The sequence below is a fragment of the Treponema sp. OMZ 906 genome, from assembly GCF_024181185.1.
GTDB lineage: Bacteria > Spirochaetota > Spirochaetia > Treponematales > Treponemataceae > Treponema.
The window spans coordinates 1557131-1672473 of record NZ_CP051196.1; the positions used below are offsets into that span (position 1 = coordinate 1557131).

The 115343-nt window shown below is 45.7% G+C and carries 103 protein-coding genes, 2 tRNA genes and 1 pseudogene (2 of these 106 running past the window's edge); 31 read left to right on the forward strand and 75 right to left on the reverse strand.

Translation table 11 applies throughout. The features are described 5' to 3' along the window. Positions 1 to 740, reverse strand: partial view of a TrkH family potassium uptake protein gene (locus tag E4N69_RS06960; protein ID WP_253823366.1) — the 5' end (the start) only. The gene continues 997 nt to the left of window position 1, outside the view; the window shows 740 of its 1737 coding nt (coding positions 1-740); its start codon is at positions 738 to 740; its stop codon lies off the left edge, out of view. Positions 741 to 759: 19 nt separating this feature from the next. Beyond that, entirely contained in the window at positions 760 to 3177 is a 2418-nt protein-coding gene (locus E4N69_RS06965) for a Lon protease family protein (RefSeq protein WP_253823367.1), read from the reverse strand. Between the two features lie 45 nt (positions 3178 to 3222). Here E4N69_RS06965 and E4N69_RS06970 point away from each other — a divergent pair, with 45 nt between their 5' ends. Together E4N69_RS06970 and E4N69_RS06975 are read left to right on the forward strand one after the other, a co-directional pair. After that, complete coding sequence (locus tag E4N69_RS06970) at positions 3223 to 4419, forward strand: hypothetical protein (RefSeq protein WP_253823368.1); 1197 nt, start codon at positions 3223 to 3225, stop codon at positions 4417 to 4419. Continuing rightward, positions 4403 to 5431, forward strand: a complete 1029-nt coding sequence (locus E4N69_RS06975; protein WP_253823369.1) for a GNAT family N-acetyltransferase — start codon at positions 4403 to 4405, stop codon at positions 5429 to 5431. The genes E4N69_RS06970 and E4N69_RS06975 overlap by 17 nt, the downstream gene beginning before the upstream one ends. A 151-nt stretch (positions 5432 to 5582) precedes the next feature. Here the strand turns inward: E4N69_RS06975 and E4N69_RS06980 are convergent, their stop codons facing one another. The 10 genes and pseudogenes from E4N69_RS06980 to E4N69_RS12805 all read right to left on the reverse strand — a co-directional run bounded on the left by E4N69_RS06980 (position 5583) and on the right by E4N69_RS12805 (position 13460). Continuing rightward, complete coding sequence (locus E4N69_RS06980; RefSeq protein WP_253823370.1) at positions 5583 to 6575, reverse strand: SEL1-like repeat protein; 993 nt, start codon at positions 6573 to 6575, stop codon at positions 5583 to 5585. A gap of 10 nt (positions 6576 to 6585) precedes the next feature. Next, on the reverse strand, positions 6586 to 7857 hold the full coding sequence (locus E4N69_RS06985; RefSeq protein WP_253823371.1) for a leucine-rich repeat domain-containing protein: 1272 nt from the start codon (positions 7855 to 7857) through the stop codon (positions 6586 to 6588). Between the two features lie 31 nt (positions 7858 to 7888). Continuing rightward, positions 7889 to 8329 carry a hypothetical protein gene (locus E4N69_RS06990; RefSeq protein WP_253823372.1) on the reverse strand — a complete coding sequence of 147 codons (441 nt, stop codon included), beginning with the start codon at positions 8327 to 8329 and terminating at the stop codon, positions 7889 to 7891. 115 nt (positions 8330 to 8444) lie between these two features. Next, positions 8445 to 8987 (reverse strand): PH domain-containing protein, encoded by a 543-nt coding sequence (locus E4N69_RS06995; protein ID WP_253823373.1) that lies wholly within the window; start codon positions 8985 to 8987, stop codon positions 8445 to 8447. Further along, positions 8984 to 9328 (reverse strand): hypothetical protein, encoded by a 345-nt coding sequence (locus tag E4N69_RS07000; RefSeq protein WP_253823374.1) that lies wholly within the window; start codon positions 9326 to 9328, stop codon positions 8984 to 8986. The genes E4N69_RS06995 and E4N69_RS07000 overlap by 4 nt, the downstream gene beginning before the upstream one ends. A 41-nt stretch (positions 9329 to 9369) precedes the next feature. Then, positions 9370 to 9816 carry a hypothetical protein gene (locus tag E4N69_RS07005; RefSeq protein ID WP_253823375.1) on the reverse strand — a complete coding sequence of 149 codons (447 nt, stop codon included), beginning with the start codon at positions 9814 to 9816 and terminating at the stop codon, positions 9370 to 9372. A 710-nt stretch (positions 9817 to 10526) separates the two neighbouring features. Beyond that, complete coding sequence (locus tag E4N69_RS07010) at positions 10527 to 12074, reverse strand: DUF1302 family protein (protein WP_253823376.1); 1548 nt, start codon at positions 12072 to 12074, stop codon at positions 10527 to 10529. Between the two features lie 40 nt (positions 12075 to 12114). After that, complete coding sequence (locus E4N69_RS07015; protein ID WP_253808548.1) at positions 12115 to 12549, reverse strand: DUF2442 domain-containing protein; 435 nt, start codon at positions 12547 to 12549, stop codon at positions 12115 to 12117. An 11-nt stretch (positions 12550 to 12560) separates the two neighbouring features. Then, positions 12561 to 12815 (reverse strand): DUF4160 domain-containing protein, encoded by a 255-nt coding sequence (locus E4N69_RS07020; RefSeq protein ID WP_253823377.1) that lies wholly within the window; start codon positions 12813 to 12815, stop codon positions 12561 to 12563. Positions 12816 to 12944: 129 nt separating this feature from the next. Then, positions 12945 to 13460 (reverse strand): annotated as a pseudogene (locus tag E4N69_RS12805) (hypothetical protein). 88 nt (positions 13461 to 13548) lie between these two features. On the opposite strand from E4N69_RS12805, the gene E4N69_RS07030 reads away from it, so the two are divergent. After that, on the forward strand, positions 13549 to 13764 hold the full coding sequence (locus tag E4N69_RS07030; RefSeq protein WP_253823379.1) for a hypothetical protein: 216 nt from the start codon (positions 13549 to 13551) through the stop codon (positions 13762 to 13764). Positions 13765 to 13880: 116 nt separating this feature from the next. Here the strand turns inward: E4N69_RS07030 and E4N69_RS07035 are convergent, their stop codons facing one another. The 6 genes from E4N69_RS07035 to E4N69_RS07060 form a co-directional block, all read right to left on the reverse strand. Beyond that, entirely contained in the window at positions 13881 to 14666 is a 786-nt protein-coding gene (locus tag E4N69_RS07035) for an outer membrane lipoprotein-sorting protein (protein WP_253823380.1), read from the reverse strand. A gap of 100 nt (positions 14667 to 14766) precedes the next feature. Continuing rightward, entirely contained in the window at positions 14767 to 17154 is a 2388-nt protein-coding gene (locus E4N69_RS07040) for an efflux RND transporter permease subunit (RefSeq protein ID WP_253823381.1), read from the reverse strand. 187 nt (positions 17155 to 17341) lie between these two features. Further along, a complete protein-coding gene (locus tag E4N69_RS07045) occupies positions 17342 to 17524 on the reverse strand; it encodes a hypothetical protein (protein ID WP_253823382.1) in 183 nt (60 codons plus the stop codon). Between the two features lie 2 nt (positions 17525 to 17526). Then, complete coding sequence (locus E4N69_RS07050) at positions 17527 to 19269, reverse strand: ABC transporter ATP-binding protein (protein ID WP_253823383.1); 1743 nt, start codon at positions 19267 to 19269, stop codon at positions 17527 to 17529. A 364-nt stretch (positions 19270 to 19633) separates the two neighbouring features. Beyond that, positions 19634 to 20689 carry a Fic family protein gene (locus E4N69_RS07055; RefSeq protein ID WP_253823384.1) on the reverse strand — a complete coding sequence of 352 codons (1056 nt, stop codon included), beginning with the start codon at positions 20687 to 20689 and terminating at the stop codon, positions 19634 to 19636. 157 nt (positions 20690 to 20846) lie between these two features. Continuing rightward, positions 20847 to 24125, reverse strand: a complete 3279-nt coding sequence (locus tag E4N69_RS07060) for an energy-coupling factor transporter ATPase (protein WP_253823385.1) — start codon at positions 24123 to 24125, stop codon at positions 20847 to 20849. A 250-nt stretch (positions 24126 to 24375) separates the two neighbouring features. Here E4N69_RS07060 and E4N69_RS07065 point away from each other — a divergent pair, with 250 nt between their 5' ends. The 3 genes from E4N69_RS07065 to E4N69_RS07075 all read left to right on the forward strand — a co-directional run bounded on the left by E4N69_RS07065 (position 24376) and on the right by E4N69_RS07075 (position 26431). Then, on the forward strand, positions 24376 to 24600 hold the full coding sequence (locus E4N69_RS07065) for a hypothetical protein (protein ID WP_253823386.1): 225 nt from the start codon (positions 24376 to 24378) through the stop codon (positions 24598 to 24600). Continuing rightward, positions 24601 to 24999, forward strand: coding sequence for a putative toxin-antitoxin system toxin component, PIN family (locus E4N69_RS07070; protein WP_253823387.1), 399 nt, complete (start codon positions 24601 to 24603; stop codon positions 24997 to 24999). It begins immediately after the preceding gene. A 784-nt stretch (positions 25000 to 25783) separates the two neighbouring features. After that, positions 25784 to 26431 carry a TetR/AcrR family transcriptional regulator gene (locus E4N69_RS07075; protein ID WP_253823388.1) on the forward strand — a complete coding sequence of 216 codons (648 nt, stop codon included), beginning with the start codon at positions 25784 to 25786 and terminating at the stop codon, positions 26429 to 26431. A gap of 162 nt (positions 26432 to 26593) precedes the next feature. On the opposite strand, the gene E4N69_RS07080 is transcribed toward E4N69_RS07075, so the two are convergent. Continuing rightward, a complete protein-coding gene (locus E4N69_RS07080; RefSeq protein ID WP_253823389.1) occupies positions 26594 to 26818 on the reverse strand; it encodes a hypothetical protein in 225 nt (74 codons plus the stop codon). 51 nt (positions 26819 to 26869) lie between these two features. Between E4N69_RS07080 and E4N69_RS07085 the strand changes: the two genes are divergently transcribed. The 3 genes from E4N69_RS07085 (at position 26870) to E4N69_RS07095 (ending at position 29916) form a co-directional block, all read left to right on the forward strand. Further along, a complete protein-coding gene (locus tag E4N69_RS07085) occupies positions 26870 to 27454 on the forward strand; it encodes an MptD family putative ECF transporter S component (RefSeq protein WP_253823390.1) in 585 nt (194 codons plus the stop codon). Positions 27455 to 27515: 61 nt separating this feature from the next. After that, positions 27516 to 28253, forward strand: coding sequence for an energy-coupling factor transporter transmembrane component T (locus E4N69_RS07090; RefSeq protein ID WP_253823391.1), 738 nt, complete (start codon positions 27516 to 27518; stop codon positions 28251 to 28253). A 61-nt stretch (positions 28254 to 28314) separates the two neighbouring features. Further along, positions 28315 to 29916: an ABC transporter ATP-binding protein gene (locus E4N69_RS07095; RefSeq protein ID WP_253823392.1), complete on the forward strand. Its 1602-nt coding sequence runs from the start codon at positions 28315 to 28317 to the stop codon at positions 29914 to 29916. On the opposite strand, the gene E4N69_RS07100 is transcribed toward E4N69_RS07095, so the two are convergent. From E4N69_RS07100 to E4N69_RS07195, 20 genes are all read right to left on the reverse strand, one after another. Further along, entirely contained in the window at positions 29879 to 30223 is a 345-nt protein-coding gene (locus tag E4N69_RS07100) for a hypothetical protein (RefSeq protein WP_253823393.1), read from the reverse strand. The genes E4N69_RS07095 and E4N69_RS07100 overlap by 38 nt on opposite strands. A 358-nt stretch (positions 30224 to 30581) precedes the next feature. Then, positions 30582 to 31313, reverse strand: a complete 732-nt coding sequence (locus E4N69_RS07105) for an energy-coupling factor transporter transmembrane component T (protein ID WP_253823394.1) — start codon at positions 31311 to 31313, stop codon at positions 30582 to 30584. Next, positions 31314 to 31916, reverse strand: a complete 603-nt coding sequence (locus tag E4N69_RS07110) for an MptD family putative ECF transporter S component (RefSeq protein ID WP_162663662.1) — start codon at positions 31914 to 31916, stop codon at positions 31314 to 31316. Positions 31917 to 31970: 54 nt separating this feature from the next. Further along, complete coding sequence (locus tag E4N69_RS07115) at positions 31971 to 32657, reverse strand: TetR/AcrR family transcriptional regulator (RefSeq protein ID WP_253823395.1); 687 nt, start codon at positions 32655 to 32657, stop codon at positions 31971 to 31973. Positions 32658 to 32712: 55 nt separating this feature from the next. Further along, positions 32713 to 34845: a hypothetical protein gene (locus tag E4N69_RS07120; protein WP_253823396.1), complete on the reverse strand. Its 2133-nt coding sequence runs from the start codon at positions 34843 to 34845 to the stop codon at positions 32713 to 32715. Next, positions 34829 to 35500, reverse strand: coding sequence for a CpXC domain-containing protein (locus E4N69_RS07125; RefSeq protein ID WP_253713891.1), 672 nt, complete (start codon positions 35498 to 35500; stop codon positions 34829 to 34831). Before E4N69_RS07125 ends, E4N69_RS07120 begins: the two co-directional genes overlap by 17 nt. Positions 35501 to 35555: 55 nt before the next feature. Then, positions 35556 to 36908 (reverse strand): site-2 protease family protein, encoded by a 1353-nt coding sequence (locus E4N69_RS07130; RefSeq protein WP_253823397.1) that lies wholly within the window; start codon positions 36906 to 36908, stop codon positions 35556 to 35558. A gap of 13 nt (positions 36909 to 36921) precedes the next feature. Beyond that, positions 36922 to 38046 (reverse strand): 1-deoxy-D-xylulose-5-phosphate reductoisomerase, encoded by a 1125-nt coding sequence (dxr, locus tag E4N69_RS07135; RefSeq protein WP_253823398.1) that lies wholly within the window; start codon positions 38044 to 38046, stop codon positions 36922 to 36924. A gap of 76 nt (positions 38047 to 38122) precedes the next feature. Then, positions 38123 to 38971, reverse strand: a complete 849-nt coding sequence (locus tag E4N69_RS07140) for a phosphatidate cytidylyltransferase (RefSeq protein ID WP_253823399.1) — start codon at positions 38969 to 38971, stop codon at positions 38123 to 38125. Continuing rightward, on the reverse strand, positions 38968 to 39648 hold the full coding sequence (gene uppS / locus E4N69_RS07145; RefSeq protein WP_162663668.1) for a polyprenyl diphosphate synthase: 681 nt from the start codon (positions 39646 to 39648) through the stop codon (positions 38968 to 38970). The genes E4N69_RS07140 and uppS overlap by 4 nt, the downstream gene beginning before the upstream one ends. Then, positions 39648 to 40202, reverse strand: a complete 555-nt coding sequence (frr, locus tag E4N69_RS07150; RefSeq protein WP_253713894.1) for a ribosome recycling factor — start codon at positions 40200 to 40202, stop codon at positions 39648 to 39650. The genes uppS and frr overlap by 1 nt, the downstream gene beginning before the upstream one ends. An 8-nt stretch (positions 40203 to 40210) precedes the next feature. Continuing rightward, on the reverse strand, positions 40211 to 41047 hold the full coding sequence (gene tsf / locus E4N69_RS07155) for a translation elongation factor Ts (protein ID WP_253823400.1): 837 nt from the start codon (positions 41045 to 41047) through the stop codon (positions 40211 to 40213). An 84-nt stretch (positions 41048 to 41131) separates the two neighbouring features. Further along, entirely contained in the window at positions 41132 to 42016 is an 885-nt protein-coding gene (gene rpsB / locus E4N69_RS07160) for a 30S ribosomal protein S2 (RefSeq protein WP_162663671.1), read from the reverse strand. 135 nt (positions 42017 to 42151) lie between these two features. Further along, positions 42152 to 42736 carry a Maf family protein gene (locus E4N69_RS07165; RefSeq protein WP_253713896.1) on the reverse strand — a complete coding sequence of 195 codons (585 nt, stop codon included), beginning with the start codon at positions 42734 to 42736 and terminating at the stop codon, positions 42152 to 42154. A gap of 99 nt (positions 42737 to 42835) precedes the next feature. After that, positions 42836 to 43573: a DUF2715 domain-containing protein gene (locus tag E4N69_RS07170; RefSeq protein WP_253823401.1), complete on the reverse strand. Its 738-nt coding sequence runs from the start codon at positions 43571 to 43573 to the stop codon at positions 42836 to 42838. 89 nt (positions 43574 to 43662) lie between these two features. Beyond that, positions 43663 to 45387, reverse strand: a complete 1725-nt coding sequence (locus tag E4N69_RS07175) for a proline--tRNA ligase (protein ID WP_253713898.1) — start codon at positions 45385 to 45387, stop codon at positions 43663 to 43665. Positions 45388 to 45849: 462 nt separating this feature from the next. After that, positions 45850 to 48195 (reverse strand): formylglycine-generating enzyme family protein, encoded by a 2346-nt coding sequence (locus E4N69_RS07180; RefSeq protein ID WP_253823402.1) that lies wholly within the window; start codon positions 48193 to 48195, stop codon positions 45850 to 45852. 70 nt (positions 48196 to 48265) lie between these two features. Next, complete coding sequence (locus E4N69_RS07185) at positions 48266 to 49750, reverse strand: lipoprotein 17-related variable surface protein (RefSeq protein WP_253823403.1); 1485 nt, start codon at positions 49748 to 49750, stop codon at positions 48266 to 48268. 317 nt (positions 49751 to 50067) lie between these two features. Beyond that, complete coding sequence (locus E4N69_RS07190; RefSeq protein WP_162663676.1) at positions 50068 to 50448, reverse strand: NusG domain II-containing protein; 381 nt, start codon at positions 50446 to 50448, stop codon at positions 50068 to 50070. After that, a complete protein-coding gene (locus tag E4N69_RS07195; protein ID WP_253823404.1) occupies positions 50445 to 51344 on the reverse strand; it encodes a patatin-like phospholipase family protein in 900 nt (299 codons plus the stop codon). Before E4N69_RS07195 ends, E4N69_RS07190 begins: the two co-directional genes overlap by 4 nt. A gap of 139 nt (positions 51345 to 51483) precedes the next feature. Here E4N69_RS07195 and E4N69_RS07200 point away from each other — a divergent pair, with 139 nt between their 5' ends. The 8 genes from E4N69_RS07200 (at position 51484) to E4N69_RS07235 (ending at position 58715) form a co-directional block, all read left to right on the forward strand. Further along, positions 51484 to 51957, forward strand: a complete 474-nt coding sequence (locus E4N69_RS07200) for a chemotaxis protein CheW (RefSeq protein WP_044016249.1) — start codon at positions 51484 to 51486, stop codon at positions 51955 to 51957. A 1-nt stretch (position 51958) separates the two neighbouring features. Then, a complete protein-coding gene (locus E4N69_RS07205) occupies positions 51959 to 52981 on the forward strand; it encodes a DegT/DnrJ/EryC1/StrS family aminotransferase (protein WP_253713902.1) in 1023 nt (340 codons plus the stop codon). Positions 52982 to 52990: 9 nt separating this feature from the next. Next, positions 52991 to 53842 (forward strand): NAD(+)/NADH kinase, encoded by an 852-nt coding sequence (locus E4N69_RS07210; protein ID WP_162663678.1) that lies wholly within the window; start codon positions 52991 to 52993, stop codon positions 53840 to 53842. A 21-nt stretch (positions 53843 to 53863) separates the two neighbouring features. Beyond that, complete coding sequence (gene recN / locus E4N69_RS07215) at positions 53864 to 55555, forward strand: DNA repair protein RecN (RefSeq protein ID WP_253823405.1); 1692 nt, start codon at positions 53864 to 53866, stop codon at positions 55553 to 55555. 6 nt (positions 55556 to 55561) lie between these two features. Continuing rightward, positions 55562 to 56362: a hypothetical protein gene (locus E4N69_RS07220; protein WP_253823406.1), complete on the forward strand. Its 801-nt coding sequence runs from the start codon at positions 55562 to 55564 to the stop codon at positions 56360 to 56362. A gap of 66 nt (positions 56363 to 56428) precedes the next feature. Further along, positions 56429 to 57622: an HD domain-containing protein gene (locus E4N69_RS07225; RefSeq protein WP_253713904.1), complete on the forward strand. Its 1194-nt coding sequence runs from the start codon at positions 56429 to 56431 to the stop codon at positions 57620 to 57622. A gap of 150 nt (positions 57623 to 57772) precedes the next feature. Then, the gene (locus tag E4N69_RS07230) at positions 57773 to 58093 is read left to right on the forward strand and encodes a hypothetical protein (RefSeq protein WP_040859193.1); all 321 of its coding nucleotides are present in this window, start codon (positions 57773 to 57775) and stop codon (positions 58091 to 58093) included. Positions 58094 to 58148: 55 nt separating this feature from the next. After that, positions 58149 to 58715, forward strand: coding sequence for a cyclic nucleotide-binding domain-containing protein (locus E4N69_RS07235; protein WP_253713905.1), 567 nt, complete (start codon positions 58149 to 58151; stop codon positions 58713 to 58715). On the opposite strand, the gene E4N69_RS07240 is transcribed toward E4N69_RS07235, so the two are convergent. From E4N69_RS07240 to E4N69_RS07280, 9 genes are all read right to left on the reverse strand, one after another. After that, positions 58695 to 59960: an acyl-CoA reductase gene (locus E4N69_RS07240; protein WP_253823407.1), complete on the reverse strand. Its 1266-nt coding sequence runs from the start codon at positions 59958 to 59960 to the stop codon at positions 58695 to 58697. The two genes, E4N69_RS07235 and E4N69_RS07240, sit on opposite strands and share 21 nt — an antisense overlap. Before the next feature lie 5 nt (positions 59961 to 59965). Continuing rightward, on the reverse strand, positions 59966 to 61039 hold the full coding sequence (locus E4N69_RS07245) for a LuxE/PaaK family acyltransferase (RefSeq protein ID WP_253823408.1): 1074 nt from the start codon (positions 61037 to 61039) through the stop codon (positions 59966 to 59968). Then, a complete protein-coding gene (locus E4N69_RS07250; protein WP_253823409.1) occupies positions 61026 to 61694 on the reverse strand; it encodes an MBL fold metallo-hydrolase in 669 nt (222 codons plus the stop codon). The genes E4N69_RS07245 and E4N69_RS07250 overlap by 14 nt, the downstream gene beginning before the upstream one ends. Then, positions 61695 to 61931, reverse strand: a complete 237-nt coding sequence (locus E4N69_RS07255) for an acyl carrier protein (RefSeq protein ID WP_006188701.1) — start codon at positions 61929 to 61931, stop codon at positions 61695 to 61697. 44 nt (positions 61932 to 61975) lie between these two features. Then, entirely contained in the window at positions 61976 to 63277 is a 1302-nt protein-coding gene (locus E4N69_RS07260) for a hypothetical protein (protein ID WP_253823410.1), read from the reverse strand. A gap of 265 nt (positions 63278 to 63542) precedes the next feature. Next, positions 63543 to 64841 (reverse strand): acetyl-CoA hydrolase/transferase family protein, encoded by a 1299-nt coding sequence (locus E4N69_RS07265; RefSeq protein WP_162663687.1) that lies wholly within the window; start codon positions 64839 to 64841, stop codon positions 63543 to 63545. Between the two features lie 130 nt (positions 64842 to 64971). Beyond that, positions 64972 to 65706: a 3-hydroxyacyl-ACP dehydratase FabZ family protein gene (locus tag E4N69_RS07270; RefSeq protein ID WP_253823411.1), complete on the reverse strand. Its 735-nt coding sequence runs from the start codon at positions 65704 to 65706 to the stop codon at positions 64972 to 64974. Continuing rightward, the gene (locus tag E4N69_RS07275; RefSeq protein WP_016517772.1) at positions 65696 to 65980 is read right to left on the reverse strand and encodes a NifU family protein; all 285 of its coding nucleotides are present in this window, start codon (positions 65978 to 65980) and stop codon (positions 65696 to 65698) included. The genes E4N69_RS07270 and E4N69_RS07275 overlap by 11 nt, the downstream gene beginning before the upstream one ends. 209 nt (positions 65981 to 66189) lie before the next feature. Then, positions 66190 to 67581, reverse strand: coding sequence for a hypothetical protein (locus E4N69_RS07280; RefSeq protein WP_253713912.1), 1392 nt, complete (start codon positions 67579 to 67581; stop codon positions 66190 to 66192). Positions 67582 to 68537: 956 nt separating this feature from the next. Between E4N69_RS07280 and E4N69_RS07285 the strand changes: the two genes are divergently transcribed. From E4N69_RS07285 to E4N69_RS07305, 5 genes are all read left to right on the forward strand, one after another. Continuing rightward, positions 68538 to 69989, forward strand: coding sequence for a 4-hydroxyphenylacetate 3-hydroxylase family protein (locus tag E4N69_RS07285; protein WP_006188709.1), 1452 nt, complete (start codon positions 68538 to 68540; stop codon positions 69987 to 69989). Positions 69990 to 70199: 210 nt separating this feature from the next. Beyond that, positions 70200 to 71675, forward strand: coding sequence for a hypothetical protein (locus E4N69_RS07290; protein WP_253823412.1), 1476 nt, complete (start codon positions 70200 to 70202; stop codon positions 71673 to 71675). Positions 71676 to 71712: 37 nt separating this feature from the next. Continuing rightward, positions 71713 to 72051, forward strand: coding sequence for a ferrous iron transport protein A (locus E4N69_RS07295; RefSeq protein ID WP_253823413.1), 339 nt, complete (start codon positions 71713 to 71715; stop codon positions 72049 to 72051). Further along, positions 72048 to 73160, forward strand: a complete 1113-nt coding sequence (locus E4N69_RS07300) for a 4-hydroxybutyrate dehydrogenase (RefSeq protein WP_253823414.1) — start codon at positions 72048 to 72050, stop codon at positions 73158 to 73160. The genes E4N69_RS07295 and E4N69_RS07300 overlap by 4 nt, the downstream gene beginning before the upstream one ends. 125 nt (positions 73161 to 73285) lie before the next feature. Next, a complete protein-coding gene (locus E4N69_RS07305) occupies positions 73286 to 75466 on the forward strand; it encodes a hypothetical protein (RefSeq protein WP_253823415.1) in 2181 nt (726 codons plus the stop codon). Between the two features lie 167 nt (positions 75467 to 75633). Here the strand turns inward: E4N69_RS07305 and E4N69_RS07310 are convergent. Beyond that, positions 75634 to 75707, reverse strand: a tRNA-Val gene (locus E4N69_RS07310). A gap of 82 nt (positions 75708 to 75789) precedes the next feature. Between E4N69_RS07310 and E4N69_RS07315 the strand changes: the two genes are divergently transcribed. After that, positions 75790 to 76716: a ribonuclease Z gene (locus E4N69_RS07315; protein ID WP_162663692.1), complete on the forward strand. Its 927-nt coding sequence runs from the start codon at positions 75790 to 75792 to the stop codon at positions 76714 to 76716. Between the two features lie 51 nt (positions 76717 to 76767). Here the strand turns inward: E4N69_RS07315 and E4N69_RS07320 are convergent, their stop codons facing one another. The 16 genes from E4N69_RS07320 to E4N69_RS07395 all read right to left on the reverse strand — a co-directional run bounded on the left by E4N69_RS07320 (position 76768) and on the right by E4N69_RS07395 (position 98060). Further along, positions 76768 to 78003: a fibronectin type III domain-containing protein gene (locus E4N69_RS07320; protein WP_162663693.1), complete on the reverse strand. Its 1236-nt coding sequence runs from the start codon at positions 78001 to 78003 to the stop codon at positions 76768 to 76770. Further along, entirely contained in the window at positions 77993 to 80767 is a 2775-nt protein-coding gene (locus tag E4N69_RS07325) for a FecR domain-containing protein (RefSeq protein WP_253823416.1), read from the reverse strand. The genes E4N69_RS07320 and E4N69_RS07325 overlap by 11 nt, the downstream gene beginning before the upstream one ends. Next, entirely contained in the window at positions 80733 to 82643 is a 1911-nt protein-coding gene (locus E4N69_RS07330; RefSeq protein WP_253823417.1) for an adenylate/guanylate cyclase domain-containing protein, read from the reverse strand. Before E4N69_RS07330 ends, E4N69_RS07325 begins: the two co-directional genes overlap by 35 nt. A gap of 263 nt (positions 82644 to 82906) precedes the next feature. Further along, positions 82907 to 84382, reverse strand: coding sequence for an Asp-tRNA(Asn)/Glu-tRNA(Gln) amidotransferase subunit GatB (gene gatB, locus E4N69_RS07335; RefSeq protein ID WP_253823418.1), 1476 nt, complete (start codon positions 84380 to 84382; stop codon positions 82907 to 82909). Next, positions 84379 to 85839 carry an Asp-tRNA(Asn)/Glu-tRNA(Gln) amidotransferase subunit GatA gene (gatA, locus tag E4N69_RS07340; protein ID WP_253824892.1) on the reverse strand — a complete coding sequence of 487 codons (1461 nt, stop codon included), beginning with the start codon at positions 85837 to 85839 and terminating at the stop codon, positions 84379 to 84381. The genes gatB and gatA overlap by 4 nt, the downstream gene beginning before the upstream one ends. Positions 85840 to 85841: 2 nt before the next feature. Then, positions 85842 to 86147, reverse strand: a complete 306-nt coding sequence (gene gatC / locus E4N69_RS07345; RefSeq protein ID WP_162663697.1) for an Asp-tRNA(Asn)/Glu-tRNA(Gln) amidotransferase subunit GatC — start codon at positions 86145 to 86147, stop codon at positions 85842 to 85844. Between the two features lie 153 nt (positions 86148 to 86300). Next, positions 86301 to 88694, reverse strand: a complete 2394-nt coding sequence (locus E4N69_RS07350) for a methyl-accepting chemotaxis protein (RefSeq protein ID WP_253713921.1) — start codon at positions 88692 to 88694, stop codon at positions 86301 to 86303. Positions 88695 to 88973: 279 nt separating this feature from the next. Then, positions 88974 to 90344, reverse strand: a complete 1371-nt coding sequence (locus E4N69_RS07355) for an MFS transporter (protein WP_253823419.1) — start codon at positions 90342 to 90344, stop codon at positions 88974 to 88976. Further along, on the reverse strand, positions 90337 to 90798 hold the full coding sequence (locus tag E4N69_RS07360; RefSeq protein ID WP_253823420.1) for a SoxR reducing system RseC family protein: 462 nt from the start codon (positions 90796 to 90798) through the stop codon (positions 90337 to 90339). The genes E4N69_RS07355 and E4N69_RS07360 overlap by 8 nt, the downstream gene beginning before the upstream one ends. Before the next feature lie 62 nt (positions 90799 to 90860). Then, on the reverse strand, positions 90861 to 91760 hold the full coding sequence (locus E4N69_RS07365) for a TIGR00282 family metallophosphoesterase (protein ID WP_253823421.1): 900 nt from the start codon (positions 91758 to 91760) through the stop codon (positions 90861 to 90863). Next, a complete protein-coding gene (locus tag E4N69_RS07370) occupies positions 91757 to 92314 on the reverse strand; it encodes a tetratricopeptide repeat protein (RefSeq protein WP_162663699.1) in 558 nt (185 codons plus the stop codon). The genes E4N69_RS07365 and E4N69_RS07370 overlap by 4 nt, the downstream gene beginning before the upstream one ends. A gap of 108 nt (positions 92315 to 92422) precedes the next feature. Beyond that, entirely contained in the window at positions 92423 to 93727 is a 1305-nt protein-coding gene (locus tag E4N69_RS07375; protein WP_253823422.1) for a PALP domain-containing protein, read from the reverse strand. A 34-nt stretch (positions 93728 to 93761) separates the two neighbouring features. Then, positions 93762 to 94007, reverse strand: a complete 246-nt coding sequence (locus tag E4N69_RS07380; RefSeq protein ID WP_162663701.1) for a hypothetical protein — start codon at positions 94005 to 94007, stop codon at positions 93762 to 93764. Positions 94008 to 94038: 31 nt separating this feature from the next. Next, positions 94039 to 95442, reverse strand: coding sequence for a dihydropyrimidinase (gene hydA, locus E4N69_RS07385; protein ID WP_253823423.1), 1404 nt, complete (start codon positions 95440 to 95442; stop codon positions 94039 to 94041). A gap of 131 nt (positions 95443 to 95573) precedes the next feature. Next, complete coding sequence (locus E4N69_RS07390) at positions 95574 to 96869, reverse strand: L-cysteine desulfidase family protein (protein ID WP_253823424.1); 1296 nt, start codon at positions 96867 to 96869, stop codon at positions 95574 to 95576. A 3-nt stretch (positions 96870 to 96872) separates the two neighbouring features. After that, a complete protein-coding gene (locus tag E4N69_RS07395) occupies positions 96873 to 98060 on the reverse strand; it encodes a dicarboxylate/amino acid:cation symporter (RefSeq protein WP_162663703.1) in 1188 nt (395 codons plus the stop codon). Between the two features lie 624 nt (positions 98061 to 98684). Between E4N69_RS07395 and E4N69_RS07400 the strand changes: the two genes are divergently transcribed. Together E4N69_RS07400 and E4N69_RS07405 are read left to right on the forward strand one after the other, a co-directional pair. Continuing rightward, on the forward strand, positions 98685 to 99026 hold the full coding sequence (locus E4N69_RS07400; protein WP_253823425.1) for a BrnT family toxin: 342 nt from the start codon (positions 98685 to 98687) through the stop codon (positions 99024 to 99026). After that, positions 98998 to 99312: a BrnA antitoxin family protein gene (locus E4N69_RS07405; protein ID WP_253823426.1), complete on the forward strand. Its 315-nt coding sequence runs from the start codon at positions 98998 to 99000 to the stop codon at positions 99310 to 99312. The genes E4N69_RS07400 and E4N69_RS07405 overlap by 29 nt, the downstream gene beginning before the upstream one ends. A 97-nt stretch (positions 99313 to 99409) precedes the next feature. Here the strand turns inward: E4N69_RS07405 and tsaD are convergent, their stop codons facing one another. From tsaD to E4N69_RS07420, 3 genes are all read right to left on the reverse strand, one after another. Then, positions 99410 to 100432 carry a tRNA (adenosine(37)-N6)-threonylcarbamoyltransferase complex transferase subunit TsaD gene (gene tsaD, locus E4N69_RS07410; RefSeq protein ID WP_253823427.1) on the reverse strand — a complete coding sequence of 341 codons (1023 nt, stop codon included), beginning with the start codon at positions 100430 to 100432 and terminating at the stop codon, positions 99410 to 99412. A gap of 44 nt (positions 100433 to 100476) precedes the next feature. Beyond that, entirely contained in the window at positions 100477 to 101943 is a 1467-nt protein-coding gene (locus tag E4N69_RS07415; RefSeq protein ID WP_253823428.1) for a divergent polysaccharide deacetylase family protein, read from the reverse strand. A 218-nt stretch (positions 101944 to 102161) separates the two neighbouring features. Continuing rightward, positions 102162 to 102235 (reverse strand) — tRNA-Pro (locus tag E4N69_RS07420). A 217-nt stretch (positions 102236 to 102452) separates the two neighbouring features. Between E4N69_RS07420 and E4N69_RS07425 the strand changes: the two genes are divergently transcribed. The 3 genes from E4N69_RS07425 to recA all read left to right on the forward strand — a co-directional run bounded on the left by E4N69_RS07425 (position 102453) and on the right by recA (position 105246). Further along, complete coding sequence (locus tag E4N69_RS07425; protein WP_253823429.1) at positions 102453 to 102839, forward strand: DUF4418 family protein; 387 nt, start codon at positions 102453 to 102455, stop codon at positions 102837 to 102839. 24 nt (positions 102840 to 102863) lie between these two features. Next, the gene (locus tag E4N69_RS07430) at positions 102864 to 103529 is read left to right on the forward strand and encodes an ABC transporter ATP-binding protein (protein ID WP_253713932.1); all 666 of its coding nucleotides are present in this window, start codon (positions 102864 to 102866) and stop codon (positions 103527 to 103529) included. 370 nt (positions 103530 to 103899) lie between these two features. Beyond that, complete coding sequence (gene recA, locus E4N69_RS07435) at positions 103900 to 105246, forward strand: recombinase RecA (RefSeq protein ID WP_253823430.1); 1347 nt, start codon at positions 103900 to 103902, stop codon at positions 105244 to 105246. Positions 105247 to 105303: 57 nt separating this feature from the next. On the opposite strand, the gene pth is transcribed toward recA, so the two are convergent. The 3 genes from pth to E4N69_RS07450 are packed head-to-tail and all read right to left on the reverse strand — an operon-like array spanning position 105304 to position 106641. Continuing rightward, a complete protein-coding gene (pth, locus tag E4N69_RS07440) occupies positions 105304 to 105951 on the reverse strand; it encodes an aminoacyl-tRNA hydrolase (protein ID WP_253823431.1) in 648 nt (215 codons plus the stop codon). A 16-nt stretch (positions 105952 to 105967) separates the two neighbouring features. Continuing rightward, positions 105968 to 106420: a D-aminoacyl-tRNA deacylase gene (dtd, locus tag E4N69_RS07445; protein WP_253823432.1), complete on the reverse strand. Its 453-nt coding sequence runs from the start codon at positions 106418 to 106420 to the stop codon at positions 105968 to 105970. Next, positions 106408 to 106641 (reverse strand): hypothetical protein, encoded by a 234-nt coding sequence (locus tag E4N69_RS07450; protein ID WP_253823433.1) that lies wholly within the window; start codon positions 106639 to 106641, stop codon positions 106408 to 106410. The genes dtd and E4N69_RS07450 overlap by 13 nt, the downstream gene beginning before the upstream one ends. Positions 106642 to 106748: 107 nt before the next feature. Between E4N69_RS07450 and rsmG the strand changes: the two genes are divergently transcribed. Next, a complete protein-coding gene (rsmG, locus tag E4N69_RS07455) occupies positions 106749 to 107441 on the forward strand; it encodes a 16S rRNA (guanine(527)-N(7))-methyltransferase RsmG (RefSeq protein ID WP_253713937.1) in 693 nt (230 codons plus the stop codon). Here rsmG and E4N69_RS07460 read toward each other — a convergent pair. The 4 genes from E4N69_RS07460 to E4N69_RS07475 form a co-directional block, all read right to left on the reverse strand. Continuing rightward, positions 107438 to 108187, reverse strand: a complete 750-nt coding sequence (locus E4N69_RS07460) for a biotin--[acetyl-CoA-carboxylase] ligase (protein WP_253823434.1) — start codon at positions 108185 to 108187, stop codon at positions 107438 to 107440. The two genes, rsmG and E4N69_RS07460, sit on opposite strands and share 4 nt — an antisense overlap. Then, positions 108184 to 108834: a 3'-5' exonuclease gene (locus tag E4N69_RS07465; RefSeq protein WP_253823435.1), complete on the reverse strand. Its 651-nt coding sequence runs from the start codon at positions 108832 to 108834 to the stop codon at positions 108184 to 108186. Before E4N69_RS07465 ends, E4N69_RS07460 begins: the two co-directional genes overlap by 4 nt. Further along, entirely contained in the window at positions 108834 to 110591 is a 1758-nt protein-coding gene (locus E4N69_RS07470; protein ID WP_253823436.1) for a phospho-sugar mutase, read from the reverse strand. The genes E4N69_RS07465 and E4N69_RS07470 overlap by 1 nt, the downstream gene beginning before the upstream one ends. 344 nt (positions 110592 to 110935) lie before the next feature. Further along, positions 110936 to 111979, reverse strand: coding sequence for a hypothetical protein (locus E4N69_RS07475; RefSeq protein ID WP_253823437.1), 1044 nt, complete (start codon positions 111977 to 111979; stop codon positions 110936 to 110938). A 106-nt stretch (positions 111980 to 112085) separates the two neighbouring features. Between E4N69_RS07475 and E4N69_RS07480 the strand changes: the two genes are divergently transcribed. Both E4N69_RS07480 and E4N69_RS07485 read left to right on the forward strand, forming a co-directional pair. Then, a complete protein-coding gene (locus E4N69_RS07480; RefSeq protein WP_253824893.1) occupies positions 112086 to 114956 on the forward strand; it encodes a penicillin-binding protein 1A in 2871 nt (956 codons plus the stop codon). Positions 114957 to 115054: 98 nt separating this feature from the next. Next, on the forward strand, positions 115055 to 115343 hold the 5' portion of the coding sequence (locus E4N69_RS07485) for a deoxycytidylate deaminase (protein WP_253823438.1). It continues 203 nt past the right edge of the window; the window shows 289 of its 492 coding nt (coding positions 1-289); the start codon lies at positions 115055 to 115057; its stop codon lies beyond the right edge, outside the window.

Consider the following 115343-nt stretch of genomic DNA (forward strand, 5'->3'; position numbering starts at 1 on the left):
AATCCCGACATATCATCTTCGCTCACCATATACGAAACGGTCAGCTTTTCCGCAATAGACAGCTTGCGCCGAAACGCGAGCATACCGAAAAACGAGAACACCATAATACCAAGTCCGCCGATCTGAATAAGCAAAACGAGGATCACTTTTCCGACTGTTGTCAATTCCGTCGCGACATCGATAATACTCAAGCCGGTAACACAGACTGCAGAAGTTGCAGTAAATAGTGCAGTCAAAAAGTCAAGATGACCTGCGTCGGGAGTAGCTGCCGGAAGCATCAACAAAAAGGCACCGGTAATAATCACCATGAAGAATGAAATAAGCAAAGTTCCTGCAGGGTTCAACATTATCCGCTCCGTGCCGCCCGCACTGTCAGCCGTATTCTTGATGATTTTCCCAAATAGGAAAATGTTCTTGATCAGCGCAAACATAAGAATCAATTCCGGCGACGTAGGAATAAAACCGATTTTTATTTTAAAAAAGATAAAAACTGCACAAAAGAGAAGCGTACTTAAACACAGCGCAACATGTTTTTGAACATACTGCTGAAAATACTTTTCATGCCGCATCGGTAAAAACGTTTCCGCAATAATAAGAAGCAAAATGATTGCATCTATCGCATGAATAACAATAGTAGCGGCAAGAGAAGCATAAAACTGCTGCAAAAACAGCACTGCCAAACTGAGTATAAAGGCAACGCCCGAAAGATTTGTACGGAGTTTGATTACTATGGTATTCATATCAGTCCAATCCTTTTTCCTACTTCCTAAATGCTTTCACTTTTTCCGCAAAGTCCCGCAGCGCGGCAGAAACGCGCACGGTAACATCCGCCGTATCCATACCGCTCAAGAGCTCGATACCTTCATCGATATTGCTGACCGCCCATATCCTAAACCGCTTTTCGGCGATAGCATTGATGACGCGCTCCGGCAAAAAGAGATTGTTTTTATTGCCCTGAGGAATCATTACCCCTTGCGTGCCGGTAGACCTGAGAATCGCGCAGGTATCGAAAAAGCCGGTTATCTTTTCCGAAATACCGCCCACCGGCTGCACCATACCAAGCTGATTCAAACTGCCGGTTACTGCAATGTCCTGCCTAAGCGGGATGCCCCCGATTGCGGAAAGCAGCGTGAAGAGCTCGGCGCAGGAAGCGGAGTCTCCATCAATCATACCGTAGGATTGTTCAAAGCAGATTGCAGCGGAAATCGACAGCGGAAAATCAGGCGCGTATTTTTGCCGGAGAATCGAGCTGATGATGAGGTGCGCCTTATCGTAAATTTCACCAGAAAGCCCCGCCTCCCGCTCGATATTGATAATACCGGCGGTACCCGGCGATGCTTGGGCGGTAACGCTCACCGGTATGCCGAAGGTATGGAAGCCGCGCTCCTCTACGGCAAGCCCGTTGATTTTTCCCACTGCGGTGCCGGATGTGTCGATTAAAATTTCTTTGAGCTGCACCATCTCGGCGAATTTTTCTTCGGGTAAGGCTGCAAGGTAATGCCGCCGCTCGATTGTTTTGGTAATGATCTCATCGGTGATAAGCTCGCACGATTGCTGATTCGCCGTATAATTCGCCTCCGCAACAAAATCCGCAATCTTCGTAAACTGAGCGGAAATCAAATGTCGGCTCTCCGAAAGTTCAACCGCATAGGCAAGCAACTTCGCATACCCCGAATCGCTGAACGGCAGCGAATGGCGGTCTTTTACAAAGGTTTCGATGAGCGCCAAAACGGCAGCCAAGTTTTCATCCGTCAGCGGCATCACCGAATCGAATTCGGCACACACCTTGAACAGCTTATAAAAGTCGGGATCCTCCTGATAGAGAATCTCATAGGAATATTCGCCGCCGATGATGATAACCTTCAGCTGCGCGGGAATCGGTTCGGGCTTTAAAAGAGAAGGCGTATGCGTACCGGCAGGCGGCGCTTGCACGGCGATACGTCCCGACTGCAGCACCCGCTTTAAATACACCCACGAATCCTCTTCTTCCAAAAGGTCTTTCAGCCGCAGCACCAAAAAGCCGCCTAAGGCACGGTGCACCGCTCCTCCGCGCAGCCGTAAATGGCCGTTCAGCAGTCCGTCTTCTTCATCACCGTGTCCTTCGATTGTCCCGAAGAGATTGGAAAAATTCGGCTGGTTTTCGTCGATAACGTAGGATTTATCCTCCGTATTTTCGCAAATCAAATTGATTGCATACCGCCCGAAAAAAGCCTTCTTGTGCCGCGGAGACTTAAACGGCGCTGCATACATCACGGCACGGGCAATCAAATCCGCCTCGGTCTTTTTTAAAAAAGACGCAATCTTTTCATTGTGTTTTTTCTGCGTATCGGTTTCGGCAGGGTAGCCATTCAACAGCGCACGAGGCTGCTCAAGCTCCGCCGCGACAATCGGTTTGAGTAAATCGATGTAGAGCTGCTTGAGCTTTTCTTCCGCCTCCGTTCGGTTTTTCCGTAGCAGGGCAAAAAGATCAGCCAGCTCATCGAGCGAGCGGTAATATGTTTCACGCAAATCGTTGAGCGCTTGTTCGGAAAACTTCTTCCGCGCTACCAGCAGCTGCAGCTCCCCGAACGGAACCTCTTTTCCTTTAATAAGCGGAATCAAATCGACGGATTGATTGGAATCGTCTTTCAGCTGCAAGAGCTTAAATCCCCGCGACAGCATCGTTACTTCAAAATTCGCAAGCAGAGAATTTTCGTCGCTGTCGACCGCCGACATAATCTTCTTTTGAGCAGACAAAAAATTCTCCGACTTTTCAATCTGCAGCGCCTGTTTATAGAGAGCTTCAACCGCATTTTTGAGACTGTGCTGAAACTTCTTGCCCTCCCCCGCCGGAAAAAACAGCGCGATCGGTTCCGCCGGATGCCGGTAGTTATGCGCATACGCAATATCTTGCAAGGCGGCGGTATTTGGTTTATAGTCCTTGAGCAGCGAAGAGAGAACCGTCCGGCGGCCTGTTCCCGGCGCTCCCATAATAAAAATGTTGTAGCCGTCGTCCCGAATACTTAAACCGAGTTCCAATGCGGACACCGCGCGGAGCTGCCCGACAATCGGCTTATGCGGCGCCTTTGTTTTTAATGCGGCGATTTTCGATTCCGGTATATTGAATTGAATTTCTGAAAGCGGAAGCTCCTGTGCCGAAGCCTGCTGCGGGATGTTTGACGTTGATGATGTATTCAATAGCTTCACTCTCCTCAATGATTATGAGATACAAAAGGAAAAAATATGACCGATCTGTTACTAAGCGAGCTTGTCGTTCTGCTCCTCTTACTGCCGGTATTACTGCGCCCGTTTTCAAAAAGCTTAAAAAAAGGCCGCGCGATTCCTATTCTACCTTTTCTGAGCCTCTTTGTCTGTATCTGTATTATCATCGGACAGGGAATTGTCCTCTATCTTTTTATTCTCGTTCTCTTTGTTCTGATTGTCTGCCTTTCGGAAATAATACGGCTGATTGCGTTTTTCCAAGGGATGCTGAACGATTTTTACGGTATCGCATCGATGATGCTGCGCATTGTGTTATTGTGCCTTTTTTGCGGAGTAGCATATTGCGCATTCAGATTTGCGCCGGAAGCAAGTATCAGAACCGAATATCCGCTGACCGTCCGTTCGATCGAATTAACCGATAAAACAAACGCCGGTACCGATAAAGGTAGAGCCGAACAAACCGACGTTTCAACCTTACCTGATTCTTCCTCTCCGAGTAATCTATCCGCTTCGCGGAATCCTATCGAAGGATTGTTGATTGAGCGGCAGGGCGGCGCCGATAAAAGAGCGCTGGTGATTATTGCCGAAGCCTTTCCCTACGCCGAACGACCGGAAACGCTCGCCTCTCTTCTGGCGGATCAAGGCTATACCGTTGCGGAAATCACGAGACTCAAACCGCGCGGTATTATTCCGCGCATCGAACTCTACCGCAAGCTGCTGCACCTCGTCGGGAAAAAAGAGCAACGGTATTTAATAAAAGAAGAGGACCCGCAGACGGCTGCATTTTTTGCCGACTTTCTCGAACAAACGGTTGCACGTTACGGACGAAATAAACGGATATTTTTATATGCGGAAGGAATCTATACCGATTTAGCCGCGCACTTTTGTACGGAAAATCCGGGCGTATTTACCGGTGTGTTTTTCAGCCTTTCCGAAGAAGAGCCGCTGCCGTCCGCCCCCGACGGATGGATACGGACCATGCGGGAACACAATCCGGAACTTCTGCCTGAGGACAATACCTTGACCGAACAGGTACAGCCGGAGCGGCCGCTGCCGTTCTGTTGTTACATCCGCCCCTACTCCGAACTCGCAGGCTTCGGACAATTGCGCGCAGAGGATGCCCTCGCAGCGGAACTCTTAGGCAGCGGCCGCAGTATCGGCAGGCAGGACAAAGCCGCAGCAGCCGCGGCATTTAACCGGTATGCACTACTGTTTTGAACTGCTGACCCCTGAGACTATCTATGACGCGGCTGCATTCGTGCGGCAGCACGAATACCGCTGCATCGATCTTGCAGAGCAGCTGCGGCTTTGCTTGTACCCCGACTATGCTCCGCGGTATAAGAAGGCGGCGGCTGTCTATGCCTGCCCGCAACGGCATACTTGTCCGCAACCGCAAAAAATCTGCTGCGGGGTCTTACTGTTCAGCATGTATGGACTTTTGTTCCACTGTATCGATACGGACATCCCTGAGGAAGCGGTCTTAGCTTTCGGCAGATTTTTTTTAAGTGAAGACTTGCCATATACGGAACTCCACGCCGTTGCGGGCATCCGCGAACATACGCTTCTCTTTGAGCGGGTTATGTCCGAAGCAGCACATATCCGGCTCGACGCCGCCGTAGATTACTACCTGATGCAGTGTGCCAAACCCTGTACGGATATATTCTTTCAAACAGCACAGGCCACGCTGAATACAACGCTGTCCATTGAACGCGCAACGGAGAATGATCTTACAGAACTCTTCCCGCTCCAGCTCGATTATGAAAATACCGAGGTTGCCTACGAAGGCCGCCCGATAAACCCCGCCGTCTGTAAACTGTCGCTGTGTGCCCGCCTTACAACCGAATACATCTACAAGGTCTCGGCAGACGGACACATCGTCGCAAAGGCCGGAACCAATGCGCAGGGCTTTCACTGGTTCCAAATCGGCGGCGTCTACACCCTGCCCGCATACCGGAACAAGGGATTAGCCGCAGCCGCCGTTGCGCATCTTATCAATACCCACAGTGCAGAAGCGCACGGCTTCGCACTCTTCGTAAAAACCGCCAACACAGCCGCCCTCCGCGTATACGAAAAGCTCGGCTTTGAGCAGTGCGGGCTGTTCAGAATGAGTTACTGGAAGGCGGAGAAAGATCCATTCTATTCTCCTGAAAACAGCGCAGTGCTTGATAAGAGAATCGCAGATATAAGAACAGGAAAGAATGTCTCCGGACATGAGCTTATCGGGGAGTGATAGGGAGTCAAATTGCTCAATGCGGTTTCCATTACGGTGATAGGTAAATAAAAATGGAGCTATTGGTAAATGACAAAGCTGCAGAAAAAAATATCGCCCCTACACTGCAGCTTTGATAAAAAGTGATTTTCAAAGTTATCATCGCTACTGTTTATCTTTTCAATTTTGCGCTAATTCTGTCTAAGTCTTCTTGAATTCCGCTACATCTTCTTTCATTTGCTTTCTGATACCACTGTTGCGCCTCATAATAATCTTTTGTCAATCCGCCTTTTCCGTATTCATAAAAGATGCCGACATTGCGCATACCGTGAGCACTACCATTATCAGCCGCCATACGGTACCATTCCAGCGCTCTTTGTTCATCTTTGCGGATCCCGCCTTCCCCATATTCATAATACGTACCGATATTCGACATAGCCAAAGCATTACCGCTATCAGCAGCCTTACGAAACCAGTCCAATGCGGTTTTCTTATCTTTATGCAGCCCACCTTCTCCATTCGAATAGCATACACCTATATTATTTATCGCCCATGTATCGCCATTATCAGCTGCAATGTAATACCAATGCAATGCCATTTCATCATTCACAGAGACACCTATTCCATTAGAATAACAAAACCCGACTGTATTTTGAGCATAGGAAAGCCCAGCTTCTGCAGCTTTTTCATACCAGTTAAAAGCTGTTTCATCACCTTGTACAACTCCTCCATCTTGTACAATTCCTCCTTTTCCATACCGATAGTAAAAGCCGAAAATGTACTGAGCTTTTTTGTTGCCTTTTTCCGCTGCTTGCTGCAAGCGACTCAATGCGGTCATATCATCCTCCGCATGTACCGCTTTCCTAAACCAGTTGAAGGCTTCTTCTTCATTTTCTCCGGTACCGTCTTGTCTAAGATAACAAAGCCCAAGCGAATATTGTGCTTCGGTAAGTCCACCCTCAGCTGCTAATTTATAATAAAAAAAAGCTTGCCGCCTATCTTCTAACGTTTTATCTTTTTTCGTAAATAGTGCATCAGCTTGCTCATATAGTTTTTGTATACTTTGCTTTGCACATACAAAATGGCCTACATAATAACCGCCGACGAAAGCTACTGCAATAAGTATGATACAAAGCACTGTTGTTTGTAATGTAAATTTCCGCATACTCTATTCCTTATTTGTCGTCATTGAATCCGCCGGTATAGCCGGTATCTCTTATTTTTTTACGGTCTTTCAAAGGAATTTGAGGGCAATTACTGAAACAGTCGGCATAGTCGCTATATTCTTTATTTCCATATTTAATTTGCTTTTCCGGTAAGGTTACACTTGTAAGGTTGGGAGACTTGCTAAATGCTCTCCTGCCAATAAACTCAATACCATCAGATATGATGAGTGTTTCAAGTTTTGTATCGCTCCAAGTTCCTCCTGAAAAAGCTCCTGCTTCAATTCGTTTTACTGATACCGGTATGGTAAGCATCTTGATCGCTGTTTCAGAAAAAGCATAAGCACCAATAGTCTCGATACCGTCGGATAAAGCCAGCGATTCCAGTTGTTTACACTCCTTGAAAGCACATTGCCCGATCCGTTTTACGGACGGCGGTATTACCAGTTTTTTGATAGCAGTGCCCCTAAAAGCATATGATTCTATCTCTTCAATACCGTCTGACAACGTAAGGGTTTCAAGATTTTTGCAGTTTGCAAAGGAGCTCTCGCCGATTTTCTTTACCGATGAGGGAATCGTCAATGTTCTAATAGCAGTATTTTCAAATGCCTTTGAATCGATACTTTCAATACCATCAGATAAGTTCAATGTTTCAATATTGTTACATTCGGAAAATACAGATCCTGCAATCTCCTTTAATGATGATGGGAGCGTAACTATTTTAAGATTCCTACATCTTGAAAAAGCATAGTCCTCAATTTTTTGTACAGTATTTGGTAAATATATATCCGATATCGCTAGATTTTCAAATGCCCATCTTCCAATAATTTCAACATCTGCGGGTAATTGTATTGTAGTTATATTATAACAGTCATACAGCATATATGCCGGTATTTCTTTTAAATGCTTGGGAAATATTACTTTTTTCAAAGACCTCATCTCCTTAAAAACTGCTTCATTTTCATCGTGATAATAGCCTACGCCTAGTCCAGGATTTGAAATCTTCGTAATGGAATCGGGAAAGATAATTGAGGTAATACTTACATATCCACCATCAAAAGTGCCATTACATTCTACAACCGGATACCCTTCAATTTCTGCAGGAATAATAACATCGCCACCTTTACCGCGATAACCGGTAATAACAACGCCGTCTTCCGTCTCATTCAAGTCATATTCAAAGTCACTCGCAGGACTTTCTTTTACGATTGTATTCTTTTCTGCTGCAAAAATACTACCGACAATCAGCAGCAACCCAAAAATAAGCATCATTGTTTTTTTCATTGTGAACTCCTTTATCATAACACTATCGCTCCTATCTTCCCTTTACCGTACGATATGCTTTGTACAATGCATACGGTATCATGTCTATTTCAGCACTTTGATTGGGTGTCCGTAAAATATCATCTGCGCGTGAAGTTATTTCGCCGTTTAAAGAAAAGCTATCCAATCGAAACATTATCTCGCCGGCAAAATTGGTAACAAAAAATTGCATTACTATCGGTTGCCCTTGCATAGTCCCAGTATAGGTAACATATACCAGCCCACTTTCAGTATTGGGTGTATATTCCCATTTAGAATGTGTACAGAGCGTATCCATCATCTCGCCGATGGTAACATTTTCTTGCACCTCTTCAAAATATCCGTTCTTTACCGTATCGATAATGGTGTTGTAAATTTTTCTCTTGCCACACGAATATAAACCGGCGATGATTGCAATTATAATGATAACAACAATCAATATTTTTTTTAGCATTTTCATTTCTCCTTTTATTGGTAATTGCAATAATTCAGATAGGTCAACTAAACAATATCATAACACTCAGGAAGCTCTAAAAAATTAAGTTCGTTAGAGCTTCCCGTTAAGCGTTCTAAGTATTCAACAGTTTTTGTTTCTGCGTTTCAAATTCTTCTTTTGAAAGAAAGCCTTTTTCGACGAGTGCACTAAGCCGTTCAAGCTGCGAAGCAATATCCAGCTGCTGTGGAGCGCTTTGTACAGGAGCCTGAGCAGCGGATGTCTTTCGTTTTAAATTTTCTATTGCTACATTAACCGTATCAACAAAAGGTTTGACAAACTCTTTGGTACAGTTGTCAATGACCATTTTTGCACCGCCGTGCCAAATTTCAATTGAACCTAAAATCAATCCTGTTTTATATGATATGGAATTAATTTTATCCAAATCCATTTCTACCTGCTGCATACCGAAGAACATCCCTTTATCAAGTAAAATAATCCTTTCTTCCGTGCATACGATGAGCCATGTTGTTCCATTCATTAAACCGGATGTTAAATAGAGGACATGCTCAGTATCTTTCATTATTTCCGGTAAGCATTGAACTTCTTTTTTTGTTCCGAATAGGTCAACTGCTCCTAACGCTTGAATTTCCGCTTGTATTGCTTCCAATGATTTCATTTGCTACTCCTTTTAGTGCTTATAGGAAATTGTTTTATTAGTTCACAACAAATATCATCATCTGTCTTTTTTGATGCAGGGTGTTCCCTGCATGATTTATCAAATACCGCAGATGTTACTTCTAGAAAACAATCATCGGACGATGATAATGTCCCATCCTGTATTTTTTTCATTGCTTGAATCGTACTACCTATATTTTTCTGACGATTTTCTTCGCCGTCATAGAGATAATCATTTCCTTTATCATCTTGCATAACCATTTTCTTTTGGACACCTTGCTTTATTAGATACGCTAATGATTCGGAGAGAGCTTCTAAAATAAACTGCTTGGTAAATACCATTTTAAATACTCCTTTAATTTTCTAAGTAATAAATATTAATATTATTGTTTAATAAAGATCATATATACATTATCAGTATCAGGTAAAGGATCATTTGTAATATATCCTGTTGTATTTAAAAGCTGTTTTTTTAATTTAGGGACAAAATTTTCATTAATTTCTTTAAGTGTTAGTACTTCTTCAGAGTCATTACTGCTAGTAGACAACTCATAGATATACGGTGTATCTGATTCCGGATCAACGCTATTACCGGATATTCGCTTAAATGTGTACTGTCCTGTTTGAGATATAGAACCTTTTATGTGCACGATACAAGATCCGTCCTTATTAAAAGTCCAACTGCCTATTTTTCTAACTTCAATTCCACCACCAATTTTTATATAGCCGTACACATCATAAACGCCGACAAATCGTCCCGCTGCTGTTTGTCCACAGGCAGTAATAAAACAAACAAGCACAGCAGAGATCAAAATTAAAAATTGCTTCATTGAATTTTTCCTCCAAAATATACTTTCTCCGAAGCAAATAGAACGCATCATTCGCATATTGCCGTCTATTCCGCTTCACTCATTCACCTTTCCGAATAACATTCGTTTTGTGAACTTCTCTTCCATTATACCCCCCCCCCCCTATTGGTTTGTCAAGCACTATTTTTAAAATTTTTGTATTTCCATCCGTTTAAACCAATATTTATCTGAAAAAACTTGGAAGAGAAAGACGTATACCTTTTGAAGTGAAAGCTGATCCATTCTATTCTCCTAAAAACAGCGCAGTACTTGATAAGAGAATCGCAGATATAAGAACAGGAAAGAATGTCTCTGGACATGAACTTATCGGGGAGTGATAGTGCGTAAAACCGATCTATTCGTCTTTATGATTGAGGATGAGGTCTTCGAAATACTGAGCGCTCAAATGTATAGCGACTTGATTGTAAGATATAAAAATATTTGGCGAAAAAAGATACTCTGTATATACTGAACATATATGGACATTCCAGATAATACATATAGTAAGTTACGGGACTGTATATGTATTCTACTGGAAAAAGCGAACATTCATTATATGACCTTCCCTTTATATGAAGAATTACAGCCATAGCCCCCTACTTACTGAACCGGAAGGTGATTGCCTACTGCTCCAATAAGATGCTTACGATCAAGAAACAGCAGCTATTTTTAATACATTATCCATGAATGTTCTACCACGTAAACGTCCCTTTCAGCCACACAGCGCTTATCTTGTGTAAGGCTGCAAAATCTCCCTTACCGTCATAGCCTTTGGTGTACACATCCCCGCCGAGTGCAAAATTGATATTATCGGTGATTGCATAGCTAACCGAATAGGTACTGAACGTACTACCGTAGTTTACGTCGATGACGCCGCTTGCCGAAAGCTTCAGTGTTTCGCGCAAAAATGTTTTGCTTACATTGAGGCTGACAAAGCCCTTGTGCATCGGCCGCTCTATATCGTTTTTATGATTGAGGATGAGATCTTCAAAATATTGAGCGCTCAGCGTCCACGAACTCTTGATCCAGTCAATGCCGGCAAGCATCAGCAGCTGGTGTTTTTGGGGAGAATTAAACTCAAGCGGTACATCATCAGGTGTCTGCCTTTTCAAATCGTCAATAGATTTATCTGTAAGTAAATTCTTAGGCTCAAAGTACCGTTTTCCTACCCACGCGGTTTCCAGCCGGATTGTTACATCTCCTACCGGGATTGCTGCGTCAATGCCCGCCATTCCGATACGGTAATACTCTTCATTTAAGTTGGTATGCAGCTCTTTCGGTATGTACGGATTTAAAAGTATATTGTGTGGAGCGGCAGGATTAAAAAGCCCTTTTTTCGCATACCCGCTTTTTGCATAGCGCGGCGTTTTATCCCAGCCGTAGAAGCCTGAAACGGAAAAATCGATGCCGGGCAAAAAGAAGGAGAAACGGGCGGCGGCTTCCGTGTCGGTAAACATCTTTGGTTTTGCGCTTTCCGTTTTTGTATAATGAACAGGGACTGTTCCGAACGGCGTACTAAAAGTATCCGGCGTGTCGATGTAGTACAGCCCGTCTTTGGCGCCCTCTTCAAAGCCGAAGCGCGGCAGCTTGTTCGGCGTAAAAAACGGCACGGCGACCGCTTCAAACGTAAAAAGGTCGTGGAAAAAACGCAGGCGGATACTATCGGACGGGAGTCGCGCTTCATCGCCGCTAAAGGCGATAAACTCCGAGCTGTCCCGCGCGCTTAACACATCGGTGAGCTTAAACCCGTCCGCCTGTCCCCACACAATGACCTGCCTCCCCACACTGATATCCCATATCTCACCCGAATAGCGGTAATAGGCTTCGTTCAGCCGAAAACCCGTGCGTGCGGGGTTGCGGTAATTGTATTCAGCTGCGGCGGACATAACCGCGTAAGAAGAACCGGCAGAGACCTCACCGTTTATCCGGGCAATCGAACGGGATGCTCCGTATTCGAGATTTTTTTTAGCATCATTCCAACGAAGACCGTGCAGTGTTTCAATTTTGCCGCTTACTGTAAAGACAGGTTTTGCAGTGTCATCTTCCAAATCGAAGGAAGAGTCCTCCTCATCATCATCATCGGCGGCGGGCAGTTCGACATCGGCTGCTTGAGCTGTTTCTACCTTTCCGTCTACGCCCGCAGCATCCTGCGCACTACAGGGAAGCGTCAATACAAAAAACAGTAAACAAATAATAGCCCTTGACAAAAATAATTGTCCATACTTCTGTATTGTTTTCATATTGTCTCCTTACTCCCTACTTTTCGATAGCTGTATCCTATCAATTTACCGGTTGTCCGTATTCCCGCTTCATAGCTTCCGCAGAAATAACCCACTGTTTACCATATTTGCAGGCATCGATTCCGTTGACAAGCTTACCATAAGCAATCGCCTTTCTCAGTGTACTTTCATGTAAGCCCCAAAGCAACGTTGCATCGCTCATTGCAATCAATCCGTCGAACGGAGTTTTTACTGTTTTTCCATTCTCATATAATTCGTCACACGATAAATCAAGCTCATCATTCCAAACAATACCGTAACCGCCTGTATCAACCTCTACATCGTCAAATAATTCCGGTTCATTCTCCAATCGTTTAAAAGCTGCCCATTTAGTAAAAAGTGGTTTGACATCATATATCTTTGTTAGGCCTTCCGAAAACTGAATATGTAAGCGATAATCAGGCAAAGTATGAACTGCTCTAATCTTATGAAACATACAGCGTCTCCTTATTCAAGCGGAGGAAGCGATTTAAATTCCTGTGTTTCCCACATATGTAAAAGATCTTTTCGATGAATGCCGACCCATTCCCGTACCATCGATAATGCTTTCGGAGGTAAATGCCCTTCTAATATTTCTCCGTTTTGTATATCGATAGCAGCCATATCGTCCCCATATAATGCATGAATATGCGGCGGATTATGTTCTGATTGCTGAAAGTACATTCGGATAATAATTCCATAAAACCTTGATAATACAGGCATATCTAATACCTCCTACTTTTAGTATTTACACTATATTCACGGTATCGTGATATTGTCAATGGGTTTATCAATCCTATCAATTTACCGGTTGTCCGTATTCCCGCTTCTCAGTGTACTTTCATGTAAGCCTTAGAAAGAAAACAAAAATTGTATGAGCATTACAATACCTGTTTGAACTAAAGAAAAAAGCGGAACCGTTATAAACGGCCACAATAAAAAATGTTCCGGTATTCCGATAACCTTCATCCAATTTTTTGTTTGATAGATTGGGTGAGCTTCCGTTCCCGGAATGACAATTAGCTTCGTCCACTTTTGGAATAAAAGACAATCCAACAAGAAAAAATCGCCGAAATTCACAATAATTCAATGAATATATGCGGTACAAAATATTGTCTTAAACGTATGAATTCCGCCATGCAATGCACTTATTACTCCGTAAAGCCAACAACCTCCCATTACAATAACCGTAAATATTTTATTTACCCGTTTTTCTTTCTTATTCATTGGCTCAGGAACAGCTTTTTGAATCCCCTTAGGATATGAATCCATCAAATATCTCGGGTTTGCTATTACAAGAGCCGCCGCCGAACCGTTAAATATGGCTGCCATCGCTATACCATCCAATACTGCCCTGATTATATCCATTGACAACCTCTTTTTGAAAAAACCTGTCCAGAAGTGTACATCCGTGTACATTTTTGGGCTGCAAGTTTGCAAGCAAACTTGTTACTGCATGGAACCACGGACATCCGTGTCCGTTCTTAAACGTCAAGGACTTGTTTCAGAAGCGGCACGGATGCCGCTGGTTCTATCAGAAGCGATGTTTCGGCGGTACCGAAACTCGCTGCCAAAAGCGTACAAGGATGTACGCTTTTGGCAATGCGACGCAGTAGATGCGCCGTATATTTCAAAAGAATCCTTTTTCGCCCTCTCTCCGCTAGCCTTTTGAAATAGGCGGTGCAGATGCTAGGAGCGTACAAAAAACACCCGCAGGCGTACTTTTTGTACGTCGAGGACTGTTTTTTGTTAAGCGACAACGCAGATGCCCCGCATATTTCAAAAGGATTACCTGATTTTGCCTTCCTCCAACGAATTCACCCTAAAATACGAGTCCGAAATGTTTTTATTGAACTCGTGCTTAAGCGTTTCGATAACGGTTGTGTGTTTTTTTTGCAGGTTGTTCATCTCCATTTTGCCCGCAGTCCAAAAGCCGTCTTTTTTCTCGATGCCGCTTACCGTAAGCACTTTCAGTAGCGCTCCCTGCTCATCGTAAAATTCCGCCTTTACCTGCACCAGCGATTCCTTATCAATCCAGGAAACATACTTTGAGTACATCGATTTTTTCACCGGAACCGATTCAATTTTCCAGCAGTTTTTCCCGTCCACCGTTTCTTCCGCAAGCAGCGTGTACGTGTAGTCGTCGATTTTGTGTCCGCTTATATCATCGTAGGTAAAATCGGTGCCCATAAAATAGTCCTGACTTGAAGAACCGGAAATACGCTTCGCCTTTTTGAGTGCAGGCATATAGAGCCAGCGGTCATCGCTTTTTGCCGCGTCATCATACGAGAAAGAAAGATATCCGACGCCCTTTACATCAGCGGGCAGCGTAAACATCATCACCGTTTTTTTCTCGCTGCCGTAATCCTTCGAATATGCCGTAACTTGGCGCACCCGCTTTTTACCGCCGGAATTGATCAGCGTCATCCGCATCGTAAATGAATCGGTTGCAGCTTTTTCGCGCTTATCAACCTTTTGCATAATCTCTTTCCCCGTCAGCTCTTGTGCAAAGACAAGGCTTACGGCCATCGCTGCAAACACAATCAGCGCAATTACGTGTTTTATAATTTTCATACATTCTCCTCTTTTAATTGGTAATTTGTAATGCGTAATTGGTAATTACTGCTGCACGTAAATCGCTTTAATTACCAATTACCAATTATCGCATTACCCATTATTTTTCCTCTTTCCCAAACGGTTTGCTTATGTAAATCAGTACCGGTGTCATCAAATAGTCGGCGGCGAGAGCGGACATGAGACCGACAGCGGCCAATACACCGAGACGTAAAATTGCTGCAATATTACACGTAAGATATACTAAAAATGTGGCAGACAAAATGATCGTGGTCATTGCAAGCGTTTTTCCGATGGAATAGAACGTCCCGAAAATAGCGCGGTCATACGATTTTTCTTTTTCAAAAAGATACTTTGCGTGGTTGGTGAAGTGAATAGTGTCATCAACGGCAATCCCGAGGATCATCGGCATAATCGCCATCGTCATAAGGTCGAGCGAAATACCGAGATAGCCCATAATCGCACCGATGACAAGAACGGGAAAGATATTTGGGATAAGCCCGATGAGTCCCATTTTCACACTGCCGAATACGAGCATCATCAAAATTGCAATCGCAACAAGCGAAGTAAAAAAAGAATACAATTCGCCGAATACGATTTTGTTGTTCAATTCCGCAAATTGTACGGCAGCTCCGATTAAATGACAGTCCGCCTGCGGAAACAGTTCCGCACATGTTTGTTCGATAGTTTTCAGATTTGCTGCAAGCTCGTTCGCATCATACGAGGCAACATCAATCGACATACGAAGCGTACGGAACTCTTCGTCAACCCAACGCGATGTTTGCCCGCCTGAAATTTCGTACAAGAACAAGAGCTGTGCAAGTAAGTCTTCGTCATCGGGGATTGTGTAAAAGGCAGGATCGTCGGAGTGCATCGTTTGATTCATCTCTTTGACAATATCCAAAATCGAGAATATCTTCGGCACACCGTTATTCATTTTTGTTAATCTGAACGTCCCGATGAGTGTGCTCAGTTTATCGAGTTTTTTAAGCACATCGGGATTTTTGACTGCATCATCTTCATCAAAGGTGAGCATAATATTGTAACTAAAATAGGAACCGAGCTGCGACTGCGTAATTTCATAGATGCGCCTGATATACGGAATGCGCAAACCCATAAATTTAAAATTGTCCATGTTGACATCGATTTTGAACAACGCCGGAATACAAGCTGCAGTGATGAGCGTAAATGCAGTGATGATTGCTTTGCGTCTTTTGATAACAGTACGCCCGAAGCGTTCAAACCGTGCATCCAATTTTTGGGCACGTGCAGCTTTTGCATTGTGGGTATTTGCCGAATCTTTACCGGCCTCAATATCTTTTCCGAAGCTCATCAGAATGGGAATGAGAACGCTGACATAGACATACACGGCAAATACCATCGCGGCGCTTGCTGCCCCCATCCAGCGCATCGGCTTAAGGTCAGTCGTTAAAAACGACAGCACCGAAACAACGGTAGTAACGACAGTAAAAAAGAGCGGCCAGCCGGTATTTTCAATCGAAGCGATAACAGCCTCTTTTCGTTTGCCGAGTTCATAAAAGCTTGTTTTAAATGAATTGACGAGGTGAATCGAGTAACCGACCGAAAGCGCCATCGCAAGCACAATCGGAACCGACATCATCTCCGACTTTCCCGAAATATGCAAAAAGCCCATAAAGCCGAGCACCGTAGTAATACCGAAGAAGGTTGCGAATAGCGGTACGATCGTTCCACGCAGCGAGCGGGTAAATATGATGAGCAAGATAATCATACAGAGAAAACTCAAGCCCACGCTTTTTGTGGTCTCGTGTCCCATCACTACTTTTTCTTCCGTTTCGGTATAGGGAAGCCCCGCAGGTTTTATTGTGTACGCAGCGCTGTGATATTTAGGGTCGGTTACAATATCGATTGCAGCTTCTCCGATAACGTACATCGGCGCCTTGGTCGAAGTTTTACTCCACACTTCTTCAGGCGGCGTTGCTTTAAGCGACAGCACCAGCCACGTTTCCGTTGCATCCTGCGTTACAAGCTTATTGACAATCGACTTGCGCGACAGGATAAAGTCTTTGGCTTTTTTTAATGCTTCGGGATTGTCGGGAATGCCGTCTGTAAACGGATTGGTAATTTCTATGCCTTCGTCCGTACCAACGGTAATATCCGTATCGGTAATCGAAGTGATGGAATCCGCATACGGTACTTTTTCCAAAAGATCGGTGCCGATATCTTTAATCGCTTGGAGCACCTCCGGCTTAAATACATCATCTGATTCAAAGAGCAGCACAATCGAATCGTTACTGCCGAACAGCTCCTTAAACCGTGCATCATTCTTTTTTGTGCTTTCTTTTACGGTTAAAAACTCGTCTTCATCCGCCGAGCCTACCTTAAAGCTTTTTACGCCTATAAGCCCCGCAACCGTTACTGCTGCAAGCAAAGCTAAACAAAGCCAGCGGTATTTTAATTGAAACTCTGCGATCTTCTTAAAGAATAGATGCATCCCTTCAAGTTTCATAGTATGAACCTCTTATAAATGACCTGCAACACCAGTTCCGTTGTTTTGCAGATACCATGATGAAAAAAAACAGTAAACATTGTTTACTGTTTTAGTATAAAATTTCCATAAGAATTGTCAATAGGTGCGATTGTCGATTCACTTCATCTGCGAACACTCCGGCATAAACTGTGAAAGCGCCGTTTCCTTACCTTTTAAGCACCTTATACATAACGATACCGACGGCAAGTAAGATCAGACCGGCGATATCTAATCCCCGCAGTGTCCAAACGGGAATAACGGCTGCCGGAAGATACAGCCCTCCAAGCAGCAGAAAAATACTGATGATAATAAAGATAAGTCCGCATATTTTTGATCCGTTTCCGCTCATTCTTACGCTCCTTCTTGCCACGATGTAGCGTCATTATGGGCTTGCGTCATGCGGTAATAAAGCCCGTGCTGTTTGATCAGTTCATCATGGGTACCTTGCTCTTTGAGTTCTCCGCCATCAATGACAAAAATACGGTCTGCTTCGCGGACGGTTTCCAGCCGGTGAGCAATAACCAGTGTGGTTTTTCCGCGGCATAATTCACTCAAGGCTTTCTGTATTGCCTGCTCGTTATCGGCATCGATACTCGCGGTCGCTTCATCCAAGATGATGAGCGGCGCATCTTTGAGAATACTCCGTGCAATCGAAATACGCTGGGCTTCTCCGCCCGAAAGAGAGGCGCCGCCTTCACCGATAACGGTATCGAATCCGTACGGAAGCCGCATGATAAAATCATAACACTGCGCTTTTTTTGCCGCTTCGATCACCGCTTCTCTATCCGCATGAGGACGTCCCATCGCGATATTGTTTGCTATTGTGTCCTCAAACAGATAGACCCGCTGAAACACCATACTGATATGATCCATTAACACCGTCAGCGGAAGCTCTTTGATGTTTTTTCCCCGTAAGAGAATTTCGCCCTTCGATATATCCCAGAACCGCGCCAGTATATTCATAATCGTGCTTTTCCCGCCACCGGACTGTCCGACAAAGGCCGCCATCTGCCCTTGCTCGATACTGAACGACAGGTTATGCAGCACTTCTTTATCCCCGTAGTCAAACGACACATTTTTGAATGTTATTTCCGTATCGGCTGTTTGCGGCAAAGACTCGGTTCCCGTATCCTCAAGCTCCCGTTCGTTAAATACTTCGTTCACACGATTCAGCGCAGCTTGCATGATCGCCAGTATACCGGTTTTTTGATAGAGCTGTTTAAGCGGCGTAAAAAGATTGAAGGCAAACAGCATACAGCCGACAAATACGGTGCTTGACAGGGCTCCGTGTTGAAACAACCAAATGTTTAAAGCAAGTATTGCGGTCATACCGAGACTGTAAATGATCAGCAGTGTCCGCTCCTTGGGGGAATATTCTTCTTCAAAAGACAAGCTCGCCTCTTTCATGCGCTTAAAGCTGGTTCTGATATCTTCCGCACCCGCTCCGGTGAGGTTATAGCTTTTAATTACGCCGAGCCCTTCCGTGTATTCCAACACGGCGCCGGTCAATGCTTCGATGCTTTGTTGGCGCAGCTTTGAATTACGGGCGGAAAGCCGGATCATCGACTGCGCGAAAAGAATTGCCGTAAGCTCCGTCGCAATGGCAACAGCTCCGAACAGCGGATGCAGCGCAAAGAGAAACCCCGTCAAAATAATCTGCGCTGCGATGCTGCTTGTAACCTCCGAAACAGCCGCCATCGCCTGCTCCTCGATAAAGACCATATCGGCCGACAACACCGAACTGATTTTTCCGATATTCCCTGCGGTAAAGTATCCCATCGGCAGCCGGCGCAGATGCTGCCCAAGCTCAAGCCGCTTTTCCGCAAAGACCTTATATCCCGCTCCCGCTTGCAGCCGGTCTGCGATATTTTGACAGATTGCCTGAATAGCCAGCAAAAGCAGCATGACCGCTGCCGCATAGATTGCCGTTTTAATGTCGGCTTCACCTTTGATAAGCATGTCGATAACTTTTACGGCAACCATCAGCGGAGCATTTGCCGCGATCGCTTTTAAAAAAGTAAACAGATATGCCAATCGGATTTTCCGAGCGTACGTGCCGGTAAATACGAGTAACTGATGAACCATCGCAATCATAGAGAGCTTCCTAAAATTCGACAGCCGAACAAAATATCAATTTTTGAGGCGGGCGAATTAGTGCGCGAAAAGCGCACATGTTGATAATCGAGTTTGCGCTGCAAACTCGCAGTGTTTTTAAGCCGCGCTATTTCAGCGGCTTAAAATAAACATTCCTTCTTCGGCTCCGCATCGGTGCCCCAACGTTTTATAATTTTATAACACAAAGCTCGGACAATTACTATTGGCACCTCTAAAAACTCGGTTAGATTTTTAGAGGTGCCCGTCGAGTTTTTAATAAGTCTATAAATATAAATGACTTATTAAAAACATCGCAAATTAAATCTAAGGAAAACCTCTAAAAGCTGAAGTTTTTAGAGGTTCTCTATTCTTTCAGTATATCCATCAAGCCGGTATTTATAAACAGATTGTCTTTTCCAACCTTTATACAGGTAAGAACACCGATAGCTTCCAGTTGATGCAGGTAACGGGAGGCAGCTTTCCGTTCTACCCCCAGCGCTTTTACAATGAACTCAGTTTTGCAATAGGGATTTTCAAAAAGGGTTTCTACCAGTTCTTTGGAATAAATTTTCGGAGCTTCCGATTTTACTTTTTCGATTGTGCTATCTAAAAGTTCTTTTATCGCTTTTACCTTCTCAATTGTTTCTACGGCAGTTTCTTCTATTCCTTTAAGGATAAAAACAATCCACTTTTCCCACGCTTCTTCCGTACGGACTTTTTGCAAGAGTTCGTAGTATTGTTCTTTATTTTTGATGATATATGAACTTAAATAGAGAATTGGGAGATCAAGATGATGCTTTAAAATCAAATAAAGGATATTTACAATTCTTCCGGTTCGTCCATTCCCATCATAAAAAGGATGGATGCTTTCAAACTGATGGTGAAGTATTGCAAGTTTTGTCAGAGAATCATCATCGTTGTTTAAATACTCAGTAAAGTTTTTTAAGAGTCCGTCAATTTCTTCTTTTGTCTGCGGCGGAATATAGACAACTTCATTCGTACGGTCATTCATCAGCTTTGTGCCGGGTACAGTTCTGATTCCCGCATTATTTTGAACAAGCTGTTTTTGAATGTTTATGATATCATTTATAGAAATAAAATGATGTTTTTTTAGTTCTGCAAAACCTGCGTATAAGGCCTCTCTGTAGAACATAACCTCTTTTGTAGCAGAATCAACTTTTTTTACCGTTTCGGAAAGAGCTTTATAGAGCTCATCTTTTGTGGTAATGATATTTTCAATCTCTGAACTGTCTTGAGATTCTTGTAGCACAACGGCATTAATAAGAATAAACTGATTAGGAATCACCTGTGCAATACCTTTAAGCTCGGCAAGCGCTTTAGACGCTTTGCTTTCTGCTTTGAGGATAGTAATTGTTTCGGTCTTTTTAGGATCAACCGGCAATTTTTGCAATTCCGACATGTCCCAATTATAGTCTTTTTTGGGACATGTGATCAAGATGTGTACCAAATATTAAAAAAATGGTACATATCAATTCGTTCTTGCGCCGTTTTCACGGTAGCCGGGGATGTCTCAAAAGTTGGTTAGTTTTTGGACAGCCCTTAGGGTTACTCCCCTCTTACTTCCCCCGTACCGTCCAGTCTGCGGTTTCTTCCGAGATACGCCAGAGGTTTTGGTATTCCGGACAGGTTTTAATAAGCTCCGCATGACAGCCGGAAGCGGCGATACGTCCATCTTTGAGCACGATAATACGGTTGGCGTTCATAATGGACTTCATTTTATGAGCGATGACGATAACGGTTTTATCCCGCACGATTTCGAATATTGCCTGATTCATTTTTTGCTCGTTTTCAGGATCGATAAAGGCGGTTGCCTCATCCAAAATGACAATCGGCGCATCTTTGAGTATTGCCCGTGCAAAGGCAATCCGCTGCCGCTGCCCGCCTGAAAGTTTACTGCCTGCTTCCCCTGCAAGCGTTGCGTACCCGTCCGGCAGTTCACGGATAAACTCATCCGCCTGCGCTTTTTTTGCTGCGGCAATAATCTCCTCATCGGTTGCGCCTTTTTTGCCGATTCGGATATTGTCCGCAATGCTCTTGTTAAAAAGAAATACATCCTGAGAAACGTAGGCAATCTGTTCGTTGAGCGCTTCTAAGCTCATTTCACGGATATTCTGTCCGCCGATTAACACCCCGCCGCCCGAAACATCGTAATAATGCACCAAGAGCTTTGCCGCCGTGCTTTTCCCGCTGCCGCTCGCCCCGACTAAGGCAGTCATCTGCCGCTCTTGCGCCGTAAAGGAAACGTCTTTCAGAACTTCCAAATCCTTGTATGCAAACCGGACATTGCGGAACTCGATACTGTGCCCCGTGCCGGAAAACGGTGCCGTTCCTGTTTTAAGTTCGGGGTAATCAAATGCTTTTTCCAACGCCTGAATTTTATAACTTGCTTGCGGTACGGCGCCGATAAAACTCATGCAGCGGAGCAGGAGCGGCGCAATTCCGAAAGAAAGACAAATTATCAAAATGTAGCGGGCAAGGGTCAACTGACCGAGCAAGATAAGCAGTGTGCCGAAAGGCAGGCTGTATAGTAAAATGTTAGAAAACAAACTGCCGTATAGGGCCATCCACGGGAATGAAACCTTGTACCATGACAGCGCAAAGTCGCGGTACGCAGTAACGGAAGAAGCAAATCGTTCGCCGAATTCATCCTGCCGGTTAAATACGCGGACAACCTCCATACCGTTTACATATTCGATAATGGTATTGTTCAGCCGCTTTGCTGCGGCAAAGTAACTGCCCATCTGCTCGACACCGACACGGTACATCTGTCCCGAAACACTGATACCCAGCGCAATGACAACGCAGGTAAGCAGTGCAAGCTGCCAATCTATAACGAGGATGGTCACAAGCGCAAACACGGCGACGGTGAGATTGGCAATCCCTTCGGGGATCATGTGCGCCAAAAGGAGTTCTATCGATTCAATGTCATCGGTAAACAGCTTTTTGATAGCTCCGCTGCCCATCTCCCTCACTTTTCCGAGCGGCTTGCGCTCCAAGTTTTCCTGCAAAAAGCGGCGTATGTTTTCCAGCGTGTTGTAAGCCGCACGGTGCGAAAGCTGAAAGCCGTACATATAAAAAACAGCGTATACGATTTCCGCAAGCAGGATACCTGCAAGTATTTTCCTGCTTCCGGCTAAGATCGGAACCGAACCGTTTAAGACCTGCTCAAGGATCGTGTATACCAAAAGATACGGGATAATACTCGCCGCTGCTCCGAGTGTCATACAGAGCGCCGCTTGATATATCGTGCGGCGGTGCGCCCCTGCGTACTGCAAAATCTTGGAGATAGAGCTTTGCTTGTCCCGTTTCCGGCTCGTGTTTTCATCGCTTTCCTGCAAGAAATAGGAAGAAACCCGTTCGATGCCTGCTTTATTCAACGGATAGAAAGCTAAGACCCTGCCGTTTTCGATATGGAGAATGTGCGTGCAGCAGCTCATAATCAATTCGGGGTCGTGCGTAATAACGAGCGAAAGGGCGGCGCTTGTCTGCAGATCGCGTAAAAGAGAGCCGAAGCGTTCCATACCGCGGCGGTCAAGTCCACTGGTCGGTTCATCAAAAATCAGCACATCTTTTTTTGCACAGAGTGCGGAAGCAATTGCCGTCCGCTGTTTTTGACCACCCGATAACGAGGCCGGGTGCCGGTCTTTCAGTTCAAGGATTCCGAGCCGCGCCAATACGACTTCGGCATCCGCTGCGGAAGCGCCGGTATTCATCATCACTTCTTCCAACACGCTGTCGGCAAAGAGCTGCCGGTTGACATCCTGCATCACCATAAAACTGCGTTTGCTGCGCTCCTCGGCCGTCAAATACGCGCCGCCGACTGCGATGCTCCCGTTTGAAGGAATCAGCCCCGCGAGCGCTTGCGCAAAAGTGCTTTTGCCCGATCCGTTATCACCGATGAGCGCTACAATCGAATGTTCGGGCAGTGCGAGTCGCTCTATATCGAGCACACGGGTAGAGCCGTAGCCGCAGGTTACATCGAGCGCTTCAAGCGCGGGTTTTGACACGGGTTGGGTTTCGGGCGGCGTACTGCTCTTGACCAGCGTTTCTTGCGCCGCATCCTCTTTCCGTGCAAGCGCGGCGAGGAACTGCATATCGGTGAGGCGCAAGCCCAGCGTGGTTAAATCGGATTCGCTGAGCGCTTTCATTTCGTCCCGTGTAAAAATACGCTCGATCTTTCCGCCGCGCATATAGATAAAGCGGTCAGCCACATCCATCAGGTAATAGAGCCGGTGCTCCGCAATGACGACGGTCTTACCGGCCGCTTTCATTTTTACCAGCATCCGGTGCAGCCGCTGAATTGCCCGTTTATCCAAATTAGAGGACGGCTCATCCAGCACAAACACACGGGGATCGGCGGTATAGCAGGAGGCACAGGCAATTTGCTGCTTTTCTCCTCCCGACAGTTCAAAAATATCCCTGTCCATCAAATTATCGAGCTGCAAGTCGCGTTTTGTTTTTTCAAGGCGCTGTTGAATCTGCTCCCTTGGGATGCCGAGATTTTCACAGCCGAATGCAAGCTCGCCGGTAGTGTCAAGGTTAAAGAATTGACTCTTTGGATTTTGAAAAACGCTTCCGGTGAGCGCTGCAATATCGGATAAGTTTTCCGTGTTTACGCACACATCGCCGATCATCACGGAACCGCTCATTTCACCTTCATAAAAATGAGGAGCAAGCCCGTTTATCAGCCGCGTAACGGTGGTCTTGCCGCAGCCCGACTCTCCACATAATACGACAAATTCGCCGTCTTTTATAGTAAGGTCTATTCCGGATACGCCGTCTCCGGTACCGTGTTCTCCGCTGTAGGAAAAAGAGACGTTTTTAAAATTGATCACACTATTACTCTCCGATAGTATTAGAGATTTTGTATACTATAACTATAATACGGATAGACAAAGATGTATATGTGTAATGAGGAAGATTTAATTTCAGTAAACATAGTCTTGAGATTGTAGGCGATCGACGGCAAACAGATGTCTTTGCAGAACGGCTACGAACGCACGAATCTGCGGGATTTTACAGTCTATTTTTTTTTGAAAAAATATGATAAGCTATTTGCAGTCTGAATAATGCAGGAGATAGGGAATGTCCGTTACAGCATCTAAACTTGCACAAATGATGAAAACACTCACAGAAGAAGATTATAGCGCCGTGATAAAATATGTTGAATTTCTTATCAGCTCTCGTAAACAAACTACAAAAGCGACTATTCAGCAAATACAGGAAATGTTTACTGATAATAAAGGATGGGATTCTGAAGAAGAAATGCTATCGGATATGGCGGCTTTCCGCCGTTCGCGGTTAGTATAAATGCGAATCTTTTTAGACACGAATGTCCTTATTTCCGCATTTGTATTTGCAGGCAAAACAGGCAGCCTTTTGGAGATGCTTTTCGACGGCGGTTATGACTTACTCGTTTCCGAATACGTAGATGCCGAATTTAAAGCAAAATTAGAAGAAAAATGGAGTTCAAAAGCAAATAAAATTTATTCACTCTACCGCAGCTTACCATTTGTCTTTTGTTCAAGTACCGATGAGCGATATGAAATGATCCGTGATAAAAAAGATGTTCCTGTGTTAAGCGATGCTCTTTTTCATAATGCGGATATTATTCTAACCGGCGATAAGGATTTTCTTGAATCTGATGTAGAAAAACCTTTAATATTTTCTCCTACAATGCTATATGATTATTTAACAAATGAGGGATAATGACCTCTTTACAGTCTCCAACTCAAATCTTTTTCATTTTATACTGCATCATCAGAGGCAGTTTTTCCCTTCTCAACTGAATTCTCGGATTACCATACAGGGCAACCGCATTATAAATATTTTTAGCGGTTGCTTCCTTCTGTGCGAAATTTTATTTAAAATTTCGCACATTTTTCCGAGAAAAAGGTAAACGCATCAGGTAGAATAGAGAAAAATCGCAAAAAAATTGAGACTGTGAGACCATTTGAACCATCTTCAACTGTTGTACATCCGTGTACCTCTCAACCGATGTACGTCCATGTACATCGGTTGAGGACAAGTTTTGTTCCAAAACTTGTTTCTGACCTATCCCACGCCCATCCTTGGGCGCATTGAAGGCGAGTTTTGGCTCAATACCGCCATGGACGGCGGGCGGATAGATCAGAAACGACGTTTCACAAAAATTTTATTTTTGTGAAACTCGCAAGGTAATTTGCAACAGGGACGTTGCAAATTACCGTAACATCGCTGTACTGACAGGAAGTCAGTGGTTCCAAACAGTATCGAGTTTTTCATCAGAAAAACTCGAAGCTAAAAAATGTACAGGGATGTACATTTTTTAGCGATGCCATCCTTGGCAGTTCTGGTCGAATAGTATCAATTTTTTTCGCGGGGATGTTAAAAAAATAGCCTGATGCGTTTACCCTGGATTACCTTATCGTTTTCCATTGACACATCCTCTTCTTTGTCATACAATGCTAACAAAGTTATCAAGAAGAGCAGAGAACCTCTAAAAAGCTAACCGATGGTTGTAGAGGTTCACACTACGGATATGGCAAGCGGAACATACGAAGCAACCCACACAAGAATTTTAGAAAGCGGCAAAAAGATGTTTTTGCGGAATGGTTATGAACGTACAAACCTGCGGGATTTGTGTGGTGAGGCGGGCGTAACGACCGGTGCGTTTTACCGTCATTTTAAGGACAAAGAAGCGCTCTTTTCGGCTTTGGTGGAGCCTGCCGTCAAAAGTATTCAAGATACATACGAGACCGCTGCAGATGAATGCTTTGACTGCCTCAGTTCGGAAAATATAGAAGACATTTGGGCAATTTCGGCAGAGACGATAGAAGCATTTGTCCGCATTGTTTACGCGCATTTTAATGAGTTCAAACTCCTTTTGTGCTGTGCGGATGGAACACCGTATATCGATTTTACCGACCGGCTGGTTGAAAGGGAGCTACAAAATACGCTCCGCATGTACGAATTTTTGGATAAAAAACATATCTCATACAACCGGATTGATGGGAAAAAACTGCACATGCTTATCCATTCCTATTTTTCTTGTATTTTTGAAACGGTTTTGCATGATTACACGCAGGATGAAGCGCTTGAAGTTGTGCATACCCTTGCCGAATTTTTTTCGGCAGGCTGGCGGAAGGTTTTGCGAGTGTAAGTAAACTCGACGATGAGCATGTATATGGACGTACATTCAGAACGGACAGGGACGTCCGGGGTGTTAATCAATAGCGGCACGGATGCCGCTGGTTCCATGCAGTAGCGATGTTTCGGCCTTGCCGAAACTCGTCGTTGAAAAGCGTACACGAAGGTACGCTTTTCAACAGCGGAAGGGATTGGAGGGGCGCGCAAAGCGCGTTCCGAAGTGAGCGGTGAGCGAACGGAGGAATGGAGCCGAGAGGCGGAACCCCGCAAAGCCCGGTTTTTGCGCTGTTTTAACGGCGCAAAAAGCCGCCCAAAAGAGAAAAAAGAATACAAAGATCGGCTTGAGCCGATTTATTTTTTTTAAACAAATGATAACAAAGTGTGCTATCAATGTTATCACAAAGGACTCTGAAAAATCAGGGTGCTTAATAATTTATATGGAGGTTTGCGTATGCAAAGCGGTAAGTTGTCGGCGAAGGATCTGATAAATGTCGGAATCTATACGGCGATGTATTTGGTTATTTTTTTTGTGATCGGGATGATCAACGCGATTCCGGTGCTGTATCCGTTTTTGTATGTGATTGTGCCGATTGCGACGGGGATCCCGTTTATGCTGTTTTTGACAAAGGCGAATAAGTTCGGCATGGTCTTTATTATGAGTGTTATTTTAGGCCTGTTTTGGTATCTGATGGGATACACGTATCTTCCGATTATCGGCTATTGTGTGATGGGCGCACTTGCTGATCTAGTGCTGAAGGCGGGTAAATACAAGAGTTTTAAGGCGAGTGTGCTTGGCTACTGGCTTTTTTCTTGCGCGATGATAAGCTGTCAGGCACCGATGTGGCTTTTTGCTGCAACGTATATGGAAAAGGTTCGCAGTTCAATGGGGGATCAATATGTTGAAGGGGTGCAGATGTTTATGCCCCCGTGGATGGGATTTGCGGCAATCGGTATTCTGTTTGTCTCTTCGCTGCTCGGGGCGCTGCTTGGAAGGCGAATGTTGAAAAAGCATTTTGAAAGAGCCGGTATTGTATAGATGCGTATAGATGCCGCCGGTGCTGCAGGTGTTAGATAAGGGTTATATAAAGGATTGTATAATGGAAGATTTTGAGCCGTATGAACCGCCGCGGGTGAAGGGGGTGCACATCGATCCCCGCACTAAGGTGCTGTTTATGTTTTTTCTTGCAACGCTGATATTCTTTGTAGAAGAGCAGAGTATGCTGAATATGGTGATTGTGCTTATTCCCATTAGCCTGCTTTTTCTGAACCGCCAATACCGGCCGGCGCTGATTTACGGAGGGCTTTTTGCGCTGGCGGCTGCGGTCAAGCTGTCGAACATGGCGGGGGCGCTGCCGTACCTTGCGGTGATGCTATGGGGGCTTTTAAGCGAGCTGATTTTCCGGTTTTTTCCGGTGTTTATGTTCGGCTACTATATTATCGAATCGACAAAACCGAATGAGTTTATCGCAGCGATGAGCCGGTGGCATGTGCCTGATGCGCTGATTATTCCCATATCCGTTGTCTTCCGGTTTATCCCTACGTTGGGAGAAGAAAACCGTTCAATCGGCAGTGCGATGCGGATGCGGGAGATTGGGTTCGGTACGCCGCGGTTTTGGCGGAACCCTGCGATGATGCTGGAGTACCGGCTGATTCCGCTGATGATGTCGATTGCCAAAATCGGAGAGGAGTTATCGGCGGCGGCTTTGACGCGGGGCTTAGGGGGATTGAAAAAGCGGACATGCCTTGTTGAGCTGCACTTTGGCATATACGATGCGGGCATTGCCGTTATCGCAGCTGCGCTGCTTGTCTGTACGGTGTTACGCATTGGGGGATAAGTGGAGAATGACACGGATTAGACAATGATATGGAAAATGATGCAGATGAGAGGATGATAAGATGATTGAGTTAAAAAATGTAACCTTTACCTATCATAACGCGGAGCGGAGCGCGGGAGTGTACGGCATTGACTTACAAATCCCGGCGGGACAAGTGGTGCTGCTATGTGGGCTGTCGGGCTGCGGTAAGACGACGATTACCCGCCTGATTAACGGGCTTGCTCCGGCGTATTATGCGGGGACGCTGGACGGACAGGTACTTATCGACGGGAAAGATTCGGCATCCGTAACGCTGTATGAGCTTTCGCAAAAAGTCGGGTCGGTGTTTCAAAATCCGCGCTCTCAGTTTTTCAGTTTGGATTCCACGAGTGAAATCGCCTTCGGCTGCGAAAATACCGGCGTTCCGCGGGAAGAAATGTACCGCCGCATCGGGCAGGTAAGCAGAGACCTTGATATGGCTAACCTTTTGGATAGAAACCTGTTTGCCCTTTCCGGCGGAGAAAAGCAAAAAATAGCGTGTGCTTCCGCGGCGGCGATGCAGCCTGCCATATTCGTCTTGGATGAGCCTTCTTCCAACCTTGATCTCCGCTCCATTGCCAATTTGAAGGCGGTAATACGGAAATGGAAGGAGCAGGGAAAGACGGTCGTTATCGCCGAGCACCGCCTGTACTATCTGATGGAGGTAGCCGACCGCGTTATCTATATGGAAAACGGACGGATTATCAAGGACTTTCCAATCGTGGAATTTCTAAAGGTTGATACGGAAACGCTGCACCGGAAAGGATTGCGTTCGCAAAAAGCGATGGAATACACTCCCGGATGTATCCGTACATGTCAAACCGGAGGAATCCTTGAAGGAATCTTTGAATGTGCCCCCGCCGGAAAGTCTCCGGCATTTGACTGTGCCTCTGTCGAAAGGTCTCCAGCACCCGAATGTGCTTCCGCCGAAAAGCCGCCGGTATTCGAGCGGTATGTTACGTTTTCCGGTCTTGCGTTTTCTTACGGGAAAAAGTGCGTGCTCGATATACCGGAGCTGAAGATACCTTCCGGTGCGGTTACGGGTGTGCTTGGGTTTAACGGCGCGGGAAAATCGACCTTGGCGCGGGTTATCTGCGGTCTTGAAAAACGGGCGAAGGGGGTGTTGAACGATAACGGAAAATCCTACACGGCGAAAGCGCGGCTGAAAAAGTCCTATATGGTGATGCAGGATGTCAACCATCAGCTTTTTACGGAAAGCGTTATCGAAGAAATCTTATTGAGTATGGATGTAAGTGATGTAAGCGGCGAAGCTGCACGTCAAAAAGCGCTTGATATTTTGGAAGCGATGAATCTTTCGGAATTTAAGGAAGTGCATCCGATGGCGTTATCGGGCGGACAAAAGCAGCGTCTTGCCGTCGCAAGCGCGATAGCTGCCGATAAGGAGTTCCTTATTTTTGACGAGCCGACCAGCGGCCTTGACTACGCGCACATGCTGGATGTTGCGGAAAATATCACACGCCTCGCCCGTGCAGGCAAAACCGTGTTCATTATCAGCCACGATCCGGAGCTGATTGCTGCATGCTGTAATTATCTCATTTTTATGGATAGCGGGAAGTTGGTGTGGAGCGGCGGCTGGTCGGAGGCGATTATGGAGAAGGTACAGGCGTTTTTTGAGGGGAGGTAGCGGGGAGAGTAAGCAGCAAGCTTAGCTTAAAACGGTACTCATTAAACGGTATTTGCTGTTTATAGCCTTTAAGTCGATTCCGGTACATTCTATCGAAAGCAGGAACACGGAAATCAACGTAATCATAAATCAGTACTTCTTCTTTTCCTGCAAAATTTCTGTGCAATCGGCCGCAGTATTGCGCAAGCGTCCCCTTCCAGCTGAACGGCATTGCAAGCATAAGCGTATCGAGCCGAGGATTGTCAATTGATCTTTTCCTGTGCGGTACTGTTCCGAGTAACAAGTACATGCGATGGATGATAGACATAGACATCTGCTGTTACCGATTCCGGCACCGTCTGTGATATTTGTCGGCTGTGTTCGACCGCGGTATCGTTTCTGGTTTTTGTATTGTTGACACCACTCTTTCCTTCAATGGCAAGCCGAATATCTTCATGAGTCGTTGCAAAAGAATGTAGTAACTCTATAAGCTCATCATGAGAGAGGGTTTCTAAATATGATAAAACAGCGGATGATCTATCGGACATTAATAAATGCTCTATTAAAGCCAGTTGAGTTCCAATAATCGAAGCCGGAAAATTTCATCTGAACAATTAAGGCAATCCAAGATCCATACGGCAGTATAAAACGTGCGCTGTTCAACCAAAGTCATACCACATTTTCCATCAGCTCATCCCTCCTACAGCAGCATAGAACGCAATGCCTACAAACAGCAGTATAATGATGTAGTCCGGAAAACGCATCTTTACCGTTTCATAAGATGTCCGTTTCCGTTCCGCATCAAGACCGCGTGCAAGGGAAGCGGAGGCGAGCTCATCCATAACGGAGATACAGCTGAAAAGGAGCGGTATCAATATGTACTCGATTGTTTTAAAAGGCGCCCGTATCACCGCGCCCGGTTCAAGGGATATGCCTCTAAATGCCATAGCCTTCCGCACGCCGTCCCATTCTTCCTGCACTGTCGGGATAAACCTGAGCATTACGGATAGGGGGATAATAACAAAGAGCGGAAGGTGCAGAGCCGACAATGCCGCGATGAGTTGACTGATGCGCGTTGTTTTAATTAAAAATGAAAGAGAGAGGAGCAAGGGAAAACCGTACCGGCACATCATAATAAGTGCGACAAGAATTCCGGTTAGCGCGGGAGCGCCTGTGCCGGAGGTGATGATGCGGTAGCGCAGATATTCCATACAGGCAATGAGAGCGCCGCATTTGAGTGCAAACCATTTTTCCCCGCACAAGGCTAACAGTGCGCACATCGCTGCGCAGTACATCCACAACGCACATTCATTATAGGAAAAGGTACTGACAGCGATACCTGCACAAAATAAAAGCAGCTTTGTCCGCGGGTCAAGCTTTAAAAGCCCGCTCCCGCTTCCATACAGCCCGAACGCCATTTATACGGCTCCGGCTTTTTCAAAATGCTTTTTAACCAAATTTTTTGCGATAAGCGCGCCACCAATTCCCCCTGCAATAGCGCAGCCCAGTATCGCGAACCATATTTTTCCGTTAAATGCCAGTTTTGCAAACGACTGTGCATAAGCGGCACCGCTGTATTTTTCCGAAAGCATCATAAATTTGTTGTAATCGGTAAGCAGCATCAGAGTCGGTGCCGCCATATTGAGGTTGAAAAAAACAAATGACAGCAGATACATCTTGCGGGATTGATACTTACCTAAGAACAAAATCAGCTCGGCTATAAGCGCCGCCGCCAGTGAAAAAATCACTGCATACAAACTTTGCGTACAAGTGATCAGCGTAAAAAACGCACCGAATATCAACGCGGCGCCGAACTTATGCACTTTAAGCACGCACAGCATATACACCGTACCGCAAATCAACCCAACCGTCAGCGGCGCCATGAAATACAGCACGGGAGAAATGGCGGAAGAACCCATTACGATAATCAGCATCAGCACGATATACAGCGCACCGAATGCTCCTGCATAGATAAAATCCTTTGTCCGCATTTTTTTATCGGATTGTGTCGTTGAACTCATTGTTTTTAAACTCCTTACGTTTAGAAATTAATAGGACGGTAGTATATAACATAGTTATGTGTCAATAGGCTTACTTTTTTCAAGAGGCAGCTGGTGTGATTGTCCTGATTGCGTTTCCGGTTGCATAATTTTGTTCCAGCAAAAATACATCACATCAGTCAATATATCCATAAAGGATAGGGCTTTTTCATAAGAATATTCATGGGTAATAATTTCAAAAAACGGCGTTAAGGCGGTACTGTAAATCAAATGGAGTTGATCGTCAGTGAGAGGATGTATATTGATTCCTCGCAGTTTTAAGTCGCCGATAAATTTTTTGCATGCAGCAACATCCGCCATTACAAATTCATGGCGAATATTTTCGTATTTTGTTCCCGCAGAGCGGTTAAACAAAAGTTTAAATTCATCAAAGCGGCTGTAGGCAAGATCGCACAAATCTTGGATAGATATGCGTATTGCTTCTTTTGTCACGGAGTTGCCGTCAGTTGTGAATAGATGGATTGCGGTTTCGGAAAAATTGGTGCCGATATTTAACGTTTGTGTAATAAGCGGCTGCACGAGCGCTTCAAATATTGCAGCCTTTGACGGAAAGTGTTTGTACAAGGCGCCTGCCGTTATTCCCGTCATTGCTGCGATGGAACGCATAGACGCTTTTTCAAAACCTTTTTGCAAAAATTCTTTTTTTGCGTTTTTAAGGATTTCAGTATAAGTGTCGTGTTTTTTCCTCGATTCTTTCATCACTGATAGTATTATAGATTGTCGTTTATAAATTGTTAAGAGGACAATCGCCTCCGCCTCAATCCTCTGTCAGTGGGGTATGCTGCAACAGCTGCATCGTCCGGCGGTTAAACCACGAAAGGGAGCCGTCATAGTTCACGCTGACAATGTATGCATCCGTCATCAGTGCTTTACGAGATAAAGCATAATCCCGCGGAAGCTGCCGGATCGATCTCCGCTTTTTATCGTAGTAACTCAGCTGATTTTTCCCGAGGTTGGTAAGCACTGCGTATCCGTCATCATAGAGCGAGGCTTGTAAGTTCTCATCACCATACGAAAGCGCTGCGGTAAAAGCGCTGCGGGCTGGATACACCGTATCGATTTTCATCGTCATTAAATCGGTTTGTGCCGCCTTCTCCGTTTTTAACCGAAAGCAGGAAAAGGTGTTTTTTACTTTATTATTTGCCTGTGCGGAAAACGCGATGTCTCCTTCCATATTAAGCGGGATGGTTTCGCTCGTTCTGATATCAATCAGCAGGAGCGGCTGGCTAATAACACCGCCCGTACTCTTGGTGATAAGCACGAATGTGTCGTCAACCTGTACGGCATCCTGTAATCCGGCGGCTTGATACGTAAATAACGGTGCGCCGCTTTTACCGTCCAACAACACAAGCCCACTAAATGCCCGTACCGCCGCAATAGTATCATTATAAACGGAAACCGAATTGAGCCGTTCCCGTGGGCGGTAGAGGACAGCAGGTGTTTGTCCCTCCTCTGCATAATATAGCGGTGCGTTTTTTTCTGCCGACCAAAATAAAAAACCATTACCGTATACAGTACACCGTTCGCCTGAAACGGATTGAATGATGGGTTCCGGCTTATCCTCCGGGGAAGCGGCTACATAGAGCGTTGAACCGCTCAGCATATAAATTTTAGAATCCTTCGTGCATATATCGCTCACCTGCATTGAAGTGTCGATATTCAACTCCGTCAGCGAAATTGCCGCATCGCTATTTTGCTTCAAACGATATAGTCTACCGTCATCGGTTCCGATTACAACCGTCGAATCAACATGCCGCGCTGCCGTGATTGCTGCCGGATACGGAAGGCTAAAAGCAGGGGATCTTTTATCGCCTTGACACAAATGCCATGTTTGCCGTGTATCGCCTTTTTCAATCCATACCGGTAGGCTGTCCGTAATCTTCCCTGCAAACAGCGCCGAACGCGCGGGATAGCTTTTTAATACCTCGCCCGAAGCGGCCTTTACAACTACGACATTCCCGTTTTTATAGCCGATAATCTGAGTATAATTCTTAATAAGTTCAGGACTTTCCAATCGATCCTCTGTCTCGTATTGGGTGAGAATAGATTTTTTCGCAATATCGGCATACACAAGCCGACCGGTTTCTCCGTATGTTACGATACTTTTTTCGCTCGGGCCGGTCGCGGCAAGTAGCACGATTCCCGGCGGACGCGGATACACTTTTTTGATCTTTCCGCTTGCGTCAAGGATGGTAATACCTTCCGTCGATGCGGTTCCGATAAAAAGGTACGTCCCTTGAGCCGACCACGATAGCGAAAGGATGGAACTGGAAAAACGTTTCGCATACAGCTGTTTTTTTGTTTGCCAATCCCAAAGAGAAATTTTATGAACGCTGAAACCATCCGTTTCATAGACGGCAATCAACGCTTTTTTAGGATGTGCGGCTATGCGCTTAATCGGCATGGTCGATACCTGCCATGTTTCGGGCTTCATCGTTCCATATGAAAACCGAGTCATAAAACCGTCTTTTCCGGCAGCAAAAAAAGAACGCGTCACAGATGAGTCGGCAACAGCTGCTACGCCTCCCTCAAATCGATGAGAGATATAGGCTCGTTCCAAGATGTTTTTTTTAAGAGCATTAGGAGTTACCGTATCAGGAGTGTTTTTATCGGTAAGAGATGCAGTGTCATCCGATTTTTCTAATGGTGTACCTATATCGGTAGTTTTATCGGATTGGGATTGCTGATGCGTATCCGAATTGTCATCGTTATCCAATACACCGGACTGTGATTGTCCGTCAGCTGCAGTTTGTTCGGTTTCGGAGAGCGAAGATTCGGATTCTTCTGGAGTTGGAGGCGTCACAATATTGCCAGTTGTCTGAGCTGCTGCACTTGCAAGGAAGCATATAAACAAGAGCAAAAACGAAAATCGTTTAAACTGATGCATCATGATCATCTCCTTCGGCATGAATATTCTTATAGGAAAGGTAGGGGCCGAGCCATAAGGCTTGGAATACCTCTTTTTGCTTTTTTGCTTTACGATCTGCTTCGATCGAACGATAAAGATTTAGTGGAATACGCATCACTGCAACTTCTTTTTCTCTTAATCCATGCACATGAAATTCAATTACATCATCATAAAATTTTTCAAACAGGATTTGAATTTGCTTACCCTTGATATTCTTCCCGTTATCCAATAAAAAGAATTTTACCGCTTCAACAATCTCCGGATCTAAACCGGAATCAAGGACGGCAATCCGATCGGCAAGTTCAGGGTAGCCGATAACGGGCGTTTGTCCTTTCTTCAGAAATTCAGTCTTTAATTTTTTATTATTTTCCGCATTAATTCTGACGGCTCCCGCACAAAAAGCAAGACATTCCATACGCTTCTTTTCGGGTACAAACAATAGCGTTGTTTTTTTCGATTTCCACACAAATTCCGTTTCAAGTTCGATATTGACTTTTGAATGGCAGGACGGGCATACAAAAGACAAAAAGGAGCCTCTTTTTATATCTTCCTTTACTGCTGGGCGGGCATCAAGATCGATTGTTTTTTCGTATTCCACATCAAATGAACAGTCGCATTTACAGGTAATTTTTTGCATAAGGCCTCCTAAAAAAACGCCGTGCTTGTTTCAAACGCAGGTAACTTCCTGCCCTTCATTTCATAATATATAGGATATCCGCCCATAATGCAAAGAAAAAAAGCACGGCGATAAAGGCGAATCCTACGAACTGGAGATAATATAACACACGAGGCGGTATTTGCCGGCGGACGATACATTCGATAAAGGCGGTAAAGATCAATCCGCCGTCCAGAATAGGAATGGGCAAAAGGTTCATTAAAAAGAGAGACACGCATATTACCGCGACAATTTCAGCAATATTCACAAAGCCCGCTCGTGTATTTTCGCTAAAGCCGTCCGCCGCGAGACTACCGATCATCGAACTGATTCGTACCGGCCCGGCAACCGCGTCAGTCATATTCACGCCTTTAAACAAAAGCCCGAGGCTTTTCAGCGTAACGGCCGTCAGTTCTCCGGTTTGCACTATCCCTTGGCGTAAACTGGCAATAAAACCGGTTCCTTTCTCGGTTACGGTGATATAGGCCCAATTCAAACCGAGATCGACGCTGCCGTTTTCCGTGCGGACAAGGTTTACCGGCAGCTCAATCCGCTCGCCGTCGCGGATAAGCTCAAAGAGCGCGGTCTTTTGCGTATAGTCGCGGAAAAAGTATATCAACGCCATCTGGTTATCGAGCGCTGTGCCGTCAATACCGGTAAGCCGGTCACCTGCTTTTATTCCCGCCAAATCGGCAGCGGAATCTTTCCGCACGGATGCAACTTCGAGCGGCACATAACGGTAAATACCGACCTGCCCCGTGCCCGTTTTTTTATTCAAATCAGGGCGTATAGTCATACTGAGCTGTTCTCCCCCCCGTTCAATCAGCATTGTAAGCGATTCTTCGGGATGAAGCGCGATAATCTGCTGAATATCGGCGAAGTTTGCTGTTTTTTCGCCGTTGATTTGGAGAATACGATCGCCTATCTGTAGACCGGCTGTCCGCGCAGGCGATTGGTCGCTCGAATCGAGGCAGTATACCGGTACGATACGGTTATCGGTGGTGTAGTATGTCCTGCCGAGTCCGCTTATCATGGCAAGTGCGGCGGCGGCAAGCAAGAGGTTGGCAAAGGGCCCCGCAAACGCTATCAGTATCCGCTTAAAGGGGTGTGCGGCAAAAAGGCTCCCCTCTTCCTTGGGAACACTGGGCAGTTTTTTTTCGTACGCCTCTCTAAACGCGTGTTCTCCCTTCATGCCGCAGTAGCCGCCGAGGGGAATCGCCGACAGCCGGTAGTCGGTTGCACCGAACTTTCTATGCAGCAGTACCGGCCCCCAGCCGATGGAAAAGCTCTCCACCGACACTCCGCAGAGCTTAGCAGCGATAAAGTGCCCCAGCTCATGGATAAATACGACAATGCCGAGTACCGGCAATCCGATCAAAAATTTTAACATATTGTTACAGTCCTTACATTAAGTGCTTGATGACGGCGTCTGCGCGGCGGCGGGCGGATTCGTCGATGCGCATAACATCCGTTATCTCCTTCGGCGTAGCGCTCCAATCTTCCTGCATCACCTGTGCGGTAATCTCCGCTAAGTGCACAAACCGGATTTGATTGCGCAAAAATGCTGCGACGGCCTGTTCATTGGCGGCGTTGAATGCGATCGGGTACCCTGCCTTTTTACGGGCGGCGATAAACCCGAGCGATAACATCGGAAAATCCTCCGTCCGCGGCGGCTCGAAGTGCAGATCTAAAGGCTTGGTAAAATCGAGCGGCGCAAGATAGGGCGGCGGTTCTTCAGGATAGCTCATCGCAGCAAAAATGGGATTGCGCATATCGGGCGGAGAAAGCTGCGCATAGATTTCACCGCCGGTAAGCTGCACCATCGAATGTACGACACTTGACGGATGTACCGCAACGGTAATACGGTCGGCAGAAATATCGAAAAGATGCACCGCTTCGATTACTTCCAAAGCCTTATTGGCAAGGGAGGCGGAATCGATCGTAATTTTAGCGCCCATCGTCCACGTCGGGTGTTTAAGCGCGTCCTGCAGCGTTGCTTCTTGAATCCGTTCCTTTGCCCATGTCCTGAACGGGCCGCCGGAAGCAGTAATGATCAGGCGTTCAATAGCCTCCCGTCCGTGAGCCCGTATTAAGCTGTAAATGGCTGAATGTTCGGAATCTACCGGTATAATGAGTGAATGGTACTTTTCGGCTTCTTGTTGCAAAAGATGCCCCGCCATCACAATGCTTTCTTTATTTGCAAGAGCAAGTGTTCGATGAGTCCGAACCGCAATGAGGGAGGCCTGTAATCCCGCCGCTCCTGCAATACCGTTCACAACAATATCGGCAGGGGTTTCGGTTAAAAACCGTTCAAGACTATGATGTTTTATATCATACCCTGCGGCAGCGGCGGAATCCGTTACCGCAAAATCTTGAAAATGAAATTCGGCACGTAAGGCATTCAACACATCAGTCTTTGTATGTACGGAAACACCGGCAAGTTCAAAACGGCTTGGAAACTTGCGTATAATATCGATAGTATTTTGTCCGATCGTCCCGCTCGCCCCGAGTACGATTATCTTTTGCATTATTTCACCCTGTATAATGAGACACCTAAAAACCGAAGGTTAATTTTCTAAGATGCCAAATTTTAAAGCTGCTCTTTTATATTCCAATGAAAAATCGATAGCAAAGATAGAACACCGGCGCAGCAAGTAAAATAGAATCGGCACTGTCAAGGATTCCACCACGTCCAAGTATAAGCGCTCCGGAATCTTTTACTTCAGCAGAACGCTTAAAAATAGATTCGATAAGATCCCCGATGATAGCTGCCAAACCGGTGCAAAAACCCGTTAGTAAAGAGCCGCTTAAACTCTTTCCAAAGTCGGCAGGGAACAGCTTAAAGGTGAGAAAACCGGTTGCAGTCGCGGCGACGGCTCCTCCGATAAAACCTACGATGCTTTTGTTCGGACTCGCCGGTACAAAGCCGCGGTTTCCTTTCCCAAACAATATGCCGAACAACCACGCAAGCGAATCACAGGAAAAAACCATCAGCAAAAACATTGCAATAATATTCGAAGCAGACGGCCAGCGTGTCATTGCAGAAATGAATATAACCAAAAGACCCGGATAAAAAATGATAAATGCTGCAGAACACACACGCTGAATACTTTTTTCAAACGGCTTTGAAAAAGAATAAAAGGTTTCAACAAAGAATATAAAATAAAGTGCACCGATACCGATCAAGGCCATTACAGCGCGAGAAAAAAGCCCGAGCATAAAAAGATATACGGCCACTGGAATAAGCATGCCGGCAAATAAGACAATCGGCATAGAGTATACGGCAATCTTTCGGGAAAACATAGTGCGAATTTCTATAATCGAAAGAGCCGTGGCAGCAAATATTTCGAGATGCAGCACCAAAAAATGATGGTATGGTAAAAAATATACCGAACTGATTACAAGAGGCAATCCGATGACAAACATTATTATCCGTTCAATAATCTTTTTCATACGATCCTTCCGAAGCGCCGTATACGTTTACCGTAAGCGTCTAATGCTTCCATCAAATGGGCAGGTGTAAAATCCGGCCACAAGATATCCGTACTATAAAATTCGGCATACGCTGTCTGCCATAGCAAAAAATTGCTTAATCGCTTTTCGCCGCCGGTACGGATGACAAGATCTACAGGTGGAACACCAGCCGTATCGAGCAACTGCTCAAAGGCATCTTCCGTAAGCGTTTCAAGTTGTCTGCCGCTTAGTTTTTTTATTGCACGGATAATTTCATCTTTACCACCGTAGTTGATGGCAAGCTGCATAGTCGTCCCCGTGTAGTGTTCCGTTTTTTTCATTATATCGGCAATATCCATTTGAATTGCACGAGGCAATGCCGCTGCATTCCCGATATGTTTCACTTTGATATTATTTGCAGCATAAAAGGCGAGCTCTGCACGGAGATGCTGTTGAATGAGCCCCATCAAAAAGCCGACTTCTTCCTCCGTGCGCTTCCAATTTTCCGTTGAAAACACATACAGAGTGATGTACGGTATATGTAAATCGGCAACCGTTTTGACAATCCGTTTGGCTGCTTCCAATCCCTCTCGATGTCCTTTTGTACGAGCTAACCCCCGCTGCTGAGCCCATCGCCCGTTGCCATCCATAATGACGGCAATATGCTGCACTGTCATTAACCTTCCATAATTTCTTTTTCTTTTTCTGCAAGGAGCTTATTGATATCGTTGATATGAGCATCCGTTGCTTTTTGGAATTTTTCTTCGGCTACTTTTAAGGCATCCTCACTTAACACACCTTCCTTCTGCTGCTTCTTTGCCTCATCGATGCCGTCTCGTCGAATATTACGGATTGCTACACGGCACTGCTCGGCAAAGTTTTTCGCCTGTTTAGCGAGCTCCTTCCGGCGCTCTTCGGTAAGCGGCGGAATTGCGATACGAATAAGCTTACCGTCGTTTGCAGGATTGAGCGAAAGCTCCGATTTAAGGATGGCTTTTTCGATTTCTCCCAACAGCGACTTATCCCATGGCTGAATAACCACTAAGCGGGCTTCAGGAATAGAAATGGATGCCACTTGATTAAGCGGCGTCGGCTGCCCGTAGCTGTCAACCCGTATTTTATCGAACAAAGAAGCAGAAGCACGACCCGTCCGGAGTCCGTTAAAATCATCCTTCAACGTCGCAATCGACTTCTTCATTTTTTCTTCATAGACACTATGAATATCGCTCATATCACCCTCTATTGGCCAAGCTGCCACAGCACAAGCTTTGAAAGGCTGATGTTGGCACCGAGCTGCTTTCCGACTTCCTTCATCTTTGCCGCTACGGATACCTTATCGTCCTTAACAAAGGCCTGCTCAAGGAAGCAAATTTCAGCCAAATGCTTATTCAGCTTACCTTTTACAATTCCTTCCTTTACATTGTCGGGCTTCTGCAATTCAGCAACCTGTCCGCGGAATACCTCAAGCTGCTCGTCGATATAGGCAGCATCGACATCTTCTTTCTTTACATAGAGCGGGGTAAATGCCGCCGCATGGAGACAGCAGTCATACGCAAACTCCTGAAACACTTTGTCGGCAAACACGGCAGACTTATCTGATTTTAACACAACGATAACACCGGTTTTTTTGTCGGAGTGGACATAATGCGCAATGTATTCATCGCTGTCTGCTTGTACGGCAGTTAAGCGCCGTAAGCCCATATTTTCGCGTACACGGGTCGCAAGATCAAGCACCATATCGCTCAATTCTTTCTGAACATCGGTATAACCTTTTGCAAGAGCAGTTTCTGCGATTTTATCACCGACTGCGATAAAATCGGCATTTTTTGCGACAAAGTCGGTCTCACAGGTTAATTCCACCATTACCGCTTTAGAATCGGTAGTTTTAACAACAATGATACCTTCGCTGGTCGCGCGGCTTGCCCGCTTTTCAACGGCGGCAAGACCTTTTTCTTTTAAGTATTTTTCCGCTTCTTTTGCATCACCATTGCATTCTTGCAGAGCTTTTTTACATTCCATCATACCGGCGCCGGTCTTTTCGCGCAGTGCCTTTACGTCAGATGCTTTTATTTCCATAACTGTTTTCTCCTTAAATCTTTGTGCATAGTAAGATACCGCCGAAAGTATGCGTATCTTTCAGCGGTAGGTTATACATCCTTTTTAGCGGTCGCCGTATAGTTCATCTTCATCAATTAAAGAACTGCTTCCGTCATCCGAATCTTCTTCATGATCGTTCTTTTCTGAAGGAGTATAGTTGGAATAATCGGTAATCTCTTCATCTTCACGATCTTGATACGGATCGATATTGGAATCACTGAATCCTTCATCTCCGTCTTGAAGATTTTCGATAATCTTGAGGCCGCTTTCGTTATCAGCTTCGATAACGGCATTTGCAATAATCTGAGTGAATAAAGAAATCGAACGGATAGCATCATCGTTACCCGGAATCGGATAATCAATACCCTCAGGGTTACAGTTTGTATCGACTACTGCGACAATCGGGATTCCCATACGGCGGGCTTCGCTAATTGCGATAGTTTCTTTTCGTGTATCAATGATAAAGATGATGCCCGGGAGCTCTTTCATCTCTTTGATACCGCCGAGGTTCTTTTCGAGCTTGGCTTTTTCCTTCTGCAGCACGGCAACTTCTTTTTTAGTCAGGCTGTCAAAGGTGCCGTCATTTTCCATTTTTTCAATTTTCTTAAGACGAGCGAGGCTTTTTTTGATGGTAGAAAAGTTTGTCAGCATTCCGCCGAGCCAGCGGTTATTAACATAGAACATACCGCAGCGTTCAGCTTCTTTTGCAATGGTTTGCTGTACTTGTTTTTTAGTTCCAACGAATAAGACCGATTTTCCTGCTGCGGTTGTCTTCCGTACCGCGTCATACGCCTCACGGATTGCAGTGATGGTTTTCTGCAAATCAATAATGTGGATACCGTTCCGTTCCGCAAAAATGTATTTTTTCATTCGCGGATCCCAGCGCTTTACCTGATGTCCGAAGTGGACACCGGATTCAAGCAGGTTTTTCATGGTTACTACTGCCATGGTTACTCCTTCACGAGCTTTTTAAAGCCCATCCTTCTCTATTTCTCTAAAAATGCATTCAAGGCGTTTCTAAAAACGTAGTGAGATTTTAGAAATTTCTTTCTGCATTTTAGGATATTTACACGGCCACTGTCCTTAGGTAAAGCTGTAGCCGTGCTCCGTCAAAATATCATATAACTCATAAATAGGCAAGCCTACGATTCCGCTGTATGAACCTTCTATTTTTGTAATAAAACAAGCAGCAGTCCCCTGTATACGGTATCCTCCTGCAGCGCCCTGCCATTCCCCGGTACTCAGGTACCAATCGATTTCGGCCTCTGATAATGCCTTAAAAAACACTTGAGAACTGCTGATTCGGGTTGAAATGTGCTGTAATTTTTCGTCATAGCAACAAATCGCCGTTATAACCTTATGCGCCGTATTTGAATACGATTGCAGCATTTTACGAGCATCATCGATATCGGCAGGTTTGCCCATCGGCGTACCATTAGAAAAGATAAGCGTATCGGCGGATATAATCCACGGTGTATTGATTTTTAGCGGGGAACGGAGCACTGCTTCTGCCTTTCGCAATGCAATCTGTTCTACCGCTTTTTCGGGAGGAAGATCGGAGGCGACAGATTCATCGGCCTCCGACGGGATACTGATAAACGGAATGTTTAAACGCTTAAGGATGTCCTGCCGCTGGGGTGACTTCGATGCAAGAATAATCGGTTCCATTCATAACAGTATACGAAAGGAAGGATAAAAAGACAAGCAGGACAAGAAATCAGAATTAAGCGCACACGCAATGCGGCAAATATATTGCTCTCGAGATCTCTACAGCTTAAAAGCAATTCCTAACCGCGCGGTAAAATTGTTTGCCAAAAGCCCGGATACCGCCTGTTTAGCATCCTTAACACCCTTCTGTAAGTATTCAGAAACAGTACCATGAGTATAATACTGTTGGTTAGATACCTGTATGAACGAAAGATTATCCGTAACGCCCGCAAAAATACCTACATGAGGCAGAAAGTAAAAGCTTACCCCGACATTAAGACCGAGTCCCAATAAACCAATGAGGCGGTCTTCTGTCCAGCCAGCCAAAGCTAATGCTGTTGCCGGAATATTTCTTGTTGTTCTGATGATATCAAATCCTACACCGCCCCCAACGAATAAATTGATGGGAGAATCTTTAAAGAAAGTTCCCCCACAACCAAGCTGTCCGTTAAAAATAAACGAATTGTTATTTAATGTTCCCCCGAAATTTTTTATATCATCGATAGTAATTTGACGGGGAAGTCCCACATTCAGGGTAAGATACGCACTGCTTATTCTAAGATCAGCTCCTAAGGCATACATATTATAGCCGTCGTGAAAGAACTTATCATAGTCTTTGAATATTTTTTGTACCTCTGTAGAGGCATGAGCAATAGTATCTTTATCATACTTTGTCCACACATTAAAATTCATAAATCCGACAGGACTCACTTGTGCCGAAAAACCGACTCCCTCGGAAAACACGAACGGTGCCATAAGCATTAAACCGATAAACATACATAAAATCTTCTTTTTCATAACGCAACCCTCCTTAGAGTCTCATGATTACTATAATGCGGTACTCTCTTACATCCCAATTCGTTTAGATCAGAGAGACACCCCCATACCTACTTTAATTCGCGCTGAACGCGTTGCACAACATAATCGATAACACCCTCAAGCGGCATATTCATCGACTCTTCATCCGAACGGAACTTAAATTCAATATTAGGCAGTTTCTTATCGCTGATGACAAGCCGGATAGGCAAGCCGATGAGATCCATATCCTTAAACTTAACCCCCGGCCGTTCCAAACGGTCATCCAGCAATACTTCAATACCGCGAGCCGTGAGTTCATCGTGCAGCCGGTCAGCAACGGCCTTCATGGTTCCTTCATATTGTATCGGTACAATACCGACATGATACGGAGCAACGCTCATCGGCCAGATAATTCCGTTATCGTCGTGATGCTCTTCGATAATCGATGCCAGAGCACGGTCGATGCCGATACCGTAGCAACCCATTAAAGGATACTGCTGTTGACCGCTTTCGTCAAGGTAAGTCATATTCATACTTTTGGTGTATTTTGTACCGAGTTTGAAGATGTGTCCAAGCTCATTACCTTTTTTGCTGTAAAACGGCGTTTTGCACAAAGGGCAGAGGTCGCCTGCCTTGACGATCCGGACATCGCACACCATCGTGGGAGCAAAATCCCGTTTCGGTTCAACATGAATATAGTGCATATCTTTTTCCAGTGCACCGGTTACGGCATCATGCATCAGCATGACACTTTCGTCAGCCAATACGGGAGCCTTGATTAAACCGATAGGGCCGGCAAATCCGACTACGGTACCCGTAATATCTTCAACGTCCGCATTGGAGGCAAGTTCAACTTCCGCAGCTTTGAGTACTGCTGTCAATTTTGCTTCGTTTACTTCCAAATCACCGCGGATACACACTGCAACAAACTCCGAGTCGATAACCTCGGAATCTTTTACATGATAGATTAGGGTTTTAATGAATGCTTTCGGCGAGGTGTGCAAGAACGCAACTAATTCCTCTATTGTGCGGGCATCGGGCGTCGGCAGCTTCGTGCATTTTTCCGCTGTTTCGGGAAGTTCGGTGTAGGGATCGGGTGCGCAGGCGGCTTTTTCTTCGTTTGCAGAATAGCGGCACTGCGGGCAAAGGATGAGCGTGTCGTCCCCGATTGCGGACTCAACCATGAATTCCTCGGAGCCACTGCCTCCCATAGAACCGGAATCCGCCCGAACCCGTATAATACTTAAACCGAAACGGCGGAATATCTTTTCGTATGCTTCACCGAATGAACGGTAGGTTTTATCAAGACAGTCAGCGTTCGTATGGAAAGAATACGCATCCTTCATCGTAAACTCGCGGGCGCGCATTAATCCGTAACGGGGACGAATTTCATCCCGGTATTTTGTATTAATATGATACACCGAAAGCGGATAATCCTTGTACGAACCGAGCTCATACCGCATCAGGGCGGTAAACGATTCTTCATTTGTCGGGCTGACAACGAGATCTTGGCCGAGGCGGTTTTTCATCCTTAAAAGCCCGTCTCCCATCGTGTACCAGCGCTTGGACTCTTGCCAAATCTCGCCCGGAGCGACAACCGAAGCTTTACACTCCAAACATCCGGTAGCGTCGATTTCCTCCCGCACGATATTTTCAACCTTTCTGAACACCCGTAAACCGAGCGGCAGATAATTAAACAGCCCGTTCCCCAATCTACGGATCATTCCGGCGCGTAATAATAATTGATGACTGACAACGACTGCTTCCGCAGGTGTTTCCCGTAATGTGGGAATAAACGTTTGAGATCTTTTCACACTATGCCTCACTCAGGGTAATCTCATCAGACTCCTTTTACAACCCCGCAGAATAATGGAGGCCATTCTACTAGAACTGCCATGCGATGTTTTGTGCATACACAAAACTCGCCTTCAACTGTTGTACACGGATGTACAATAGTTGAAGATGGCTCAAATGGTCGCCCAGCCTATATTATTCTGCAATTTTTATGTATATGCCTGATGTGATTACCCTTCTTCTAAAATAAACTGTGCGAAATTTTAAAAAAATTTCGCACAATAAGGAATGCAACCGCTTGAAATATCTCCGATACGATTGCCCTGATACCTCACTGTCTTAAACCAGAGTGGAAGCATATAGAATTTCTTTTTTTATGTAAAGTAGAGCATATAGAGGCTAACAGGGATTCCGCACGAATAAAAACATACGGAATCCCTGCACACACGAACAAACCGTCCGCGTTGGGAAATGACTACCGGCTACTCTTTCCAGACTAAGCGGAAACCTCTGATAGGATCAGCTCCACTGGAACCTTTTGATTTTCGCTTGCCGGTCATGCAATCGTATACATCTTGTCCGGTACTTTCAGACCAGTTGCCGCCGCGTACAACCCGTTGTGTCTCATAGTCCGGAAAAGGACCGGTAGGATAGGCATTTGTACTTGCATTTATGGTTGTATATAAATCCCAGCACCACTCTGCAACATTACCGCTCATATCGTGAAGTCCCAATTTGTTGGCAGTTTTGTCTCCGACATTTGCTCTACCAAGTACGGAAGGACTTTGTGATACAAATTCCGTACCGTTCCACCATTTATTGAAAACTGCAACACGGGCGGTTTCTGCACATAAGGTTTCATAACTTTCACCGGACGGCATTGTCATACCCTCAAAGCCGACAGACTTTGTTGCACCGCTTGCAGAATTCACATTGGTTAGATAGACAGCGCCGTAGCTTTCGGCATTGGTACTGTCAGTACCCTGATAACGTGCAGCGTACTCCCACTCGGCTTCCGTTGGCAAACGGAAGCCTTTTTTTGCAAAGTCACAATATGCTTTATCACCGTGGAAAGCCTGTTTTATGACCTTCCCCGATGGCGATCCGTCGCGGTATACGCACTGTTCCGTGTTTCCGAATTTCATCTCGGTATAGGCATTACACCACGCTATGCAGTCAGTCCAGCTTATGTTTGCCATCGGCTGATTGTCTTCCGTAGGAGTATCGGGACTATCCGGTTCAAATTCAAACAAATACCCGTTCTTTTTTGCCCATTCGCACACTTCATTCCATATTTTCACAGTAACTTCGTATTTACCTATAGTGTAGGTATTTAAATTGACTGTGCGTCCATTGATAAATACGCCTTTCCATGAAGCATCGGCGGTTGGCAAGGTATACGAAACGGCATGTCCGGTAATACCTCCTGTAGGAGGCGTTACCTTTACACCGTTGGGAACGGGAACTTGTTGTGTTATCGCATATATGTCGGTATCTTCTTCAAAATCATCAATGTCAAACAGCTCTTTTCCGGTTGTGCTGCCTTTTTTCCATGTGGCAAACACATAGCCTGGGTTACAGGTTATCTTCGTTTTTGCTTCGTCTTTTATTTCTCTCCATTTTACGCCATATGGCTTTGTGATTGTAGGAGACGCACCGAGCTGCACATGACCGTCTCCTTTTATCGTGATGGTAACATTTGTCGGTCTTGTTTCGACATATATCGTCGTTTTGCCTCTAAATTGAAAGTTATCGTAAAATTCGATGCCGGTTTTACTGCCTTTTTTCCATGCAAGTATGACAAAACCGGGTTTTTGACTAACTTTATCCATAACTCTGGTTTTTATTTCGCTCCATTTTGTGCCCTTAGGTACATACATTTCGGCAGGAGAAGTGATATCGACATGCTCTCCTTTAATGGTAAGCTGTATATCTACCGGTTTTGTTTCTATAAAGACGGTAGTATTGGCATTAAATGCAGTTATATAGCTGTCATCCAAAACCTGCCCTGAAGCATTGCTGAGACGCCAGTTTTTAAGCTCATAATGAGACTTATATTTTTGTATTTTTGTTTTTGCAAGCGCTTCGATTTCATCCCAGCGCTTGCCCGGAGCCACTTCAAATGTAGGAGCGGCTTTTAATATAACCCCTGTGTCTCCCGCAACCGTTATCGTAATCTTAGACGGCAGCGGCGTTGTGATCTGTTTTGTTACAACAAAAACGGTTGTATTTGCATTAAAAACATAGTCAGCAATTAAATCATCACCGGCAGCATTGGTAAGTTTCCATTTGTCGAGTCCGTAATGTTCGTTGTAGTGGTCTATTTTATCTTCCGCCAATGCTTGTAATTGATGCCAGGTTTTTCCTTTATCCGCCGTAAATGTTTTTTCCGCTTTAAGCGTAACGTGCTCATCCCCCGCAACCGTTATCGTTACTTGTGCGGGAGGCGGAGCTATAATCGGTTGTGATTCGGCATAAACAGTTGTGTTTTCATTGAATTGATGAGCGTCAGGGATAACCTCACCGGAAGCATTGTTAAATTTCCATGTTTTATTTCCATACCCGTCAGTATAACCTATCTTGTCGTTTGCCAATAGTTTAATCTCGTCCCATTTTGTGCCCGGATTTACCGGAAAAGTATGCTCGGCTTTAGGAACGGCATTCGAGTCTCCCGCAACCGTTATCGTTATTTTCTCAGATGTTGAGCTGCCGCCCTGCTGCTGGGAAGACGCCCCTCCTCCCTTGGAGGGAGTATTGGGGCCTTTACATCCTGCAAAAAATGCCGCAAGCGTTATCATCGCTGCTATAGTCAATAGTATCTTTTTCATAAGCGCTCCTCGTGTCTTGTATAATGTGCAAGTCCGCCTTTGTGCGGACAGCGGACAGCGGACAAATATATCAATAGCCCGGATCGGCGGTTACCTCCAATATACCGCCTAAACCTTTTAACTTTACCTGAACCGTCATAAACTTTGAATTAGCCGCTTTTTGCAGCTGTATGTTTTCAATAAAAATAACTTTATCCTGTCTTGTTTTTGAAGCACTAAAATTTGCACAGCCCAAATGAGACGAAAGATTATTGTCTGAGCCGTTTACACTCAGACTGAACGGATTATCTGCTGCGATAAAAGGATTGTTTATTGCTTTTATTCCCGTATTTTCATCTACACGAAACAAAGGATGATTGGAAAAACTTTTTTGTTCCCACTGTGTTTTTGATGCATCGGTCAATGAACCTTTCGGTATAAGATGAAAGAAAAGATGATTTTTTTTCGCAAGAGCCGCATTATCGGGAATACTTGCAAACCCCGACTTTTCTATCGGTTTAATTGCCGTAATATCGTTTTGATTTACAATCTGTTCATTGGTTGCAATACAAAGTTTTATCGTAACCGTACCTGTGTAGTCATCGGCATCGATTCCGCCGTTTTTAGGCTGAAAGGCACCGTACGAAATATCAAGTGCAAGGTGTTCATCTGAATCTTTATTCTGATACAGAGCAGCGTAGTTTTGAATTTTTGTTTTAAATCCCTCAGTAAAAAGATTTACCGGCGCTTGCCCGGATTTTTTTGCAAAAGCATAAAAGGACGAAGCAAATTCCTTCGAATCAACTTTTATAGCAATGTCGGCGGTTTTATCCAAAATATACTTGAATACATCCTTTGCTTCAAAATAGTCTTTTTTCAGCGACGAATTTAAATGGGTAAACGAAAATTCCGTATTCTTGACAAGTGTTTCTGTCCCGCCCTCGGTGAGTTTTCGGAACACAACGCTCGGCTGTACCCACACTTTCGTACCGACCGCTTGCGCCTCTGCCACCAGTGTATAGCTGTCGTGTTCGCCAAGTTCTATGGTTGTTACGGAATCACTCAGCATAAACGATAATTTTTTTACCAGCTTTTTTCCGCTCGGGTCTTTTTTTACTTCTTCAATATATTTTGCAAGCGAATAATTGTGTTCTATAGCGTCGTCCAAATTAAGCTCGCAATCGGCAATCGATTGTATCGTTTTACCTGCAAGCGGATGCGTAAATCCGGTTACGGAAATCTTTTGGGAAAAGTTTTTACCGTCTTTCGTCCCCTTTACTTCAACCGTAAAGGTACCGGCTTCATCATCATACGCAATCATTTTTCTTTCGGTAAAGGTAATGCCGCTTGCCGGAGTGCCGTTTGTAATCTTTTTGGCGGCTGCCGAAGCGGTGATATGTCCCTTTGAGAGAGAGAACGCCGTAAGCACGTCCGATTCCGTCAATGTAATCAAATTTTGCGGAGGAGTAGATGGGACACCGGGTGTTTCCGATGACCCCTTATGATCTAACGGTGAATTACAGCTTGTCATTCCGATAGCTATCACCGCTGTTATGCAGAGTATTAGTCTCTTCATTTATACCTCATTAAAAAATATTTCCCGGCCTTTAAAGCCCGGTTCTTTCGTTTTACCCTATAGGAATTGCCAAAAGGCAAACGATGCCCTTAGCCGGTTTCCCCGTCAATGCCCCAACAATTGTATAACTTTTGATAATAAAAACGTATTTGTAATAGAGATGTCGAATGGCTTTATTATAATTTAAGCCACCAGCTACTGAAAAAGACCGTTCCACGGATATCTTTTTAACTTACACGGTAACTATATAGGATTTCTGTGAATGAATCAAGCAGATTAAAGCATATTTTTTTAGATTTTTGGAATAATACCGATTTTTAGTTCTGCGGCAGAATCATATCTTCGGAAGTATCGCCTTCAATATGCAAAAAAACCCTGTTAGGCATACAGGCATTCCAATCCCCTGCTTTTTTGAGTGCCGCAGCATTCACACAGGTTTTATTGGGACACGGCGAATCGGAGATAAAGGCGGTATTATGTTCTATCCGGATGGTAGTATTGCCGATTGCACCGGGTACAACTACCGTGCGCGGTTCGGTAAGCGGGTATATCCATTTACCGCTTGGCGTTTCAATCACCAGCCGCTGTATGTGATTCTTTCCGGTATAGAGGAAAAAGCCCGCCCACAGGGAAACGGTAATAATAGAAGCAAAAATAAGATAATCAAAAACACGCAAACGGCGAAAAATAGGAATCATACGCTATACTCTTTTCTTGTTTTTCGAGTTAGAAGTGCTCGTTGTATTTTACCGTTAATACCTTTTGCAAAAAAAGTTTGCAGCAAATCCTTGTTATCCATTGTTTTCCGATATCCGAACTCGATCTGTTTTTTGGGATTGGAAAAATCATGGGAAGAACGAGCACTTGTCAAATTGATAAACGCCGTGGGGTATTCATTCGGTTGCAATGCAATATGAGCGGTAGTACAGGCAAGCGTTCTCGTCAATACTGCAATCGAGGTATCCAATTCGGAAGCGGTAACCGGTTCAAGTGCACCGAAGGTGAGAGCAAGGATATTTTTATAGCCCTGGTTGCGGGCAACCCATACGGGGGTATTATCCATCACACAAGCGTCGATCAGCATTTGTTTTTGCTGCTTAACGGGAATAAAAAGCCCCGGATAAGAAGCGCTCGCTCGCATCGCATCTGCTAAAAGACCTGACTGTAAAATGACCTCTTTACCGCTGCACAGATCCAAGGCATTGCAAAAAAAAGGGATGCTGCAGTCTTTAAAAGATTTGCAACCGGAAAGTTCCAGAAAGAATTTATGGGCTTTTTCACCCGAATCCGCCCCCGTGCCGGAAAGCATACGGGTAATCAATGTACCGTACTGAATAATCTGATTAAGCGCGTGTTTAAAAAGCGGAATGTGCCTGCCGCCTACATAGCGGTTAACATCGAAGGGTTGCTCGAAAACAGCTTCCATATCCCGAACCGATTTTCCGCTTGCATATAAACCGCCGATAATCGATCCCATCGAGCAGCCGACGATGCAGTCAGGCTTAGGAAAGTTTAATTCTTCAAGTGCTTTAAAAAAACCGATATAAGCGAGGCCTGCAGCTCCGCCTCCGGATAACACGAGTGCCCATTTCATAGTAACTGGTAGTATACAAAAAAATGCGATATACGCCTATAGTGCGATTGTCCTATGATGATACCCTGCTTGAAGAAAGTTATAAATTATAGTATCTTTGCAATACGTTCGGCGTTATCAATTTTAGCGGAGGATAGATATGGCGATTACTGACGCGCAGTTTCAATTGGTTACCTTTCAGCTCGGTGAAGAGCTTTACGGTGTCGATATAATGGATGTAAAAGAGATAGTAAAGGTTCAAGAAGTCCGACAGATTCCGAATGCACCGTATTACGTCGAAGGTTTTTTCCATTTGAGAAATGAAATTATACCGATTATCAGTTTGCATAAACGGTTCCATCTTAAGAAGGCGGATTTGGACGGTGACGATGAATATTTGGGAGGATTTATCATCCTTAAAATCGGAAAATATAAAATCGGTATTGTGATTGACCGCATCGCACGTGTCGTTATGGTACGGCAAGAAGATGTTCAGCCGCCGCCCCAGATGATTACCGGTATCGGCACCGAATATATCAATGGGGTTATCCGCCAAGACTCCGGCTATCTTATCCTATTGGATATCCGCAGATTGTTTAATCCGAAAGAATTACAAAAACTTACCACTTTCTAGCATGCCGATACCTGTTTATAGCTCTACCATCCGCCGCTCGGAAATGGATGCCGTACTCACTTGCATGGTTGAAGAAAAAATCGGCCCGGGCGAGATGAATCAAAAACTCATTAAGTTGGTACGCGAACTCTATGGGGCGGAAGGTGCTCTTGCTTTGCGCAGTCCAGCGATGGCCTTGGTTTATACGCTGAAGATGTTCGACCTTCCTGAAAAGGCGGGCATTTTATTGTCAGCACTCGCCCCTTCGTGGCAATATATCGAAGTAGTACGAAACGGATTTACACCGATTGTCTTGGATGTCGATCCGTTGACCGGCTTGGTTACGCTCGAGGCGGTTGAAGAAGGGATTAAGCAAGGCGGTAGAGTGCTGGTACTACACGAAACGCTCGGCAACGTCCCCGATATGGAAGCGTTTACAGCTCTTTCAATTCCGATTATCGAAGATATTTCCCAAAGCGCCGGAGCCCTGTACGGAGAAAAACGGGCAGGAACCTTCGGTTCGTTTGCGATACTGGGACTCGAAGAACGCGACATTTTAACGGGCGGCGGCGGCGGTATCTTGATTGCTACAGAGCGGCGCAATGCCTCCGTACTAAAAAATATGGCAGAAACTATTCCGATAACCGATTTTTTGCCTGACATTAATGCATCGCTTGCCTTTGTGCAGCTTAAAAATATGGAAAAAAATCTCCAGCTTCGCGATGAAATGCGGGAGCTGTATCTCCGTGCGCTTTTGCAGACAAGGCATAAGCCGCTCGTATTTTCCGAAGCGGTAAAAAATCCCGTTTATTCCTTTCCGGTGATACTTGAAAGCGGCTTTAAGGATGTAAAACAATACGTTAACCGCAAAGATATTGAGATAGAGCTCGCCTTTACTAATTCTATTGCGGACTTTTTAAAAGAAGAAAATACATGTATCAATGCGGCGTCACTTCTGCTTCGGACGGTACTCTTTCCGCTCTATCCCCGGCTCGGCCTCAATAATGCAGCGAAGATTGCAAAGGTATTGGGAACACTGCCGTAACGGACACGTATGCAAAAGAATGCCATTATCATCCTAACAACCTATAAGCCGCACGTAGCGGAGATGTCCAAGGAGCTTCTTTGCTTTTTGCAAGAAAACCGGATTCAAGCGGATATCTATGAATATGACGGCTTACCACCGGCAAAACCGATACGGAAGCGGTATGATTTTGCCGTCAGCCTTGGGGGGGACGGTACGGTGCTGTTTGCAGCGCGGTACTGTGCACCGAAAAAAATACCGGTATTTCCCATTAACCTCGGTGAATTCGGCTTTATTGCGGGCGTTGAACCGGCACATTGGAAGCAAGCGCTCGGAGAATACCTCGCAGGGAATGCGGAACACCACGAGCGGCTGATGCTTTCTACCGCCGTGTATCGTAACGGCGAATGCGTCGGCTCCTTCGATGCGCTCAACGATGTGGTTGTTTCAGGCGGCGGTATTGCAAAGCTGATAAACCTCGCACTTTCCTTTAACGGTATCTCTTTCGGCGTATATCGGGCGGACGGCGTTATCGTGTCGAGCCCGACCGGTTCTACCGCATATTCGGCAGCCTCCGGCGGCCCGATTATGGATCCGACGGTTGCGGCCTTTGTTCTTACCCCCATCTCGGCATTTTCCCTGTCAAACCGGCCGGTCGTGCTACCTGCTTCCGGTACGATGCGTATTGAGGTTTTGCATAATCGTCAAAAAGATGTTATTGTATCTATAGACGGACAGGAGTTGTTTCCGCTCTGCGAAGGCGACAAAATTGAAATTAAGATGTCGCGCCACCGATTAAAACTTATCGGGTGTTCGCCGGAAGCGTTTTACACGGCGCTCCGGTCAAAATTAGCGTGGTCGGGAAGTCCGTTGCAGGAATAACACTGCGGCGCGGAGGTTGATATGCTCGAAACCATTTCGGTAAAAAATATTGCGCTTATCGACGAGCTTTCTCTCGATTTTAACGCTCATTTGAATGTGCTGTCGGGAGAAACAGGAGCCGGAAAATCAATTTTGATCGGAGCGCTCAGCTTTTTACTCGGCGGGAAGGTTACCGCGGATATTATCCGCACGGGCGCTGCCGAAGCGGCGGTGTCCGGTACATTCTACCTTGCGAATACCCATCCCGAAGCCGCCGCATGGCTTGACGAGCGCGGCATAGAACCGGAAAACAATCGGATATTGTTGCGACGCACACTGAAAGAAAACGGCCGCGGCGGTATTTGGATTCAAGACACGCAAGTATCCCGTGCCGAACTTGAAGAATTCACCTCCTTTTTAGTTGATATCCACGGTCAGCATGACCATCAATCTCTTTTTAAAACAGCGGAACACCGTCGGTTTTTGGATTCCTACGCAGGCATCCTTGATGAGGTACGGGCATTTAGCCTTCTTTATACCCGCCTCGCCGAAATAAAAGCAAAGCTGGAAACGATCGGCCGTTCCGAAAAAGAGCGTACCGAACGGGCAGACTATCTTGCATTCGTCATCGATGAAATCGACAATGCACGGTTACAACCGGACGAGGACGAGGCGCTTGAGGCGGAAGAAACAAAGCTCTGCCAGTATGAAAAACTGTATGAACAAGTCGAGACGCTGCAAAACCTGTGCACACAGGAACAAGGCATTGTACCGCAGCTTAAAAAACTACAGCATATCTCCGACAGCGTTGCCGCTATCGATCCCGCCGTTCACGAATATGCCGAGCGGATAGAAAACGCCTACTACGAAATGCAGGATATCGGCGAATTTTTCAGCTCGTATCTTTCAAAACTCGTATTTGATCCCGACCGGTTGGAACAGGTGCAAGAGCGGCTTTCCCTTATCAATAAGCTCAAAAAAAAATACGGTGCAACCATCAAGGATATCCTCGCCTATCGGGAATCCGCACACACGGAGCTGGACTCTCTCGGCGAAAGCGAGCAGGATAAAACCGCTCTGGAGAAGGAAGTCCCCGCGCTTGAAGCAAAACTGTTTGCAGCCGGTACCGCCCTTTCTCAAAAGCGGAAAGCTGCCGCAGCGGATCTTCAACAGAACATTCAAACTACCCTCACCCGCCTCGGTATGCCCAAGGTAATATTTACCGTGCAGGTTACGGCAGCCGAACCGAATGGAAATAAGCAGACTGCCGGTCTCTACGGGTTCGATTCGGTAGAATTTTTAATTAGCACCAATCCGGGAGAGCCGGTCAAACCGCTCAACAAAATAGCGTCGGGTGGTGAACTCTCGCGTGTCATGCTGGCACTGAAAACCGTCCTCACCGCAGCCGATGAAGCGGATACCCTGGTATTTGACGAAATAGATACCGGTATCGGCGGGGAGGTCGCCCGCACCGTTGCAGAACATCTGAAAAGATTGTCCGACAATAAACAGATATTATGCATTACACACCTTGCGGTTATTGCCGCCGCTGCCGATACTCATATTAAGATACTGAAAATACAATCCGAACATACAAGCCGCACATCGGCGCAGCAAATAGACGGAGAAGCCCGTATTGAAGAAATTGCACGGATGCTCGCAGGCGATGAGGTGAGTGCCGCTTCACGTATTCATGCAAAAGAGCTATTATCAAGGCAAGGAAGCATAGGATAACACGATATGGATAGTCCACAGCAAGGTACCAATATATACGAAGAACAACTCCGTTACTATCAAGAGGAAATTAATCAAATACTCAAACAGGAAAAAGCGATGACCGAGCTTACCGCAAGAGACCCTGAAGGCAGTATGTATAAAAAAATCATGCTTGTCGACGAGTTGATATATATGGTAACGCTCTATTTAGCACAATATCAAATAGCAGTTTCTTTTTTAGGTAAAAAAAATGAAACGCTGCTCAACGAAGCGCGAAAGGCCATATATAAGGTCATTATCAATCTTGAAGAAATTGTTTCAAACTTTATCGACGCTCCTTTTTCCGACTATGAAGAAAAAGTACGCAAGATTGAACACGTACCCCAAAAACAGCGGTTTTATTTAATCAGAAAATTAGGCTTGGTGATAGATCTCGTCATTCGAGCATACAGCGATAATACCAAATGGAAGTGGTCGTTTGTAGAACTCCAAGGACGATACGCAACAGTTGCTAAAAATATCCTCGATTTAAAGGATACTGCAGAAACAGGCTTTGATCCCCGTTCTCCCGACTACGAAAGTACGATGTTCCACCTTAAACTGGTAAAAAAACTATTACTGCAAGCAGCCGATCAATACCGTGCACGCTACGAAACAGCGACTTCCAGTATAGAAGATTTCAGGCTTGCCATTCAGTATTTGGAAGCTGCACGGCGTATACATATCTTGCTGAACGAACGAAGCGCAGCGGAAGAAGTAAAACGGCAAATTGGAATATGGTCAGATAAGATGGAAAAAGATTTACAGAAGCGGAAAAAAGCATAGAGTATCTTGAAAAAATTTGCCGGATTTTCGGAGGCTCCCTATAACGCAGGCGAAAGAGGAATAACAATGTTCACGAAAGAAATAGTATTCAAACTCTTTGAAGCATTTTCCATTCAGCGGTGGAATGATTTAGTCCGCCCCTTCGATATTGTCGAAATGGACAAGACGGCGGAAAAAATGTTCCTCAGTTTTATCATCGGTAAATATGAAGAAAAGAACGGAAGAACGGTCAATTGGCTTACCATCATTAACCATTCGTTCTTTGAACTGCTGCGCCGCATCGCACTCTGCGATATGAAATCTCCGGTGCAGCGCATTATCCGCTCGGAATATCCCGAAGAATATAAAAAACTGAATCGCTGGGTACTTGATAAATACAAGACAATTATCACCGATCCGCTTTTTCTTGATGAGTTTGCATCCTATCTTTTTGACCCGGCTGACCCTACGGATATAAGTTTTCGAGTGCTGCGCGCTGCACATAAATATTCGGCCATACGAGAACTCGATATGATCCGCATGGTGAACGAACCTTTCCGGCTGACTGAAATCGACAAATGCTTGGAGGCAGACATCGCCGATTTTATGGACTTAACAGGTTTGCAGCTTTTGGTGACACGACAGCAACCGTATTATTTTATTACGGAGATCGAAAAGCTACGGTTCCAAACCCGCTGGAACCAAACGCCGCGGGTACCGGCAACGACAGTACTCGGGCATTCGTACTTTGTTGCCGCGCTGGTTTTCTTAATGAGCCGCACGCTCGAGCTGGCGCCGCACCGGCTTGCGATGAACTTTTTTGCAGCGCTGTTCCACGACTTACCGGAAGCGGTTACCCGCGATATTATTTCTCCGGTAAAGCAGGCAACCGATCGGCTACCCGAAGTGGTTAAGCATATTGAAGATGAAATCGTCGCGAAGGAATTGCTCCCGTTGATGGACGACTTTTACCGCGAAGAGGTACTATACTTTATTCAAGATGAATTTGAAAACCGGATTAAACTGGACGGAGAAACCCGCTGCATAACAAGCGAAGAGCTAAATACAACATACGCGGCGCCTGAGTTCTGCGGGATTGACGGTAAACTGATCCGTGCGGCAGACCACATCGCAGCCTTTGTAGAAGCCGACAGTTCCATCAACTTCGGCATCCGCTCCGAACAGCTGGAAGAAGGCAGGGCAAACATCCTGCACCACTACGGCAAAAACACCGTCATCAACGGCTTTTCCCTAGAAAGCTTTTTTGCATCATACCGCTAAAAAGCGTGTACATAAGAGGTGTTTATTTTAAATGAGAAGGGTAATTACATCAGATAAATAAATACATATCGCAGAATAAATAGGCTGTGAGACCATTTGAACCATCTTCAACTGTTGTACATCCATGTACAACAGTTGAAGGCGAGTTTCGTGCGTGCACAAAACATCGCTGCTGCATGGAACCACCGCCATCCGTGGCGGTTCTGCAGTGTAAGCCTTTTGAAAATAGATGGTGTAGATACCTCATCAACAAATGTACATCCGTATACATTTGTTGATGGCGAGTTTTTGCAATGCAAAAACATCGCTGCTGCGCGGAACCACGGACATCCTGTCCGCTCTGATACGTTGATGATTTTCAGAAGCGGCACGGATGCCGCTAGCTTAAACAGAAGCGATGTTTCGGCTCTGACCGAAACTCGCCGTCAAAAGCGTACACGGAAGTACGCTTTTGACAGTGCGACGCAGTAGATGCGCCGTATATTTTCAAAAGTGTCTGATGCAATTACCCTATGGAGTAGAGAAGATGAATATTGTAGAAATCCCGTTACCGCTGTTGCGGAATGAACTTTCGGCTGTGTCGTTTTTATCTTGCATTGCCGAAGAAGAGCTCGGAGCGCTCGCTCAGTTTTCTCAGCTTTGCGCATTTGACGAAGGAGAGGTACTGATTGCGGAAGGCACGATAAATGCCAATTTTTATATCTTGATGAGCGGATCCCTTGATGTGATAAAACAAGGAAAATGGAATAAACAGGTACATGTCGCAACATTGAAAGATCATGCATCGGTCGGCGAGTCGGCACTTCTGGAGGATGAACTCAGTACCGCAACGGTCCGCGCTGCCGAAGACACGATTGTGTTGATCCTTTCTCGCAGTCAGTTCAAAAAATATATTAACGCCTATCCCAAGGCGGGTTTGGTGATGATGACCTATATCGTCTTCAGCCTGTTGCAAAAGCTGCGCAGTGCAAGCGAAGAGCTCGCCGACGAACGCAGTATGGAATTTGCACAGGAATATTTAACCGCGATGGTTGATATGTTCCAAGAGACTGGAAAAGACGGAAGCTCCGGCTTAGACGATGAGGCGCGATAATTCCGCGATTAAATCTTTACCGTCCCATATTGTATCCATTTCCATCGCCTGCCCTAACGCGGCAATTCGGTCGATACCTGACGCACGGCGCTGCGCAAAAAACCGAGCAAGTCCTTCCCGCCGGTAGCCTTCCGCACAAAGCGTTTGCACCTTGAACGAGAGCAGCGGCAGTAATTCTTCCTTAGCGCGAATTTCGGTTTCAAAGAAAAAGCCGAATGTTCCGCGCAGTGTTTCCACCGCATTGGCAGGCAGTCTCGCCAAAGTCGCAACATATAAAAGGTTACCCGCATACTGTTTGACGGAGATTTTCTCCGGCAAGGTCATCGCCGCAAGACACAGCTGCTCGTATTTCCGCGCCGCCTGATAGGCGCCGAATCGGTACGCCGATTGAGCTTCCGCCGCAACCTTTTCCCACCAGCGGAGACGCACTGTAGAATCACCTCCATCGTTTTCCCACACAACAAGGTGCGGGGCGGAACAGGCATTTTGATCCATCAAATACGTATCGTTGTAAAACCGGTGTGCCCATGCGGCGAGTGTTTCTTCATCCGCTTGGGAAAACACCGCTTGACTGAACAGCGCAAACGACCATCGGTCGGGGAATACCAGTTCAACCGCATGGGGCGGAAGCGGAAGCGCACGCATGCGGCGTATCGTTTCGTCCCCGCCCCACACTACCCGTGCATCGCAATCGGCCGTATAGGCAGCGGTTATCGCGTCATCCCTGCCATAGCTGATAAACGATGTCCGCCGTTTTATTGGTTCAAACTCCGGGCGATCCAGCACCCGGCCGATGCAGGCGCAGAGCAATGTGCTGATTTCGCCGCCCCGCTCCGACAGCCGTACGATGTTTGCGTTCCCTGCGAGCAGTCCGATTGTATATGAATAGGCAAACATCGTCGGCACGTTTGAAGGCGCAATATGGAACGCAAGCCCCCGCCCGAGCCGCGGAAAAGGCGAATCATGGCGCTTAGCCAAGGCTTCAAGATGCGCCCTACGGCACCAGAAGCCGAATGCAGCAATCTCCGATACGGAATGCAGTTCCGATGCGCCGATTTCAGCCGACACCGCTGCAAGGAACTCCATTGCCTCCGGTGAAAACACGGGATACGGTTCCCTTTCCGGCTGCAAAACACCTGCCAACAACGTTACGGCGGCTTTTTTATCACTGTTTGGATCAGTAATTTGCCTGCTTACTACGGCGCTTTGCGGCGATATGATAACTTCATCGGTTTTCGTTTGCATGGGCATCATCCTTCATACGTGTCGCTGCATCCCCTTATTTCCGCGCGCGGGATACGTCCGGTAATGGAAAAATACTTACCGAGCCGCCCGCAGGGACAGTCATCCTCTCCTAACAGCACACCGGTATCCTCAGTCAACAGCGAATGCCCCGGGTACGATCCGGGCAGCGGCGAGAGCACCTGCACAATTCCCTGCTCCCCGACACCGCACACGCTGAAATCCTTTGCTCGCCTAAAAAGCACGTCAGACCAAATGCTTGCGTGCAAATGCCCCTCAGGGCATTCCATATAAATACAACCGGTCTGTTCCGCCATACCGTAATAGTTGCTGATACGCGCAATGCCGGTCGCAGCGGTTATTCGCGCTTTAAACTCTTCCGGAGAAACAGCCTCGTTAATGAGGTTCTTCCAGCCGCCGCCGTGTATCAGTATCCCATTCGGAATATCGAGGCGTATCTTTTTTTCTTCAAGAACACGGATTACGTGTTTATAGATGATAAAGGTAAAACCGAAGGCGAGCACCGGCTCATTCGCATGTTCGGCAAGAAAGTGTTGAACAGCCGGAATATCAAGCTCCATATTTTCGTCAAGCGCGTAACAGGTACGGGAGGCCAGCAAAGAGAAGCCCAAAATACCGGCTCCTCGTGCCGAAAACATCTTCCTGTCCCGCAGCGTTTTTTTCGTATCGAACACTAAATAGGGAATCCTGTTTCCACCGGCAAAATCGGCAATAATCCGGTACAGCACCTGTTGCTGATTCGCCGCCGTTTCCGCATCCAAATAAATCTGCGAAACACGCTGGCCGGTCGTTCCTGATGAGGTGAGCGTTTTAAACACCGCCTCTTCGGGAACACTCTTAAGCGAAAACTCCTTAAAAACCGACACTGGCAGCATCGGCGCCGTCTCCGCCGAAAAAGCAGCATTCTCCGGAATACCTAAGGCTTTTAACAATCGGCCGTACGGCTCGCAATGGTTGCGGTGAAAGGCCGTCCGTTTCGTCAGCAGCTCGGTGTATGCCGCCGCTTTTTCTTGATGCGTCAATGAATACGGTTTCAGCTGTATAAATTTATCTATGGTCATGATAATGATAATCCTTGCCGTGCCCGGGGTAAATATGAATACCGACCGGTAATGTTGCTAAGAAGGGTTCCGTGATTTCGTGATAGTCTTTTTCGCTGCCGCCGGGAAGCCGCAAAATCACCTCCCTGCCCGGCAACAAATAATCACCCGAAAAAAAGATATCGTCATCAAGAAAAATACCGACGCTGCCTGCGGTATGCCCGGGCAACGGCACAAAGCGGAACGTATGCCCGCGCCAGTCCAGCGTACAGGCCTCGCTATATGTTTTATCCGCAGGGCGGCACACAAACGGGGCATAGGACACGCCCGACTTGCCGAAAAAGGTGAGATACACCTCCATCATCCGCGACATATTGAGCCGCGCATTCTGCATCCCGACATTACACTGCTCGCTCGCCATTACCTGTGCATCGGGAAAACGCTCCCTCATCGGATCCAATCCCGCCGTATGATCGCAGTGCTCATGCGTTAAAAGTATCCATTCAGGCCGTAAGCCTTTTTGCTCCAGCACCGAAAGCGGCCCCGTAGGGTCGTTCGGATCAATCACCACGCAGGGAGCGACCTCGTTCCCGTGTCTTTCTTTATGTTCGTATATAATATAGCAGTTGCTTTCGGCCAGAGGCTCCGTCCACACCGAAATCGCTACGGCAGACACTTAAATCTCTACACCGTATTTCGCAAGGATCGTTTTGCCTTTCTCGTAAGTTGAAAATTCCAAAACATCCAGCGTACTTAAATTAATTCCGAACGTTTCTTCGATAAGGCCTACCAAGTCCATGTGCCCAACCGAATCCCATTCTTTCAAACCGCGGTACTTTAATCCGGGTAAATCCTCTTTTTTAACCGGAAAATTCTGTAAAAAAATGCGGTCATATTTTTCAAGATTTGTCATTTTCATCTCCTCTATAAGTCCGTGTGTATTTTGCTTCGTATAAACTATTTCATAATTAAACGATTTATACGAGATATGTCGGTTATTTTATAAGCTATAAGATATCCGATAATTGTACATAAATTAGTTAAGATAAAAGCAATAACGATCATATTATAATAAGATAAACGCAGAGAAAAAATAATAAACGGTATGAAAAAAATATAGACAATACCTGTTTCGACAAAAACAGTATTAATAAATTTATTTCTTAATTGCATTTCTGCGCGTAAAAAAGATACGAGAGAATCCGTCAATAGTAAAAAAATAATAGTTTTTAAATAAAATTGAAATATCCGACTATTATCAGATAATCCATAAATATTCACTATATTCGTTAGGAAAATACGTATTATAACATAAATAAATAAAATAAAGATTGAATTTAATAGAATAGAATAAAGCTTTTCTTTAAGCGAGGTATTTCCTAAAATGACAGCAGTTCTATAGGTGCTGATAGGTATTACGGAAATAAGGTTATTAAATTCAAATATAATACTAAATTGAAGAATAACAGGCATAGTGTAAGCAGAATCGGAATGAGCTAATACCATTCCGTATACAATTGCCATCCCTACTTTTAATAGTACAATTCTTGAAAATTCCTTATAGATATTATTTTTTGATTTATTAACTAAAGCCATTTGAATACGCCGATTTCTATGGAGTAAATTTACCCGCAAGCTAATTATATAGCCGACACTTGTTACTATCGTTACTAATAACGTAGCAAAAAAACAGCCGATGTATCCAAAGATGTTTAAAAACCAGTAATCAAGAATATAATTGATAAAAATACTGATAAACGAAATAATTAAAACGATATATCCTTTTTTTTTAAAATGTAGTAATGATGTCGTACTTAATTGCAGCCAACGGAATGGAATAGTAACGGTAATTATAATCAATACGAAAAAAAACTCTTGAAATGGCATATTTAATTTTTTATTCATTTGGAGTGTAAAAAATAAAACCATTGAAACGATAGCAGAAATACATCCAATAATTATGCCGCAATAACAAGAAAACGGGATTAAACTATTTTGAATAGCGCCGGAACGGTAATGCGAAACAGTAACTAAGCACGTTGGAATTACTGATAGAGCAATAATAAAATCGAAAATAGAAATTTGTGAGAAAAAAGAAAGAAAAACGATTGTATTCGGGAAATTACGTAAAAAATACAAATCGGTTTGAGTCAAAATACGAGAAAAGCTGAGGGATATAAGCATAGGAAAAAATATTTTTCCCCATTCGAATACTTTTATCTCTTTAAGAAACAAGATATATCTTCTCCCTGATTGCATTCTCCAATACCATTTGTATATATTATTATTGGGCATCTTTCAAAAACTTGGTTAGATCTTTAGAAGATGCTCCATCAGCAAAGCCGATACCGAGGGTAAAAAGCGGATAGCCTTTACTCTCCAAAAAGCAGGCTGTCCTAGTAAACCTGTTCGAAAACTTCCGTTTCGGAACAGGTTACTTTGAAATGCGATATTCACGCATCGCGCTATCTGTGCGATGCGTGAACTCATCGGTCTGTTTGGCAGCGCAGTTATCGCATCATGCCTAGTATTTGCAGTTAAAGCGCTTTTCGAATTCAGCTTTTAATTCTTCGCGGAAATCGGGATGTGCAATTGCAATCAGATTATGCGCACGCTGCTTTAATGTCAAGCCTTTCAGCGCGGCAATGCCGTATTCGGTAACGACATAGTCCACATCATTGCGGCTTGTAGTAACGGCAGCGCCTTCATCCAACAGCGGAACGATCTTCGAAATCTTGCCCTTTACCGTTGCCGGCATTGCCATAATCGAAACACCGCCCTTGCTTGCGGATGCGCCGCGCACAAAGTCAACCTGTCCGCCGACGCCGGAGAACTGCTTAAGTCCGATGGTTTCGGAAGCGACCTGTCCCATCAAATCTACCTGTACGCAGGAGTTAATCGAAATCAGACAATCATTCTGTGCAACGATGAACGGGTTATTCACATAGTCAACCGGACGCATATCGACATCGGGATTATGATTGACAAAATCATACAGCCTTTTGGTACCCATCAAGAAGTTGACGATAAACTTTCCGGGATGCAGCGTCTTTTTCTTGTTGGTAATAACACCCGCTTCTGCAAGTTCGACTACGCCGTCCGAGAACATTTCGGAGTGGATACCCAAATCTTTTTTACCTTTAAGGAACAACAGGACGGCGTCGGGAATAGCGCCGATACCGAGCTGGAGGGTTGCTCCGTCGGGAATAAGCGAGGCGCAATGCTCTCCGATTGCTCTTTCTATATCACCGATCTTAGGCGGCGGCAATTCAATCAACGGTTCATTGTGTTCGACAATAAAGTCGAGGTCTTGTACCGAAACGAGACTGTTCGGGCCTGTCCACGGCATTTCCTTATTGACCTGCGCGATAACGGTTTTTGCCTGTTTTACCGCTTCCTGTGTGTAATCGACGGATACGCCGAGTGAGCACATACCGTTCTCATCGGGCGGGCTGACGGTTACCATTGCCACATCGACCGGTAAGGTTGTTCTGAACAGCCGGGGAATTTCAAAAAAGAAACACGGTGTATAATCCGCACGTCCTGCAGCAACTGCCTCGCGTGTGCTTCCACCGACAAACAGCGCATTGTGCCGAAAGTTTTCGGCATATTCCGGCTGGCAATACTTACCGCCGCCCATTGCAACCATGTGGACGATTTCGACATTTTTATATGCCGCGGCGTTATCCACCATCGCATTCACCAAGTGAGCAGGCTCTCCGCAGGCATGGCCAATCACAACGCGGTTCCCCGACTTAATGTGCTTGACAGCCTCTGCAGCAGTTGTCAAATGCTCCTGATAATACTTCTTCCAATCAGACATACGATACTCCTTTCCATACATTTTTTATGTTTTGAAATACGTTCGTGCGCTGCACAAACGTATTTCAAAACCCGTTAAGAGTGCTCGGAAACTGCGATTCCCGAGTCTTTCTTTAAAAACATCCGTTCCCTTACCGCATGGCAAGGGTTACTTCGGCATCGGCGGCTAAATCACCGTCCGAAAAGATTTGGCCGCGGCAGCTCACCCAGCCTAATTCCACCCGCTCTTCCAAAAGCGTACTGTAGATTTCGAGCGTATCGCCTAAAAGAATTTTCTTGCGGAAGTTCGCTTTTTTAATTCCCATAAAGAGCGGGGTTTTACCGACATACCGATCGAGCGTTAACAGCAAAATGTCCGCCGCCTGAGCAATCGCTTCAACGGCACACACCCCCGGAAATATCGGATTATCGGGAAAGTGTCCTTTTAACAAACTCAATTCAGGCGTAACGGAAAAGGACGCCTTAACTTCCTTACCGGGAACAAGCGTAGAGACCGTGTCGATAAACAGCATCGGCGGCCGCTGCGGCAGTATTTCCAACACTTGCTCATGGGTTAACGAACGCTCCTCTTGTTTCGCACACGCTTCCGCACAAACTTCTTTAATAAAATCCCGCGCCGGTAAAAGGTCTTCCCAGCCGCCGATTTTAAACAAGCGGCCTGTCGGCACGGAAATATCGTCGCGTTTTGCACAATCGGTTGGGCAGCCCGCAACGATAAGCGCGGCCAGATAGGGAGTTCCCGCCTGCGCCGTTACGAACTCAACCTCCGGCACCAGCGTTTCGAGGCGGCGAATAACGGCAACCCTGTCGTATCGGTTATTACATCCGCCGCAATAGCGTACGCCGATCGAAATCTTATCCGCCATGGCGTTGTTTTAAAATGGATCGAGCCTCATCCAACAAACTCTGACTCACTTCATTTATTAAAACGGCTTGTTTTACTTCCGGCATGTGTTCCATCAGCTCCGTTTGAATAAGATTCTCGGTGGTAAAATCGGCAGCGGGACAGCCCGCACAATGCCCGTGCAATTTGAACTTAACTACACCGTCCGTAAAATCCACTACCTGCATATCGCCGCCGTGAGCTCTCAACAGCGGTCGCACATAAGTATCCAATGTCTTTTCCAGTTCCTCGTACATGCAGGCATCTCCTTTTACCAATAAAATTTTTTCTATATAATAGCCGATTATTTCGTTCGATTTACCTTGGAATGGAACTTAATCGGCTGCATAGAGGCTGTCCCAAAAATCAGTTATTCTCAAGACAGCCTCGTACTATTCATCCATACGGAGAGCTTAATGCTCGCCGTTTCCCAGCAACGTTCTACGTTGTACGTTGAGGACGATAATTAGTTTTCCGCCTTTTCGGCCTGCTTTGCAGCTTCTTTTTTGTTCGAATCATAGAGCAGTGCAAAAAGAACAAGACCGACGACGAGCCCCCATGCGGCGCCGCGCATTGCCAAAACAGCGCCCATAACACCGCAAATACCGCGTTCAATATTGGTTTTGCACATATTCATCGCAAGCTGCGTACAAATGTAACCTTGTACGATCAGCGTTAACGAAAGCGCAAGCGGCAAAGACGGCTGCAACAGAGAAGAAATAGGCAGCAGCGCAACGGCTACGAATGTCGAAAGACGGAACGTACCGAAACCGCTATAAATTGATTCCATCGCTTTCGGACTTTCCTTATAACGCTGAGAAACTGCTGCGGTCACAGCTGCCCACAGCGGGCCGCACATTTGCGTATACGGACAGGTCATTGACATTGCCACATTACGAATACCGCTAACGAGGTTCGACCGGTTTGCGTTAAAGTCGATCTTTTCATCCTGCCGAACTTCATCGGCTTCTCTGATGAGTGCTTCCGAAGTAACAAAGTCGCCGAATGCGATGATATACGTAACAATCGCTACGGGAATGGCAGCAGCCCAAACTTTCATACTCGGCCATCCGATTGCGAATGGAGAAAGCTGATTCCAAATATCCGCAAAATCGGGCACTTTAATAAGCGGCCACCATTGTACATGGGGAATGGCAAATTCGCCGGCGAGCGGGCCCACTACGACACCAATTAAAATTGCAGGCAGCATACCGAATTTACCGATTGAATCGATGAGTTTATTCTTCCTACGCATATCCGCCCAAATCGGGCTGAATAAACAAAAATACGCCACGATAATTCCGATAGTGATGGAAATGGGATATTTATCAAAACGGCCGGTAGCCTTAAATTCACCTAAAACAGCCGCAATACCACCACCCATCAAAACACCGGCTTTTACGGAATTCGGCACGACTTTAACCATCTTACCGCCCAAACCGGTGATGCCGAATACCAAAAAGATAAGTCCGAGACACATCTGCACGGCAATCAAGGCTTGAGTCCGCTCCGGTCCCATTACATAGCCGTTAGTTAAAAAAGCCGTAATCAGCGGGATTGCGGGTGTAACCCATCCCGGAACGACCGGATCGCCGAGTAATACATGCAGCGTATAGAAGAAGCCGTTGATGATAACCATCGATAACGCTACTTCATAGCTGACACCCAAGACTTCGGTTAATACCGGAATAGCTCCCAAACAGGTCGCGCACATAAAGAGCGCCTGAAACATCTCCGGAAAAGACCACGCATAGTGAATGAAAGGTAACCGAATCTTAAACGGTCCCGCCGGCCAATACGCTTGCTCACCGCCGTACTCACGATAGCGGCTTTTAAACTGCATTTGCGCATCTGTCATAAAAATCCCCCTTAAAGCCTTTCTTAAATCAAGACTTTATCATTTACCGCACTGGTCATTCAACACTACTGCGGCCTATATAGTTATTATATAAGCAATATCTATGCCAATCTCTCCTTTTGCAAATAGATGACGCATCTACTTCGTTGCTGCGCACAAATTAATCCTCAACGTATCAGAACCGCCACGGACGGCGGTGGGTTTATGCAGTAGCGAGTTTTTCGCTAGAAAAACTCGTCGTTGAACAACGTACACGGATGTACGTTGTTCAACAGGTTATTTTCAAAAGCAGTGTTCCCATGCAGTAGCAATATTTGTGAAAGCAAAATATTACTTCTGAAGATCCTCAACGTATCAGAACGTCCACGGATGGACGGGAAATCAACAACCCCGACGCAAGCGTCGGGATATTAAACCCTCCGCACGAATAAAACAAGAGCGATGTTTTTGCTGTGCAAAAACTCGCCGTCAGCAAATGTACACGGATGTACATTTGCTGACATCGATAATTATGGTATTAAAGAAATTATGGTATTAAAAAAAAAGCGGCTTTTTAGCATTTCCGTGGGGTTCACCAGCAACAGTACAAATAGTCTAAATGTAAGCTATATCTAACTTTACAAATTATACTTCGCTCAATATTTTGGTTCATTTATAAACCAGCTTGTTCGGTTGGCTCATAAATGTACCGATCATCATCCCCAATGCAGAACGCAGACGCAAAACGTCAGGTAATAAACACTCCACATAAACGAAAAAAAATAAGATGACAGCAAAAACATTAATCCTTCTTTCCTGAGAGAAATTTTGCCTAGTAGACCGGCAAATACATCAGGGAGAATAATTAAAAAAAGGGTATAACACATTCGATATACATATGTTGGCACAAAAATTGCTTTATGATTAATAAGACGTCTACCTTGTATAGACAAATAAACAAAGTAAGGAGTATGCACATGGCACTTATGACAGGCGAACAGTATGTTGAGAGTATGCGTAAACTGAATCTGCAAGTTTACATGTTCGGAAAAAAAGTTGACAATGTTGTTGACAATCCGATTCTTCGGCCGTCCCTGAACTCGGTGAAGGCTACTTATGATCTGGCTCAGATGCCGGAATATGAAGATTTAATGACCGTTAAATCTTCTTTAACCGGAAAGAAGATCAACCGCTTCACACATATTCACCAGAGTCCTGAGGATCTGATTAAAAAGGTAAAGATGCAGCGGCTTTGCGGACAAAAAACCGCAGCTTGCTTCCAGCGCTGTGTCGGTATGGATGCGTTTAACGCCGTTTACAGCACAACGTATGAGCTCGATGAAAAATATGGAACTCACTATCATGAAAACTTCAAAAAGTTTATTCAGCATGTTCAGGATGAAGACCTGACCGTAGACGGCGCAATGACCGACCCGAAAGGAGACCGCTCTTTGGCTCCTCATGCTCAGACCGATCCAGACTTATATCTCCATGTCGTGGAACGGAGAGCCGACGGTATCGTGGTTCGTGGTGCAAAAGCGCACCAAACCGGTTTTATCAATTCACACGAAGTTATCGTTATGCCGACTATCGCAATGGGCGAAGACGACAAAGACTATGCAGTAGCCTTTGCCTGTCCGACCGATGCGAAAGGTATCTTCATGATTGTCGGACGCCAAAGCTGCGACACCAGAAAGCTGGAAGGTTCCGAAATCGATGTCGGTAACTCCACCTACGGCGGAACCGAAGCTTTGGTTATCTTCGATAACGTATTTATTCCGAACGATCACATCTTCCTGAACGGAGAATTTGAATTTGCCGGTATGCTGGTTGAACGCTTTGCAGGATATCACCGCCAGTCTTACGGCGGATGCAAGGTCGGCGTCGGTGACGTTCTTATCGGTGCGGCGGCAGTTGCGGCAGACTACAACGGTGCACAGAAAGCTTCTCACGTTAAAGACAAGCTGATTGAAATGACCCACCTGAACGAAACGCTGTACTGTTGCGGTATCGCATGTTCGGCCGAAGGTACCAAGACCAAATCCGGTAACTACCTTATCGACCTGCTGCTTGCCAACGTCTGTAAGCAGAACGTTACACGCTTCCCGTATGAAATCGCACGCCTTGCAGAAGATATCGCAGGCGGCTTGATGGTTACCGCTCCGGCAGAATCCGATCTGCGCGATCCCAAGCTCGGACCGTACGTCGTTAAATACTTGCAGGGTGTCGCTTCCGTTTCTACCGAGAACCGCTTACGCATTCTCCGCTTGATCGAAAACCTGACCCTCGGCAGCGCCGCAGTCGGTTACCGCACAGAGTCTATGCACGGCGCCGGTTCTCCGCAGGCACAGCGCATCATGATTTCTCGCCAAGGTAACCTTGCAATGAAGAAAAAGCTTGCAAAGGATATCGCGAAGATTAAGGAATAGTGCCGCCTAAGAACTTTAACTGCGGTTGCTAATGATGACATACCGCAGCTATAGAGGCGAAACTTACGAACAAAGGCAGGGCCAATAACCCTGCCTTTTTTTAAAAATGCTTTATAAAATTGTTTCCCATACATAACAACATACAACAACGCAGCTGCAAAAAGCACAATCAGCTTTTAGGGGCTGCAAAAACAAACAAAGGAGGCTCACATGAGTGACCAACTCGCAACTGCAAAGATGCCGGAGCACTTCAACGAAGGGAAATTTCCTTTAAAGAAGAGAGAATTCGGCGGCGTGCAGCCGTACATTCCGCTCGGCCCATTCAATTTACGCATTCCGCTGATCCATCACGAATGGTCATGGACGGAAATGCTCGCTGCATTCTTTCTCGGCGTCGCTTGTCTCGGAGCAGGAACCGCTACCACAATGACAACTTTCGGGTTCGACAATCCGGAAAACATCGCGGCACTGGGAATGACGGAAAACAGCGTCTTTTTAATGTCGCTGACATTCGGCGTACTGAACGCTATCTGTTATTATCTGCCGTCATTACTTGGAGACCCCGTCGTTCCCGGATGGATTACCCCGGCGCTTCCGCTTACATTAAAGTATTTGGCACAATGGGAACTGCCTAACTACGCAACAGGAAATGTTGACCGCGTCTATGCAATGATCGCCCTGCAAATGGTTGTCGCACTTTTCTTCTTAGTGATGGGCGTGACCGGTATCGGACGTAAACTGGTCGATGCGGTACCACGCTCCATTAAGGCGGGTATCGTATTGGGCGCCGGTGTTACGGCTGGTATCAACGTATTCCAATCCCGTATGCCCAAAGCACCGATTACCGTTGTCATAGCGGTATTGATGTCCTACTTCTTCTTGTTTAACTCGACCTTTGCGAAGGCTGCCTCAAAGAACAAGACATTAGATACGCTCCGCAACCAAGGCGTTGTTCCGGCACAAGTATTTGCCATCGTGTTGGCGCCGTTCCTTATCAGAGAAATAGCCGTGCCGAATATTCAATGGGGCTTTACGCCACTGTCTTTCGGTTTTGTGCTTGAACACTTCACCATTTTCGGCCTAGGGATGCCGGCTACAAAATTCTTCTTGGCGGCATTGCCGATGGCACTTACCGTCTATATTATTGCGTTCTCCGACTTTGTTCTTGCAAAAGAAATTGTCACCGAGGCAACCGCTACCCGCGATGATGAAACCGTTATTTTCGATGCGGGACGGTCAAATCTCGTATCCTTCCTGCGTAACGGCATCATGTCGCTCTTTGCACCGTGGGTTCCCATGTGCGGCCCACTTTGGGCATCGGGTCTGCTGACCATTACGGAACGCTACAAGAGAGGATACAAAACGCTGCATAGCTACTGGGATGGCGTCTGTACGTTCCGTGCCGCAACCGTTATTGCCGTTTTAATTCTTCCGCTCGTTACGCTTATCCGTCCGGCTTTCGCTATATTCTTCGGCATTACGATGGGCGTTCAGGCTTTTGCCTGCGGTAACGTCGGAATGACAATGTGTACCAACCGTAATGAAAGAGGTATCGCCTGCGTTATTGCTTCGGCGCTCTGCTTCTATACCCCCGGATGGGCACTACTTATCGGCATTATCCTGTGGGCTGTTATCGAAGGCACCGAGCTCTTTGCAAAAAAATCCGACGCTCAGAGTGCCGCATAACTCCGGCAACAAAATCGTTTAAAAGGATCGGTATGATATGATGACATTACAAGAAGCGCCCTGCGCCGTTTATACCGTCAAAAAAATAAACGGCTCGCGCGATCTTAAAAGACGGATGGAAAACATGGGTATTGCAGCCGGCGCGGATGTAGAAGTGATCGAACATACCGAAACCGTATGCCGGATTAAAACCGTTAAACGAGAAATAGAACTATCCATTGAAGAGGCTGCCTGTATCGGCGTTGGAGAACAGTTTAAACGAAACGGAGACCCTGTTTTGTTCAGCTGCTGCTCTTACGGCCGTGCAGGAGACCTCTGGGATAGGGCAAACAAAATTAATGAAAACGTACAACAAAAAGGAGATGAAAGACCATGAAACAGCTTGCGGTAAAACCTGAAATTCATAAGTTTGAAACGGCGAAAGAATTTGCGGAAGCGTTCAAACTCGGAAAAGACGATCTTGTTATCACAAACGAGTATATCTACAAACCGTTTTTCGGCGCATTGAACCTGCCTTGCGCGACGCTTTTTCAAGAAAAATACGGTGCGGGAGAACCTTCCGACGATATGGTTGAAGCTATGTACAAAGATGTACACGGCAGCTATAAGCGTATTATCGCAATCGGCGGCGGAACCGTCATCGACATTTCGAAGTTTTTCTCCTTAAAGCACACCTCGCCGGTGTTGGACTTATACGACGGAAAGCAGGAAATCGTAAAGGGCAAAGAACTGATTATCGTACCGACTACCTGCGGTACCGGATCGGAGGTAACCAATATCGCCGTACTCTCGCTGAATGCCCGCGGAACAAAAAAAGGCCTTGCGCACGATGCAATGTATGGCGACTATGCGGTGCTGATTCCCGAACTGCTGAAAGACTTGCCCTTTAAATTTTTTGCAACAAGCTCTATCGATGCATTGGTGCATTCCGTTGAATCATCGCTTTCACCCAAAGCAACGGAAAGCACAAAGCTGTTCGGATACAAAGCTATCGAGATGATTTTAAAAGGCTATAAAGAAATCGAGAAAAGCGGCCCCGATGCACGGCTTCCGCTGTTAAGTGATTTCCTGCTTGCATCTAACTATGCAGGTATCGCATTTAGCATTGCAGGATGCGCGGCGGTTCACGCGATGAGCTATCCGATCGGTGCAACCTTCCATGTCGCTCACGGTGAATCGAACTACGCGATGTTTACCGGCGTCTTGAAAAATTATCTTGAAATTAAAAAAGACGGCGAGATTGCAAAACTGAACCGATTTATGGCCGATATTCTCGGATGTGATACGGCACATGTCTACGATGCGTTGGAAAAGCTGCTCAACTGTCTGCTCAAAAAGAAACCGCTGCACGAATACGGTATGAAAAAAGAGCAGATTGCCGAATTTGCCGACAGCGTCATTGCAAATCAGCAGCGCCTTATGGCAAATAACTTTGTGTTCCTTGACAGAGACCGGCTGATTAAAATCTATACCGAATTATTTTAAAGTACGGGGAACGGGGATATCCGAAAAGTTGGTTACTTTTCGAATATCCCCGACATTAAAACCCCTCTAAACACCTGTCATTGACATTTCAAGCGGAATCATCGAGAATATCTTCACGAGGCACTATGATACTACAAAAAAATACTGACCAACACCGTTGGAATTTTTCGCGCTTCGGCGGTGTTACACAGGTCATCTTGAAGGATGCAGATGATATCACGCATTTGTACGAACTTGATCAGAAATTATGGACAGTTTTGGCAATGCCAACTCAGGGGATATTTTTTGATCCTAAGACGATTTCGCTGCTTGATTATGATGGTGACGGATTCATCCGTCCACCTGAAATTCTCGCTACCGTTGATTGGATTAATACTCAGCTTTCCGATATTTCTTTGTTGCTGGAGGAAGGAGATTCCGTACCGCTTGAATTGATTAAGGATGAGACGCTTCGCGCCAGTGCTCGTTGGTTACTGGATCATATCAAAAAGAATGATGCACAAGAAATTTCGATAGCGGATATAGAAACACAAAAAAAATTTTTTGATGCACATATACCGGACTGTAATGCACCGATAGCAGCCGATGAATCGGATGATGATAAGCTAAAACAGATCATCAATATTGCCATTGCCTCTTGTATTGCAAATGGTACACTTACAGACGGAGTTCAACAACGTATCCTGCAAGATTTAATGGCCGATGCGGAGGCATTTTTAGCATGGCAGATTTCTTTGAAAGAAGATGGGATTCTGCCGCTTGATCTGGAACATACCCAAAAAGCCGCAGCGGCGCTCGCCGCTATAAAAGAAAAGGTGGAAGATTATTTTTTACGCTGTACATTAACCGAGTATGCACCAGACAAGGCTGCTGCCTTATCAGCAGACGAAGAGGTATTCCAACAACTTGCAACCGAAAGTATTCATTACGATAATGAAGCGCTGTATGCATTACCCCTCGCCGCAGCAGCCGCTGATAACCCATTGCCCCTGACAAAAGGAATCAATCCTGCATGGAAAGCAAAACTACAAACCTTTGTAGAAGATACCGTTACACCGCTGCTCGGGCACAAAGAATGCATTACACAAGATGAGTTTGCCCTCATAGTGCAGAAACTGACACCGTATCAGGGACGTTTGAGCGGGAAACCTACTACACCGGCAGCGTTGCTCAGTGTTCCGTTCTTACAAGCGCTTATCAACGGCGAAAAACAAGGAGAAGTATCCTCGTTAATTCGATATGCATTAACGATAGAAAAAGAACGCGGAAATGTATCTAATTTGGAAAAACTCGTGCTCCTACGCCGCGATTTTGTTACGTTATTGAAAAACTATATCAGCTTCAGCGACTTTTATGAGGGTAAAGGTTCGGTTTTTCAAGCCGGCGTATTGTATTTTGATACACGTGCAGCAGACTTATGCTTTGAACTTAACGGAGATGCTCGCCATGCGACCTTGGATACGCTTTCCGGTGCCTATTTGGTATACTGCGATATCAGCCGCAAGGGAGAAACCACTAAAAAAATCGTTGCCTTGTTTACAAACGGTGATAGCGACAATATCGTAATCGGTCGAAACGGTATTTTCTACGACCGCGCCGGCAAGGATTGGAACGCAGTTGTTACAAAAGTCATTGCCAACCCAATCAGTGTCCGGCAGGCATTCTTCATGCCGTATAAGCAATTAGCTGCGATGATAGAAACGCAAATTGCAGCACGAGCTGCAGCAGGAGAAGCGAAATCAGCCGATTTGCTTTCCAAGACGGCTGCCACCGTCACAACCGCTGACAAGCAAGCTGTTGCCGGTACAGCCCCAGCGACTGCGGCACCGACAGCAGCCAAAAAACTCGACTTAGGAACCATTGCCTTGATCGGTACTGCATTAGGCGGTATTTCAGCCTTAATCGGCAGCATTCTGCAAGCATTATTCGGATTAGGATTTTGGGTTCCGCTCGGACTTATCGGTATTTTGCTCTGTATTTCCGGTCCGTCGATGATTTTAGCTTCGATGAAATTGCGGAAACGCAGTATTGCTCCGATTCTTGAAGCAAACGGCTGGGCGATAAATATCCGCACAAGAATTAATATTCCGTTCGGAACTCAGCTTACCCAACTCGCCGCTATTCCATTCGGCAGCATCGTGGTTCCCATCGATCCCTTTGCCGATAAGAAAAACGGGCGAAAAGCGGTGTTTATCATACTCGGAATCTTAATCGTCGGAACTGCTGCTTTCTGCTACTTAAAATTCGGTTTGCATTCCCGTTTTTCTGAAATATCGACTTATTTAAAAAATCTCAATAATAAATAAACAATCAGTATCCCCCGATGCTCTGCGTCGGGGGATAAAACTGTGCACGAGCCTATGCGCGTTCGCTTACGAAACAGGACGCAAAACAGCCGTATCTTTGTTCGGAATGCATCAGAAATATCAATACTGTATACCAATTATTCGATTAGACATTATGCGGTGGGATATGGGCAATGCTGGAATCGAACCAGCGACCCCAAGCGTGTCATGCTTGTACTCTAACCAACTGAGCTAATTGCCCGCATTCGATAAATAACAAAAAAGAGTTTATCTTATTTTACTATTTACGTCAAGTCCCAAAATAGGTATACTATTTTCCATCTATGAATCTTGAAGCATTTATCTTGGGCTGCGGGGGCATGATGCCTTTACCGTACCGTCATCTTACTTCGGTGCTGCTTCGCCGTGAGGGCGATTTATTTCTTTTTGATGCAGGCGAAGGCACGCAAGTTTCCCTACGCCGCCTCAACCTCCGATGGAAAAAAATCAATACCATCTTTATCAGTCATACCCATGCGGATCATGTAACGGGATTGCCCGGCATTCTGATGTTATCGGCACAGGTTGACCGCGATGAGCCTCTTTACATTATCGGCCCGCCGAAAATTAAAGAATACGTTGAAACAAGCCGGCAAGTTCTCGATATGTATATCAATTACGAAATCATTATCCAAGAAATTACCGAACCCGGCATTGTGTATAAAACCGATGAGTTTCAAGTGCGGGCATTCTGGCTTGAGCATACTAAGCCGTGTCTCGGCTATGTATTTGAGGAATTTCCCCGGCCGGGAGCCTTCGATCCCGAAGCAGCACGCAGGCTTAATGTCCCATGCGGACCGCTCTGGTCAAAGCTGCAGGCAGGAATGGCCGTAGAAGCGGCAGACGGTACTGTCGTAGAAAGCAGCCAAGTACTCGGACCGCCTCGAAATGGCAGAAAATTCGGATTTGTAACCGATACAAAATATCTCCCGAGCATCGCACCGGAGGTTGCCGGATCCGACTTCTTAGTCTGCGAATCCATGTTTGCAAAAGGAATGGAACAAGATGCTGCCGAAAAAAAACACATGACTTGTACTCAGGCAGCCCAAATTGCACGAGACGCTGCAGTAAAAAAAATGGCACTCATTCACTACAGTCCTCGTTATACGGATCATGACTTAAAGCAGCTTTTAAAAGACGCACAGGAAATATTCCCCAATACGGTGTTATCAAAAGACCGGATGGTAGAAACTATCGAATATACAGATTAAACACCGGACATCTCTAAAAGCTCATTGAGTTTTTAAGAGATGCCTAACTTTTTAGAATTCCCACCCGATACCCAGCTGCGGTTGGATGATATATTTCGGAAATCCGTTTCCCCTTCGAATCGGAATAAGATGATCAAGATTAACTTCGATATATAGCTTTTTATACACATATGCATACAAGGCCGTACCAACATTGAATGTTAATCCCCAATACCATGCCTTCTCACTTGTCAGTTTTTCCGTTGTATTAGTTGTATTATAGGTAAACTGGGTATTTACGAGAAACATCGTACCAAATCCGGCATGTGCATCGAATATCAATCGATGTTTAATAATGGGATAGAAATAAGCAGCATTCAGTTGAGCAAATAATATTCCTGCATTGAGCGTATACCCATCGGTTTTATTTCTTAAATAGGCTCCTGAACCGGTAAAATTAAAACCGAAATTTCCGTAAAACCGCTTTATCGGAGCAACGGTCAGCCGGATACCACCAGCCAAAGGTGCAATACTTGTGTTGAAATAATCTTTTTTTGCTAATATTCGGTTACCGATAAAACCGTTAAAAACATAGTTACCTGAAATAAATATATCAATCGGCTTCTGAAATCGGAACACAATACCGTCTTTTTCTGCCGAAAGGTCACTCGGATCAACTGCTGCAAATGTATAAGTTCCCGGATTTGCTCTCAAAAACTCAAAAGAGACGACTGCATGCGTACCGTTGTCCTTTAACTCAATCACAGTTCCATTTAAAACAGATCCGCTAAGATCATTTTTAAGGACAAAAGCCGTATCTTCATGAAAATTTTTACCGGTTATAGTAAGTGTTTGATCTTCCAACTCATCGAAGTTGATAACTTGCGGAGAGACCGTCGAAACTTCCGGTTGATACGCAATACGAATGGCAAAGTTACGATACTCGCTCGACTCTTCTTTTTGGCCTAAAAGATTGATAACCCGCACACGGAAACGGTAATCCCCCGGAGACAAAGAAACGTCTACATAATTCGTTTTTACAGTACGTTTATCTATCACACGCCATACTTTCGTTTTTTTATCTTGCTGTTCAAGGTCAAATTCAAACCCCAAAATATCATCCAACTTCTCCCAAGAAAGGCGCTGTACAAGCGTAACACCTTTATCGGTTTCTTTAAGGAAATAATTTTTCTTTTCATCCACCGTTTTTTTTGTTTCTTGGGCAGAGGAAGAGAGTTGTTGCGCCGGTAACGGAATAAAACAAAAAAAGAGGATACCGGCAAGTAGTAAGCCGTACTTATTTTCCATATAGAACTCCCGTCTCATCCGTCGATACCGTTCTCCCCTTAGGAATATCTATTCGAAAACGTACACGCGAAACAGTACCGTCTTGGAATACTTTTCCGTTGCTTAATCGCCGCTGTGCTTTCACTTCTGCAGAAAAAATACCGCGGGATAGGCGCGCAATGTCCTTAAAGCTGACCATCGGCTTTGTTGCACCGTCTGCACGAATATCGGCTGTAAACACTACCCGTCCGGAAGAATCGGAGAGTTTAAAATGATAATGTGTAGCATCCGATACTCTGTCCCACTTAAAATCGATACTCCGGTTTGATTTAAAAAAAGAAGCATCTAATACCGTATCTGTTTTGGGGAAACCAAATACAACCTGTGGCAGTGGAGGTACCGGTAAAACGGTAAATACAAACCGTTTCCGCGACGAAATATCAAATCCTTCCGGTATCGTGGCTTTTACTTCCCATGTATATCTTCCCGATTCGAGTGGTGGCGCCTGTATTTCTGTAGACGGATCCGATACTTCAAAAACCGGATTAGCAGTACCCGATTTTCTCAATATGAGTTTTGATGTAGCAGGAGAAACAACCGATGTCCACTTAAAGGTAAACGGATTAAGCGCAGCCTCAAGTCCGCCTATTTTTACCCCGTCAGCCGGATATAACAGTTCTACAGGTTTTAGATGCATAAGTGCGAAGCTATGATCAACAGCTAAGCCGTACCGCCGCGTCGACGTTACGGAAGCGGAGGCAAAGCCTTGAATACTAACTCGGTAGTTGCCTTCTAAGACACGTTGCAAAGCAATTTCAACTTTAGTCTCGGTAATAAATAAGTTTTCATATAACGGAGAATCTTCCTGACCGATTTTCGTAATACGCACCTGATAATAATCCGCACCCTTAACAGGTGACCACGCAAATTTCGTTTTACCCTCAGGAAAAACGATAACGGTATTCCCGACATCAAATAAATTCGGTTTCTCCAACGGAGGCGCAACAGTAAAATACTTAGGTTCGGTTTTTATCGTCCCCGCTTGACCGCCTTCGGAGACTATTCTCCAATACCACTGACCTTGCGGTAAAGAAATTCCTTCAATGCCGTTACCGGATGTCTTTATATCGACAGCAAGTGTCGAGAAATCTTGGGAAGCGGATACTTGAAAGTGTTTTTCCGTTTCGATGTTTGTTTTCCATGTAAACCGGGTATCGGGACACAGAGTATCTGCAAGTACATATCCGTTAGGCGGGAAAATACCACGCAGTGTATAATCGGTATTAACCGTTTCAAATTTAGCCGGTGCGGAAGCGACCATCTCGGTACCTTTTGAATCGATTCCCGATACCGTCCAATAGTATTCACCGTTAGGCAAAACCGTTGCGGCATTATCAAGCTTAAAAGAATTGGATTCAACGATGGTATCGACGACAATCGTCTTCATTTGGGCGTCTTTTGCAACTTTAAGCCGATACGACTTTGTTTCGGAGATGTTTTTCCATGCAAAAGCCATTTCTTTCCCACGCGCAGTTTCCGCCGTTGCCTGAGGAAATAACACCTGTGGGATTTCGGCTGCGGCAGCTTGTTTCTCTATATGAAAAAACGATACTTTCGACGCTTCAGGCGCATTTTCAACTCCGATAAGATACCGAGGGGTAACGCGCCAATACCATGTTCCTTCACCGAACTCGGATAACGTCAGCGATTGAGTATTGATAAAGCGGCTGAATTGGGGGGCTTTCAGTTCAGGATTGTCGGCAACTTCCAACAAATAAGAAGCGACAAGGGAATTTCCCTCCCACAAGAATCGTACGATTGGAGCTGTCTCCGTATAGGTATACTCCGCTTCGACAGCCGGTTCCAACAGTACCGGAGCAGGAGCCGCAATAATATTCACCTTACCGGATTGCACATTCGCGTCAGACGATCCGGAGGCAGAAGAATAAAGCCTCCAATAGAATGATCTGTTCTGTTGCGTAAGCGTAAATTCCGTCAAACCGGTAACCGTGTATTTTTGAACTTCATCGGAGAAACTACCGAGCGGTGAAGTCTCCAGTATTATCTCCTCACCGGTGGGCAATGAGCTTTGCCATTGGAAGGGCACATCGGTGCCGCGGCCGCTCTGGTCAAGCAGTTTAATGTTTTTTCCCGGTCTTACCACCACAAGCGGAAGCTGAACACCCGCCTGCATTACCGCCCCTTGGGTCAACACTTCGGCAGTGCCTGCTCCATCCTGTCCGGTAACGGCGGCTTCCCCTTTTTCGACGACAAGCTGCAGACTCCCCTCGCCACTTTTATCCGCACGAAACGAAGACCCTTTTGAAACCTTCGCTGTCGTATTTTCCGAACTAATCAGCATATTTGAAGAGTCCGAAGTTTCAACTGACACAAGCCCATCCGTCAGATCAATGCGGGATTCTTCATTATTGACAAACACCTGAATCATTGTATTTGAACCGAGCTCAACGACATTACGGTCGATAAAATACAATGTTGCTTCCGCTTCGGGGGATGTACGTATCGTATCACCGTTATACACAGGGGAATTCTGTTGTGGACGATCCCAGACAGCGCGGTCGATAAACTTACGCTGAACCGACTTATACTTATACTGCACGGTCGCAACCGGTGTCTTATCGTTACGTGAAAATGTTCTATTTAAATTCCTCACGAATAAAAATGAACAAATAAAAATGATCAATAGACAAAGGGCTACAACGGAAATATCCACACCCGGATTTTTAAAACTAGGATTGGATTTTGTATTTTTTCTCGTCTTCATTGAGATTTACCTTTGCAAAATCGGGAATAGGAATTCCCAACACATTTCTAATCTGATTAAGACTTGTCGGCCCTTTTTCGCCCGCACCCGGAATACCTTTTTCGTTGGGCATATTGATGACCGCAAACATGCGGAGCGGTTTCTCTTTTCCTTTTACGGTGACGGACGGCATCTCTTCTACCAGAACCTGATCATGCACGAGCTTATAGGTGTATTCGGTGATAAGAATGTCGGTACCCATCGGTTTATTCAATGCTTCCGTTCGGGAGGCAAGGTTAACCGCATCGCCGATAACTGTATATTCCATACGCTTCTGAGAACCGATTTGCCCGGCAACGACCGGCCCGGAATTGATACCGCATCCGATGCGGATAATCGGCTTTTTATCCCCTCCCCGTCCGCGGTTAAACTGCATCAAAGCTGCCCGCATACGGAGCGCTGCGCGGATACAATTCAACGCATCTTCGCGCGGAGAGCCGGAACTCGTCGGCGCACCCCAGACAGCCATAATCGCATCGCCGATAAACTTATCGACAACACCATGTGTGTCATTGACACATTCAACCATCTGAGTCATATATTCATTTAAAAATCCGACAACTTCAAACGGTTCGAGTTTTTCCGAAATCGCGGTAAACGAACGAATATCCGAAAAGAATATCGTTGTTTCTTTGGTTTCACCGCCGAGTGCCAACCGCCCCTGCGCTGCAAGCTCCGCGATCTCCTTATTAATAAACCTTCCGAACGAATCCTTTAAGCGTTCCCGTTCAGCAAGACCTTTTCCCATCTGTACGAAACTTGAAGTTAAAAGCCCCACTTCATCATGTGTTTTCGGCTTTAAGTCAAGTTCGTATTCGCCCGCTTCAATTTGGTGAGCTGCGACGGTCAGCAGCTTGATCGGTGTGCTGATGGATTTGGATAAGAACCACACAAACATTGCCGAAAGAGCGAGTACCGCAATGCTTAAATAGAGGTTGCGCTTTGCCGTATCGTTGACGGGCTCAAGAACCTGCTCCGCTTCTGCAGTGGTAAGAACCGCCGCATCGCCGAGTGAAAGGCGCGTATACGAACCGAAATACTTTTTACCTGCTTCATCCTGAAACAGCATTTGCCGGTTGGTATCGCCGTTTTCGCGCATTTGGGTAAAGAGCGGAAAGGTAGCGACGCTCGCACCGCGGCGGATAAGATCAAAATCAGGATGAATAAGTACATCCCCCCTATCGTTTACGAGATACGTTGTCTGCAATGTCCCTTGCCCGAACCCGTCGGAGAGCTTCTCTGCAGAAAAGAATACCGCAAGCCCTTGTGCAAGACCTTTCTCTTTATACGGATAAAACAAGACCAACATCGGTTGATTAAAAAGCGGCGCGGCATTGAGGATCTTCATAATCCCCTGCTCTACTTGAGCCGCTGCCTCCCGTTCTTGCTTTAAAAACGCTTCTACTAGTGACGGCTCCAGCTCATGGGATAAAAAGAACGTCGTATTCAGCAATGTACGGTCGATACCGTCAGAACGTCGTGAATCGGTAACCAGAACAGCTGCAACCGAAGGGTTGCGTTCAAAATAAAACGCGGCAGCTTGCTTTGCAAAACTGCTTGAACTTTCGGCTGTATTGATAAGATCCAATAACAGAAAAGCATTTGCTCTAATGGAAGAAAGTTCATTTTCAACGGAACTTGCCGCTTGAGCGTTCACCGTTCGGTTGTTTTCCTCGGCAGTAATTCGGACATCTTCGCTGCCGAACCATGTTACCAATAGGGTAATCGTTCCAAGCGCAATAATAAGTAAAATGGAAATCATCATAACCAATTTTACTGCTATCGGAAATTTTACCCTTTCCTGTCCAACAGTATGCGTGTTTTTTTGTTCTGACATTTATTTCTCCGCATTCGGAAATGACCACCATTTTCCTAAAGAAAACTCCATCATCCGAATTTTTACATTTAGCACACAATATCTCTTATTATTTTATTATAACTTCCTATTTATCGCAAGGTAAATAGAAAAAGAAATATGAAACTTAAAAAAAAGAACCATGGTTATTGCCCTTTAAATGCACGTAAGGCCATCGACATGGTACCGTAAGCCCTCTAAAAATACACTTTTTAGAGGGCTTTTTGCTTCTTTTTGTAATGCATTTATAACGCAGCAAGTTTTTTCCGTACCAGTTCCGTAGTTTGATTAGGATTCGCCTTGCCCTGCGATTTTTTCATCACCTGCCCCATCAGCCAGCCGGCGACATTAGTCTTGCCCTTTTTCCAGTCGGCGATAGCTTGGGGATTTGCCGCAAAGACCTCATCCACCAGTTTCTCGATAGTGCCGGTATCGCTTACCTGCGTCATTCCCCTATTTTTGATGATCTGCCGGGGATGTTCACCGCTTTCCAACATCTCTACAAAAACATCCTTTGCCTGCTTGCTGGTAATAGTCTGTGCATCAAGTTCATTGACCAGTTCGGCAATATGGTCGGGACCAAACGGAAGCTGCTCAAGTCCAATATGCTTTTCATTTAATACCGCAAGGACTTCCGCAAGTACCCAGTTGGCAACTTTTTTGGGGTCTTTTGTTTGAGCGGCAGCAGCCTCAAACCACTCCGCTAAATTCCGCTCGGTTGTCAGTGTTTCCACATCGAATTGAGAAAGGCCGTACTCTTTTTTAAACCGTTCCCGTTTTGCAGCCGGAAGCTCTCCAACGGTTTTGCATACCGAATCGATGTATCCACGGCTCAGCATCAGCGAAGGAATATCGGGTTCGCGCATAAAACGGTAGTCAAGCGCGGAATTTTTTGTGCGCTGGATAACGGTTTTTCCGCTCGGCTCATCCCAGCCCATTGTACGTTTAAAATCAGCCGAATACTCCTGCCGGTCGGTTTTAAACTCTTCGAGCTGCCGCTGAACTTCATACGCACAGGCATCGCGTACCGTTCTAAACGAGTTCATATTCTTAATTTCGGAAATCGGCGTCCGGTATTCTTTGCCGTTTTCAAATACTTTTAGGTTGATGTTCGCATCGCAGCGCATCGCGCCTTCTTCCAAGTTACCGTCGGTAACGCCGATAAACTTTAAAATTTCCCGAATTGTCTGCATATACTGTGCTGCTTCTTCGGGGCTTTTCATATCCGGCTTAGATACGATTTCGATAAGCGGAACCCCGCAGCGGTTATAATCTACATAGCTATGCGCTCCTTCGATGTGAAGGCTTTTACCGGCATCTTCTTCGAGATGAATACGCTCAATTCTGATTGTCCGCATCTCGGGCAGTTCATTAGGAGCCGCCATATTGATTTCAACCTGACCGTTTTCACAAATCGGTTTATCGAATTGGGTAATCTGGTAGCCTTTAACCAAGTCGGGATAAAAGTAATGCTTCCGGTCAAACTTGCTGAATTCGTTGATCGTGCAGCCAAGCGCAAAACCTGCTTTAATACCGAGTTTGACGTATTCGTCGCCGACAACGGGCAAGGCGCCGGGAAGTCCTAAACAAACCGGACAGACACGGGAATTCGGCATTCCGCCGTAACGGTTTTCGCAGGAACAGAACGCTTTTGTCTTTGTTAACAGTTGGCAGTGAATTTCACAGCCGATAATTACTTCGTAGGATAATTCCGAACTCATACCCGTTCCGCCTCCAACGTTTTTGCCAATCGTAAGATTTTTCCTTCGGAAAGCTTCGCGCCCACAATTTGCATACCGATCGGGCGGCCGTCTTGTGCTTTGCCCGCGGGTATCGACAGCGCCGGAATATGGGATAAATTAACAAATGTCGTAAACAAATCCGAAAGGTACATCGCAAGCGGATCGTTTACGCGCTCACCGAGCTTAAACGCCGGTGTCGGCGCGGTCGGGCAGAAAATAAAATCATAGTGCTGTAAAACCGCCCCGACCTCTTTTTCCATACGGGCGCGGACACGGAGCGCATTTTCATAGCAATCCCCCGACAGGTGATGCGACAACACATAGTTTCCGGTGATAATGCGCCGTTTTACCTCGCGGCCGAACCCTGCTGATCGGGTGGCACAATATAGCTCGTCGTACCCTTTGCCCGGATCCACACGTAAGCCGTAGCGGATTCCGTCAAAACGGGCAAGATTGCTCGCCGCCTCAGAAAGCGCAATAACATAGTACATCGCAATGGCAGATTCCAACACCGGTATGGAAACGGGATCGACTTGAATACCCTTTGAGGCAAACCAACTGCGGAACTTTTCAAACAGCACCGCAACATCCGTATCCAAACCTTTCGCTTGCGTAAATTCAACCGGTAATGCAATGCGGAGTTTTTTTAACTCGTTGTCGGCGTAGGGTTGCAAGTGTGCGCAGGAAGAAAAATCATATTGGACACTCGTTTCATCATGCGGATCGGCGCCTCCTGCGACCGAAAGGCCTAATCCGACATCATCTACACAGCGGGCAAAAAGCCCTACTTGATCGAGCGAAGAGCCGAACGCGACGACGCCGTAGCGGCTGATAGCGCCGTAAGTCGGTTTTAATCCGTATATTCCGCAATACGAAGCGGGAAGTCGTACGGAACCACCCGTTTCCGTACCGAGTGCAAACGGAACCTGAAAACCGGCAACCACCGCTGCGGAACCGCCCGAACTGCCGCCGGGTGTCAGCGCGCGATCTACAGGATTATGCGACGGCCCATATACCGAATATTCGGTGGAAGAGCCCATCGCAAACTCATCCATATTTGCTCTACCAATCGGGATTGCGCCAGCCTCCGTTAAACGGGTAATAACCGTTGCGTTATACGGGGCTCTGTAACCGTCCAATATCTTACTGCAGCAGGTACAAAGTTTCCCGCGTATTGAAATATTATCTTTTACTGCAAAGGGTAACCCTAAAAGCGGCTTATCAGCCCCCTTGCCTTCTTTCCGTAGTGCATCGGCTTTTTCCGCTTGCGCTTCTGCATCGTCAAAAAACTCAATAAATCCATGCAACGGCGTCGTTTGCTTTTCATCCGCCTGATATGCTGCCTTTAATGCACGAACGATGTCAACGGAAGAGGCCACCCCTTCTTCCAAGTACGTTTTTAATTCGGCTAAGCTCGCTGTACAAAGATCTTTCATGATCACACCCCACTCCCGAGAACTTTAGGTACACGAAAATAGCCGTCCATATATTCACTCGACATCTTCTTTAAATCCGACTGCGTTATGCCAGCTGAAATGGTATCGCTGCGGAGTAACTCTTCCGAAATCATTGCAGTGTCGTCTGCCTCGGTAGATACATCATACTTTTTGAGAATATCGAAATATTCGATAATTTGACTAACCTGTCCGGCAATAGACTCTGTGTCACTGTCATTCGAAGAAAGGCGCGAGAGATAGAGTAAATTATCGAATACTTCAGGAGTAATTTTACTGTTTTGATCCATCGTTTTTCCTTAACTATAAATATTTAAGGGGAACCCAAAAAACTTCAGTTTTCAGAGGTTCCCACTTTTTTTAGTCAACATACCCCGATGCAGAGCGCTGCCGAAGAACGGCGGGTATTAAAACCTCCGCATGAATAAACATCGGAAATATGATTAGATTTCCGGGACTTCATTTTCATCCGGACATGTTTCTCGATTTTGAGAGGATAACCGATTTAAACGGCTGATAATTTCACGTGTTTGTTCTTGCGATTCTGCCGTTTTCGAAAAAATGCGTATTAGGCTGGTGATATTATCAACCATTGCATCAATTTCAGCATTAACCTTTTCGGTAGCTTGCGTTAAATGGTCAAAACTGGTAACCGTATTTTCCCGTGTTTCGATAATCTGGCTATTTTCGTTCTTTAAGGCCGTCATTTCTTCCAACACTTCTTTCAACGTTTGTTCCATTCGGGTCGTATGAGCATCCGTATGTCCGATAAAGGTTGCGATTTCTGCAAGCATATGCTCGAAATCGGTTACTTTATTGCTGATATCGGCAAAACTCTGGGCTAAAATATCCGCAGCAGAAGCAGTTTCGTCGATAGAAGTGGTAATTTGTTTAATAATCTTTCCGGTCGAATCCGATTCGGAAGACGCCCTCTCAGCCAAATTTCGAATTTCTTCAGCAACAACAGCAAACCCTTTTCCGGCATCACCTGCATGGGCAGCTTCGATAGCGGCATTCATTGCAAGCATATCCGTCTGCTCTGCAACCTGTGTTATCAGCTGGTTGGTTTCAAGCAAAACGGCAGAACGGGCAGTAATGTCGGATATCGTCTTTGTCATCTTTGAAAAGTTTGTTTTTCCGACTTCATTTGCTTGGAAGATATTCATAAAGTTATCTTGAATAACCTTGAATTTTTCCGTCAGTAATTTTGTGTTTTGGATTAAGTCCGTAAGCTTATCCATTGCATCCTTCGACTTTTCACTTTGCTGTGTAATTTGCGTATCCAAGCCTTCAAGGAAAGTATTTAAATAATTAGTATTGGTTTCCGTATCAATCAAACTCGTTTTCTGCGAAGATACTTCTTCGAGTACCAACTTAATATAGCTTGAAATTTTATCTACATAGGACTGAGCGCTGTGCATATTCGAGGTCAACACGGTATCTTCGTTTGCCAAATCTTCGATAACTTTTTTAATTTCAGCGATAAATGTATTCAATTGATCGGAAGAGGCAATAACCTTATCGCGCATCAACTCGCTCTCTCTTTTCTCAAAATAAAATATTCTTGCAAATGAGACTGCTTGGATCAGCAGGAAAAAGAGAAGGCCAAAGGGGAGCGTCGCCGGCGTATGGATAAGCTCCATTCCCTCAAGGATATCGATCACGGAGGTTACCATCAGCGCAGCAAAACCTGTTGCAATAAACGACGCCTCTTTCTCTTTTTTATACACCAACCGCACGATGAGATATAGGAGGTATAAAACTTCTAAAAGACAAACGACCTGATGTATATAGAGAAACGATGTAAAAAAAGCCCCTCTCGTAACAAGCGTTAAAATTCCATACAGCAAACCTTCAGAGACCCAGACAATGACAATCGCTTTATGAATATATTTCTTGTAAAGTTCATAAAAGTACATGATGACAGGAATTGAAACGGTTGCAAAACTGAAATAGTCCATACGGAGCACTGTCATCCAGGAAAAGCCGAATAAATCGGATCCAATTATCGTTCCCGTCGAGAGTATTCGTATCATAACGATAAATACAAGCAGCGTAAAATACAAAATACTGAGCTCTTTTGTTCTGAAGATAAACAATATCAAATGGTAAAGACCGAGTGCTAATGCAAAACTGAAAATCATTGCTTCGATAAGTTTATTTCGATATATAGACGATTCGATAACGGACGTTTTATTAATGATAACAGGATTGTATATACCCTGTTTCTTGTGATCAATACTTTTTATTTGAATCAAAAGATCGACCTGCGTTTCGCCTGCCGGTAATACAAAACAAGACGATTGCGCATCCGTAAGCTTTCTTCCGGAAGGATTATACGCGTCAAGCTTTACGCCGTTTGCAAAAACGGTGAGCGAAGGGAACCTGTTTTTCAGGTACACCGAAAGGGAAGGAGCTCCTTTAGGCAACAGTAGCCTTAGGGTATATGTCGCATAGCCGTTTGAAGGATAAGATTTTCCTTGCCCCGATTTTCTATCTGCCCAAGAAGATGGTACCGCCATATATTCGGAGGGATCTTTCCAATCTTCCAAGAATTCGTTCCAAAAAAAACCGTAATTGCCGGAGAGAAGAACCTTACCGCGGGTATCAAAGTTCCAGTTTCGTAAATCGATAACACCGCCTTGTACTGTCGGCGCGGTTTCCGCATAGACAGCGGTACCCAAGCCAAAAAAAATAAAGGTCGTCAATACGACCGATAAAAGATACTTTTTATTATAGAAAGTTTTTTTAAACAGTGAAGGGCGGTATACCATAGCAGAAGCGGGACAAATCACTTCGGTATATTTTGCACCGGGACGAGAAATTAATTCTTTCATGCTGTAACTCTCCATAGGTATGCCGTTATCACAAAGGGACGATACTTCCCCCATGATATGAACCGGCTATTTTGAATGTATTTAGTATAGACTAAAAATATGAATTATGCTAGCACCCTACTTTTGAAAATATGCATACCGTCTACGGCGTTGCAGGGTGAATAACAGTCCTCGACGTGCAAAAAGCACGCCTGCGGGTGTTATTCACTCTGCGCCTTGTATCCGGTACTACTATTTTCAAAAGCGCTGGAATTACGGGGCATATACGGCGTTGCAGCGTTATTTTTTATCGATGGGATAAAAATGAATGAGTATGAGACCGCATAAACACATGGTTGCAGCGATCGGCCCTGCAATAAACCTAATAGCAAATATCGTTTTAGGAGGTTGGATTACATCAGCACAGTAACCGGCTGCACTAAGAATTAAGCCCGAAACGCCGGTTGAAATAGCCTGTCCGAGCTTACTGGCAAAAGTCCACACTCCGTAATAACAACCTTCGTTGTGTACCGTATCAGGCTGCCACGCGATCGCATCAGGCAGCATTGCCCAAGGAGTCGCAAAAGCAAAGCCAACCCCAACTCCCGCAGCTACAAACAAGAGTGAAAGGCCGATTACCCCGATACGGTGTCCTATAAAAAAGATTACCATCGTAGAAATACACAATACGGCAAGTCCTACGCAGTATGAAAAATTTTTTCCCAGTATATTTGAGCATTTGGCCGCAACCGGAATAGAAACGATCGCCGTTACCAGTAAGAGCCCCATAATCGTACTTGAAGACGCTTCCGCTTGGTAAATGTACTTTAGGTAATACACAACCATGCCTTGCAAAAAATTGAGTGCAGTAATATGTAGTACAAAAACAGCCAGCAACACCGTGTACGCGGAATTTTTAAATACCGAGCGGTAGGCGGAAAAGAACGCTTCTGTTTTTTTCTTACCGTTTTTAGGCGGTGCAGCAGACTCTCGCACTGAAAAAAAAGTGATAAAAGTTGTTATTATGATAATACCGCCGATAGCTGCCCCTGCAACCGAGAAGCCTAAGGCTTTTGACGGGAATATATTGACAATCGGCATCACAATAACAGCACCCATTATCGTACCGATTCCGGCGCACAAAAAACGGTAGGCATTTAACGAGGTTTGTTCGTTATAATCCGAGGTTAATTCGGGGGTTAAAGCAGAATACGGAATATTCACGAGAGTCATCGTCGTATTTACCAAACAAAGCATCAACAGTGCCCACCAAAACAGCGCTGTTTGACCGGTAACCGAAGGCTTGGTAAAAAACAGCCAAAGCGAAAGACCGAACGGAAGCGCTCCGAACAAGAGATACGGACGGCGCCTGCCGAATCGGGAACGAGTGTTATCGGAAAGAAAGCCGACAATAGGGTCGGTAACTGCATCCCATATTTTCGCCACCATAATGGCGACGCCGGCAAGGGCGGGTGCCAGATACACCGTATCGGTAAGATAGGTCAGCGTCCAAAAGCCCATAGCCGTAAAAAACAGATTTCCACCGATGTCGGCAATTCCGAATCCGAGTTTTTTTCGTACCGGCAACCGTACATCGGCTAAGCATACTTCGGTTATCGGGACTTCTGCACTATCAGCAACAATTTTTTCGCTTATAATTTTTTTATTCATAGACAGTAACAATCTGCGGAAGCGCCCGCTCTTTTAAAATACGACTTATTCCAAAAGCGATGGCAGCCCCTGCGGCAAGACCGGCAGCGATACCGGCTAAAGCCAGCGATTCGTTATGCGTTCGCAAAAAGATTACCGTAAAGGAAAGCATCGAAAGCACGAGCGGAATACCCACTGCGCACAGTCCCTGAAAACGGGCAGCTTTTTCGGAAATAAAGACACCGACCTTGTTTCCAATCCATAAATCTTTTCCCGAAACGTTCAGCGCATCGACGATGTTGCCCTGTACAACCAGCAAACCGTCTTTACTGCCTCCGCCACAAGCATGGCAACCGCCGCCGCATGACGCGCATCCGCTGCGGCTATCGGTAGATTTAATGGAACAAAGATCTGCTTCGGGCGTATCGTATTCAATAGTCGCAATCTGCATGCCGTTCCGTTTCGTTATCGGCATACGTATCACTCTTCCTATTCTTTCCATTTAAAAAGCCCTCCAAAATTAAATACAGACATACGTTATGATGACTGCGGCACCGCAGCGGCAGGTATTTCGATACGGACCCGTTCTATCGACAGGGCGCCGCCCGCCCCGTCCAGCTCAATATCCACCCCCTGTATACAGACCCGTTGCCATGTTTCTTGCGGGTACTCAAAAAGACCGGTGCGATATTCCCGAATCTTACCGGACGGGGCATGTCCGCCGACGGAGTCAAAGCTGCCGGTTCGTCCCGCATCCGTGATATAAGCGGTTTTTCTGCTCTGCTGTTCGCAGCATGTTTCTACAGTTGCAGTCTGCATATCGATATGCACATCACCGGCACCGGAACCGCATAAATCACACTCGGCGGACATCAGCCGCTCATCGGCTGTGGCGGCGCCCGAGCCTGACCCGACCAATGCGGAGATCCTCCCCGCAAGGAAAAATGCCATAGTCTGTTTTTCGGCGGTTGCAGTTGAAGAAAAATCCGCCACGATAAACGGTGTTTCTCTTTCTATTTTCGGAAGCAGCGCCTGCATCAACGTAAACGGATTATCCGCTAAAAGCCGGTGGCGCCCTACCCGCCCCAAAATCGAAACAACCGCAAGTTTTCCCCCATTTCGAGCTGTAAAATAGCGATAACCGGCTCCTAAACTGTGCTCGGGTAGATTACAAGGACGCAGTACAAAAGGCATCTGTGGGAGATTTTCGACTAAATCTTTCTTTTGAAAGATACAATCCCCGCCGGTGATGCAATCGATCCCCATCTTTCTCAAATAACCGGCGTGTTGTTTGCCCAGCCCGCCCGCGCCTGTCGCCATACCGGCATTTGCGATAATAAAATCAGGCTGATAGCGGCGCTTAATTTCCGCAATATTTTTTTTAACCGCCCACACGCCCACCTTACCGGTAATTTCAGCGATATAAAAAATTCTCACAGTTCGTTCCGCTTTTGTACCAGCGTATTCGGATTTTTTAATGCCAGTCTGTCGATTATTTTAGTGCATTTTTTGGCAAGCTTTTTGTTCCCCAGTATCGTATAGGTATCGCGTAAATTAAAAAGCGTATCCTCTGAATCGGGAGCAAGCGTCAAGGCTGATTCAAAAGCGCGGCGGGCTTGTTCGTATTTTTCTTCATTAAAAAGGAGCGTACCGTAGTTATTCCAGATACGGCCGTTTTCGGTCTCCAGCTCAAGCGCTTTCGTATATGCAAGCCGTGAAGCCTCCATTTCGCCGGTTTCATGGAGAACAACACCGAGCGTATCCCAAATGTCGGCATCAAAGGGATTGCAACGCGCTGCCTCGTAGAGTGCATAGCGAGAGTTATCTTTATCATCAAGCGCATAGTAGCTGAGCCCCAAATTAAACCACATTAAGCTGCTGTACGGTTCAAGCTGTAAACCGCGGCGAAGGCATGCTATCGCTTCGCTATGGCATCCTTCGGCAGCGAGCATCACTGCACTGTCATTAAAAAAATCGGCTGTCTCTTGCATATCTAAAATATATACTATTTAATGAAAGAACTCAATCGATATTACCTTACAGCCCTGCATATTCCGGTTTACTAAATCTATTACCTCTGCATTGGCCATATTGCGCCGTTAGATGAGAGACAAAAGCCAATCTTTTAAATCCTTTGCTGACGAACATTCAAGCACAGGTTCATTCGTTATTTGAGGATTATACTTCAAGCGAGAGGGTATCGACGGGTATATTCCCGTTGCCGTCCTAACCGCTTCAGTGTAGAAAGCGGGATGAGTTATTTCCGGAGTAATCATAATACAGGAATGCGCAGTGTGCTCATCGGATACCCAACGGGGAAGCAAACCGGTATCCGTAAAAAAACTTTCGATCATTTTATCCGATTCCGATAAACCATTTTTTACTGTGCTCCAGGCCTGCCATATTTCCGCAACATAGGGACTGATAATATACCCTGTTCGATCTTTACAATCTCTCATTGCCTCCAATACAGAATCTTGGTTAAATCGAAATGAGGCGATACTTGGAGTAGATTTCTTAGAAGCCTCGTGTGCATACAGCATTTTAAAGCGTGTATATTCTCTCTCGTGCTCTATTTCAGGGGCATGACAAGTAGAATCGACCGTCGTAATAAAACCGTTTATAGGCGTCCCCATCTTCTGCGCAACTACGGCGGCACTGAGGGCATTCGGCTGCTTTAACGGGACCCCGATAATCAAACGGGGATGCTCAATACTGTTATCGTAGCCGGCTCGTGAAAGCGCCGTCAATGCAGCATACATACAGCAGCACACTTGCGATAGCAGATAATCGATATGCGCTACATGGGGTATAAACAGCTCCATCGAACCGGTAATATCAGCATCTGACACCGTCTCTTGAATTATAGTCTTACAATCTGCCAAAGAACCGTTGACTCCAAAGATATGAATGTTTTCAGGGAGCAAAAGGAATTGCTGTTTTACCATGGGCTGAAAAGCATCCTTTGAATTTTTAGGATATAAAAAGGTTGCATGAATATCCTCAAACTCAGAAAAAGCTTTTGCAAGTGAAAGCGTTTCAAGCTCTGTCCCCGCAAAAAGAATATGCACCGGCTGCCCGTTGAGCTGGTAGAAATAATCGACCAACTGCGCAGTAAAACGTGCACCGAAATCGGCATAGGAACCGCCATCTCCGTGGGTCAGTTCAGCGATATAAGTACGCGGATCAATCGGAAACACCGGAACTCTAAATGGAAATGCGCGGACGATAAGAGCATACAAATCGGATTCAGGAATAGCATCCCGAAAAAATGATCTGAACACTTCAAACGCAACATCGCGGAAGGACGGCGGAGGATTTTTATATATTAAAGAATCGGGTAAAAGCGGTATCTGCCGGGGAAGATAATTACCTCCTTCCGCATTGTGTGTTTTTAACAGCATTTCTAAAGGAACGCATACGGACGGATCTCTTATATTATAAAAAGATATGGACGGCTGCATATCCCTTTATAGCATAGATATACGGTGATTTCAATCGTAAAAGGTATATTTTTAGGGCAAACATATTCTTTGCCTTATTCAGCAGCGATAAAAAGAGCGTGTAACATACATCGTCATATCCTTTTTCTTCTTCGCGCCGGTTAAGTATATGCTCCTTATACGCAAAGAGGTTAAAAAAATCGTATAACCTGCTGCCGTGTTCGCAAAATTGTATATTCATATGGGAACCTCTAAAAAACGAGCTGTTGCATTTAAAACGGCGGTTTTCTAAAGATGAATTGTCCCCTACCTTTTTCGCCTAAAAATTCGTTATTCTTTACGATTAATTCTCCGCGGCTGAATACGGAATCGATTGCGCACTGCACCTTCATTCCTTCATACGTGCAGTAATCGCAGGCGCTTTTCAGGTTCTTCTTTGTCAGCACTTCTTCGGCATTCGGATTGATAATCGTAATGTCGGCATCGGCGCCGGGCAAAAGGCATCCTTTCTGAGGATACATACCGAAGATGCGGGCAGGGTTTGCCGCCATCACCTGTACGAAGCGCTCCAACGAAATCCGCTTTTTTTGTACGCCTTCGGAGAAAATAATCCGCACTCGCTCTTCGATACCCGGAGCGCCGCCCGGCCCTTTGGTAAAATCGCCCTTGGTATCCATCTTCTCTTTTAACAGGAAGGGACAATGGTCGGTTGCAACGACTTGGATATCACCGTTTGCAAGACCGATCCAGAGCGCTTCTATATCCTGCTTTCTGCGCAGGGGCGGCGCCATGATATATTTCAGCCCTTCGATATTTTCAGGATCATCGGGACTGCCGTTCTCATTTCCGTATTTTTCTTCCGAAAGCGTCAGATACTGCGTACAGGTTTCTACAAACAGCCGATTAACGTGCTGCCGTCCCTCTACCACGCTGATAAGCGCCTCTCCCGTAGAAAGGTGTACAATGTACAGCGGCGCATCCTTTACCATTTCCGAAAAATGAATAAGGCGGGAAACAGCCTCGGCTTCCGTTTCGTTAGGCCGACTGCGCGCATGGTAAATAGGCAGCATTTTATTTTCTTTTACAAATTTTGACCGGAGATAATTGATAAGCGAATCGTTTTCCGAATGCACGGTTAAAATGCCGCCCGCTTCTTTCACGGTTTGCAGCAAGCGGTAAAAGCCCGTATCGTCAATTTTAAATCCGTAGGTCGTATAAGCCTTAAAGCTCGTAATACCTTCATTTTTAATGATGCCGGATAGCTCCTGCAAAATTGCATCATCCACATGCTGAATAACACCGTGAAAGCTGTAGTCGATAACCGCTTTTTTTGCAAGCTCATGGTATCGGTCTATGGAATAATGCAAGTTGCATCCGGCGGGGCCGAAAGAGATATGGTCGATAACGGAGGTCGTGCCGCCGCAGGCTGCTGCAACGGTGCCGGTGTAAAAGTCATCGACGGCGCGGTACTGCGGAGACTGCTGCAACTCAAGATGTGTATGCGCATCAATCAGCCCCGGCATGACATAACAGCCGGGAACTTCATACACGGCATCAAAATCGACGGGATTAAAATGCCCGATTCCGGTTATCTTGCTGCCGGTTATTGCAATGTCCGCCTTAAACGTATCATTTTCGGTTACGAGCATACCGCCCGTTATCAATGTCTTTTTCACAATTTCTCCTTATCTATGGACAGCTCTAAAAGCCCTGTTAGATTTTTAGAGTTATCTCTATACAACTTTTCATATACGAAAAATGCCGATCAGACTTACGATGACCCAATCGGCATTTTTGTATTTAATTTTTAATCGTCGTCCACCATAATGCGTAAGATAACCTTATCGGTTTCCCGCATACCGTCGGCAGCAACGGCGCCTACACCGGCGATGGTTTTTTCTATATCGCCTTTTACGATACCTTCACCGGGTTCAAACACCCGGTCATGCATTGCAAGATAATGCGCATTCAACGCCGCATCAACCGATGTGGCAATCTTCGAGGCACACGAGGGCTTGGCGCCGTCGCAGACAATTCCCGACACAACCGCAAGGGTATTGGTAATCGTCTCGCATACCTGTTCATAGCTTCCGCCTGAAAGATATGTAACGGCAGCGCCGCTTCCGCAACCTGCACTGACAGCTCCGCAATAGGCGGAAAGTCGGCCGATCCGCGTTTTTTGGTGAATCGCAATCAAGTTGCTGACCAACAGACCGCGCAACAGCTTATCATGCGGGAGCTTTTTTTCTTCGGCAAACACGATAACCGGTAGCGATGCCGTCAAGCCCTGATTGCCGCTGCCCGAATTGGTAACAACCGGCAAGGTACAGCCGCTCATGCGGGCATCGGAACCCGCAGCGGCGGCGGCCTGCGCACGGATTTTTAGGGTAACGGCTCGTTCCGCTTCAGCAGCCTTCAGGAGATTCGCGCCTGCGTTAATTCCGTAACGGTGCTCCAATCCTTCCTGCGCGATGCGGGTATTATAATCGATCTGGCGTTCCAGTATCGGGCGGACGCGGTCAAGGTTTATCGTATCGGCAAACTCAAGGATCTTTTTTACCGATAAGCCCAACCGGTCGGTCAACGCGGCATTTGCACTAGCCGGATCAAACGGAACGGATAACACATCTTTTCCGTTTTTGGTTGTGTGCACGATATTCGTATGCTGATGGATAATCTCAATCGATGCGCTGTCGGCGCCGGCAAAAACTTCTACAATAAAATGCAGAGAAGCTACCGTATCCAAAAGGGAAACTTTACAAGGAACTTTTTCCAAAAATTCCTTTGTGCGAGCGATATCGGCTTCGGTTATGTCGGCAAGAACCTCAAGTCCCTTATCGGGATTACCGCCGATAATGCCGATTGCCGCCGCCGCCGGAATTCCCTTCATATTGCCCGAATTAGGGACGGTAACACTCTTTACATTTTTAATAATGTTACCGCTGCTTTTGATGCACACACGGTCGGGAATCTTACCGAGCAACGCACGGGCATGAGCGCCCGCATACGCTATAGCAATCGGTTCGGTACAGCCGAGCGCAGGAACCAACTCTTCTTGAAGGATCGCAATGAATTGATTACAGTCAAAGTCCGTAAGTTCCATACCTTACGCCTGTTTTAACGTTCCGTCCGGTTTATAGAACACACCGCGCAGAATAAGCGCAAGCGCTCCGTCTCCGGTTACATTGCAGGCTGTACCGAAGCTGTCCTGTAGGGCGAAGATGGCGATCAATAAGCCGGTACCGATTTCGTCAAAACCGAGTATGCTGATAACGATACCGAGCGAAGCCATAACCGTTCCGCCGGGTACGCCGGGCGCTCCGACAGCGAATACACCGAACAGGAATGAGAACAAGACCATTGTCCCGATTGGAGGAACCGCCCCGTACAACATCTGAGATATCGTCATTGCAAAGAATGTTTCGGTAAGAACGGAACCGCACAAATGGGTTGTTGCTCCCAGCGGGATAGCAAAGTCAACGATATCGGACGGAAGAGCACTGGATTTATGAGCACAGCGTAAGGCAACCGGCAAGGTCGCCGCGCTCGACATCGTACCGACTGCGGTGGCATACGCAGGGCCGTAGTGCTTTACCACTTCAAGCGGATTTTGCTTTGAAACCGCACCGCCGATGAGGTACAACAGCGTCATCCAGATAAAATGACCGATGAGTACAATAATGATAACTTTCAAGAATACGGGAAGCTGGCGGGTTAAGCTACCGCTGTATGCAAGTTCGGCGAAGGTTGTCGCAATAAAGAACGGCAGTATCGGTACGATAACGCGGTTGACGATTTCAAGCACCATTGCCTGAATCTCTTTTAAGAGTTTTTCAACCGTCGCAGCTTTTGTCCAAATAACCGAAATACCGGCCAAGATAGCCAATACCAGTGCGGTCATAACCGGCATAATCGGCTGTATGTTCAGCGAGAACGCCGTAGAGGGTATTTCCACCAATTCGGCAGCCTGTGCAGGAATATGCAGGAACGGAATAAGAATATATCCTGCTACAGTCGAAAACAGGGATGCTCCGACTGCGGACAAATACGATATCAGCAAAAAGACGCCGAGCATTTTGCCTGCATTTGCTTTTAAATCGCAAATGGCCGGAGCAATAAAACCGAAGATAACGAGTGGAACGGCAAAAAAGATCAGCGAACCGAGCAACCTTTTAATGGTCGCAATAATCCCCATTACCGGAGCGGGTACAAACAACCCGAGCAACACACCGGCAAGAATCCCTAACGCAAGCTGCGGTAACAGTCCCAATTTTCTACCGCTTTGTTTTTCCATAATAGAATCCCCCATAAACATTTTTGTAGGCAGTGAATGCTCGTTCATTAACATGAAGCAGGGCAACTCACAACAGAAGACATTATATACCCGCTGTTTTACACTTGTCAAATTATAAATGAGTTTCTTTGCATAAACATCGCGTATTAACGTGTGGGCGTTCCGCGCACGAATTAAACAACTTCCAAAGTTGATTCGCAATCCGCTTTAGCGGATATTATAAATTATTCCTTTACAGAACAGAACCAGAGGCTCTGATACTTTGTTCAATTTTAAAGAATAAAAAAATTGACGAACAACTCTCACAGATTAACAATCTTCACTGGCTGCCGTGGATAGGAAAGAACCTCAAGAAAATACCGATCATTTAATTACACCCTATGTAATCACTCTTTCATATTTTTCCCGCTAAATCCCGTCTTTTCTCCGGCATTAGGCATTCTATTCGATGACTTTAACAGTAACATGACGCAAACAGAACAGCAAAAAGCGGCAAAGAAATTCAGTTTCTATATATACTATACAGAAACTGAGATACTACAGGGTCAACTTTTGGAAAAATAAAACGCTCTTTAATGTATGGTTAGGTAAATCTTTTTTATACTTGATTTGTGTACATGCATAATGTATATTGAATATATGGGACGGAACAAGGATTTTGTCTATCTTAATGCTTTTGTATGGGATACGGCAAAGAATGAGCTAAACAAACAAAAGCATGGGCTTTCATTTGAAACAGCGGTGAGAATTTTTAATGACCCTTGCATGACAAAACAGTTTGATAACCTTAATTCCTCTTTGGAAGAAGAACGATGGAAGTGTATAGGCCGGGATATACAAGGCGGCTACAGTACTCTTACCGTATCAATGACAGAGAGGGGCGAACTCAAGCGTATTTTTTCCGCACGAAAAGCAAATCAACAGGAGGTAAAGGAGTATGAAGAAAACGCAACAGCATATATATAAAACTATTGATTTTCCCCCGCTGACCGATGAGCAAAAAAAAGAACTGGAAGTTCTGGAGTCAAAGAGCGAAAGCGAGATAGACTATTCAGATATTCCGGCGAATCTTGATACGCCTATTTTTCCTTATTATTTTCAGTCTTTGAAAGTTTCCAAAACAGCAATTCATACAAAGATTGATAATGATAATCTTGAATGGTTAAGGAAAGATGGAAAAGGGTACCAAGCAAGGCTAAATAATGTCATACGCTGGGCAAGAATGAATAATTGCCCAATTTCAACGCTATAATAGACATGGATATTGAAATGGGTATTGTCTCACGGCTCAAACGCACAGCCGCTTGAACCGGAAGATTTTGTGCAAGACTGGCAAGCGGAAATACAAGCTATGGTGCGACGGATTTCCGGCGTTTAAATCCTTCGACACGGGCGCTTGCAGGGCAATCGAGAGGGCTCCTGTCACCGCGCGCCAAATAGCGGTAGCCTACTCCGGCAATCATAGCGGCATTATCCGTGCAGAGCTTGAGCGGCGGAAAGATGCACGTTAAACCTTTTTGTTCGGCGAGTTTTTCACGGAGCAGCGAATTTGCAGCAACGCCGCCGCCTGCGACAATCGTGTGCAGTCCCGTGTCTTCTACCGCTCTCAGCAGGGAACGCAGTAATATTTTAACGGCTCTGGATTGAAAGGCCGCCGCGATATTTTCGGGCGTTTTTTCATATCCGGGATTCCAGAATTGATCGATTTGATTGATGACTGCGGTTTTTAAGCCTGAATAGGACACGTCATACCGGCGGCCGGATTCGTGCAGTACCGGCATCGGGAAGTTCGCAGCCTTGGGATCGCCGTTTTTAGCCAGCCGGTCGATAATTACGCCGCCCGGATAGCCGAAATCGTAGAACTTCGCAACCTTATCGAATGCTTCGCCCGGCGCATCGTCGATAGTACTACCGAGCACTTCGATTGAATCAAAATCGTATACTTTACAGATAAGCGAATGTCCGCCCGATACCAAAAGACCGAGGTAGGGATAGGGAATGTCCTGCTCAAGATGCGCTGCGTACAGATGCCCGAGCATGTGGTTTACGGCAATAAACGGTTTATTGCATGCCCATGCGAGGGTTTTCGCAAAAGTAAGCCCCACCAGTAGCGACCCCATCAATCCCGGCCGATTGGTAACGGCGATACCGTCTATCGATTGCAACGTTTCACCCGCTTCCTGCAAAGCGGTTTTGACAACCGGCAATATCCATTCGGTGTGCTTACGGCTCGCAATCTCAGGCACCACGCCCTTATATGCTTCGTGAAATGGTATTTGAGTCGCCACCACAGAGCTGATGATTTTATGTCCGTCCTCCACGACGGCGGCTGCCGTTTCATCGCAGGAGCTTTCTATTCCAAGTATCTTCATTCTGTTGTTCCTATTGTTCCATGATTGACTTTGGACATTCTCTTTTAGTTGCCGAAGTTAACTGTCCCTTTTTGTGCAACTTGAGCAATTGCCGAAAGTGAAAATCCGTCTTCGATAAGTGCAGGATACATCTCGGTTAAAAGCTCTGCAAGCTCAACCGTAAAGACATGGCCGATCATGATGGCAGAGCCTTTCTGTCTCGCAATGCTCAACCCTTTTTTAATTTGCGTTTCCATTGCAGCGCGGCTTTTATCGTTATCAATAAAAATTGCCCGTTCCCAGACAGCCATATTTTTCTCCTTTGCAACCTTCGCAACGACTGACCGAGCGGTTGTCCGCGAATCCAAAAAGAATATATGTTTTTCCGCTACGACATCCAAAACCGCGCTCATCGCTGCCTCGTCCGCCGTCATCAGTGAGCCTTCGTGATTATTCATCCCGGCTACCGGCCAAATTTCTTCGAGATTTTTTCTGACGATGTTTTTGATTTGCTCCGCAGAAAGTCCCGGCGTCACCGCCCCCGGTCCCGGATTAATATGCAGATCGACCGATTGCATCGGCTGGTGCAAAATAACCTGTTTTCCGGCTTTACGTATCCGCCGCGCCGACTCGCTAGAGTACCGCAATCCGGGTAAAACTGCAATAGTACAGGGGAATGGCAGCCGTAAAAAGTACTCGAGCTGGTCGAGATTGTGCCCTGCATCGTCAAACACGAAGGTGAGGTTCCCTGCATAAGGGGCAGGCTTGCGCGGCTTTTCCGGTTTTGCAGCAGGCTGCACCGGCTGCACTTTTTGCACGGTTTTTTTCTTATCGGGTACGGCAGGTTTTTCCGGTACACTGTTTTTCTTCGATGCGGTATTTTTTTTATCAGATGCAACGGATTTTTCCGGTACGGTATTCTTTTGCGGAGCCGGATGGACTGCCGGCTTTTCTTTCTGTGCAGTACCTTTCTGTGCAGCAGAAGCGGTGCGGGATGCAGGCACAGCGGCAGGCGAATGCGGTGTCGGTTGTGCAGCCGGTGTTGTTGTTTTTGCAGCCGGCGCTTTCTCCTGTGATGACGCTATTTTTTGCTGCGCTGCCGGTGTGTTTTGCCGTTTTTGCTGCACCGCGGAATCGGTATGCGGCTGTGTTTGTGCAGCAACCTGCGACACGGTAACCGGCGGTGAAGGTTCTTGTGCTGCCGTAAGCGGTTCATTCCGTTTTTGTTCAGTTGACGGTATTTCCTTTTCAACCGGAGTTTGCGCTTGAACCGGTTCGGATTTTAATGAATTTTTAAGATTAGGCACTAATTTTAACACTAAAACAAGATTAAAACCCAAAAGCAGAACGCACAATATCACCAATGCGGCAATAATATTCCCTCTCGAACGCTTCTTTCGGGCGGTTGAACTGCGCGGCTTTTTCTTTGTTGTTGTACTGCTGCGGCTCTTGGTTTTTGACTGCCCCTTCGCCGCTGTTTTTTTAGGTGTCGTTTTTTTGCTTGTTTTTACTTTATCTTCTTTTTCGGACATAGGCGAAAGCATAAAAACAGCGCGGCTTAATGTCAAGCGGCATTTATAATGGTAGCCCCTATCGGAAAACCTCTAAAAACCGCAAGCCTATCAGCTTGTTCTGTAAGGAAATCATTTACCGTATATGCTAATAAATCTCTATACTTTAAGATAGAGCCGTTTTAATGAAAAGATATAATAAAAGTATGATAGGGATAGAAATAAAATAGAGAAAATAATCGGGCAAGCCGGATTTGAACCGGCGACCCCAAGTCCCCCAGACTTGTACGCTAACCAACTGCGCTATTGCCCGTTTTGTTTCAATGACAGAAAGAGATATTATCGATAAAATTCCGTTATGTCAATACGCAGTGTTGCATCATACGTCACATTCTGTCCCAAAGCAATCGATAGAATGTTCAAAGAATAATGTAACCATCGATTGACTTTTACCGTATTCTGTATATACTAGACATATTCGATAACTTCGTTGTCGAACAGGTTTGCTAATATGCTTGTGAGGTTATACTATGAAAAAATATATTGTAGGAATGTTAATTATTATTATCGGTTTACTCGTTCTGTTTGCTCCCTTCGGATATGCCCATGTCTGTTTTCCGAAAGCTGACGGCGGTTTTATGAAGTGCCATTGGATGGGCGAAGCGGTTCGAATGCTCGGCGGTTTAATTGCTGCATTGGGCATCGTATTCTTACTGTTCAAGAGTTCCCGCATCGGTATCGCATTTTCCAATATCGGGCTCGGTGTTTGTCTGATATTATTGCAAACGGTTGTTATCGGTACATGTAAGACTGCGACCATGCCTTGTAACGTTTATACCAAACCCGTCATTTTACTGTTGGCAATCATACTGATAGCCATTGATATCGGGTATCTGTTCGTTAACAGAAGACGATAAATTTTACCATTGGATTATTACGGTATGTTATTGCAAACAAAACAACTTTCCAGAACGTTTACCAGAAGCGGTTCCGATTTTTTTGCCGTTAAGGAGGCCGATTTCACTATCGATTCTTCCGATTTTGTCTTTATTGTCGGCCGCTCCGGTTCGGGGAAAACGACACTGCTTAATCTGCTTTCGGGAATTTTAGAGCCGACTTCAGGTACGGTTCTTTTTGAAGATAAAGATATTACGCTGATGAGTGATACCGAAAAAAGCTATTACCGTAATGAGTCTATAGGATTTGTTCCGCAATCACTCGGCGCCTTGCCGAATCTGTCGGTACTGGATAATGTGCGCGTCCCGTTTTTTTTATTTAGCAGGGACGGCGATACCGAAGGGAGGGCGCTCAGTTTGTTGGAAGTGATGGGAATAGCACATCTAAAAGATGAAATGCCGAAAAATCTTTCGGGCGGAGAATCAAAGCGGATGCTTATCGCGCGTGCATTGATGAATGCGCCCAAGTTGCTCATCGCCGACGAACCGACGGCAAACCTCGATGCGGAAACGGCAGCTGGTGTCATGCAGGCGGTAAAAGATGTAAACAAGCTCGGAACTGCCGTGCTGATTGTAACGCATGATTCCACTATCTTGGATCCGCACTGTACAACCTACCGCATGGATGCCGGAACCCTTTCAAAAGTCTAGGTCTTCCATAATATTGCTTTCTTATGTGTCTTATGCTATAAATTAAGACTAAATGATAGTCTGTATACATAGACGCCTTATCAGCAAAATTGATAACAAGTGTTTTTATAAATGATTACAGCAGTATTGTCAGCTGCCCTTCCGATTAAAAACACATCGGTCAGGAAAAAATTCGATTCTTTGTAAAAATTTCTAAAAAAAGTGATTTTCAGCAGTTTTTTTAAGCCAAAATCGCAACAAAGACATATAACAAAGATAAGAAGTAATGCGACGGGGCAAGACGTGCCGGAAGCAAAAAAACTTTTGCAGAACGTCATTGGTAATGTTCTAACGGTACCAGCCGAGCGCACATAATTATGGAGGCACAAAGATGGCAAAAACAAAATCGGAAATAAATCAGGTAACCAATATTACCGATGCTGATGAAAAGCTCAAAGCGTTGGAGGCTGCGCGTCTGCAAATTGAAAAACAATTCGGACAAGGGTCGATCATGAAGCTCGGTTCAAAGACCGAGACGAGCGGTATCGAAGTAATCCCGTCAGGGAGTATCCTGCTTGACGAAGCGCTCGGTATCGGCGGTTATCCGCGCGGTAGAATTATCGAAATATTCGGTCCGGAGTCGTCGGGAAAAACCACACTTGCGCTCCATGTTGTTGCCGAAGCGCAAAAACGGGGCGGTATTGCAGCGTTTGTGGATGCCGAACATGCACTTGACCCCCAGTATGCGCAAAAACTCGGTGTCAATATCGATGAGTTGTGGGTCGCTCAGCCCGATGCGGGAGAACAGGCTTTGGAAATCACCGAAAACCTCGTCCGATCGGGTGCAGTGGATGTTATCGTTGTAGACTCGGTAGCAGCTCTTACGCCGCAAGCGGAAATCGACGGTGAAATGGGCGATTCACACATGGGATTACAGGCTCGTTTAATGAGTCAGGCGTTGCGGAAGCTGACGGCAATTATCTCACGGTCAAAATGTATTCTCATCTTTATCAACCAAATCCGTATGAAAATCGGTATTGCGTACGGCAATCCGGAAACCACCACCGGCGGTAATGCGCTCAAATTCTACTCATCGGTACGTATCGAAGTCCGCAAAGGCGAAGTGCTCGGCAAGGATGAGGATGAAGCATGGGGAAACAAGGTGCGCATCAAAGTTGTCAAGAATAAGGTCGCGCCGCCGTTCCGAAAGGTTGAGCTGGAAATCCTGTTCGGCAAGGGAATTTCTCCCTACGGCAGCTTGCTGGACTGCGCGGTAAAATACGAATTGATAGACAAAAAAGGTGCATGGTACTCGTATAAAGAAGATAAGATTGGACAAGGGCATGACAACGCCGTAAAATTCTTGGAAGACAATCCCGATATCGCAATCGATCTTGAAAAGACCTTGCGCGCACAGCTGTTCCCCAACCAAAAATATGTGTCGAGTTTTGTAAAAACCGATCAAGCTGATTCCGGTGCTGCGGGCAAAACGCCGTCCGGTTCCGGCACCGGCGAAGCGGCTGCGGCAAAGGCGGCGGGTTCCGTAAAACCGGAAGCGGCAAGGACTGATAAAGAAGCTGATGCTCAGGCCACTCCGGCAGGGAAAAAATCCATGCTCGAAAAAGCAGCTCTCGCTAGCGGCAAAACTGAAAGCTTGAATGCCGATTCTGCAGCAGTATCCGCTGTGCATAAATCAAAGCCGGGCAGCGCTTTTGACGGCGACAACGAGCTCTTTTAAACAGCCTGTCCAAAAACTGAAGTTTTTGGACAGTTTCCTTAGATTTAGATGCGATGTTTAAAAAGTACCCAACTTTTTCGACATCCCCGGGTCTACCGCTTTCGGCAGTACCTTCGTCCATGCGGAAAGCAGCGTTTGCGGCTCCTTCCGCTCGGTGATGAGTGCGGTAAAAAGCGGTTCCAGCTGAGGCAGCGCCGCATCCAGCAGGGTAAATTCTTCTTGAGAAAAAGGAGACAGCACATAGCCTGCGATATCGGGATGATCGGCGCTGCTGCTTTTTTTCCCGCCGGGACGCCCGATACCGATCCTGAGCCGCCAAAAGTCCGGCGTACCCAGCGCAGCCTTTATTGAGCGAAGCCCATTGTGTCCGCCGAGCCCTCCCGACCACTTGAGACTCAAGGCGGCAGGCGGCAGTTCGAGTTCGTCATGCACGACAAGTATTTCCGCCGGAGGAATTTTAAAGAACTGGGCAGCTTCTCCCACCGCTTCCCCCGATAGGTTCATATAGGTTTCAGGCTTTAAAGCATGGACAGCCTGTCCCCCGCTCACTGTCGCCGGAAACCGCCCGTACAGTCCGCGGAACTTATGCTGCCACGAAATTCCCCCGCAAATAGATAAACGATCCGCAGCAATCCATGCTGCGTTATGCCGGGTTCGTTCATACTCCCGCCCGACATTTCCTAAAAATGCTATTAACGAAATCATCTTTTTTGACCTGTAATTATTCTTTTACCTTCGTGTCGATTATGATCGTAACTGGTCCGTCGTTGTGAATTTCCACCTGCATATCCGCCCCGAATTGTCCGGTTTTTATCGGCTTACCAAGCGCTTCGCTCAGTTTGCGGATGCAGCATTCATAGAGCGGGATTGCAATCGAAGGCTCCGCCGCCGCATTGAAGGACGGGCGGTTTCCTTTCTTGGTGCTGGCAAACAGGGTAAACTGACTGACCAACAAAATGTCTCCCTGCACATCCGCAAGGGCGCGATTCATTTTCCCCTCATCGTCTTCAAAAATCCGCATCTGTACGATTTTCTTAACCAACCAATCTATATCGTCCTCAGTATCTTCAGGACAGATACCGAGCAAAATCACAAAGCCCTTGCCGACGGTCTGCGTTTCAGAACCTTCAATCGCCACACTTCCCGACCGTACCCGCTGTATTACTGCTCGCATGACACACGCTCCTCATTCCGTATATCCATACCATATTCTTGATGTAAGTTTTTTAGTTTTTCAATTTTTCTGTTGTTGCGTACCGTTTCTTTATACCGCGCTTTTTTGCATAATTCAATTACTTGGTAATCAGGATTTTCCATATCGCACATTTCATTTATTTCCCTTCTTGATTTATTACGAAACACACCTTTAGTCGTATAATGAATACTTCGAGCCATTTTTTCCTCTCTTATTGATTATATCCTGCCGTCTATGATGTATCTCAATTGTTGCATTTCGAGACAGCTTCAGTTATATTGGACGGGCATCGGGAGTGCGCTCTACAATGGATACACAAAACACGGAACTTTTACAAGCGGGATTAACCGCATTACATATTGAAGACCGGCAAGGTACATTGGCAAATATGTTAACGCGATATATTCGCGAACTTGAAACATTTAATGCCGCATTTAATTTGATAAAGGTACAAAACACTCAAGAGCTGATTATCAAACATATCCTCGACAGTCTTGCGCCCTGGGAAGCGTTAGCACACAGGCTCGATTCACAGCAAACCGAGGGCACCTGTACTATTGCAGATATCGGTTCGGGGGCGGGGCTGCCGGGTATTCCGCTTGCATGTCTGTTTTCACTTAAAGATCCGAGCATTAAATTTACGTTAATAGAGCGGATGCACAAACGATGCGCTGTTTTGGAAAATGTACAAGCCATGCTAGGGCTGACCAATACCACCGTGCTGGAATCCGAGGCAGAAAAAGCTCCTGCCGATTATTTTGACATTGCGGTATTCCGAGCCTTCCGGCCGCTTGACCGCGCAATGCTTGCTACCCTGCAAAAACGAATTCACAGTACCGGTATCTTAGCGGCCTATAAGGGGAAACGCACCGCAATTGAAGAAGAGATGCAAGCTTTGGACGCTTATAAACCGGACTATGAGGTAATACCGGTACAAACACCTTTTTATGACGCGGAACGGAATCTCGTTATTATCCCTAAGTGCCGCGAGGATAATTAACAGATCAATTCTCCCGAATAGTACCGGCGTTCTTTATCCTCTTCCGTAATGCACAGTGCCCCATCCGGAGCGATGCCGGTAAGGATACCTTCGACGATGTCATCTTCCTGTTGCCCGCGCATAAAGCGTACTACAGAACCTCGCTTCCAAAGCCGGCGGCTGATTTCTTCATTCCAATCGCGGCAGCTAAGACATTCCTGTATGTGAGTCAGCAGCGCAGGAATAAACACTTCAAACGTAGGGCATTTATCGGCGCCGATAATCATTGCAAGCGAAGTTGCCGTGTGTTCTATGCTCCGCAAAAAAGCCGTTTGAAGCAGGTTGATACCGACACCGGCAAGGACACAGCCGCCCGCGCTTTCGCACAGGATACCGGCAGCTTTTTTACCGTTGATAAAGATATCATTCGGCCACTTAACGGCAGTCCGTACGCCGGAAGGCAAAAACGAATCGAGTGTTAAACTAGCGGCTAAGCCTATCCGCAGCGTAAAATCGGTGGATGCGGGTTGCCTCAAAATAAGCGTACCGAGCAGGTTTTCCCCTGCAGGGGAAAGCCACTGCCGATCGGCCATACGCCCGCGCCCTTCCGTTTGATAACCGGCATAGATGAATGTCCCATCCGGACACCCCTCCGCAAGGCATTCGCGAGCAGTCTGTAATGTAGAATCGGTACGTGCGTAATAATACACAGGCGCATTAAAAGGGTTCGTGATTGAGGTTGTTTCTCGTTTTTGTTGAGGTATCAAAATAAACTCCGTGAATAATCTTTCTCTTTTTGCTCCGTTTCGGGGGCTAACAGACTGGCAACATCCGTTTCCGTACGGATTTTTTCTACCAGCTCGGGATTGTTTTTTAAAAATCTACTTAATATTTGCTCAAACAATTCCATGCAGACGCGGGCATCGTCTTCGGCACGGTGAGCCTCCAGCGCTGTAATACCGAACTGTACGGCAAGATCCTGTAATGCATAGCTGGATAAACCGGGAAATACTTCCTTTGCAAATATTCGCGTATCGACGGCTTTATTGGTTAAAGGAAATTTTCCGGCGCGCTTTAACTCCGCATTAACATAGTTTATGTCAAATGGAGCATTATGCGCAACTAAAACACCGGTACCGATAAAATCGAAAAAGTCAGGAAAGACATCAGCTATCAGCGGCTTATCCTTCAACATCTCATCGGTGATTCCGTTGACCTTGCCCGCATCCTCCGGCATCGGCATTTCAGGATTGATAAGCACATTGTACCGAGCAATAACACCGCGTTGGTCGAACTTTACCGCACCGATTTCTACAATTCGCCCCGATACGGGATCAAGTCCGGTCGTTTCGGTATCAAAAGCGATAAAGGCTACCGTGTCATATACGGCAGCCAACCAATCATAACTGGTCATTAGACGATAGTGTCCAACGCTTGAGCAAAAATTTTAACCTGCTGTTCTGCTTTGGTCTGAGCGGCGGCAACATCCTTACCCTGTACCGGCTGCGGATGGATGATATAAAACTTGATCTTGGGCTCGGTACCGCTCGGGCGGATACTGATAATCGTTCCGTCTTCAAGATAATACTGCAACACATTACTTACCGGAAGATGTACCGCTTCTTTTTTATCAGGTGTCAACGGGTTGTATGAACATGATTGATCAATATCGCGGATGGTTAGAACCTTTACGCCGGCAATATCCTTTAATGCGGAAGTACGGAGCTTTATCATCATATTTTTCATAATTTCAACGCCTTCCGCACCGGGGAACACCTTGTTGATGGTTTTCTCGCAGAAGAGGTTATGCTGTGTAAAGAGTTCGTTTAAGCGATCTAACAAGCTCTTCCCTTGTTTCCGCCAATAGAGCGACATCTCGGCACAGAGAGCAGAGGCAGCAATTCCGTCTTTATCGCGGATTTCCATCCCGAAATTATAGCCGTAGCTTTCCTCAAAGCCGTAAATGTAGTGATACCCTTGTTTGGAAATTTCATCAGCTTTGTTGCAGATCCACTTAAATCCCGTTAAGCATTCAAAGGAAGCAACCCCGTAGCTTTTCGCAATACGGTCACACAGATGCGATGTTACAATAGAACGAACAATGGCAGGTTTTGCCGGCATAACACCGAATTCTTTTGCAGTCAGGCAGAGGTAGTCGGCAAAAAGGGCGCCCATCTGGTTGCCGGTAATAAGATGCATTTTTCCGTTGCCGTCTTTTACCGCCGAAGCAAAACGGTCGGCATCGGGGTCGGTTGCCATCAGGATATCGGCGCCTTCTTTTTCCGCAAGTGCAATCGCCATTTTAAGCGCAGCAGGGTCTTCGGGATTGGGGTAGCTGACTGTCGGGAAATTTCCGTCCGGCTGACGTTGTTCGGGTACGGTGATGATGTTAAAGCCCATATCGCCGAGTACTTTTTCGACATGCATCGCACCGGTACCGTGCAGCGGGGTGTAAACAATTTTTACGGACTTTGACATCTCTTTAATAAGATCACCGCGATGCAGCTTGGCCTTAACGCTCGCCCAATATTTTTCATCTATCTCTTTATCGATGATGATGAGTTTACCACTCTTAATCGCTTCGTCGCGGTTCATCATGTTAACTTTTTTAACAGCATTGACCTTGTCGATAATGCCCTTATCGTGGGGTGGGATAACTTGTGCACCGTCATTCCAATATGCTTTGTATCCATTATACTGCGGCGGATTGTGCGAAGCGGTAACGACTACACCGGTATCGCAGCCGAGGTGGCGGATTGCATAGGAAAGCTCCGGTGTCGGACGTAATGCCGAAAACAGGTATACCGTAAAACCGTTTGCCGCAAAGATGAGCGCGGTTGCCTCTGCAAACACATCCGAATAGCGGCGCGAATCATGCGCGATAACTGCTTTTAGTTGGCCTTTTTTTGCCTTTTCGGGAAAGGTTTCGATAATATAATCGGCAAGCCCTTGAGTTGCCTTCTTAATAACCGTAGGATTCATCCTGTTTGTTCCGCCACCGATAATCCCGCGCAAACCGCCGGTACCGAATTCCAATTGACGGTAGAAGCGGTCAAACAGCTCTTTTTCATCATTCTTTGTGATGAGCGCTTCCACTTCCTTTACAAATGTAGGATCGGTTTCCTCTGCTATGTACTGTTTTGCAGAGGTTAGAATTGTTTTACTATCCATAATCGAGTCTCCCTCTTAATCAACAACCCCGACGCAAGCGTCGGGGTACAGTGCTCAACGTTTCGCACTGTATGTTCTATAAGGTGGTTGCAGTCGGCTTTAATACCCTTTGTTACGACGCAAGCGTCGGGGTATTAAACCCTCCGCACGAATAATCACAACGTTTAAATATCTTTAGGGTATCTTTAAAAACTTAATTTGCTTTCGGATACCGCTATTTATTTAGTGTAATCTTTTTTTATAGATTACGCAAGGTAAAATATCAAGAGTGTCAGGAGATAAAAAAAGGGCAACCGTACTCCATACCGGATTTTTAATACGGTCACCCTTCACACGAATAAATACTATCCGTTTTGAGCTTTTACCGAATCCGCTCTAACCCAGCCTTTTTTTTGCTTGTTTTGGATATAGAGCCATTCAACGCCACTCTCGGAATCTCCATCCTGTTTAATATATTTGCGGGTGGCAGTGGCCGATGTTCCTGCTTTCAGCATATTTACCGTTCTTGCAGAATCTTCATCGGGAATACTTAACAGATTGATATCTTCAATAGCCGTAACCTTTTCACTGATTTTTTCAACTGTAAGCTCTTTCATAAAATTCTCTTCTTTTATCATAATTTCAGAAAGTGACTGTAAAACCGCAATGGTATCGCTATAGGGAGAACCCAGTTCAATTGCATTCTGAAACAGCTCCGTCCGGATGGTATCGTTTTTGGATTCCATCGCAACCTGAGCGAGGATCATAGCCGAAACACTCATTTCATCCATTTCTACCGCATCCCGTTTTACATATTTGTCTTTAATACTCCATGAACTAACCAGTTCAGGATTATACGCTGCAATTTTAATAAATTTACTGTCCGGCTTTTCAAGGCTGTCTTTATATACCGCAACAATAGCATAACGAGGAATGAATTCGTCGGTCATAGCCGCAAGGGATTCCGATTTATACAGCACGACGTCTTGTCCCGAAATAAAGGCCGCTACGGTATCGGGTTCATAAGAATATTCTTGTATCCAATAGCGCTGCCCGTTAAGCTCGACATGAAAAAATGTCCGCTTTTGTCCGTCGGTTCTTACAGCTTCTTTCTTTTCTCCCAAATAGAGCGCTTTATCACCCAGTGAAGCCTCAGCAGTCCACTTCATTTTTCCTTCGTCGTTTTCCGCATAAAGCCCCGCATTGTTCACATAAACGACTCCGCTAATATCCATAGCATTCCCCATACCGGACGCAGACTCTTGTTTTGCATCCATATGGTCGACTTTTTGTACTTCATCGACCGGACTATTCTCATTATTCGTGCTTTGCCTTCCATTTTTTGCACATGATACAATCTGTATAATCCCAAATACGGCAAACAGAACTATCTTATTTAATCTTTTCATTTTATATGCTCCTTGCAGCTATTATTATTTGATAGTAACAAAGTGTCAATATTGCACACACAGGTATATGCTTGAAAAAAAAATGATTTTGTGCTTTTATAGGCACATGCGCGGACGCACCGTCTTTTTATATATTTATCTTATTATTGTTTTTACCGTGCTTGTTGCGGGTTCGGCAATGCTAGGCTATCTTTTGGCAGAAACAGCAGCCGTAAAGCAAAGCGAACAATTCACCGCTTTTAATCCCGATTTACCGACCCGAATACTTGATATACGAGGAGACTTAATCACTGAATTCTCGTCCAATGAAAAACGGGAGATTATTAAATTCGAGCAGATACCCCCCGCATTGATTAATGCACTGCTCGTCCGTGAAGACCGCAGCTTCTATCGACACCGAGGCTTTACTTTAAAAGCTATTTTTCGTGCCGTTATCGGAAAGCTCACCCATAGAACACTCGGCGGCGGAAGTACCATCACGCAGCAAATCGCAGGGCTTCTATACTGCGACCGCACCGATATGAGTATTTCGCGAAAGATAAAAGAACTATGGTGGGCGATTCAAATGGAACGCCGGTATTCAAAAGACGAAATTCTTGAACTTTATTTGAACAAAGTATATTTTGGCGGTGGAACCTACGGTGTTAGCGCCGCATGTCGTTTTTATTTCGGCCACTCTGTAGCGGAAATTACCCCTGCAGAAGCAGCGATACTGGTTATTCAACTGTCAAGCCCCGCTAAATATAATCCCTTTGAATACCCGAACGTTGTACAGGAACGCCAGAGCTATGTTCTTGATGAGATGGTGCGCCTCGGCTATCTTACAAAAGAGGAAAGAGACGAGTCCTACGATGAGTATTGGGCTCACTTTGACTATACCCGCACTGCTTCGTCTGCATGGTTTAATCGTGAAGACAAAGCCCGCTGGTTTTCCGAATATGTACGCCGCCAGCTTGAAACGATGATGTACGGTACGATGGATTTTTATTCTGACGGCTATATCGTACATACCACTTGCGACCTGCGTCACCAAGCAGCAGCAGAAAAAGAGATGGGTGACTATATCCGCATTGCAAACACCCGGGTAAAGAATACCCGATCGCACCGCTTTGCTCAGAGCGAACTATACAGCAATATCACTGCGCTGGTTTCACTCGCCTTTAATATTCCGGCACTCCATATCGACTCCGAACGAGTTCAAGCAAAAACACTCTCCTACTACCGCAGCGATTTGAATCCTATTGTGGATATGGCGGCAATGCTCTTCGGCTTAAACAACCTCAAAATTACCGGCACAAAAAGCACCGCAAAGGTGCAAGATGAGCTTGCAAGGAAGACGGTTGAAGGAACGCTCATCTGTTTGGAAAATAATACAGGCTACATTACAGCGCTCGTTGGAGGAAGTAGATTCGATGAATCAAACCAAATGATACGAGCGACACAAGGGCGTGTTCAGCCGGGGAGTTCCTTTAAGCCGCTTCTGTATTCCGCAGCTTTCGACACCAAATTAATTACACCGGCAACAGTGCTGGAGGATACGCCGCAAGTATTTCAAAATCAAAGCGGTGTCCCATATATTCCGAACAACTATGCAGGGCATTGGCAGGGCACGGTTCTCGCATGGCGAGCACTGGCAAGATCGCTGAATATTCCTGCGATTAAGGTACTTGATACAATCGGCTTCGATGCGGCAATCACTCGATCCGCTGCTCTGCTCGGCATCACCGATCAGGACGAAATAGACCGTACATTCCCACGAGTATATCCGCTCGCTCTCGGCGTTATCAGCGTTGCTCCCATTCAGATGGCAAAAGCGTTTGCCATCTTTGGAAACCAAGGACGGCGGGTTGACCCCATTGCCATCCGTACCGTAGAAAACCGTAATGGTACAATCGTGATGGATCCCGAACGGGATTTGCGGCTGGAACAGCGGCGGCGGGGAACTGCAATGCAGGTTATCAGCCCTCAAAATGCCTATCTTATGACATCGGTACTACAAAAAACAATTACCGCAGGAACACTTATGACTGCTTCCGGTAGCGGGTCAAAATTTCGCTTTAAGGACAAAAAGAGCGGTAAGTATTTTTCCATGCCTATTGCAGGTAAAACCGGTACAACTCAAAACTGGTCGGATGCATGGGCGATCGGTTATTCTCCGTATTATACCGCCGCTGTTTGGTTCGGGTATGACAAGGGAGGGCAATCACTGGGACTCGACAATACAGGCGCAATGCTCGCAGGACCTCCGTGGGCGAACTTTATGAAAGCGATCCATGAAGATATGCCGTATCGAGATTTTATTCGACCCGAAACAGGATTAACCACTGTGTCGGTTTGTTCAAAATCAGGAATGCTGCAAACACCTTACTGTAACGAGGGGACGGTATCGCTCTACTTTTTATCCGGTACGGAACCGACAGAGGCTTGTACCTATCATGAAGCCAACAATGTACTGTTGGAAATTGCAAAAGACCGTCTGCGCAAAAGCAATTACAGTACAGGACAAACACCGGTCGACATTATTAAAACGGATGTACTTATTGACCCACGCATTTTTGAAGATCCTGAACCAAGCAAACATAGACGGACAGGGAATGCTTCCTCTTATACAACAGATCCATTTATAACCGATGAACTTACAGTGCCTTCCGACTCCGGCAACGTTTTGGAACCCGACCCGTTATTACATTCGGGTGAAGATAATTCTTCAACAGAGCCGCCGGTGCTTACTCCACAGCAAGAGCAAAATACACAAAATCCCGGAATTCAGCCCGGGCAGACTTCGGGACAATCAGGAGTGAATAATACAATACAACCACCGATTCCTCAAACGCATCCAGATTCGGGAACCATCGACGAAGGAACTCCGGTACCGTCTTTTCCACCTATAGAATCTGAACCGTCCGGTAGCGAATCCGAAACACAGGAACAGAACAACGGCACGATACAAGGTGAAGGCATCAACCCGTGGTTGTAACAGGGTATCCTATAAAAGTACTGTTAGATTTTTAAGATGTCTCAGCAGTGTTATGCCAAGAGCCTTAGACCCTACGCAAACACATATCAGGGGGAAACATGACTGAAGAACCGTATATCCGCCCAACATGGGACGAATACTTTATGGAAGTGTGCCGTGCAATTGCAAAACGTGCGACCTGCGATCGAGGCAGATCCGGTTGCGTTATTGCGCGGGATAACCAGCTCTTGGTTACCGGCTATGTGGGCGCTCCTCGCGGGTTACCCCATTGCGATGACGTAGGGCATCAATTTAAAAAGGTGCAGCATGAAGACGGTTCCATCAGTCAACACTGTGTCCGTACCGTTCATGCAGAGCAGAATGCCATTTGCCAAGCGGCAAAACGGG

What these genes read in the sequence shown, in the direction of transcription:
- rpsB (WP_162663671.1), bottom strand. Translation starts at nt 42,016, where the DNA reads ATGGCAGTAGTAACCATGAAAAACCTGCTTGAATCCGGTGTCCACTTC.
- E4N69_RS07470 (WP_253823436.1), bottom strand. Translation starts at nt 110,591, where the DNA reads ATGGATAGTAAAACAATTCTAACCTCTGCAAAACAGTACATAGCAGAG.
- E4N69_RS06975 (WP_253823369.1), top strand. Translation starts at nt 4,403, where the DNA reads ATGCACTACTGTTTTGAACTGCTGACCCCTGAGACTATCTATGACGCG.
- E4N69_RS07325 (WP_253823416.1), bottom strand. Translation starts at nt 80,767, where the DNA reads ATGAAGACGAGAAAAAATACAAAATCCAATCCTAGTTTTAAAAATCCG.
- E4N69_RS07400 (WP_253823425.1), top strand. Translation starts at nt 98,685, where the DNA reads ATGTATATTGAATATATGGGACGGAACAAGGATTTTGTCTATCTTAAT.
- E4N69_RS07180 (WP_253823402.1), bottom strand. Translation starts at nt 48,195, where the DNA reads ATGAAAAAGATACTATTGACTATAGCAGCGATGATAACGCTTGCGGCA.
- E4N69_RS07130 (WP_253823397.1), bottom strand. Translation starts at nt 36,908, where the DNA reads ATGTTAAAATTTTTGATCGGATTGCCGGTACTCGGCATTGTCGTATTT.
- recA (WP_253823430.1), top strand. Translation starts at nt 103,900, where the DNA reads ATGGCAAAAACAAAATCGGAAATAAATCAGGTAACCAATATTACCGAT.
- E4N69_RS07100 (WP_253823393.1), bottom strand. Translation starts at nt 30,223, where the DNA reads ATGTCTATCATCCATCGCATGTACTTGTTACTCGGAACAGTACCGCAC.
- E4N69_RS07070 (WP_253823387.1), top strand. Translation starts at nt 24,601, where the DNA reads ATGCGAATCTTTTTAGACACGAATGTCCTTATTTCCGCATTTGTATTT.
- E4N69_RS07055 (WP_253823384.1), bottom strand. Translation starts at nt 20,689, where the DNA reads ATGTCGGAATTGCAAAAATTGCCGGTTGATCCTAAAAAGACCGAAACA.
- E4N69_RS07350 (WP_253713921.1), bottom strand. Translation starts at nt 88,694, where the DNA reads ATGAAAGAATTAATTTCTCGTCCCGGTGCAAAATATACCGAAGTGATT.
- E4N69_RS07030 (WP_253823379.1), top strand. Translation starts at nt 13,549, where the DNA reads ATGGAACCACGGACATCCGTGTCCGTTCTTAAACGTCAAGGACTTGTT.
- E4N69_RS07260 (WP_253823410.1), bottom strand. Translation starts at nt 63,277, where the DNA reads ATGCAATCAGGGAGAAGATATATCTTGTTTCTTAAAGAGATAAAAGTA.
- rsmG (WP_253713937.1), top strand. Translation starts at nt 106,749, where the DNA reads ATGGATACACAAAACACGGAACTTTTACAAGCGGGATTAACCGCATTA.
- E4N69_RS06990 (WP_253823372.1), bottom strand. Translation starts at nt 8,329, where the DNA reads ATGCTAAAAAAAATATTGATTGTTGTTATCATTATAATTGCAATCATC.
- E4N69_RS07065 (WP_253823386.1), top strand. Translation starts at nt 24,376, where the DNA reads ATGTCCGTTACAGCATCTAAACTTGCACAAATGATGAAAACACTCACA.
- E4N69_RS06995 (WP_253823373.1), bottom strand. Translation starts at nt 8,987, where the DNA reads ATGAAATCATTGGAAGCAATACAAGCGGAAATTCAAGCGTTAGGAGCA.
- E4N69_RS07450 (WP_253823433.1), bottom strand. Translation starts at nt 106,641, where the DNA reads ATGGCTCGAAGTATTCATTATACGACTAAAGGTGTGTTTCGTAATAAA.
- E4N69_RS07360 (WP_253823420.1), bottom strand. Translation starts at nt 90,798, where the DNA reads ATGCCGATAACGAAACGGAACGGCATGCAGATTGCGACTATTGAATAC.
- E4N69_RS07245 (WP_253823408.1), bottom strand. Translation starts at nt 61,039, where the DNA reads ATGACCATAGATAAATTTATACAGCTGAAACCGTATTCATTGACGCAT.
- tsaD (WP_253823427.1), bottom strand. Translation starts at nt 100,432, where the DNA reads ATGAAGATACTTGGAATAGAAAGCTCCTGCGATGAAACGGCAGCCGCC.
- E4N69_RS07465 (WP_253823435.1), bottom strand. Translation starts at nt 108,834, where the DNA reads ATGACCAGTTATGATTGGTTGGCTGCCGTATATGACACGGTAGCCTTT.
- E4N69_RS07305 (WP_253823415.1), top strand. Translation starts at nt 73,286, where the DNA reads ATGATACTACAAAAAAATACTGACCAACACCGTTGGAATTTTTCGCGC.
- E4N69_RS07290 (WP_253823412.1), top strand. Translation starts at nt 70,200, where the DNA reads ATGAGTGACCAACTCGCAACTGCAAAGATGCCGGAGCACTTCAACGAA.
- E4N69_RS07075 (WP_253823388.1), top strand. Translation starts at nt 25,784, where the DNA reads ATGGTTGTAGAGGTTCACACTACGGATATGGCAAGCGGAACATACGAA.
- pth (WP_253823431.1), bottom strand. Translation starts at nt 105,951, where the DNA reads ATGATTTCGTTAATAGCATTTTTAGGAAATGTCGGGCGGGAGTATGAA.
- E4N69_RS07235 (WP_253713905.1), top strand. Translation starts at nt 58,149, where the DNA reads ATGAATATTGTAGAAATCCCGTTACCGCTGTTGCGGAATGAACTTTCG.
- E4N69_RS07380 (WP_162663701.1), bottom strand. Translation starts at nt 94,007, where the DNA reads ATGAATATACAATTTTGCGAACACGGCAGCAGGTTATACGATTTTTTT.
- E4N69_RS07425 (WP_253823429.1), top strand. Translation starts at nt 102,453, where the DNA reads ATGAAAAAATATATTGTAGGAATGTTAATTATTATTATCGGTTTACTC.
- E4N69_RS06980 (WP_253823370.1), bottom strand. Translation starts at nt 6,575, where the DNA reads ATGCGGAAATTTACATTACAAACAACAGTGCTTTGTATCATACTTATT.
- frr (WP_253713894.1), bottom strand. Translation starts at nt 40,202, where the DNA reads ATGAGCGATATTCATAGTGTCTATGAAGAAAAAATGAAGAAGTCGATT.
- tsf (WP_253823400.1), bottom strand. Translation starts at nt 41,047, where the DNA reads ATGGAAATAAAAGCATCTGACGTAAAGGCACTGCGCGAAAAGACCGGC.
- recN (WP_253823405.1), top strand. Translation starts at nt 53,864, where the DNA reads ATGCTCGAAACCATTTCGGTAAAAAATATTGCGCTTATCGACGAGCTT.
- E4N69_RS07480 (WP_253824893.1), top strand. Translation starts at nt 112,086, where the DNA reads ATGCGCGGACGCACCGTCTTTTTATATATTTATCTTATTATTGTTTTT.
- gatB (WP_253823418.1), bottom strand. Translation starts at nt 84,382, where the DNA reads ATGAGTTCGGAATTATCCTACGAAGTAATTATCGGCTGTGAAATTCAC.
- E4N69_RS07275 (WP_016517772.1), bottom strand. Translation starts at nt 65,980, where the DNA reads ATGTACGAGGAACTGGAAAAGACATTGGATACTTATGTGCGACCGCTG.
- E4N69_RS07165 (WP_253713896.1), bottom strand. Translation starts at nt 42,736, where the DNA reads ATGGAACCGATTATTCTTGCATCGAAGTCACCCCAGCGGCAGGACATC.
- gatC (WP_162663697.1), bottom strand. Translation starts at nt 86,147, where the DNA reads ATGGATCAAAACAGTAAAATTACTCCTGAAGTATTCGATAATTTACTC.
- E4N69_RS07280 (WP_253713912.1), bottom strand. Translation starts at nt 67,581, where the DNA reads ATGACAGATGCGCAAATGCAGTTTAAAAGCCGCTATCGTGAGTACGGC.
- E4N69_RS07185 (WP_253823403.1), bottom strand. Translation starts at nt 49,750, where the DNA reads ATGAAGAGACTAATACTCTGCATAACAGCGGTGATAGCTATCGGAATG.
- E4N69_RS07295 (WP_253823413.1), top strand. Translation starts at nt 71,713, where the DNA reads ATGATGACATTACAAGAAGCGCCCTGCGCCGTTTATACCGTCAAAAAA.
- E4N69_RS07140 (WP_253823399.1), bottom strand. Translation starts at nt 38,971, where the DNA reads ATGAAAAAGATTATTGAACGGATAATAATGTTTGTCATCGGATTGCCT.
- E4N69_RS07430 (WP_253713932.1), top strand. Translation starts at nt 102,864, where the DNA reads ATGTTATTGCAAACAAAACAACTTTCCAGAACGTTTACCAGAAGCGGT.
- E4N69_RS07220 (WP_253823406.1), top strand. Translation starts at nt 55,562, where the DNA reads ATGGATAGTCCACAGCAAGGTACCAATATATACGAAGAACAACTCCGT.
- E4N69_RS07390 (WP_253823424.1), bottom strand. Translation starts at nt 96,869, where the DNA reads ATGGAACTTACGGACTTTGACTGTAATCAATTCATTGCGATCCTTCAA.
- E4N69_RS07315 (WP_162663692.1), top strand. Translation starts at nt 75,790, where the DNA reads ATGAATCTTGAAGCATTTATCTTGGGCTGCGGGGGCATGATGCCTTTA.
- E4N69_RS07110 (WP_162663662.1), bottom strand. Translation starts at nt 31,916, where the DNA reads ATGAGTTCAACGACACAATCCGATAAAAAAATGCGGACAAAGGATTTT.
- E4N69_RS07355 (WP_253823419.1), bottom strand. Translation starts at nt 90,344, where the DNA reads ATGAATAAAAAAATTATAAGCGAAAAAATTGTTGCTGATAGTGCAGAA.
- E4N69_RS07265 (WP_162663687.1), bottom strand. Translation starts at nt 64,841, where the DNA reads ATGTCTGATTGGAAGAAGTATTATCAGGAGCATTTGACAACTGCTGCA.
- E4N69_RS07190 (WP_162663676.1), bottom strand. Translation starts at nt 50,448, where the DNA reads ATGATTCCTATTTTTCGCCGTTTGCGTGTTTTTGATTATCTTATTTTT.
- E4N69_RS07195 (WP_253823404.1), bottom strand. Translation starts at nt 51,344, where the DNA reads ATGAAATGGGCACTCGTGTTATCCGGAGGCGGAGCTGCAGGCCTCGCT.
- E4N69_RS07170 (WP_253823401.1), bottom strand. Translation starts at nt 43,573, where the DNA reads ATGAAAAAGAAGATTTTATGTATGTTTATCGGTTTAATGCTTATGGCA.
- E4N69_RS07040 (WP_253823381.1), bottom strand. Translation starts at nt 17,154, where the DNA reads ATGAAACTTGAAGGGATGCATCTATTCTTTAAGAAGATCGCAGAGTTT.
- E4N69_RS07105 (WP_253823394.1), bottom strand. Translation starts at nt 31,313, where the DNA reads ATGGCGTTCGGGCTGTATGGAAGCGGGAGCGGGCTTTTAAAGCTTGAC.
- E4N69_RS07050 (WP_253823383.1), bottom strand. Translation starts at nt 19,269, where the DNA reads ATGATTGCGATGGTTCATCAGTTACTCGTATTTACCGGCACGTACGCT.
- dtd (WP_253823432.1), bottom strand. Translation starts at nt 106,420, where the DNA reads ATGCGAGCAGTAATACAGCGGGTACGGTCGGGAAGTGTGGCGATTGAA.
- E4N69_RS07035 (WP_253823380.1), bottom strand. Translation starts at nt 14,666, where the DNA reads ATGAAAATTATAAAACACGTAATTGCGCTGATTGTGTTTGCAGCGATG.
- E4N69_RS07090 (WP_253823391.1), top strand. Translation starts at nt 27,516, where the DNA reads ATGGAAGATTTTGAGCCGTATGAACCGCCGCGGGTGAAGGGGGTGCAC.
- E4N69_RS07255 (WP_006188701.1), bottom strand. Translation starts at nt 61,931, where the DNA reads ATGACAAATCTTGAAAAATATGACCGCATTTTTTTACAGAATTTTCCG.
- E4N69_RS06985 (WP_253823371.1), bottom strand. Translation starts at nt 7,857, where the DNA reads ATGAAAAAAACAATGATGCTTATTTTTGGGTTGCTGCTGATTGTCGGT.
- E4N69_RS07020 (WP_253823377.1), bottom strand. Translation starts at nt 12,815, where the DNA reads ATGCCTGTATTATCAAGGTTTTATGGAATTATTATCCGAATGTACTTT.
- E4N69_RS07200 (WP_044016249.1), top strand. Translation starts at nt 51,484, where the DNA reads ATGGCGATTACTGACGCGCAGTTTCAATTGGTTACCTTTCAGCTCGGT.
- E4N69_RS07010 (WP_253823376.1), bottom strand. Translation starts at nt 12,074, where the DNA reads ATGAAAACAATACAGAAGTATGGACAATTATTTTTGTCAAGGGCTATT.
- E4N69_RS07270 (WP_253823411.1), bottom strand. Translation starts at nt 65,706, where the DNA reads ATGGCGGATAAGATTTCGATCGGCGTACGCTATTGCGGCGGATGTAAT.
- E4N69_RS07405 (WP_253823426.1), top strand. Translation starts at nt 98,998, where the DNA reads ATGAAGAAAACGCAACAGCATATATATAAAACTATTGATTTTCCCCCG.
- E4N69_RS07285 (WP_006188709.1), top strand. Translation starts at nt 68,538, where the DNA reads ATGGCACTTATGACAGGCGAACAGTATGTTGAGAGTATGCGTAAACTG.
- E4N69_RS07300 (WP_253823414.1), top strand. Translation starts at nt 72,048, where the DNA reads ATGAAACAGCTTGCGGTAAAACCTGAAATTCATAAGTTTGAAACGGCG.
- E4N69_RS07320 (WP_162663693.1), bottom strand. Translation starts at nt 78,003, where the DNA reads ATGGAAAATAAGTACGGCTTACTACTTGCCGGTATCCTCTTTTTTTGT.
- E4N69_RS07085 (WP_253823390.1), top strand. Translation starts at nt 26,870, where the DNA reads ATGCAAAGCGGTAAGTTGTCGGCGAAGGATCTGATAAATGTCGGAATC.
- E4N69_RS07330 (WP_253823417.1), bottom strand. Translation starts at nt 82,643, where the DNA reads ATGTCAGAACAAAAAAACACGCATACTGTTGGACAGGAAAGGGTAAAA.
- E4N69_RS07045 (WP_253823382.1), bottom strand. Translation starts at nt 17,524, where the DNA reads ATGAGCGGAAACGGATCAAAAATATGCGGACTTATCTTTATTATCATC.
- E4N69_RS06970 (WP_253823368.1), top strand. Translation starts at nt 3,223, where the DNA reads ATGACCGATCTGTTACTAAGCGAGCTTGTCGTTCTGCTCCTCTTACTG.
- E4N69_RS07210 (WP_162663678.1), top strand. Translation starts at nt 52,991, where the DNA reads ATGCAAAAGAATGCCATTATCATCCTAACAACCTATAAGCCGCACGTA.
- gatA (WP_253824892.1), bottom strand. Translation starts at nt 85,839, where the DNA reads ATGAAAGATCTTTGTACAGCGAGCTTAGCCGAATTAAAAACGTACTTG.
- E4N69_RS07125 (WP_253713891.1), bottom strand. Translation starts at nt 35,500, where the DNA reads ATGCAAAAAATTACCTGTAAATGCGACTGTTCATTTGATGTGGAATAC.
- E4N69_RS07375 (WP_253823422.1), bottom strand. Translation starts at nt 93,727, where the DNA reads ATGCTGTTAAAAACACACAATGCGGAAGGAGGTAATTATCTTCCCCGG.
- E4N69_RS07005 (WP_253823375.1), bottom strand. Translation starts at nt 9,816, where the DNA reads ATGAAGCAATTTTTAATTTTGATCTCTGCTGTGCTTGTTTGTTTTATT.
- E4N69_RS07225 (WP_253713904.1), top strand. Translation starts at nt 56,429, where the DNA reads ATGTTCACGAAAGAAATAGTATTCAAACTCTTTGAAGCATTTTCCATT.
- E4N69_RS07120 (WP_253823396.1), bottom strand. Translation starts at nt 34,845, where the DNA reads ATGATGCATCAGTTTAAACGATTTTCGTTTTTGCTCTTGTTTATATGC.
- E4N69_RS07205 (WP_253713902.1), top strand. Translation starts at nt 51,959, where the DNA reads ATGCCGATACCTGTTTATAGCTCTACCATCCGCCGCTCGGAAATGGAT.
- E4N69_RS07415 (WP_253823428.1), bottom strand. Translation starts at nt 101,943, where the DNA reads ATGTCCGAAAAAGAAGATAAAGTAAAAACAAGCAAAAAAACGACACCT.
- E4N69_RS07240 (WP_253823407.1), bottom strand. Translation starts at nt 59,960, where the DNA reads ATGCAAACGAAAACCGATGAAGTTATCATATCGCCGCAAAGCGCCGTA.
- dxr (WP_253823398.1), bottom strand. Translation starts at nt 38,046, where the DNA reads ATGCAAAAGATAATCGTACTCGGGGCGAGCGGGACGATCGGACAAAAT.
- uppS (WP_162663668.1), bottom strand. Translation starts at nt 39,648, where the DNA reads ATGACAGTGCAGCATATTGCCGTCATTATGGATGGCAACGGGCGATGG.
- E4N69_RS07475 (WP_253823437.1), bottom strand. Translation starts at nt 111,979, where the DNA reads ATGAAAAGATTAAATAAGATAGTTCTGTTTGCCGTATTTGGGATTATA.
- E4N69_RS07095 (WP_253823392.1), top strand. Translation starts at nt 28,315, where the DNA reads ATGATTGAGTTAAAAAATGTAACCTTTACCTATCATAACGCGGAGCGG.
- E4N69_RS07015 (WP_253808548.1), bottom strand. Translation starts at nt 12,549, where the DNA reads ATGTTTCATAAGATTAGAGCAGTTCATACTTTGCCTGATTATCGCTTA.
- E4N69_RS07370 (WP_162663699.1), bottom strand. Translation starts at nt 92,314, where the DNA reads ATGCAAGAGACAGCCGATTTTTTTAATGACAGTGCAGTGATGCTCGCT.
- E4N69_RS07395 (WP_162663703.1), bottom strand. Translation starts at nt 98,060, where the DNA reads ATGGAAAAACAAAGCGGTAGAAAATTGGGACTGTTACCGCAGCTTGCG.
- E4N69_RS07000 (WP_253823374.1), bottom strand. Translation starts at nt 9,328, where the DNA reads ATGGTATTTACCAAGCAGTTTATTTTAGAAGCTCTCTCCGAATCATTA.